General features: G+C 69.4%; 99 protein-coding genes and 1 pseudogene (2 of these 100 running past the window's edge). 42 read left to right on the forward strand and 58 right to left on the reverse strand.

Translation table 11 applies throughout. The features are described from left to right. The 14 genes from MVG78_RS03940 to MVG78_RS04005 all read right to left on the reverse strand — a co-directional run. On the reverse strand, positions 1 to 318 hold the 5' portion of the coding sequence (locus MVG78_RS03940; protein ID WP_247558378.1) for a pyruvate kinase. It extends 1218 nt beyond the left edge of the window; 318 of the gene's 1536 nt are visible here — the first part of the coding sequence; its start codon is at positions 316 to 318; the stop codon falls past the left edge of the window. A gap of 96 nt (positions 319 to 414) precedes the next feature. After that, positions 415 to 2274 (reverse strand): bifunctional sugar phosphate isomerase/epimerase/4-hydroxyphenylpyruvate dioxygenase family protein, encoded by a 1860-nt coding sequence (locus tag MVG78_RS03945; RefSeq protein WP_247558380.1) that lies wholly within the window; start codon positions 2272 to 2274, stop codon positions 415 to 417. A 35-nt stretch (positions 2275 to 2309) separates the two neighbouring features. Beyond that, a complete protein-coding gene (locus MVG78_RS03950; protein ID WP_247558382.1) occupies positions 2310 to 3149 on the reverse strand; it encodes a 3-oxoadipate:acetyl-CoA acetyltransferase in 840 nt (279 codons plus the stop codon). Positions 3150 to 3194: 45 nt separating this feature from the next. Then, positions 3195 to 4397: a 3-oxoadipyl-CoA thiolase gene (gene pcaF / locus MVG78_RS03955; protein ID WP_247558385.1), complete on the reverse strand. Its 1203-nt coding sequence runs from the start codon at positions 4395 to 4397 to the stop codon at positions 3195 to 3197. 12 nt (positions 4398 to 4409) lie between these two features. Then, positions 4410 to 5069, reverse strand: coding sequence for a 3-oxoacid CoA-transferase subunit B (locus MVG78_RS03960; protein WP_282615046.1), 660 nt, complete (start codon positions 5067 to 5069; stop codon positions 4410 to 4412). A gap of 29 nt (positions 5070 to 5098) precedes the next feature. Next, positions 5099 to 5782, reverse strand: a complete 684-nt coding sequence (locus MVG78_RS03965) for a 3-oxoacid CoA-transferase subunit A (RefSeq protein ID WP_247558387.1) — start codon at positions 5780 to 5782, stop codon at positions 5099 to 5101. Beyond that, positions 5779 to 7155 (reverse strand): 3-carboxy-cis,cis-muconate cycloisomerase, encoded by a 1377-nt coding sequence (gene pcaB, locus MVG78_RS03970; RefSeq protein WP_247558389.1) that lies wholly within the window; start codon positions 7153 to 7155, stop codon positions 5779 to 5781. Before pcaB ends, MVG78_RS03965 begins: the two co-directional genes overlap by 4 nt. Then, a complete protein-coding gene (gene pcaDC / locus MVG78_RS03975) occupies positions 7152 to 8321 on the reverse strand; it encodes a bifunctional 3-oxoadipate enol-lactonase/4-carboxymuconolactone decarboxylase PcaDC (protein WP_247558391.1) in 1170 nt (389 codons plus the stop codon). Before pcaDC ends, pcaB begins: the two co-directional genes overlap by 4 nt. Positions 8322 to 8465: 144 nt before the next feature. Further along, the gene (locus MVG78_RS03980) at positions 8466 to 9329 is read right to left on the reverse strand and encodes a shikimate dehydrogenase (protein ID WP_247558392.1); all 864 of its coding nucleotides are present in this window, start codon (positions 9327 to 9329) and stop codon (positions 8466 to 8468) included. Then, on the reverse strand, positions 9329 to 9775 hold the full coding sequence (gene aroQ / locus MVG78_RS03985) for a type II 3-dehydroquinate dehydratase (RefSeq protein WP_247558394.1): 447 nt from the start codon (positions 9773 to 9775) through the stop codon (positions 9329 to 9331). The genes MVG78_RS03980 and aroQ overlap by 1 nt, the downstream gene beginning before the upstream one ends. A 140-nt stretch (positions 9776 to 9915) precedes the next feature. Beyond that, positions 9916 to 10858 (reverse strand): IS630 family transposase gene (locus MVG78_RS03990; protein ID WP_247558396.1). Its coding sequence is split into 2 segments (ribosomal slippage): positions 9916 to 10521 and positions 10523 to 10858, totalling 942 coding nucleotides; the frame shifts between segments, so codons are not numbered across the junction. An 800-nt stretch (positions 10859 to 11658) separates the two neighbouring features. Next, positions 11659 to 12411, reverse strand: coding sequence for an SH3 domain-containing protein (locus MVG78_RS03995; RefSeq protein WP_247558397.1), 753 nt, complete (start codon positions 12409 to 12411; stop codon positions 11659 to 11661). 288 nt (positions 12412 to 12699) lie between these two features. Beyond that, on the reverse strand, positions 12700 to 13113 hold the full coding sequence (locus MVG78_RS04000) for a DUF2501 domain-containing protein (RefSeq protein WP_247558399.1): 414 nt from the start codon (positions 13111 to 13113) through the stop codon (positions 12700 to 12702). A 147-nt stretch (positions 13114 to 13260) separates the two neighbouring features. Continuing rightward, positions 13261 to 14367 (reverse strand): TRAP transporter substrate-binding protein, encoded by a 1107-nt coding sequence (locus tag MVG78_RS04005; protein WP_247558401.1) that lies wholly within the window; start codon positions 14365 to 14367, stop codon positions 13261 to 13263. Positions 14368 to 14553: 186 nt separating this feature from the next. Here MVG78_RS04005 and MVG78_RS04010 point away from each other — a divergent pair, with 186 nt between their 5' ends. Continuing rightward, positions 14554 to 15462 carry an AEC family transporter gene (locus MVG78_RS04010; RefSeq protein ID WP_247560299.1) on the forward strand — a complete coding sequence of 303 codons (909 nt, stop codon included), beginning with the start codon at positions 14554 to 14556 and terminating at the stop codon, positions 15460 to 15462. Between the two features lie 121 nt (positions 15463 to 15583). Here the strand turns inward: MVG78_RS04010 and MVG78_RS04015 are convergent, their stop codons facing one another. From MVG78_RS04015 to MVG78_RS04035, 5 genes are all read right to left on the reverse strand, one after another. After that, positions 15584 to 16135, reverse strand: a complete 552-nt coding sequence (locus tag MVG78_RS04015; protein ID WP_247558403.1) for a polysaccharide biosynthesis/export family protein — start codon at positions 16133 to 16135, stop codon at positions 15584 to 15586. Positions 16136 to 16313: 178 nt separating this feature from the next. Then, complete coding sequence (locus tag MVG78_RS04020; protein ID WP_247558405.1) at positions 16314 to 17555, reverse strand: outer membrane beta-barrel protein; 1242 nt, start codon at positions 17553 to 17555, stop codon at positions 16314 to 16316. A 349-nt stretch (positions 17556 to 17904) separates the two neighbouring features. Next, positions 17905 to 19095 carry a glycosyltransferase family 4 protein gene (locus tag MVG78_RS04025; protein ID WP_247558407.1) on the reverse strand — a complete coding sequence of 397 codons (1191 nt, stop codon included), beginning with the start codon at positions 19093 to 19095 and terminating at the stop codon, positions 17905 to 17907. A gap of 73 nt (positions 19096 to 19168) precedes the next feature. After that, a complete protein-coding gene (locus tag MVG78_RS04030) occupies positions 19169 to 20524 on the reverse strand; it encodes a hypothetical protein (protein ID WP_247558409.1) in 1356 nt (451 codons plus the stop codon). Beyond that, positions 20521 to 21762, reverse strand: a complete 1242-nt coding sequence (locus tag MVG78_RS04035) for a glycosyltransferase (RefSeq protein WP_247558411.1) — start codon at positions 21760 to 21762, stop codon at positions 20521 to 20523. The genes MVG78_RS04030 and MVG78_RS04035 overlap by 4 nt, the downstream gene beginning before the upstream one ends. 472 nt (positions 21763 to 22234) lie before the next feature. Between MVG78_RS04035 and MVG78_RS04040 the strand changes: the two genes are divergently transcribed. From MVG78_RS04040 to glpK, 3 genes are all read left to right on the forward strand, one after another. Beyond that, on the forward strand, positions 22235 to 23572 hold the full coding sequence (locus MVG78_RS04040) for a sugar transferase (protein ID WP_247558414.1): 1338 nt from the start codon (positions 22235 to 22237) through the stop codon (positions 23570 to 23572). Positions 23573 to 24718: 1146 nt separating this feature from the next. After that, positions 24719 to 26248, forward strand: coding sequence for a glycerol-3-phosphate dehydrogenase (gene glpD, locus MVG78_RS04045; RefSeq protein ID WP_247558416.1), 1530 nt, complete (start codon positions 24719 to 24721; stop codon positions 26246 to 26248). A 54-nt stretch (positions 26249 to 26302) separates the two neighbouring features. Continuing rightward, positions 26303 to 27799 carry a glycerol kinase GlpK gene (gene glpK, locus MVG78_RS04050; RefSeq protein ID WP_247558419.1) on the forward strand — a complete coding sequence of 499 codons (1497 nt, stop codon included), beginning with the start codon at positions 26303 to 26305 and terminating at the stop codon, positions 27797 to 27799. 123 nt (positions 27800 to 27922) lie between these two features. On the opposite strand, the gene MVG78_RS04055 is transcribed toward glpK, so the two are convergent. The 3 genes from MVG78_RS04055 to MVG78_RS04065 all read right to left on the reverse strand — a co-directional run bounded on the left by MVG78_RS04055 (position 27923) and on the right by MVG78_RS04065 (position 32379). Then, the gene (locus MVG78_RS04055) at positions 27923 to 28198 is read right to left on the reverse strand and encodes a hypothetical protein (protein ID WP_247558421.1); all 276 of its coding nucleotides are present in this window, start codon (positions 28196 to 28198) and stop codon (positions 27923 to 27925) included. Positions 28199 to 28319: 121 nt separating this feature from the next. Further along, on the reverse strand, positions 28320 to 29912 hold the full coding sequence (locus tag MVG78_RS04060) for an ABC transporter substrate-binding protein (RefSeq protein WP_247558423.1): 1593 nt from the start codon (positions 29910 to 29912) through the stop codon (positions 28320 to 28322). 145 nt (positions 29913 to 30057) lie between these two features. Next, positions 30058 to 32379, reverse strand: coding sequence for an ATP-binding protein (locus MVG78_RS04065; protein ID WP_247558426.1), 2322 nt, complete (start codon positions 32377 to 32379; stop codon positions 30058 to 30060). A 307-nt stretch (positions 32380 to 32686) separates the two neighbouring features. Here MVG78_RS04065 and MVG78_RS04070 point away from each other — a divergent pair, with 307 nt between their 5' ends. Continuing rightward, complete coding sequence (locus MVG78_RS04070; RefSeq protein ID WP_247558428.1) at positions 32687 to 33715, forward strand: zinc-binding alcohol dehydrogenase family protein; 1029 nt, start codon at positions 32687 to 32689, stop codon at positions 33713 to 33715. 259 nt (positions 33716 to 33974) lie between these two features. Beyond that, on the forward strand, positions 33975 to 35243 hold the full coding sequence (locus tag MVG78_RS04075) for a 2-hydroxyacid dehydrogenase (RefSeq protein ID WP_345892857.1): 1269 nt from the start codon (positions 33975 to 33977) through the stop codon (positions 35241 to 35243). Here MVG78_RS04075 and MVG78_RS04080 read toward each other — a convergent pair. Both MVG78_RS04080 and MVG78_RS04085 read right to left on the reverse strand, forming a co-directional pair. Next, on the reverse strand, positions 35156 to 35911 hold the full coding sequence (locus tag MVG78_RS04080; RefSeq protein ID WP_247558429.1) for an SDR family oxidoreductase: 756 nt from the start codon (positions 35909 to 35911) through the stop codon (positions 35156 to 35158). The two genes, MVG78_RS04075 and MVG78_RS04080, sit on opposite strands and share 88 nt — an antisense overlap. A gap of 44 nt (positions 35912 to 35955) precedes the next feature. Continuing rightward, complete coding sequence (locus MVG78_RS04085; RefSeq protein ID WP_345892875.1) at positions 35956 to 36606, reverse strand: GntR family transcriptional regulator; 651 nt, start codon at positions 36604 to 36606, stop codon at positions 35956 to 35958. A gap of 145 nt (positions 36607 to 36751) precedes the next feature. On the opposite strand from MVG78_RS04085, the gene MVG78_RS04090 reads away from it, so the two are divergent. The 6 genes and pseudogenes from MVG78_RS04090 to MVG78_RS04115 all read left to right on the forward strand — a co-directional run bounded on the left by MVG78_RS04090 (position 36752) and on the right by MVG78_RS04115 (position 44418). Beyond that, complete coding sequence (locus MVG78_RS04090; protein ID WP_247558432.1) at positions 36752 to 38005, forward strand: ABC transporter substrate-binding protein; 1254 nt, start codon at positions 36752 to 36754, stop codon at positions 38003 to 38005. Positions 38006 to 38072: 67 nt separating this feature from the next. After that, on the forward strand, positions 38073 to 38957 hold the full coding sequence (locus tag MVG78_RS04095; RefSeq protein WP_247558436.1) for a branched-chain amino acid ABC transporter permease: 885 nt from the start codon (positions 38073 to 38075) through the stop codon (positions 38955 to 38957). 10 nt (positions 38958 to 38967) lie between these two features. After that, on the forward strand, positions 38968 to 41529 hold the full coding sequence (locus MVG78_RS04100) for a branched-chain amino acid ABC transporter ATP-binding protein/permease (RefSeq protein WP_247558438.1): 2562 nt from the start codon (positions 38968 to 38970) through the stop codon (positions 41527 to 41529). A gap of 2 nt (positions 41530 to 41531) precedes the next feature. Further along, complete coding sequence (locus MVG78_RS04105) at positions 41532 to 42452, forward strand: 3-hydroxyacyl-CoA dehydrogenase (protein WP_247560303.1); 921 nt, start codon at positions 41532 to 41534, stop codon at positions 42450 to 42452. Between the two features lie 2 nt (positions 42453 to 42454). After that, positions 42455 to 43384 carry a 3,5-dioxohexanoate:acetyl-CoA acetone transferase gene (kce, locus tag MVG78_RS04110; protein WP_247558441.1) on the forward strand — a complete coding sequence of 310 codons (930 nt, stop codon included), beginning with the start codon at positions 42455 to 42457 and terminating at the stop codon, positions 43382 to 43384. Positions 43385 to 43476: 92 nt separating this feature from the next. Beyond that, positions 43477 to 44418, forward strand: a pseudogene (locus MVG78_RS04115) (IS630 family transposase). A gap of 79 nt (positions 44419 to 44497) precedes the next feature. On the opposite strand, the gene MVG78_RS04120 reads toward MVG78_RS04115, so the two are convergent. Further along, complete coding sequence (locus tag MVG78_RS04120; protein ID WP_247558443.1) at positions 44498 to 45631, reverse strand: glycosyltransferase family 4 protein; 1134 nt, start codon at positions 45629 to 45631, stop codon at positions 44498 to 44500. A gap of 355 nt (positions 45632 to 45986) precedes the next feature. Here MVG78_RS04120 and galE point away from each other — a divergent pair, with 355 nt between their 5' ends. Next, complete coding sequence (gene galE, locus MVG78_RS04125) at positions 45987 to 46997, forward strand: UDP-glucose 4-epimerase GalE (RefSeq protein WP_345892858.1); 1011 nt, start codon at positions 45987 to 45989, stop codon at positions 46995 to 46997. 53 nt (positions 46998 to 47050) lie between these two features. On the opposite strand, the gene MVG78_RS04130 is transcribed toward galE, so the two are convergent. The 9 genes from MVG78_RS04130 to MVG78_RS04170 all read right to left on the reverse strand — a co-directional run bounded on the left by MVG78_RS04130 (position 47051) and on the right by MVG78_RS04170 (position 59897). Then, complete coding sequence (locus MVG78_RS04130) at positions 47051 to 48238, reverse strand: glycosyltransferase family 4 protein (protein WP_247558446.1); 1188 nt, start codon at positions 48236 to 48238, stop codon at positions 47051 to 47053. Positions 48239 to 48378: 140 nt separating this feature from the next. Further along, on the reverse strand, positions 48379 to 49467 hold the full coding sequence (locus tag MVG78_RS04135) for an acyltransferase family protein (protein ID WP_247558448.1): 1089 nt from the start codon (positions 49465 to 49467) through the stop codon (positions 48379 to 48381). A gap of 102 nt (positions 49468 to 49569) precedes the next feature. Further along, positions 49570 to 51012 (reverse strand): hypothetical protein, encoded by a 1443-nt coding sequence (locus MVG78_RS04140; protein WP_247558450.1) that lies wholly within the window; start codon positions 51010 to 51012, stop codon positions 49570 to 49572. 27 nt (positions 51013 to 51039) lie between these two features. Continuing rightward, positions 51040 to 52413 (reverse strand): lipopolysaccharide biosynthesis protein, encoded by a 1374-nt coding sequence (locus MVG78_RS04145; RefSeq protein ID WP_247558452.1) that lies wholly within the window; start codon positions 52411 to 52413, stop codon positions 51040 to 51042. A 71-nt stretch (positions 52414 to 52484) separates the two neighbouring features. Next, on the reverse strand, positions 52485 to 54704 hold the full coding sequence (locus tag MVG78_RS04150) for a GumC family protein (RefSeq protein WP_247558454.1): 2220 nt from the start codon (positions 54702 to 54704) through the stop codon (positions 52485 to 52487). Positions 54705 to 55789: 1085 nt separating this feature from the next. After that, positions 55790 to 56929, reverse strand: a complete 1140-nt coding sequence (locus MVG78_RS04155) for a transporter substrate-binding domain-containing protein (RefSeq protein ID WP_247558456.1) — start codon at positions 56927 to 56929, stop codon at positions 55790 to 55792. After that, the gene (gene mscL / locus MVG78_RS04160) at positions 56929 to 57423 is read right to left on the reverse strand and encodes a large-conductance mechanosensitive channel protein MscL (protein ID WP_247558457.1); all 495 of its coding nucleotides are present in this window, start codon (positions 57421 to 57423) and stop codon (positions 56929 to 56931) included. Before mscL ends, MVG78_RS04155 begins: the two co-directional genes overlap by 1 nt. 89 nt (positions 57424 to 57512) lie before the next feature. Continuing rightward, positions 57513 to 58904 (reverse strand): L-serine ammonia-lyase, encoded by a 1392-nt coding sequence (locus MVG78_RS04165; RefSeq protein ID WP_247558459.1) that lies wholly within the window; start codon positions 58902 to 58904, stop codon positions 57513 to 57515. Positions 58905 to 58985: 81 nt separating this feature from the next. Then, positions 58986 to 59897, reverse strand: coding sequence for a LysR substrate-binding domain-containing protein (locus MVG78_RS04170; protein WP_247558461.1), 912 nt, complete (start codon positions 59895 to 59897; stop codon positions 58986 to 58988). Positions 59898 to 60084: 187 nt separating this feature from the next. Here MVG78_RS04170 and MVG78_RS04175 point away from each other — a divergent pair, with 187 nt between their 5' ends. The 9 genes from MVG78_RS04175 to MVG78_RS04210 all read left to right on the forward strand — a co-directional run bounded on the left by MVG78_RS04175 (position 60085) and on the right by MVG78_RS04210 (position 67519). Next, positions 60085 to 61128 (forward strand): ABC transporter substrate-binding protein, encoded by a 1044-nt coding sequence (locus tag MVG78_RS04175; RefSeq protein ID WP_247558463.1) that lies wholly within the window; start codon positions 60085 to 60087, stop codon positions 61126 to 61128. Between the two features lie 2 nt (positions 61129 to 61130). After that, on the forward strand, positions 61131 to 62192 hold the full coding sequence (locus MVG78_RS04180) for an ABC transporter ATP-binding protein (protein WP_247558465.1): 1062 nt from the start codon (positions 61131 to 61133) through the stop codon (positions 62190 to 62192). Then, on the forward strand, positions 62189 to 63055 hold the full coding sequence (locus MVG78_RS04185) for an ABC transporter permease (RefSeq protein WP_247558467.1): 867 nt from the start codon (positions 62189 to 62191) through the stop codon (positions 63053 to 63055). Before MVG78_RS04180 ends, MVG78_RS04185 begins: the two co-directional genes overlap by 4 nt. Then, positions 63052 to 64005, forward strand: a complete 954-nt coding sequence (locus MVG78_RS04190; RefSeq protein ID WP_247558469.1) for an ABC transporter permease — start codon at positions 63052 to 63054, stop codon at positions 64003 to 64005. Before MVG78_RS04185 ends, MVG78_RS04190 begins: the two co-directional genes overlap by 4 nt. A gap of 234 nt (positions 64006 to 64239) precedes the next feature. Beyond that, the gene (locus MVG78_RS21470; protein WP_282615047.1) at positions 64240 to 64938 is read left to right on the forward strand and encodes an NAD(P)/FAD-dependent oxidoreductase; all 699 of its coding nucleotides are present in this window, start codon (positions 64240 to 64242) and stop codon (positions 64936 to 64938) included. Then, the gene (locus MVG78_RS21475) at positions 64859 to 65362 is read left to right on the forward strand and encodes an NAD(P)/FAD-dependent oxidoreductase (protein WP_282615048.1); all 504 of its coding nucleotides are present in this window, start codon (positions 64859 to 64861) and stop codon (positions 65360 to 65362) included. The genes MVG78_RS21470 and MVG78_RS21475 overlap by 80 nt, the downstream gene beginning before the upstream one ends. A 37-nt stretch (positions 65363 to 65399) precedes the next feature. Beyond that, positions 65400 to 65669 carry a (2Fe-2S)-binding protein gene (locus MVG78_RS04200; RefSeq protein ID WP_428480744.1) on the forward strand — a complete coding sequence of 90 codons (270 nt, stop codon included), beginning with the start codon at positions 65400 to 65402 and terminating at the stop codon, positions 65667 to 65669. Beyond that, positions 65669 to 67060, forward strand: a complete 1392-nt coding sequence (locus MVG78_RS04205; protein WP_247558473.1) for an FAD/NAD(P)-dependent oxidoreductase — start codon at positions 65669 to 65671, stop codon at positions 67058 to 67060. The genes MVG78_RS04200 and MVG78_RS04205 overlap by 1 nt, the downstream gene beginning before the upstream one ends. 111 nt (positions 67061 to 67171) lie before the next feature. Beyond that, a complete protein-coding gene (locus MVG78_RS04210) occupies positions 67172 to 67519 on the forward strand; it encodes a RidA family protein (RefSeq protein ID WP_247558475.1) in 348 nt (115 codons plus the stop codon). Here MVG78_RS04210 and MVG78_RS04215 read toward each other — a convergent pair. The 6 genes from MVG78_RS04215 to MVG78_RS04240 are packed head-to-tail and all read right to left on the reverse strand — an operon-like array spanning position 67500 to position 74543. Beyond that, positions 67500 to 68930 carry an NAD(P)/FAD-dependent oxidoreductase gene (locus MVG78_RS04215; RefSeq protein ID WP_247558477.1) on the reverse strand — a complete coding sequence of 477 codons (1431 nt, stop codon included), beginning with the start codon at positions 68928 to 68930 and terminating at the stop codon, positions 67500 to 67502. The genes MVG78_RS04210 and MVG78_RS04215 overlap by 20 nt on opposite strands. A gap of 43 nt (positions 68931 to 68973) precedes the next feature. Beyond that, positions 68974 to 69972, reverse strand: a complete 999-nt coding sequence (locus MVG78_RS04220; protein ID WP_247558479.1) for an ABC transporter ATP-binding protein — start codon at positions 69970 to 69972, stop codon at positions 68974 to 68976. After that, on the reverse strand, positions 69969 to 71012 hold the full coding sequence (locus tag MVG78_RS04225) for an ABC transporter ATP-binding protein (RefSeq protein ID WP_247560307.1): 1044 nt from the start codon (positions 71010 to 71012) through the stop codon (positions 69969 to 69971). Before MVG78_RS04225 ends, MVG78_RS04220 begins: the two co-directional genes overlap by 4 nt. Positions 71013 to 71071: 59 nt before the next feature. Further along, positions 71072 to 71959, reverse strand: coding sequence for an ABC transporter permease (locus tag MVG78_RS04230; protein WP_247558481.1), 888 nt, complete (start codon positions 71957 to 71959; stop codon positions 71072 to 71074). A gap of 11 nt (positions 71960 to 71970) precedes the next feature. Next, entirely contained in the window at positions 71971 to 72921 is a 951-nt protein-coding gene (locus MVG78_RS04235; RefSeq protein ID WP_247558482.1) for an ABC transporter permease, read from the reverse strand. Between the two features lie 32 nt (positions 72922 to 72953). Next, entirely contained in the window at positions 72954 to 74543 is a 1590-nt protein-coding gene (locus MVG78_RS04240) for a peptide ABC transporter substrate-binding protein (RefSeq protein ID WP_247558484.1), read from the reverse strand. Between the two features lie 417 nt (positions 74544 to 74960). Between MVG78_RS04240 and MVG78_RS04245 the strand changes: the two genes are divergently transcribed. From MVG78_RS04245 to MVG78_RS04255, 3 genes are read left to right on the forward strand one after another with little or no spacing between them, the layout of a single operon-like run. Next, on the forward strand, positions 74961 to 76106 hold the full coding sequence (locus MVG78_RS04245) for an FAD-dependent monooxygenase (RefSeq protein WP_247558486.1): 1146 nt from the start codon (positions 74961 to 74963) through the stop codon (positions 76104 to 76106). Positions 76107 to 76165: 59 nt separating this feature from the next. Then, positions 76166 to 76924, forward strand: a complete 759-nt coding sequence (locus MVG78_RS04250) for an IclR family transcriptional regulator (protein WP_247558488.1) — start codon at positions 76166 to 76168, stop codon at positions 76922 to 76924. Between the two features lie 5 nt (positions 76925 to 76929). After that, positions 76930 to 77895, forward strand: a complete 966-nt coding sequence (locus MVG78_RS04255) for an MBL fold metallo-hydrolase (protein ID WP_247558490.1) — start codon at positions 76930 to 76932, stop codon at positions 77893 to 77895. 81 nt (positions 77896 to 77976) lie between these two features. Here the strand turns inward: MVG78_RS04255 and MVG78_RS04260 are convergent, their stop codons facing one another. The 3 genes from MVG78_RS04260 to alr form a co-directional block, all read right to left on the reverse strand. Next, a complete protein-coding gene (locus MVG78_RS04260) occupies positions 77977 to 79410 on the reverse strand; it encodes an NAD-dependent succinate-semialdehyde dehydrogenase (protein ID WP_247558492.1) in 1434 nt (477 codons plus the stop codon). Positions 79411 to 79573: 163 nt separating this feature from the next. Beyond that, positions 79574 to 80872: a D-amino acid dehydrogenase gene (locus MVG78_RS04265; protein WP_247558494.1), complete on the reverse strand. Its 1299-nt coding sequence runs from the start codon at positions 80870 to 80872 to the stop codon at positions 79574 to 79576. A gap of 120 nt (positions 80873 to 80992) precedes the next feature. Next, the gene (gene alr, locus MVG78_RS04270; RefSeq protein WP_247558496.1) at positions 80993 to 82132 is read right to left on the reverse strand and encodes an alanine racemase; all 1140 of its coding nucleotides are present in this window, start codon (positions 82130 to 82132) and stop codon (positions 80993 to 80995) included. 144 nt (positions 82133 to 82276) lie between these two features. Between alr and MVG78_RS04275 the strand changes: the two genes are divergently transcribed. Further along, a complete protein-coding gene (locus MVG78_RS04275) occupies positions 82277 to 82729 on the forward strand; it encodes an Lrp/AsnC family transcriptional regulator (RefSeq protein WP_145137192.1) in 453 nt (150 codons plus the stop codon). A gap of 130 nt (positions 82730 to 82859) precedes the next feature. Further along, positions 82860 to 83864 (forward strand): asparaginase, encoded by a 1005-nt coding sequence (locus tag MVG78_RS04280; RefSeq protein ID WP_247558497.1) that lies wholly within the window; start codon positions 82860 to 82862, stop codon positions 83862 to 83864. A gap of 380 nt (positions 83865 to 84244) precedes the next feature. Here MVG78_RS04280 and phnN read toward each other — a convergent pair whose 3' ends face one another. The 8 genes from phnN to phnG are packed head-to-tail and all read right to left on the reverse strand — an operon-like array spanning position 84245 to position 90526. Beyond that, a complete protein-coding gene (gene phnN, locus MVG78_RS04285) occupies positions 84245 to 84796 on the reverse strand; it encodes a phosphonate metabolism protein/1,5-bisphosphokinase (PRPP-forming) PhnN (RefSeq protein ID WP_247558499.1) in 552 nt (183 codons plus the stop codon). Position 84797: 1 nt separating this feature from the next. Further along, positions 84798 to 85961, reverse strand: a complete 1164-nt coding sequence (locus MVG78_RS04290; protein WP_247558501.1) for an alpha-D-ribose 1-methylphosphonate 5-triphosphate diphosphatase — start codon at positions 85959 to 85961, stop codon at positions 84798 to 84800. 11 nt (positions 85962 to 85972) lie between these two features. Then, positions 85973 to 86674 carry a phosphonate C-P lyase system protein PhnL gene (gene phnL, locus MVG78_RS04295; protein WP_247560309.1) on the reverse strand — a complete coding sequence of 234 codons (702 nt, stop codon included), beginning with the start codon at positions 86672 to 86674 and terminating at the stop codon, positions 85973 to 85975. Between the two features lie 33 nt (positions 86675 to 86707). Further along, positions 86708 to 87484, reverse strand: a complete 777-nt coding sequence (phnK, locus tag MVG78_RS04300; RefSeq protein ID WP_247558503.1) for a phosphonate C-P lyase system protein PhnK — start codon at positions 87482 to 87484, stop codon at positions 86708 to 86710. After that, complete coding sequence (locus MVG78_RS04305; RefSeq protein WP_247558505.1) at positions 87481 to 88398, reverse strand: alpha-D-ribose 1-methylphosphonate 5-phosphate C-P-lyase PhnJ; 918 nt, start codon at positions 88396 to 88398, stop codon at positions 87481 to 87483. The genes phnK and MVG78_RS04305 overlap by 4 nt, the downstream gene beginning before the upstream one ends. Beyond that, complete coding sequence (locus MVG78_RS04310) at positions 88395 to 89507, reverse strand: carbon-phosphorus lyase complex subunit (protein ID WP_247558508.1); 1113 nt, start codon at positions 89505 to 89507, stop codon at positions 88395 to 88397. Before MVG78_RS04310 ends, MVG78_RS04305 begins: the two co-directional genes overlap by 4 nt. A gap of 3 nt (positions 89508 to 89510) precedes the next feature. Continuing rightward, on the reverse strand, positions 89511 to 90110 hold the full coding sequence (phnH, locus tag MVG78_RS04315) for a phosphonate C-P lyase system protein PhnH (RefSeq protein ID WP_247558511.1): 600 nt from the start codon (positions 90108 to 90110) through the stop codon (positions 89511 to 89513). Beyond that, on the reverse strand, positions 90110 to 90526 hold the full coding sequence (phnG, locus tag MVG78_RS04320) for a phosphonate C-P lyase system protein PhnG (protein ID WP_247558513.1): 417 nt from the start codon (positions 90524 to 90526) through the stop codon (positions 90110 to 90112). The genes phnH and phnG overlap by 1 nt, the downstream gene beginning before the upstream one ends. A gap of 169 nt (positions 90527 to 90695) precedes the next feature. Between phnG and phnF the strand changes: the two genes are divergently transcribed. Next, positions 90696 to 91418, forward strand: coding sequence for a phosphonate metabolism transcriptional regulator PhnF (gene phnF, locus MVG78_RS04325; RefSeq protein WP_247558516.1), 723 nt, complete (start codon positions 90696 to 90698; stop codon positions 91416 to 91418). Between the two features lie 259 nt (positions 91419 to 91677). On the opposite strand, the gene phnE (MVG78_RS04330) is transcribed toward phnF, so the two are convergent. From phnE (MVG78_RS04330) to MVG78_RS04350, 5 genes are all read right to left on the reverse strand, one after another. After that, complete coding sequence (phnE, locus tag MVG78_RS04330) at positions 91678 to 92544, reverse strand: phosphonate ABC transporter, permease protein PhnE (protein ID WP_247558519.1); 867 nt, start codon at positions 92542 to 92544, stop codon at positions 91678 to 91680. Beyond that, positions 92541 to 93434, reverse strand: coding sequence for a phosphonate ABC transporter, permease protein PhnE (gene phnE / locus MVG78_RS04335; RefSeq protein WP_247558521.1), 894 nt, complete (start codon positions 93432 to 93434; stop codon positions 92541 to 92543). Before phnE (MVG78_RS04335) ends, phnE (MVG78_RS04330) begins: the two co-directional genes overlap by 4 nt. Positions 93435 to 93505: 71 nt before the next feature. Next, positions 93506 to 94426 (reverse strand): phosphonate ABC transporter substrate-binding protein, encoded by a 921-nt coding sequence (gene phnD / locus MVG78_RS04340; RefSeq protein WP_247558523.1) that lies wholly within the window; start codon positions 94424 to 94426, stop codon positions 93506 to 93508. A gap of 30 nt (positions 94427 to 94456) precedes the next feature. Next, positions 94457 to 95284: a phosphonate ABC transporter ATP-binding protein gene (gene phnC, locus MVG78_RS04345; protein WP_247558525.1), complete on the reverse strand. Its 828-nt coding sequence runs from the start codon at positions 95282 to 95284 to the stop codon at positions 94457 to 94459. A gap of 127 nt (positions 95285 to 95411) precedes the next feature. Continuing rightward, positions 95412 to 96170 carry a GNAT family N-acetyltransferase gene (locus tag MVG78_RS04350; RefSeq protein WP_247558526.1) on the reverse strand — a complete coding sequence of 253 codons (759 nt, stop codon included), beginning with the start codon at positions 96168 to 96170 and terminating at the stop codon, positions 95412 to 95414. 361 nt (positions 96171 to 96531) lie between these two features. Between MVG78_RS04350 and rho the strand changes: the two genes are divergently transcribed. The 3 genes from rho to MVG78_RS04365 all read left to right on the forward strand — a co-directional run bounded on the left by rho (position 96532) and on the right by MVG78_RS04365 (position 99941). Then, the gene (gene rho, locus MVG78_RS04355; protein ID WP_247558528.1) at positions 96532 to 97815 is read left to right on the forward strand and encodes a transcription termination factor Rho; all 1284 of its coding nucleotides are present in this window, start codon (positions 96532 to 96534) and stop codon (positions 97813 to 97815) included. A 474-nt stretch (positions 97816 to 98289) separates the two neighbouring features. Then, entirely contained in the window at positions 98290 to 98496 is a 207-nt protein-coding gene (locus MVG78_RS04360; RefSeq protein WP_247558529.1) for a hypothetical protein, read from the forward strand. Further along, a complete protein-coding gene (locus tag MVG78_RS04365; RefSeq protein WP_247558531.1) occupies positions 98496 to 99941 on the forward strand; it encodes an amidase in 1446 nt (481 codons plus the stop codon). Before MVG78_RS04360 ends, MVG78_RS04365 begins: the two co-directional genes overlap by 1 nt. Before the next feature lie 251 nt (positions 99942 to 100192). Here MVG78_RS04365 and MVG78_RS04370 read toward each other — a convergent pair whose 3' ends face one another. Continuing rightward, entirely contained in the window at positions 100193 to 101608 is a 1416-nt protein-coding gene (locus tag MVG78_RS04370) for an amidase (protein WP_247558533.1), read from the reverse strand. After that, positions 101605 to 101808 (reverse strand): hypothetical protein, encoded by a 204-nt coding sequence (locus MVG78_RS04375; protein ID WP_247558535.1) that lies wholly within the window; start codon positions 101806 to 101808, stop codon positions 101605 to 101607. The genes MVG78_RS04370 and MVG78_RS04375 overlap by 4 nt, the downstream gene beginning before the upstream one ends. Before the next feature lie 352 nt (positions 101809 to 102160). Here MVG78_RS04375 and MVG78_RS04380 point away from each other — a divergent pair, with 352 nt between their 5' ends. The 11 genes from MVG78_RS04380 to MVG78_RS04430 all read left to right on the forward strand — a co-directional run. After that, entirely contained in the window at positions 102161 to 103756 is a 1596-nt protein-coding gene (locus MVG78_RS04380; protein ID WP_247558537.1) for an ABC transporter substrate-binding protein, read from the forward strand. Positions 103757 to 103768: 12 nt separating this feature from the next. Then, positions 103769 to 104716 carry an ABC transporter permease gene (locus tag MVG78_RS04385; RefSeq protein ID WP_247558538.1) on the forward strand — a complete coding sequence of 316 codons (948 nt, stop codon included), beginning with the start codon at positions 103769 to 103771 and terminating at the stop codon, positions 104714 to 104716. A 13-nt stretch (positions 104717 to 104729) separates the two neighbouring features. After that, positions 104730 to 105635 carry an ABC transporter permease gene (locus MVG78_RS04390; protein ID WP_247558540.1) on the forward strand — a complete coding sequence of 302 codons (906 nt, stop codon included), beginning with the start codon at positions 104730 to 104732 and terminating at the stop codon, positions 105633 to 105635. A gap of 5 nt (positions 105636 to 105640) precedes the next feature. Then, the gene (locus MVG78_RS04395; protein ID WP_247558542.1) at positions 105641 to 106732 is read left to right on the forward strand and encodes an ABC transporter ATP-binding protein; all 1092 of its coding nucleotides are present in this window, start codon (positions 105641 to 105643) and stop codon (positions 106730 to 106732) included. A gap of 14 nt (positions 106733 to 106746) precedes the next feature. After that, positions 106747 to 107745 carry an ABC transporter ATP-binding protein gene (locus tag MVG78_RS04400; protein WP_247558544.1) on the forward strand — a complete coding sequence of 333 codons (999 nt, stop codon included), beginning with the start codon at positions 106747 to 106749 and terminating at the stop codon, positions 107743 to 107745. After that, a complete protein-coding gene (locus MVG78_RS04405; RefSeq protein WP_247558546.1) occupies positions 107745 to 108446 on the forward strand; it encodes an isochorismatase family protein in 702 nt (233 codons plus the stop codon). Before MVG78_RS04400 ends, MVG78_RS04405 begins: the two co-directional genes overlap by 1 nt. Further along, positions 108446 to 109156: an isochorismatase family protein gene (locus MVG78_RS04410; RefSeq protein WP_247558549.1), complete on the forward strand. Its 711-nt coding sequence runs from the start codon at positions 108446 to 108448 to the stop codon at positions 109154 to 109156. The genes MVG78_RS04405 and MVG78_RS04410 overlap by 1 nt, the downstream gene beginning before the upstream one ends. Next, a complete protein-coding gene (locus tag MVG78_RS04415) occupies positions 109153 to 110151 on the forward strand; it encodes an asparaginase (protein ID WP_247558551.1) in 999 nt (332 codons plus the stop codon). Before MVG78_RS04410 ends, MVG78_RS04415 begins: the two co-directional genes overlap by 4 nt. Positions 110152 to 110272: 121 nt before the next feature. Next, positions 110273 to 111091 carry a DNA translocase FtsK 4TM domain-containing protein gene (locus MVG78_RS04420; protein WP_247558553.1) on the forward strand — a complete coding sequence of 273 codons (819 nt, stop codon included), beginning with the start codon at positions 110273 to 110275 and terminating at the stop codon, positions 111089 to 111091. Next, positions 110980 to 112977, forward strand: coding sequence for a DNA translocase FtsK (locus tag MVG78_RS04425; RefSeq protein ID WP_247558555.1), 1998 nt, complete (start codon positions 110980 to 110982; stop codon positions 112975 to 112977). Before MVG78_RS04420 ends, MVG78_RS04425 begins: the two co-directional genes overlap by 112 nt. Before the next feature lie 80 nt (positions 112978 to 113057). Next, positions 113058 to 113240, forward strand: partial view of a hypothetical protein gene (locus MVG78_RS04430; protein WP_247558557.1) — the beginning only. It continues 453 nt past the right edge of the window; 183 of the gene's 636 nt are visible here — the first part of the coding sequence; it begins with the start codon at positions 113058 to 113060; its stop codon lies beyond the right edge, outside the window.

The following is a 113240-nucleotide window of genomic DNA, read 5'->3' on the forward strand; positions in this document are numbered from 1 at the left end:
CACGCTTTCCAGCACGGGCAGCACGCGGCTTTCCAGCCGGCCCAGCGAGGACAGGCCCAGCAGCATCAGCGGCCGCTGCAAGGGGCGCAGATCCCGGTGCCGCAGCGCGAGATAGCAGGCGAGGTTCGCCGCGCCCGGCCGGAAGTCGGGCTGGTGGAGCGAGCCCTCCCATTGCCGCACCAGGCCGTGCCCTTCCTCGCGCACCGCCTTCAGCAGGGCCCGGATCTCGGCATGCAGGGCCGGCACGTCCACCGGCTGGTCCTCTTCGGGGAGCGGCTGTTCGGCGGCTTCGGAAGACCGGACGGGATCATCGGACATGCGGTGTCTCCTGCGGGACAACCACCTTTCTAGCGCGGCCCGCCCGGCTCCCGCATGAAGCTGCCGTGACGCAATGCCGGCGCGGCGCCCCCGGGATCAGCCCCGCTTGGCCTGGGCCGCCATGCGCACCGTGGCATTGGCCGCACCGAAGCCGGTGGCGCCACGGCGCTCGATCATCTCGAAGAAGAAGCGGTGCTCGAAGGCGCGCAGGTAGAAATGCAGCAGCTCGCCACCCGCGTCGCGGTCATAGAGCACGTCATGCTGCTGCAGCTTGCGCAGGAACTCGTCGTCCAGTCCCCATTTCGCCTGCAGGTCGTCGTAGTAGTTCGCCGGCACGGAAAGGGTTTCCGCGCCGCGCCGCCGCACGTCGCGCACGCTGGCGAAGATGTCCTTCGTGTCGAAGGCGATGTGGTGCACGCCGGCCCCGGCGAAGGCCGTGACGAAGCGGCCGGTGGAGGTCTTCTGCCCCTCCGAGATGTTCAGCGGCAGGCGCAGCGCGCCATTGCCGGACACCACCGCGCGGCTGCGCACCAGTCCCTGCGGATCGGCGAGATCCCAGATCGACTGCGGCTCCAGCCCGAAGACGCTGCGCCAGAACAGCACCGCGGAATCCATCGTGCCGTTGGGCAGGGCGAGCGCGATGTGGTCGCAGCCGGTGAGGCCGCTGTCGGCAACCTCCGCACCTTCCTCCAGCATCACGAAATCGTCCTGCCAGCTCCCGCCGCCGGGGCGCGGCGCCTCGACCAGCAGGATCAGCGTGCCGTCGGTGTTGCGGATGCCGGAAATCGGCAGCTCACCCTCGCCGCGATGCTCCTGCCAGTCGGAGCAGAGCAGCTTGCGGGCGCGCGTCAGCGCCTGCTCCACATTGTCCACCCGCACGGCGAAGGCGCAGACCGAAGGGCCGTGCAACTGGAAATGCTCGGAGGCGGCGCTGTCCTGCTCGCTGTTCAGCACCAGGGAGACATCGCCCTGGCGGTAGAGGTCCACATCCTTGCTGCGGTGCCGGCCGACACGGCGGAAGCCGGTGCGCTCCAGATAGGTGGCGAGCTTGCGCCGCGCGCCCTCATCCACCGCGAATTCTAGGAACTCCACCCGCTCCACCACGGGGGGCGGCGGCAGGTCGAGCACGCCGGTGCGGGATTCGGTGAAGATCAGCGAGCGCAGCCCGTCGCGCGCATTGGTGCGGGCCGGAAGGGTGCGGAAATCGTCGTTGAAGATTTCCAGCGACAGCGGGCCGCGATAGCCGGAGGCCACCACCGCGTGGGTGAAATCCTCGACCGGCAGGTCGCCCTGGCCGGGGAAGTTGCGGAAATGCCGGCTCCAGGACAGCACGTCCATGGTCAGCTTCGGCGCGTCGGCGAGTTGCACGAAGAAGATGCGCTCGCCGGGCACCTGGGCGATGCCGGAGGGGTCGTCGCCCAGGGAAAGGGTGTGGAAGCTGTCGAGGATCAGCCCCAAAGCGGGATGGTCCGCCTGCTGCACGATCTTCCAGGCATGGCTCCAGCGCCGGATGTTCTGGCCCCAGGCCAGGGCCTCGAAACCGACGCGCAGGCCCCGCTTCGCCGCCCGCTCCGCCATCTCCCGCAGATCGGCGGCGGCCCGGGCATCGTCGTCCAGGCTGTGCGGCTGGGTGTTGGAGCAGACCAGCACGAGGTCGGTGCCCAGCGCCTGCATCACGTCGAACTTGCGCTCGGCCCGGTCCATATTGCGGGCACGCTGCGGCTCCGGCATCGCCTCGAAGTCGCGGAAGGGCTGGAAGATGGTGATCTCCAGCCCCAGGTCCCGCGCCGCCTTGCGCACATCCGCGGGCGTGCCCTCGAAGGTGAGCAGGTCGTTCTCGAAGATCTCCACGCCGTCGAAGCCGGCCGCGGCCGCCGCCTCCAGCTTGTCGAGCAGGTTTCCGCTCAGCGAGACCGTGGCGATCGAGCGGGCGAAGCGCGACTTCGTGGGCAGCATGGCTGTCTTCCGGATGCTCGGGGCGGATGCTCAGGTCAGGCGGCGGAGACCTGCGGGATCTTCAGCATATCACGGGCCTGCCGCGCCGTCGCGACCGGCCGGCCGTACTGCGCGCACAGCTCCGCCACCCGCTTCACGAGCTGGGCATTGCTGTCCGCCAGGGTGTTCTTGTCCCAGCGGATATTGTCCTCCAGCCCGGTGCGGACATGGCCGCCCATCTCCAGCGCCCAGTGGTTGACCTCCAGCTGGTGGCGGCCGATGCCGGCGGCGGTCCAGGTGGCGTCGGGCAGCATCTCGCGCAGCTTCTGGACCTCGAATTCCAGGATGTCGCGCTTGGCCGGCAGGGCGTGCTTCACGCCCAGCACGAACTGCACATGCGGCGGCGGCTTCAGCAGCCCCTGCTTCACCATGTCCACCGTGTTGTAGAGCATGGCGAGGTCGAAGGCCTCGATCTCCGGCTTGATGCCGTAATCGAGCATCTGCTGCGCCAGGTGGCGCACGAAATCCGGCGGGTTCTCATAGACGATGGTGGGGAAGTTCACCGAGCCGGTGGCGAGCGAGGCCATGTCCGGCTTCAGGTAGAGCATCGCCCCGCGCTGATCCATCGAGCGCCCCCGGCCACCGGTCGAGAACTGGATGATGATGTCCGGGCAGTGCTTGCGGATGCCCTCCTGCAAAGCCGCGAACTTCTCCGGGTCGGAGGAGGAGCTCTCATCCTCGTTGCGGACATGGACATGGACCAGGGCGGCCCCGGCCTCATAGGCGGCCTGGGTGGATTCCACCTGTTCCGGAATGGTGATCGGAACGGCGGGGTTGTCCTTCTTGCGCGGCACCGAGCCGGTGATGGCCACGCTGATGATGCAAGGCTCGCCCATGGTTCCGTTTCCTCCCTGGTCCCGTCCGTTCCCGGACGCCTTCGATCAGACTTTCTCGATGAGGGCCGCGATGCCCTGACCGACGCCGATGCACATGGTGGCGATGGCGCGCCGGCCGCCCAGCGTCTCCAGCGCGTTCACCGAGGTCAAGGCGATACGCGCCCCGGAGGCGCCCAGCGGATGCCCCAGCGCGATGGCGCCGCCATGCGGGTTCACCTGCGGCGCGTCGTCCGGCAGGCCGAGGTCGCGCGTCACCGCCAGCGCCTGGCTGGCGAAGGCCTCGTTCAGCTCGATCACGTCGATCTCGCCGATCGACAGGCCGGTGCGGGCCAGCAGCTTCCTGGTCGCGGGCGCCGGGCCGAAGCCCATGATGCGCGGCTCGACGCCGGCGGTGGCCATGCTCACCACCCGGGCGCGCGGGGTCAGCCCGTATTTCCGGGCCGCCGCCTCGCTGGCGATGATCAGCGCCGCGGCGCCGTCATTCACGCCGGAGGCATTGCCCGCCGTGACCGTGCCGGGGGTGCGGAAGGGGGTCTTGAGCTTGGCCAGCCCTTCCAGCGTCGTGTCGGGGCGCGGATGCTCGTCCAGCTCCACCACCGTGTCGCCCTTGCGGCCGGGGATGGTGACGGGGATGATCTCGCGGGCGAAGAAGCCCGCCTCCTGCGCCGCCTTGGCCTTCTGCTGGGAACGATAGGCGAAGACGTCCTGGTCCTCGCGCGAGATGCCGAACTGCTCCGCCACGTTCTCGCCCGTCTCGGGCATGGAATCCGTGCCGTAGGTCTTCTTCATCATCGGGTTGACGAAGCGCCAGCCGATGGTGGTGTCCTCGATCTTCGCCTCGCGCGAGAAGGCCGTCGCCGCCTTGCCCATCACGAAGGGCGCGCGGGTCATGCTTTCCACGCCGCCGGCGATCACCAGCTCGGCATCGCCGGCGCGGATCATGCGCGCCGCCGTGCCCACGGCATCGAGGCCCGAGCCGCAGAGCCGGTTCAGCGTCGAGCCCGGCACCGCCACGGGCAGGCCGGCAAGCAGCACCGCCATGCGGGCCACGTCGCGGTTGTCCTCGCCCGCCTGGTTGGCGCAGCCGACATAGCAGTCGTCCACCGCTGCCCAGTCCACGCCCTTGTTGCGCTCCACCAGGGCGCGGAAGGTATGGGCCAGCAGGTCGTCCGGCCGCACATCCTTCAGCGCGCCGGCATAGCGGCCGATCGGGGTGCGGACGAAATCGCAGATATAAGCGTCAGCCATGGTTCGCTCCCCTCAATCCGCCTGGTGCAGCTTCGCGCCGGTCCTGGCCTGCAGCGTGTCGAAATCCAGCCCCGGCACCATCTCGCGCACCACGAAGCCCTGCGCCGTGATGTCGATCACCGCGAGGTTGGTATAGACCCGCGTCACCGCGCGTCCGGCCGTCAGCGGATAGGAGCATTCCTCCACCAGCCGCGGCCGCCCGTCCTTGGTCGTGTGTTCCATCACCACCCAGAGACGCTTGGCGCCCACCGAGAGGTCCATGGCCCCGCCCACGGCCGGGGCGCTGTCATTGGCCGAGGTCGCCCAGTTGGCGATGTCGCCGTTCTGCGCCACCTCGAAGGCCCCGAGCACGCAGAGGTCCAGATGCCCGCCGCGGATGATCGAGAAGCTGTCGGCATGGTGGAAGAAGCTGCCGCCCGGCGTCAGCGTCACATGCTGCTTGCCCGCGTTGATCAGCCAGGGATCGACCTTGCCTTCCTCCGGTGCCGGGCCCATGCCCAGCAGCCCGTTCTCGGAATGGATCACCACCTCGTGGCCCGCCGGGATCTGGTCGGCCACCAGGGTCGGCACACCGATGCCCAGGTTCACGTACCAGCCCTCGGGAATGTCCCGCGCCACGCGCGCCGCCATCTGCGGGCGGCTGAGCGGCCTGAAGTTCAGGGTCTCCGACATGTCTCGCTCCTCCGCCTCAGCGGGCCTTCTCAACTCTGGGGATCGCCATAGGGAACATGCACCACGCGGTCGGTGAAGATTCCGGGCGTGACGATGGTCTCCGGGTCCAGCCTCCGCTCATCCTCGCAGAGATGCTGGGTCTGCACGACGGTGCATTTGCCCGCCATGGCCATCACCGGATTGAAGTTCCGGCCGGACTCCCGGTAGACGAGGTTGCCCCAGCGGTCCGCCCGCCAGGCCTCGACCAGGGCGAGGTCGCCCGGCAGCGCCTCTTCCAGGATGCAGGGGCGGCCATTGTACTCGCGCACCTCCTTGCCCTTGGCCAGCAGCGTGTTGGCGCCGGTCGGGGTGAAGAAGGCCGGCACGCCCGCGCCCGCGGCGCGCAGCCGCTCCGCCAGCGTGCCCTGAGGCACGATCTCCAGCTCGATCTTTCCGGCCTTGTAGAGCTCCTCGAACACTACCGAGCCGGCCGAGCGCGGGAAGGAGCAGATGATCTTGCGCACCCGCCCCAGCTCCATCAGCCTCGCCAGGCCGGTATGGCCGGTCCCCGCATTGTTGGCGACGACGGTGAGGTCCTTCGCCCCCTGCTCCGCCAGACCCTCGATCAGGGCATTGGGCTGCCCCACCGAGCCGAAGCCACCAATGAGCACGGTGGACCCGTCCTTGACCCCTTCCAGCGCCTCCGCGATCGAGCGGACGAATTTGTTGATCATGCAGACTTCCCGTTGCGGCGCGGAAGGGGCGCCGCCTGCTGCAGCACCCGGTCGATGAAGAGGCTGGTCGCGCCCAGATAGCCAGCCGGATCGGTGAGGGCCTCGATCTTCTTCTTGTCGAGGCGGGAGGACACCTCCTCCTCCCGCGACAGCGCCTCGGCGAGGGGGATACCCTCCTTCAGCGCCACGTCGCAGGCATGGTGGACGGCGTGATGCGCCTGCTCGCGCCCCAGCACGGGGGCGAGGCCCATCATCACCGCCTCGGCCATGATCAGCCCGCCGGTGCTGTCGAGGTTGCGGCGCATGCGCGCGGCATCCACCGTCATCCCCTCGGCCACCAGCACGGCCTGCTCCAGGGCGCCATGCGTCAGCAACAGGCTCTGGAAGATCGCCAGCGGCTCGGCCTGCCAGGGGCCGGTGCCGCGCTCCTGGTCATGCGGCAGGGCGGCCAGCATCTGCGGCACCAGCGCGCTCACCCCGCGCGCCTGGGCGATCACGTATTCGCAGGCGATCGGGTTGCGCTTCTGCGGCATGGTGGAGGAGCCGCCGCGCCCGGGGGCATGCGGCTCGGCCACCTCGGCCACCTCGGTCTGCATCAGCAGCATGACATCGGTGGCGAACTTGCTGAGCGAACCGGTGAGCAGCCCGCACCAGGAAACCAGCTCGGCGAAGCCGTCATGCGCGACATGCCAGGGGATCTCCGGCTCGGCGAGGTCCAGCTCCTGCGCCAGGCCGGCCAGCACCTCCGCTCCCCGGTCGCCCAGTGAGGCCAGGGTGCCCACCGCGCCGCCGAATTCCACCCGCAGCACGCGCGGCCGCAGCTCCGCCAGGCGCTCCCGCATCCGCAGCAGCGGCGAGAGCCAGACGGCGCATTTGTAGCCGAAGGTCACCGGCAGGGCGTGCTGGAGATGCGTGCGGCCGGCCATCACCGTGCCACGGTGCTCCTCCGCCCGCTGCGCCAGGGCGGCGCAGACCCGGTCCAGGTCCCGCCCGATGATCGCCAGCGCGTCGCGGATCACCAGCACCGTGGCGGTGTCGAGGATGTCCTGGGTGGTGGCACCCCAATGGGTCCAGCGCCCGGCTTCCGCCCCGGCGGCCTGGGAAAGCTGCTTCACCAGCCCCACCACCGGATAGCCCGTGTTGCGGGTGGAGACGGCGAGGGCGGCCATGTCGAGATTCTCGGCGCGCGCCGCCGCGGTGATGGCGGGCGCGGCCTCGGCGGGGATCAGCCCCAGCCGGGCCTCGACCCGGGCCAGCGCCGCCTCCACGTCCAGCATGCGCTGCAGCCAGGCATGGTCGCCCGCCACCTCGCGCAGCGCCTCGCTGCCATAGAGGGCGCCGAAGACGGCGCTGTCGGCCGGGTTGACGGTCACGGCGCTTCCTCCGCCATCTCCTTGAGCGTCTTCTTGGCCAGCTTCAGCGCATGGTTGGCCGCCGGCACGCCGGCATAGGCGCCGACCTGGAGCAGCACCTCCGCGATCTCCTCCGGCGAGACGCCCGTGTTGCGCGTGGCGCGGACATGCAGGACGAACTCGTCCTCCCGCCCCAGTGCCGCCATCATGGCCAGGGTGAGCAGGGAGCGCGTGTGCCGCGGCAGGCCCGGGCGGGTCCAGATCTGCCCCCAGACGTTGCGCGTGATGTAGTCCTGGAAGGGCTGGTCCAGCGGCGTCACCGCGGCGCTGGCGCGGGCGACATGCGCCTCGCCCAGCACGGATTTCCGCACCGCCAGCCCGGCGGCATAGGCATCGCCGCCGGAGGCCGGAGCCTGCGCGCCCAGGAAGCCGCGCATGGCGGCGGTCACCGCTTCGGGGCGCTCCATGGTCGGGATATGGGCGGCGTCGGGGATCACCTCCAGCCGCGCGCCGGGGATGGTGTCGCGCAGCGCCTCGGCGCTGGCCAGCGGCGTCGCCTGGTCGCCATCGCCGACCAGCACCAGGGTCGGCACCGCGATGCGGCGGGAGGTCTCGGTCAGGTCGGCGGCGGCGATCGCCTCGGCGGCGCCGGCATAGCCCTCGGGATCGGTCCGGCGCAGCATGGCACGCAGCGCGTCGGTGCGCGGCTCGCCCAGCGAGGCCGGGGTTACCCAGCGCGCCACCACCGTCTCCACCAGCGGCGCCATGCCCTCGGCGCGCACCGTGGCGGCGCGGTCGGTCCAGGTCTGGGCGGGGGGGATGGCCAGGGCCGTGTCCACCAGCGTCAGGCTGCGCACCCGGCCGGGCGCCTGGGCGGCGAGCGACTGGGCGATCATCCCGCCGATGGAGATGCCGGCGACATGGGCGCTTTCCACCCCCATCAGGTCCAGCAGCCCCAGCATGTCGCGGGCCATGCCCTCGATGCTGTAGGGGCCGGGGGTGACGCCACTCATTCCATGGCCGCGCAGGTCCGGGCGGATGACGCGGTAGCGGTTCGAGAAGGCCTGGGCCGGCTCCTCCCAGATCCCGGCATTCGTGCCCAGCGAGTGGAGCAGGAACAGGACCTCGCCATTGGCGGGGCCGGAGACCTGCGCCTGAAAGGTGGTGCCGTCCAGACGGAGAAACATCGTGAGCCTCCCGAAAGCCTAGCTGGGACAAAGCCGCCCGGTCACGGCTTCGCCCTTTCGCGCCGGCTCCGCAAGCCCCTTTTTCGGAAAGTTTTTCCAGAAAAGGGGCCCCATGGCCTCCCCGACGCCGGAGTTCCCTGGGGATCAGCCCGGCCTGTTGCCCACCATCTCCGCGAAGTGCCGCAGCATCCGCTCCGGATCGGGCTCGCGCCCGGTGAAGAGGCGGAAGGCCTGCACCGCCTGGAAGACAGCCATGCCGCCGCCGCTCAGCGTCCGGCAGCCCAGCGCGCCGGCGGTGCGCAGCAGTTCCGTTTCCAGCGGGAAATAGACGATCTCGGACACCCAGAGCGCAGGGCGCAGCAGTTCCGCCGGCAGCGGCAGGCCGGGATGCGCGGCCATGCCGGTCGGGGTGCAGTGAACCAGCCCGTCCGCCGCCGCCATGGCGGCCGGCAGGTTGGCGCAGGCCACCGCCCGCCCCGCACCGAAACGCTCCGACAGGGAGGCGGCGAGCGCCTGGGCCCGGGCGGGGTCCATGTCCTGGATGGTCAGCTGCCCGACGCCCATGGTCAGCAGCGCATGCGCCACCGCCGCCCCGGCCCCGCCGGCGCCGAGTTGCACCACGCGGTCCAGCGCCACGCCTTCCATGTTGCGGCGGAAGGCCTCGGCATAGCCGGACCAGTCGGTGTTGTGGCCGATCCGCTTCCCGTCCCGCAGCAGCACGGTGTTCACCGCGCCCAGCGCCGCCGCGTCGGGGGACAGTTCGTCCAGCAGCGGGATCACCGCCTGCTTGCAGGGGTGGGTGATGTTGAGCCCGGTGAAGCCCATGCGCTCCGCCGCCTGCAACAGCTCCGGCAGCGCCTCCACGCCCAGGCCCAGGGCATGCAGGTCGATCAGTTTGTACAGGGAGCGCAGGCCCTGCTCGTCGCCCTCGCGCTCATGCATCGACGGGGTCAGCGACGCCTGGATGCCATGGCCGATCAGCCCGCATAGAACCGCCTGGCGCGCCATCACTTGCTCTCCCCGATCAGGCGGGCGACCCGTTGCAGGGCCAGCGTGTAGCCCTGGGTGCCGAAGCCCGCGATCACCCCGCTGGCGGCCAGTGTCACATAGGAATGGTGCCGGAAGCTCTCGCGCTGGTGCACGTTGGAGATATGCACCTCGATGATCGGCCCCTCGAAGGTCTTCAGCGCATCGAGGATGGCCACCGAGGTATGGGTGAAGGCGGCCGGGTTGATGACGATGCCCGCCGCGGTCTCACGGGCCTCGTGGATCCAGTCGATGATCTCGTATTCGCGGTTGCTCTGGTGGAAGCGGATCTCCAGCCCCAGCCCGTCCGCGGTGGCCCGGCAATCCCGTTCCACATCGGCCAGGGTCTCGTGGCCATAGATCTGCGGCTGCCGCTTGCCCAGCAGATTCAGGTTGGGTCCGTTCAGGACATAGACCAAGCGCGTCACTGGACACTCTCCCTATCGGATCTGGAATCCATGGCCACCGGGCGTTCCGATCCGGCATTCCGGCCTGGGACGGCCCCGGGTGTGGACTAACCGGTTAATCCAAGTCAACGGAAAACTCTCTCTTTTAGAGTCTGTCAGGTTCAAATAGAAGCATAGCCGGCATGGCGGAGGTATGCGGCGCATTCGTCGGCGGTGAAGGTCAAGAGCAAGTCGCCGATCTTGCGCCAGGTGGCATCGATGGAGCGTTCATCGGCCTTTCGCAGGAGGGTCTTGAGCTTGGCGAAGACCATCTCGATCGGGTTGAGGTCGGGGCTGTAGGGCGGCAGGAAGAGCAGCCTGGCACCGACGCTCCGGATCGCATCGCGGGCTGGTTTTCCCTTATGACTGCCAAGGTTGTCGGCGATGACGATGTCTCGCGGCCCGAGGGTCGGCAGCAGGAACTGTCGCACCCATGCTGTGAAGGACAAGCCGTTGATCGGTCCGTCGATGACGCAGGGGGCGACGATGCGATCGTGCCGCAATCCGGCCAGGAACGTCAGCGTCTTCCAGTGCCCGTGCGGCACCTTGGCCAGGAGCGGCGCCCCGCGCAGGCTCCAGCCTCGTGTGCGGGTCATGTTGGTCTTCACCCATGTCTCGTCAATGAAGACCAGGCGGGCCGGATCAAACCGATGTTGACGGGTCCGCCAACGGGCCCTCAGACGCGCCAGGCTCGGCCGTTCCGTCTCGCTTGCCAGCAAAGTTTTTTTTGAAGGTGAGGCCTTGGCGGCGCATAAAACGCCAGACCGTGTCATGCGACACGTCGATGCCGCCGGCCTTCAGGTCGGCGGCAAGTGCCCGCACGGTCCAATCCGACTTCGCCGCAAGGCGGCTGGTCAATGCTTCGGTCGCATCCAGCAGTCTCGGCCGACGATTGCCCCCCACCTTGCGGGCCGCCAGACCATGCCCGGATCGGGCAAGTTGACCAATCCGTACCGCACTGGCGACCGAGACGCCAAAGCGTTTCGCCGCTTCTCGAACCGTCGACCCACCAGCCAACGCAGCTGCCACACGGATCCGCAAATCCAGGGAAAGGGCTCGAGCCATCGCCGCTGGCCTCCCATCCAGCAGCCATCTTGAATCACGGCCGCCCCGCGTCGCAGAAGTCAATTCTCGATTCAGAAACAATCTGACAGACTCTAGATGTCTTCATACTCCCGCCCCGGCCCGAGAGCGATGGCCGGGAACGCGCGCCGGCGTCAGGCCGCGGGATCGCGAAGTCTTTTGAAGGTCTGGGGAAAGTCATGCAGGCGCCGCGGGCCAGGGCGGCCGCGCCGCAGGGTCAGGGAGGGCAAGACCACCGCCCGCCCTTCCGGTCAGGGCAGGGGTAAGTCCCCTGCTGCTCCCGCCAGCCCGGAAGCGACGAGGCGTGGGCATCCCGATCCACGCCCTGCGGTCCGCGAAGAAAGCTGCGGACGCGCCCGCCCGCTCCCTGAAGCAGCGGGCCCGCCTGGAATACGGAGATCAGTAACGCCGGGGTGGCGGCGGCGGACGGCGATGGACATGCCGGCGGCGGCGATGACGGGGAGGAGGCGGCGGATGGCGGGGTGGCGCCGAGGGGCGATGCGGCGGGCCACCCGAGGGGCCGCCTGAAGGACCACCCGGGGGGCCACCCGGTGCGGGCTGGGCTGCTGCCTCCGGCGCGGTCAGCGCCACCGGCGCGGCCAGCAGGCCCGTCAGAAGGCCGAATAACAGGCGGCGTCGTTCCACGAAAATCTCCTGCGGTCCTGCGGCCATGATACCGGCCGGGCGCTCGAATCCGCGCCTGCATCGCAGATTACGCCATCCGCCACGCGAACAGGACCCCATCCCGACCCGTCCCACGCGGATTCCGGTGTGGCGATCCGCTAGCGCCGCAGCGTGACGAGGCTGCCATGGACCCAGCCTTCGGGGCTGGAAGCCCCGACCTGATACCAGCCCCCCGGAGCGGTCCCGAAGATCGTCAGGCTGGTCCCGGCCGGCACCACCCGCAGGACCTGCCCGCCGCCATTCGGATGCTCGCGGAGATTGCCCGGCTGCCGCATCGAAAGCGTGCCGGAGGCACTCTGCGCCGCCGCTCCGGGGGCCGCCTGCTGCACCTGGTCCTTCGCTCCCTGCGGCACCACCACCGTGGTCGTCACCTGCGTCACCTGCGGCAGGTTGGTCGGGATCGGGGGCAGGAGCGGCGGGGCGGCCTGCCGCAGGGTCGGCTTCGGGCCGCCTTCCTCCCGGCAGCGGGAGACGGTCTCGACATAGACGCGCGTCGCCTCGACATCCGACAGGGCGATGTGCTGCTCCAGCACCGGCTCCGCGCCCTCGGAATAGGTCACCACCGTCACGAAGGGCACGAAGGCGCCGCTGGCTCCCTTCGCATTGACCTGGCCGCAGACGGCCACCGTGTTCGGCATCGCCTGCGCATAGCCTTGCACCGCGCGGATCTGCGGCTGGCCATAGGAGGCGAGCCCGGCGCGCAAGGCGGCCTCCGTCGCCGCCTGGGCCTGCGCCAGGCGATCGGGCGCGCTCTCGCTCTTGGCGTCCTTCTCATTGCAGGCGGCCAGTGCGGCCAGCAGGAGCAGGCCGGTGCAGGTGCGAAGGATCCCCGACCCGATGGCGGCGTTCACGGCACCCAATCCTCCTGTCTCGTCACGGGCCTCCGCACATGGCGCGGCGAGGCGCTGGCCACGCCGGGACGGCGTCGCCACGCCCCACAGGCCGGCCATCGGGTGCAGAACGCCGTGACCGCAACAATGTTTGGGCGGGCCGGGAGAAATTCACCGGCTGGCGCGACGAGACCCGCCCCGGTTCCGGCATGCCAGCTGGGGGCGGGGAACACGGCACCGCGCCATGCCCCCCTCCTTCAAGCGGTCAGCACGGCCGGGCGCGTTCCGGCGGCCGCGCGGCCGGCTGTTTCAGAGCAGCGACTTGGCGCGCTGCAGCACCTGCTCGCAGAGCTTCTGTCCGAGCTCGCTCTTCAGGCTGGCGAGGTCGAAGCTCTTGCCCTGCGCGTCCAGCACGCCCTTGGAGCCTTCGGCGAAGCCCGGATTGCTGCTCTGCTTCGCGGTGCCGCCGAGCTTGCCCAGGAGCTGGTCCTTCACCGAAGTCGCCTCCGTGCCGCTGACCAGGCGCTGCTGCACGCAGTACTGCATGAGCCCCGCGATGTTGCTGCTGCTGGCGGCGGCCGGGGACGGCACCGCGATGCCGCCGAGGCTGTTGCCCGCGGCATTCTTCAGCGTGTCCATCAGCTGCGCCCGCGCGGGGGTGACGGCGGCGGGCGCGGCGGCCAGCAGGGCCATGGCGGCGAGCCCTGTCACGAGATGGCGCATCGGCGTCTCCTTACCTTCCGGGAGACGGTGACGGAGCACAGGCCGCCCCATGGCACAACCCGGGCCCCCTACAGGATTTCGTGCGCGGCCAGGACCGGGCGGATGGGGCGGGGGCACAGGAAGCCCCCTGCCTGCCCCGCGCCGGAGCTATTTCACCGTCTGCGCCGCGGTGAAGGCGAAGTTGGCATAGCTCTGCTCGGCCACGCGGAACCACAGGAACTCCTCGTCGCGATACTTGCGGTAGCTGTCCCAGATCCGCTTGAAGCGCTCGTTCCGGTTGCCGATCTCCTCGTAGAGCTCGTTCGCCGCCTTCCAGGCCGCGGTCATGACGTCGCGCGGCCAGGGGCGGAGCTGCGTGCCCGCCCCCACCAGCCGCCGCAGCGCCTCCGGATTGCTCTGGTCGTAGCGCGAGAGCATGTCGGTGTTCGCCTCGGCGCAGGCCGCCTCCAGCGCCGCGCGGTAATGCGGCGGCAGCGCGGCCAGGGCACGCTGGTTGACCAGCAGATGCGTCTGCGCGCAGGGCTCGAAGAAGCCGGGATAGTAGTAATAGGGCGCGACGCGGGCGAAGCCGAGCTTCTCGTCGTCATGCGGGCCGACGAACTCCACGGCGTCGATCGTGCCGCGCTCCAGCGCCGGATAGATGTCGCTGGCCGCGAGTTGCGTCGGCACCGCGCCCATCTTGGCGAACATGTCGCCCGCCAGCCCGGCGATGCGGAACTTCAGCCCCTTCACATCGTCGAGGCCCTTGATCTCCTTGCGGAACCAGCCGCCCATCTGCGCGCCGGTATTGCCCAGCATGAAGGGCACGGCGTTGTAGTCCTTCAGCAGCTCCTCCAGCAGTGCCTGGCCGCCGCCCTGCTGGTACCAGCTCGTCTGCTGCCGGTCGTTCATGCCGAAGGGGACGACGGTGAAGAAGGCGAAGGCCGGGTCCTTGCCCGTGTAGTAGTAGGTGGCGGTGTGGCAGGCCTCCACCGTGTTGTTCTGCACGGCATCCAGTGCCTGCAGCCCGCCCACGATCTCCCCCGCCGCGAAGAGCCGGATCTGGAACTTGTTGTCGGTGAGCTGCGACACGCGCTTCGTCATCTTCTCGGCCGTGCCGTAGAGGATGTCGGTGGAGCGGGGGAAGGAGCTGGTCAGGCGCCAGCGGACCTCCGGCATCGCCTCCGTCCCGCCGGTGGGGGCTGGGGCTTGCGCGGCGGCAGGCAGGGCGGGGGCGGCCGCCATGGCGGCAGTCAGCAGGGCACGGCGTTGCATGGAATCCTCCCGGAGCCGGTTCTTTCCGCAACAGCAGCAGAGAACGGGCCGAAGCGCCAGGGGTGGGCGCGCCGGCAGGGCTGGTCTGCCCCCGGCCCCCCTGCCACCGCCACCGATCTGCCATAGCCTGCCCAGGATGACGCAGATCCATGCGGCCCCGCCACCCCGGCCTCCCCGCCCGTGAACATGTGGCTCGACGCCTTTGTACCAGCCTTCGGCCTGATCGCCCTCGGCATGGTCCTGAAGCGGCGCATGCTGCGCGATGACGCGGTCTGGGCCGGGATGGAGCGGCTGATCTTCCACCTGCTGATGCCGGCCCTGCTGGTGTCCTCGATCGCCTCGGTGGACCTGCACAGCCTGCCCCTGGGCGGCATGGCGGCCAGCATCTGGATCACCCTGCTGCTCGGCACCGCCCTGTCGCTGCTGCTGGCGCGGCTGATGGGGCAGGCGCATCCCGCCGCGACCTCGGTGATGCAGGGCGGCATCCGCTTCAACAACCTCGTCGCCTTCGCCGTCACCGGCGGCGTGCTCGGCGCGCCGGGGGTGGCGCTGGGTGGGGTGACGACCGGGCTGATCGTGCCCTGCGTGCAGCTTCTGCTCACCGTCGTCTTCGCCATGGGCGGCGAACGCGGCTGGCCCCGCCCCAGCGCCGTGCTGCGTCAGGTCGCGCGCAACCCGCTGATCCAGGGCTGCCTCATCGGCTTCGCCTTCTCGCTGATGGGCGGCCTGCCGCCTGGGCTCGGGCCGCTGCTGCGGGCCCTGGGCGGCGCCTCCGTGGCGCTCGGCCTGCTGGCGGTCGGCGCGGCGCTGACCCCGGGCGCGATGCGCGACCGGCCCCTGCTGCAGAACATGGTGGCGGCGCAGAAGCTGCTGCTGATGCCGCTGCTCACCCTGTGCCTGGCCCGGCTGCTCGGGCTGGAAGCCCTGCCCGCCGCCGTGGCGGTGCTGTTCATGGCCATGCCCACGGCCACCACGGGCTATGTGATCGCCCGTGCCATGGGGGGCGACGCTCCGCTGATCGCCGCCATGACCACGGGACAGCATGTCCTGGCCATGCTGAGCCTGCCCCTCTGGGTCTGGCTGCTGCTGCCCTGATGGACCGACGCCGGCTTTCCCGGGCGGCGTCGTGCTGTCCCCGGGGGAGAAGGTTCCGCCCTGTCCCCCGGGAAGCGAAACGGGCGCCGATGACGGGGCGGCCGGAAAGCCGCCCATCCCATCAGAAGCGGCGCTCGAAGACGTTGATCACGTCGCCGGGCTGGATCAGGCTCTGACGGGACACGAGACCCTCCTGGCCCTTGCCGTCGGTGATGCGCACCACGGAGGCGCGGTCGGTCACGGCGCGGTAGGTGAAGCCGCCGGCCACCGCCACGGCGGTCAGCATGGTCATGCCGGGGCGGTAGGGGTACTCGCCGGGCTTCGCCACCTCACCCAGCACGAAGACCGGGCGATAGGTCTGCACCTGGGCCACCACGTTCGGGTCGCGCAGCAACTGGCGGCGCTTCATCTCGGCGGCGAGCTGGGTCGAGAGTTCCGAGGAGGTCAGCCCGGCCGCCTTGACGTTGCCGAGCAGCGGGAAGGCGATGTTGCCGGCGTCGTTCACCCTGAAATCACCGCCGAGCTGGTCCTCGCCGAAGGTGGTCACGCGGATCTCGTCACCGACGCCGAGGCGGTAGGCGGAGGGCTGGGCCTCGGCCAGCGGCTGCAGGTCACGGCCCGGGGCGCAGGCGCTGGCCATCAGGCTCAGGCCGAGCACGGCGGCGGTGGCCATGCGGAAGGGCCGGCGGGGCCGCGCTCGCGTGGCGGAAGAAGAGGAAGAGTGCGGCACGGACAGAGGTTCCTCCGAGGGGTTGAGGGCAGGAAGGCTCCCCGGCCCGGGCCGGCCGGAGCCAGCCGGAGGGGAGCATGGGTGAGGGGTGCCGGTGCGCCGGGGGGACGCTGTCCGGGCCTCACAGGCCGAATCCCACCCGCAGCAGCGCGAGGTGGCGATCGTAATTGGAATTGGTGCCGCTGCCGCTGCCATCACGGTTGGTGAAGTCGTAGCTGAGGCGCAGCGAGATGTTGCGGTTCATGAACCAGGTGGCATAGGCGCCGGTGCCGATCACGGTGCTGTCGCCGCCGCCGGTGAACTTGGCATGCAGGTAGTCGGCCCGCGCGCCGATCAGCACGTTGCGCAGCAGCTCGTGGTCCACCGCGATCTGGGCCTGGTTGTAGGTATAGCCTTGCAGCGTGTCGGTGGAGGTGTCCTCGATCCGGCGGGAGGCGAGGCCGCTGATCGTGGTCAGCCGCGTCGGCGACCAGGCGACCGCCGCCTCGAAGACCGGCGAGGAGCGGTCCTTCGCGCCCGTCGCGTCGAAGAAGCGGACCTGGTAGCCGACCAGGGCGCGGTAGCGGAACACGGCGCCGCTGCTGTCGTCGAAGCCGGCCAGGGCGAGCACCGTGTCCGAGCCCAGCTTGCCGTAGGTGGGGTCGTAGTTCACGTAGTCGGAACGGCCGCCGCGCACCACGAAGACCAGGTCGCGCCGGGGGGCCACGGCATAGCGCGTGGTGATGCCGCCATTATAGACGTTCCGGTCGCGCAGCTTCTGATTGAAGGTGCTGCCATCGTCGAAGGCATCCACGAAGCGGAAGGCCTGGAAGATGAAGTCCGGCGTGATGGAGACGTTGCTGAAGGTCGCGCGGTAGGCGGCGCGGAGATCATAGGCGTTGAAGGCGCGCGGCTCGGCCACCGTCTGGGCGTCGAAGGCCGTCGCTTCCTCATGCAGGCGGAAATAGGAGGCGCTGGCCGAGAAGGTGTCGCGGCCGATGTCGTAGGAGCCGCCGACCGTGGTGTTGAAATTGGTGCGGCTGGGATCGGGCGTTCCCGCATTGCGCCCGGTCACGCGGCGGTCATCCACGCCGGCGGTGGCATAGAGGCTGTCGCGCGCCCAGTTCGAGCGCAGGTCCAGCGCGGCATCGGTGCTGAAGGTGCCGATCGTGTCGCCCCGGCTGGTGCCGAGCGGGTTGGTGTCGACACCCATGGCCTCGCCCAGGCTAGGGCGGAGGGTGAAACCCCCGAGCCGGACGCCGAGCGGCTGCACCTCGGGGCGCGGACGCTGGGTGACGTCCATGTCCTCCGGCCGCACGTTCTCGGGAAAGGCTTCCAGGGAGAAGCGGGAGTAGTAGTTGTTGGGCAGGTACTGGTCGAGCAACTGGGCATGGGCGGGGGCCGGGCCGAGGAGCGCGGCGGCACCCAGGATGGTGGCACCCAGGCCGGTCGCCTTCAGGGCGAGGCCGGCGCCATCCCGCCGGGGGTCTCGTCAGACGTGACAACCCAGGCTCTGCCCCGGTTCCCGCCTGTTCGACTGCGCCGTGTCCCGCTTCCGCCCCTCAAAAACATCCCATGATCCACGATTCGTTTCATCCGGAGAGACACAGCTTACAGCATATGCCGTCCCTGGGGGACAGAATCCGGAGGAATAATAGAGTCGTAACGTTCTGCGACGGCGGTTATGGCTTTCCGGCCACAGATGCCGCGTTGACACGCGCAGGTAGCGGGTTTCAGCTCCCCTGCCGCTGGCGGACTTCCCGCACCACGGAGAGCACACCCTCCCGCATGCGGTCCTCGCTGAACAAGGCAAGGGCGCGGCGCTCGCCCGCCTCGATTCGGGCCTGGGTGGCGGCGGGATCCTGCCGGATCTCCCGCAGCGCCGCCGCCAGGGCGGAATCGTCGCCCGGGGGGACCAGCAGCCCGGCCTCGTTGTCGCCGGCGATCTCCGGGATGGCGCCGGCCGAGGCGGCGACGAGCGGCGTGCGGCAGAGCATGGCCTCCACCAGGGTGCGGCCGAAGGGTTCCGGGTCGGTGGAGGGATGCACCACCACATCCATGGCCCGCATCAGCGCCGGCACGTCGTGGCGGTGGCCGAGGAAGCGGACACGGTCGGCGATGCCCAGCTCCTCCGCCAGCCGCCGCAGGCTGGCGGCGTAGTCATCCTCGCCGAACAGGGCGTCGCCGGTGATGATGCCCACCGCCCCGGGCACCTTCGTCACGGCGCGCAGCACCACGGCCTGGCCCTTCCAGGGCGAGAGGCGGCTGAACACGCCGACCAGGAAGCCCTCTCCGGGCAGGCCCAGCGCCGCGCGGCGTTCCGCCATGCCGGCGCCAGCCATCGGGTCGGGCGGCAGGGTCACGCCATTGGGCACCACCCGCACCCGGTCCGCCCGGCCGCAGAGCGTGGTGAAGGCATCGGCGGCGGCCTGGGAGGGCACGATCACCCGCGTGGCGAGCGGCGCCAGGGTGCGCAACAGCCTGAGCTGTCCGCCGCCGAAATGCGCTGGCGTCAGGATGTCGTGCAGGTGCCAGACCAGGGGCCGCCCGGCCAGCTTCGCCGCCAGGGCGGAAAGCACGAAGGCCTTCTGCGAATTGGCATAGACCATGTCGTGCCGCCGCGCGGCGGCGGCGATCTCGCGCACCATGCGCAGCATGCCGCCCAGCATCGGCAGCGCCGCGCGCGCCATGCCCTGGTCGCGCTTGATGTCGGTGAAGCCAGAGGGACGCGAGGGCATCAGCACCCGCGGCGGGTGATCGGCCAGGGCGGTTTTCAACGGCCCGTCCTCGAACAGCCAGACGGAGGAATTCGCCCCGAAGGCGCGCAGGTTGGCGAGCAGGATGAACTCCGCCCCACCGGTGCGGCTGGAATGGTTGACGAAGAGCACGCGCGGGGTGTCCGAGGGGAGGTCGTGGCCGTCCATGCCGTGTCCAGTGCCCTATCCGGTTCTGGCCCGCGCCGGATCGGGCGCGGACGCGGGGTTGCGAGGGGGGTGTTCAGCGCGGGGTGAGGCGCAGCAGCGTGACCTGGGCCGTCACCGGCAGGGTGATGCCGCCGCCGGAAAGGGCGGCCTCCTGGAAGCGGGCATCCTCGTTGGGGCGGTTCACGGCGGCCTGGCGGACCCGGTCGCCGAAAGCGATCCGCACCTCCTGCGGTGGCACCGGCGTCTCGGTGAAGCTGTGCACGTCCCAGAGCGACTTTGCCAGCCAGAGGGCCAGGAGGAAGCTGCCGTCGCGCTTCTGGAACAGGCAGGTTTCCAGCCCCTCCGTCTCGCCGGACAGGTTGACCGGCAGCCGGGCGGGGGCGAAGGCGGGGCCGGGGTCGGAGAAGGCGGCGATCAGGTTGCGCATGGCGTGGAAGGCCGGCTTGCGCGACCCGTCATGCCGCAGCCAGCCGAAATTCTGCTCTGGATCGTCCTTGTCCGTGCCCTGGTCGAAGAACTCGTACTTGAAGCTGCGCGCCACGCCGAAGCGGCGGTAGTACAGGAAGAGGCGCGGTTCATAGGCGGCGGAGACGGGTTCCGGGCAGCCGGAATGTGGGTTGGTGGTCCGCGCCTTCTGCGTGATCGCGTTGTGGTAGCCGACTTCGGTGGCGACGAAGGGCGCCTTGGCGCCCAGCAGCGGCGTGACCAGCAGGTCGCGCGCCCAGCGCAGGCTGCCATAGCCGTTGTCGCCCCAGCCCCCGGTCTCCGGCATGCGGCCGGCCGGATAGGGGTGGATATTGCCATACTCGGCATAGGGGGCCTGCCGGGCGAAGCGCGCCCGGTTGCCCGCCTGGATCAGAGCCGAGGCGATCACCGGGATGTCCCGCGCCCGGCCGATCCCGGACAGGATGCGCTGATGGTCGATCGCCATCTCCGGCGTGTGCCCCGGGCGGCCGCCCCACCAGCCATCGGGCTCGTTCACGCCCTCCAGCATGGCGATGTTCTCGCGGCCGACCTCATCCAGCGCCCGGGACAGTTCCACCGAGGAGGTTGCCTCCGGCCCGCTGAGCAGGGTCAGCCGGATGCCGAGCTGGGCCACCTGCCGCAACCTGGTCAGGACGCCACGATCCAGGCCGACACCATCGCGCGCGTGGCGGATGCGCAGCTCCCGCAGTGCCGGCAGGATCACCTTCTCCCAGCGGTCGCCCTCGATATAGCTGTTGCCGGGCCAGCAATGGATGTTGACGCCGATGCTGTCCACGAGCGAGTCGGCGGCCATGGCCTGCATGCCCTGGCCCTCCGCCCCACCGGCACCGGGCGCGGCGCGGGCCGGGGCGATCCACCCCGCCGCAGCCCCGGCCGAGGCCGCCAGCAGGCCCGCGCCGATCCGCCGCCGCGTCAGGCCGGGGAGGTTGCGCCGCACCGTCACGAGCGGGCGGGCTCCGGGGCCGGTTGCGGGGCCGGCTCCGTCAGCGCCAACCCCGCCCCGGGCACCGGGCCGCGAAGGACCTCGCCTCCATGCAGCCCGGCGGGCGCCTGGGCCCGGGCGCGCTCCAGCGCCTCGTCCACCACGGCCTTGAAGCGGCTGCGGAAACGCTCGGTGGAGAAGCGCCGCGCATTGGCCAGGCAGTTCTCCGGCGTGAAGCGTGCCCGGCTGCCCTCGAAGGCATGGACGGCCGCGATCACCGCCTCTTCCGTCTGCTCCGCGAAGAAGAGGCCGGTCGGGTCGGCATGGTCGGGGCCCAGCACGGTCTCCGCCAGGCCGCCGGCGCCATAGGCGATCACCGGCGTGCCGGCGGCCTGGGCCTCCACCGCGGTGATGCCGAAATCCTCGATGCCGGCGAACAGGAAGGCCTGCGCCCCGGCCAGGAGGCGATGCACCTCCGGCGTCGGCACGCGGCCCAGGACCTCGACATTCGGCACCTTCATCTCCCGCAGGCGCTTCAGCTCCGGCCCGTTGCCGACGATCTTCAGGCGCTTCTCCGGCATACGGGCGAAGGCGCGCGCCAGGAGCTCCACGCGCTTATAGGGCACGAGCCGGCAGACGGAGAGGTAGTAATCCTCCTTCTCCACCGAACCGAGCGGCGGCAGTGTGTCCACATAGACCGGGGGGTGCACCACCCCGGCTTCCCGCCGGTGCGTGCGGCGCAGGCGGTTGGCCACGAAGGCGGAATTGGCCACCATCGTTTCGGGCCGCTGCGCCGCGCAGAAGTCCCAGATCCGGGCGGAATGCAGCATGCGCCGGGCCAGCCAGCTCTTCGGCCCGCGTTCCATCTTCGCCTCACGCAGGTATTCGTGCTGCAGGTCCCAGGCATAGCGCATCGGCGAATGCACGTAGGACACATGCGGCTGGTCGGGCCGCGTGAGCACGCCGTAAGCCACGCTGTGGTGGCTGGTGATCACAAGATCGTAGCCGGTCACGTCAAATTGTTCGACGGCGAGCGGCCAGAGCGGCAGCAATGAGCGATACAGGCGCTCGATCTTCGGGATCTTCTGGAGAAAGGACGTCCGCACCGGCCGCCCGCCCAGGAAGGCCCGCTGATCGGGTGGCACCACATCCACCACGGCGAAGATGTCTGCCTGCGGATAAAGCGCCAGGATCTGCTCGATCACCCGCTCCGCGCCGCCATAGGCGGAAATCGAGTCGCTCACGAGGGCTATTCGCATTGTCGGTTTCCTGTTGAGGACGGTCACCCGGCTTGTTCGCCTTCCATAGGACGTTCCTTGATCGGCCCGAAGATGGGCGATTCAACGGCCGTGCATGTTTCATCCATCGATCACAGGCAATCCAAGATCAACTACGAGTTGAATGAAGTAAAAAATCATCAACCTAAAGTAAGAGTTGTTTTCGAAAAATGATCCGAGTATCTTTATCAAGATTGTTCGAAAAGTTTTGCTCGCTTTTGCCCATATTGCGGTGCAAAAGATAGGGCGACCCCACGAACCACGACAGCACGACAGCACGAGAAGTCGGACATCCGGTTCGTGTTCAACTGACCGGTATTGTGTTGAGGGATACAACATGGGCGACCCAAGACGCATTAAGACCAATCCGGCGATCCGGAAGATGCTGTCTCAGCCGGCGGCCTTTCGTCCGCAGCGACGCCAGCGGCCCCGCCGGGGCACGCTTCGGCTGTTCATGGCGATTGGTGACTATGCACAGGTCATGGCGGTGGGGCTGGCGCTTTGCCTCGTCTTCCAGGCCGCACCGACGCCGGATCTGAACCTGAGCCTGGGCCGTGTGGCCGGCGTCGGGATGCTGGCGGCGACGCTGGCGCTCTTCGTGCGCCGTGGCCTGCGCCGCACCAGCGCCCATCATGTCGGCTCCACCTATGTTTCCTCCGTCCGCAGCGCGGCGGCGGTGGTGATCGCCTTCGGCGGCATCGCCATGGGCCGTCTGCTGCTGGGCGCCGCGACCGGCCTGGGCGGCGACCTGCTGCTGCTGGCGAGCTGGGCCGTCATCTCCACCGCGCTGGCCGCGGCGCTGCGCCTGGTGGGCACGCGGCTGATCGCCGGGCCGGAAAGCCTGACCACCAATATCGTGGTCCTCGGCCCCTCGCCCCAGGCCGGCGCCCTGGCGCGCATCCTGACCGAGCGCAGCCGAGGCCATCGCCAGGTTCTGGCGGTGCTGCAGGACGACCTGCCCGAGAACATGGTCATGCTCGACCAGCTGATCGAGCAGGGCGAGGTGGACATCATCGCCCTGGCCGGCATGGACGCCGAGGGCATCCAGGCCATCTGCGAGGAGTTCGGCGACCGCCCGGTGCATATCTGCGTCGGCTTCGACGCGGTGGCGCTGGAGCGTGCCGCCCGCGGCTCCAGCCACCTGGACGATCCGGTCCTGCTGCGCCTGCTGCCGGGCCAGTTCGACGACTGGCGTGATTCGGTGAAGCGGGGCCTCGACATCGCCCTGGTGCTCGCCTCGCTGCCGCTCATCGCGCCGGTGCTGATCCTGGCGGCCATCGCCATCAAGCTGGACTCGCCCGGCCCGGTCTTCTTCCGCCAGTGGCGCTTCGGCCTCGGCACGCAGCCCGTGCAGATCCTGAAGTTCCGGAGCATGTACACGGACAGGGGCGACACCACCGGCGAGGCCCGGACCACGGCCCGCGATTCACGCGTGACCCGGGTCGGCCGCATCCTCCGCCGCACCAGCATCGACGAGCTGCCGCAGCTCCTGAACGTGCTGCGGGGGGATATGTCCCTGGTCGGGCCGCGGCCGCATGCGACGCATATGAAGGTCGAGGGCAACTACTACTTCGAGGCCGTGGAGCACTATCGCCTCCGTCACCGCGTGAAGCCGGGCCTGACCGGCTGGGCGCAGGTCAACGGTTCCCGTGGCGAGGTGGATACGCTGGACAAGGCCTATCGCCGCGTGGATCTCGATCTCTGGTACATCGACAACTGGTCGATCACCCTGGACCTGAAGATCATCTTCAAGACCGTGTTCGGCGGCTTCGCGACGCTGAAGGCCGACTGAGATCAAGGGAAAGCCGGCGCGGCGACACTTCGCCCCTCCGCGTCTCGGATTTCACCAGACAGGCTCAGGCACGAATGCCTGCGACCATCCGGACCTGCCGGTCCCCCCCCTTCCTGACCAGAAGGGGGGATTTTTTGTCAGAACAGCCGATAAACCACGAAGCCGGTCACAAGCCAGAAGACCGCCCCCAGCGCGGATGCCCAGGCCAGCCCCCGCCATAGCGATCCGCCTTCTTCCTCATGGGCCCTGTCGGGGGTGATGGCGGGATTTTCGCCTTGCCGTGGCTTGGGCCAGGGAAAGGGGTAGGTCGAGTTCCGTGACAAGGGGCGCCGGAGCTGGTCCGGCTGGTTTGGGGCACGGGGTGACAGATCCAATGCGTCCGTCACGATGATGTCTCCGGCACGAGGCTCACTGGATTTAATCCCCAGCACGCGAAAACGCAAAGACTAAATACAACTATAGGAAGTGATATAAAAGTCTCAAGACCCGGCTGGAAACTTCGTCCAGGGAGTGGCCATGCGGTGGCGGCAGATATCCATGGCCAGGATCATCCGCGATGGCGGTTGAGAAAACGTTAAGGGCCGGCTTCAGGCGCCCTGTCCCCTTTCCGGATAAAGACAGGCCGGAAGTGGATGCCGGGTACTGCGTCAGGCGAGAGCCCGCCTTATCCGGACGGTGGGCTTTGGCGCCGCTTTCGTGGCTAGGCTGATGGAGGCTCCACTTCGCCCCGGCCCCGCCTTTGGTTGGCGCGGCATGCGAAGTCGGCCTCTGGCCTGATCCCTGGAAACAGATGGATCAGCGGGGCTTCCGGACAAGAAAAATCACCATCTTTGCGCCGGTGGCGTCCACAGCCGCAGGAGAGCCAGGCTCTCCGGCGCGATCCGGTCGCAGCAGGCGCCAACGAATCGGGTCCAGGGCGCGCGACGTCCTGGCGGAGTGGGGGCTTGGGGGCGAGGCGGAGCCTTGCCCCCAAAGGACAGCGAAACCAGAACAGCCAGGAGCGGGAGAAAGCCGCTGAGCGCCTTGTGTGGCCGCTCAATTTTCGCTTGAGAACATTTTTTCTTCGCTTATCTTCCTTTTGCGGGGCCTGACGTCCTGTGATGCCGCGCGGCCGCCGCAAAGGCGGCAGGGAGAGGAGCGAGGAACTTGGCCAGCCAGACGGATTACGATCTTCTCGTCGTTGGCGGCGGCATCAACGGCGCCGGCATCGCCCGCGACGCGGCCGGGCGGGGGCTGAAGGTCCTGTTGGTCGAGCAGGACGATTTCGCCCGCCATACCTCGTCCGCCAGCACCAAGCTGATCCATGGCGGGCTGCGTTACCTCGAATATTACGAATTCCGGCTGGTGCGGGAGGCGCTGATCGAGCGCGAGCGCCTGCTGGCCGCGGCGCCGCATATCATCTGGCCGCTGCGCTTCGTGCTGCCGCACCGGAACGATGTCCGCCCGGCCTGGATGATCCGGCTGGGCCTGTTCCTGTACGACCATCTGGGTGGACGCAAGCGCCTGCCGGGCTCGGCAGGTGTTCGTTTCCGAAACTCGCCACTCGGTTCCGCGCTCAAGCCGGGGGTGGAGCGCGGCTTCGTCTATTCCGACTGCTGGGTGCAGGACAGCCGGCTGGTGGTGCTGAACGCCCGCGACGCGGCGGAGAAGGGGGCGGAACTGCACACCCGCACCCGCTTCCTCGGCGCGGAGCGCGAGGGTGGCCTTTGGCGCGCGGAGATCGAGGATCTGCGCGGCGGCCAGCGGCGCATGGTCACGGCCCGGATCCTGGTCAACGCCGCCGGCCCCTGGGTGAGCGAACTGCTGACCCGGCGCCTGAAGATCGATGATGCGGACAGGGTCCGGCTGGTCAAGGGCAGCCACATCGTGGTGCCACGCCTCTACGAGGGCGACCATTGCTACATCCTGCAGAATCCCGATCGCCGTATCGTCTTCGCCATCCCCTACGAAAGCGATTTCACACTGATCGGCACCACGGACGTGCCCTGGAACGAGGCGCCCGGCCCGGTTTCGATCAGCGCGGAGGAGACGCGGTATCTCTGCGATACGGTCAACCGCTACTTCCGGCGGGAGGTCGCGCCGGAGGATGTGGTCTGGAGCTATGCGGGCGTGCGGCCGCTCTATGACGACGCCGCGAAGAACGCCTCGGCGGTCACGCGCGATTACGTGCTGAAAGTGGATGCGCCGGAAGGGCGGGCGCCGCTGCTGTCCGTCTTCGGCGGCAAGATCACCACCTACCGCAAGCTGGCGGAACATGCGCTGGAGAAGCTGGCGCCGCATCTGCCTGGGCTGAAGCCCGCCTGGACGGAAACCGCGCCCCTGCCCGGTGGAGACATGCCGGATGCGGATTTCGACCGCTTCCTGGCCGGGCTGCGGCAACGTTTCCCCTTCCTGCCGGAGGGCCTGTCCCATCGCCTTGCCCGGGCCTATGGCACCCGGGCCGACCGGCTGCTGGGCGCGGCCCGGCACCTGGAGGATCTGGGCGAGGATTTCGGCGGCGGGCTGAGGCGGGCCGAGGTGGATTACCTGATCCGCGAGGAATGGGCAGTCACGGCGGAGGATATCCTCTGGCGCCGCTCCAAGCTCGGGCTGCATGTCCCGGCCGGGACGGCGGAGCGGCTGGAGGCCTATCTGGTGCAGGCGCGTCCGGCGCGCGAAACCCTTTCCGCCGCCTGAACCCCCTGGACAGCCTGTCCGGTCCCGAGAAACGTCCTCCGGAAGCCAACGAGCATGAGCGAAGCCCGCCACGTCCTGTCCATCGACCAGGGCACGACCTCGACCCGCAGCATCGTCTTCGATGCCGGGGCGAATCCGGTCGCCATCGCGCGCCGGGAATTCGCCCAGCATTATCCGGACGATGGCTGGGTCGAGCACGAGCCGGAGGATATCTGGCGCGATGTGGTGGACACGGTGCGGGAGGCGCTGGACCATGCCGGGCTCACGGACGGTGCCGGGGTGGCGGCCATCGGCATCACCAACCAGCGCGAGACGGTGGTGCTGTGGGAGCGTGCCACTGGCAGGCCCGTCCACCGCGCGATCGTCTGGCAGGACCGCCGCACCGCCGCCCTTTGCGCGGGGCTGAAGCAGGAGGGAGCGGAGGAGCTGGTGCGCGCCCGCACCGGCCTGTTGCTGGACCCCTATTTCTCCGCCACCAAGCTGGCCTGGCTGCTCGACAACCTGCCGGGGATGCGGGAGCGGGCGGAGCGCGGCGAACTCGCCTTCGGCACGATCGACTGTTTCCTGCTGTGGCGCCTGACCGGCGGCAAGGTGCATGCGACGGATGCCACCAACGCCTCGCGCACCCTGCTCTTCGACATCCACCGCCAGTGCTGGGACGCCGGGCTGCTGAAGCTCTTCCGTATCCCGGAAGCCCTGTTGCCGGAGGTACGGGACAACAGCACCGTTTTCGGCGAGACCGACCCGGCGCTGTTCGGCCGTGCCATTCCCATCGCCGGCATGGCGGGCGACCAGCAGGCGGCGGTAATCGGCCAGGCCTGCTTCGCGCCGGGCATGGCCAAGTCCACCTACGGCACCGGCTGCTTCATGCTGCTGAACACCGGCGAGAAGCCGGTCTCCTCGGACAACCGCATGCTGACCACCGTGGCCTATCGCCTCGGCGGCAGGACGGTCTATGCCGAGGAAGGGGCGATCTTCGTCGCCGGCGCCGCGATCAAATGGCTGCGCGACGGCGTGGGGGTGATCACCCATGCCTCGCAGACGGACGACATGGCCACCCGGGTTCCGGACAGCCACGGCGTCTACATGGTGCCGGCCTTCGTGGGCCTGGGCGCGCCGCACTGGGATCCGGAGGCACGCGCCCTGATCTGCGGCCTGACCTTCAGCGCGACGGCGGCGCATCTGGCGCGGGCGGCGCTGGAATCCGTGGCCTTCCAGACGCTCGACCTCGCCGGGGCGATGCAGCGGGATGGCGCCGGACAACTGAAGACCATCCGGGTCGATGGCGGCATGTCGGCGAATGACTGGTTCTGCCAGTTCCTGGCCGACATGCTGCAGGCCGAGGTGGAGCGCCCCGCCTGCCTGGAGACCACCTCCATGGGGGCCGCCTTCCTGGCCGGCCTCGCGGTCGGTGTCTGGAAGGACTTGGACGAGGTCGCCGCCACCTGGAAGCGGGGGGCTGTCTTCAAGCCGCGCATGGATGGGGAGCAGCGGACCCGCATGATCGCGGGGTGGAAGGATGCCCTGAAGCGCACCCTTCCGGCGAAATAGTCTCCCGCCCCCTCACCCGGGGGAGAAGTTTGTGGATAACGGGGATATTGACTGTGGAGTCCCACGCACAGGCTGCGTGATCCCCGCCACAGGGCTCACAACCCCGTCCCGGGAACGGCCGGCTCAGCCGGAGCTGCCGTTCCCGCCCTTTCCGTCCTGCTGCTTCTGGTCCTGCTTCTCGGCGGCATGGCGGCGATGGACGCCCACGGCACAGCCCGCCGCGGCGCCCGCCACGGCATGGCCTTTGCCGACGAAATGCCCCGCCACCGCGCCCACCGCACCGTCCTTGATGCAGCCGCCTTCCTTGGCCGAGGCTGGGGCGCTCAGTGGCGGTGCGGATAGCAGGCCGAGCCCCAGCAGTGGGGCCGCGAGGGCGGAGAGGGTGATACGACGACGCATGCAGCGGTCCTCCGAAGCTCTTTGCCTGGAAGCAACGCCGCACGGGGCGGGCGGGGTGATTGCCGCCGGATGAAGCCCGCGACATCCGCCGCCGGAAGGACCTCCCCCGGCGGCGGACCGGTCAGGCCCAGCGGATGTCGTAGAACTGCGGCAGCCCGCTGCGCATCCCCGTCAGCTTCGCGCTGAACACGGTCTGCGGGTAATAGGCGCCGAGCGGCAGGTAGGTCGGCTCCCGCATGAAGTCGGCCTGGATCTCCCGGCAGATGCGCTTCTGCTCGGCCTCGTCCGGCGCGTCGAACCATTGCTGGCGCAGCTCCTCCAGCTTCGGCGCTTTCGGCCAACCGAACCAGGCTTTGTCGCCGTTGCCGCGTAGGCCGAGATGGCTCGCCGGGTCGAAGTTGTTGGTGCCGGTCAGGTTGGTGATGAAGGCGTTCCAGCCGCCCTGGGCGGGCGGGTCCTTCTTCGCGCGGCGCTGCACCACCGTGCCCCAGTCCGTCGTCTGGAGGTCCAGCTTCATGCCCGCGCGGCGCATCATGTCGGCGACCACGAGGCCCGCCGCGTTCTGGTCCGGATAGTCGGTCGCCACCAGCAGAGCCACAGCCTCCCCCTTGTAGCCGGCGGCGGCGAGGTCGCGCTTCACCTTGTCCATGTCGCGCGGGCTGGCGAGCGCCTCCATCCCCGCATCGTTGGCGAAGGGCGTGCCGGGGCTGAAGACGCCGACATTGTCCTTCCACATGCTGCGGTCCTCGCCGGCGATGGACATCATCACGTCGCTCTGGCTCACCCCGCCCAGCAGGGCACGGCGGATCGCGGGATTGTCGAAGGGCGGATGCAGCGTGTTGAAGCGCATGATGGCCATGTTGCCGGAGGGGTCCAGCATCGAGCTCTTCAGGCCGCGGTTGCCCTTCAGCAGCGGCATCAGATCCGCCGTCGGCGTCTGCCACCAGTCGGCCTCGCCGTTCAGCATGGCATTCGCGGCGGTGGAGGCATCGGGGATGACCCGCCACTCGATCCGGTCGAAATGGGCGCGCTTCGGCCCGGCGGTGAAGCTGGGCGTGCCGTCGGCGCGCGGCACATAGCCTTCGAACCGCTCATAGACCGCGAGCGAACCGGCGACATGCTCGCTGGCCTTGTAGCGGAAGGGGCCGCTGCCGACCATCTCGTCCACGCGGGTGAAGGGGTCGGTCTTGGCCAGGCGCTCCGGCATGATCGCCGGCATCGAGGTGCCGGTCTTGCCCAGGGCGTTCGGCAGCAGGGGGAAGGGCTTCTTCAGCCGGAAGCGGAAGCGCCGGTCGTCGACGACGGAGAGCTCGTCCGTCGCGGCCATCAGCGCGGCGGCGAAGGCATCGCGCGCGGCGATGCGGCGGATGCTGGTGACGGCGTCGATGGCGCGCACCGGCTCGCCATCATGGAACTTCATTCCTTCGCGCAGCGTCAGGGTCCAGAGCCTGCCGTCATTCTCGACGACATGCCCCTCCACCATCTGCGGCTGCATCGCATAGCTCTCGTCCTGGCCATAGAGCGTGTCGAAGACGAGATAGCCATGGTTGCGGGTGACGGTGGCGGTGGTCCACATCGGGTCCAGCACCGTTGAGTCGCTCTCAGGGATGAAGCGCAGCAGCTTGTTCTCCGCGCCCAGGCCGAGGCGTGGCATGGACAGCGCCCCGAAGGCGCCCATCGCTGCGGTGGCGGAAAGGAACTGGCGTCGCTGCATGGCAAGGGGATTCCCATTTTCCCGGAATGGCCGGTCAAGGGGAATGGCATTCCCCGCCCGGATGTGACGGCGCCATGCTTCCTCTCCTGCCGTGCCGGCCGCAAGGGGGATGGCGTGGATCGCGATCCGTCTGCCGCCGTGCAGGCTACACGCCGGGCGGGCGCTGCTTGGACAGGACGTGGCGGATCTTGCGGGCCAGGGCCTCCCGCGTATAGGGCTTGGACAGGAGCTCGACCCCCGGGTCCAGCCGGCCGCCATGGACGATGCCGTTCTCGGTGTAGCCCGAGGTGAAGAGCACGGCGATGCCGGGCAGCCTTTCCCGCGCCTTGCGGGCCAGTTCCGGACTGCGCAGCGTCCCCGGCATGACGACGTCGGTGAAGAGCAGGTCCACGGCGGCCCCGCTCTCGATCACGGTCAGGGCGCTGGCGGCGTCGCGTGCCGTCAGGATCTGGTAGCCCAGATCGTTCAGCATCTCCACCACCGTGGCCCGGACGCTGTCGTCGTCCTCGACCACCAGCACGGTCTCCCGGCCCCCGGCGATGGGGGTGGTTTCCAGCGAGACGGGCTGATCCTCGCCCTGGTGCGCGCGGGGCAGATAGAGCCGGACGACGGTGCCCTGGCCCGGCTCGCTGTAGATCTTCACATGGCCGCCTGACTGCTTGACGAAGCCGTGCACCATGGAAAGGCCGAGCCCACTCCCCTTGCCGTCGGGCTTGGTGGAGAAGAAGGGCTCGAAGGCCTGCCGCACCACCTCCGGCGGCATGCCGCTGCCCGTGTCGCTCACGGCCAGGAGCACGTACTGCCCGGGCACGACATCGGCGTGCAGCCGCGCATAGTCGGCATCCAGCATGGCGTTGCCGGCCTCGATGGTGATGCGGCCGCAGCCCGCCATCGCGTCCCGCGCGTTGATGGCGAGATTGAGCAGCGCGTTCTCCAGCTGCGTCGGGTCGATCAGGGTGTTCCACAGCCCGCCGGACACGACCGTCTCGATCTCGATCGCATCGCCCAGGCTGCGGCGCAGCATGTCCTCCATGCCGGCGATCAGCCGTCCGACATTGACCACCTTCGGCTCCAGCGGCTGGCGCCGCCCGAAGGCGAGGAGCTGGGCGGCGAGCTTGGCGCCGCGCTGCACACCGGCCATGGCGTTGGCGAGGCGGCGCTCCGCCTTCTCCCGCCCCGTGACATCCGCCGCCAGGAGCTGCAGGTTGCCCGAGACCACCTGGAGGAGGTTGTTGAAGTCGTGCGCCACCCCGCCGGTGAGCTTGCCGATCGCCTCCATCTTCTGGGCCTGCTGCAGGGCGAGCTCGGCCTGCCGGCGCTCGGCGATCTCGGTGGCGACGCGGGCCTCCAGCGTCTCGTTGAGCTGCCGCAGGCGTTCCTCGGCCTCGCGCCGCTGCGCGATCTCGCGCTCCGCGGCCTGCAGGAGACGGGCATTGTCGATCGCCACCGCCGCCTGCCCGGCCAGGCTCACCAAGCTGCTTTCGCTGCCGTCGTCGAAGCGGCCTGGCTCGCGATGACCGAAGAGCAGGGCGCCGATCGGGGCCCCGGTGCGGGAGCGGACCGGCACGGCGAGGTAGCTGCGCACCGGCAGATGGCCCGGCGGCATGCCGGCATGGGGCGCGTTGCGGCCATAGCGCGGGTCGCGGGTCACGTCGTCGGAGCGGACCACCGCGCGGCCCTCGAAGCTGGGCACGAGGAGAGGCGTCTTGCGCGGCATCGGGAAGCCCGCGAAGGCCGCGGGATCAGCCCCCGACAGGGCATAGAGGCGGTAGTCCTGTCCGGTCTCGCCCTCCGCGTTATAGAAGAAGGCGCCGAATTCCGCGCCGGTCAGCGCGACGCCCGCATCGACGGCGAGCTGGGTGAGGCGGCCGACATCGAGCTCGCTCGTGATCGAGATGCCGGCGCGGTTCACCGTCGCCAGTGTCTCGGTCTTCTGCCGCAGCGCCATCAGCGCCGCCTGTTCCCGCTGTCGGCCGATGACCTGGTCGGTGACCTCGATCGTCGCGCAGAGCAGGCCGGCGATGCGGCCGGATTCGTCGCGCAGCGGTGTGTAGGAGAAGGTGAACCAGGTGTCTTCCCACCGGCCGTGGCGCAGCATCGGGATGGGCAGCTCGCGGAAATGGCTGGCCTCGCCCGCCAGGGTGCGCTCCACGATGGGACCGAACTGCGGCCAGATATCGGCCCAGACCTCGGCGAAGGGTTTGCCGAGGGCCTGCGGATGCCGCTCGGGGAAGATCGGCACATAGGCGTCGTTGTAGAGGAAGGCGAGGTCTGGTCCCCAGGCGACGAACTTCGCCTGACGGGCGTTGAACACCATCTCGGCCATGGTGCGCAGGGAGCCCGGCCATTGGGAAACCGGTCCCAGTCCGCTGGCCTCGAAGCCCGGTTGCCGCACCAGTGCACCGATATCGCCGCCGCCGAACGGCCACGGCCCCTGGGCTGCCTCTGTGGTGATCCTGGTCAGCATTGCTACTCGGTTCTGCGGCGGCCAGCCCCGATCCGGCGCCGGGATGAGCGGGGAACAGTGCTCCTCCGGGATGACGGGGAGGTCGGGAGAGCCATGATGCCACCCCGGCAGGGCCTTCGCCAGACGGAGCGCCGGAGGGGGCGAATGGGGTGACGGAGCGGGAGGGATGGTGGGATATTGTGGGCGGGGGGCCGGGACAGGCCATGCAGCTTTCGCCTGTCCTGCCGGTTCCCCTGCCATGATGGAGCGCGGGGGCGCGGGCCGGGCCAGGGCCCGGCCGCTTTCCGCCCGCCAGAGGAGAGCTGTCATGAAGGCTGTCGGCTATCGCAGGAACCTGCCCATCGCCCATGATGAATCCCTGATCGACCTGGAACTGCCCGTGCCGGAGCCCGGGCCGCACGACCTGCGCGTCGCGGTGAAGGCGGTCTCGGTCAACCCGGTGGACACCAAGGTGCGCAACGGCATGGCGCCACCCGAGGGCGAGGCCCGGGTGCTGGGCTATGATGCCGCCGGGGTGGTGGAGGCGGTGGGGCCGGCCGTGACGCTCTTCCGGCCAGGGGACGAGGTGTTCTATGCCGGCAGCATCGATCGTCCGGGCACGGACAGCGAATTCCATCTGGTGGACGAGCGGATCGTCGGCCGCAAGCCGGCCAGCCTTTCCTTCACCGAGGTCGCTGCCCTGCCGCTGACCGCCATCACCGCCTGGGAGCTGCTCTTCGACCGGCTGGGCGTGCCCTATGGCGCCCTGACCGGAGGACCCATGGCGGGGGGCGGGACGCTGCTGGTCATCAACGGCGCCGGCGGCGTGGGCTCCATCCTGACGCAACTCGCCCGGCGCCTGACCGGGCTGACCGTGGTGGCCACCGCCTCCCGCCCCGCCACCATCGAATGGTGCCGGAAGATGGGCGCGCATCACGTGATCGACCATCACCGCCCGCTCGACGAGGCGCTGCGGGAGGTGAGGATCGGGCAGGCGGAATATGTCGCCAGCCTTTCCGCCTCCGACCGGCATCAGGCTGCCGTGGCGAAGCTGATCGCGCCGCAGGGCAAGGTGGCGCTGATCGACGACCCGAAGACCTATGACATCATGCCGTTCAAGCGGAAATGCGTCTCGGTCCACTGGGAGTACATGTTCGTGCGCCCTGTCTTCCGGACGGCGGACATGATCGCCCAGCACCGGCTGCTGAACGCCGTCGCGGCCCTGGTGGACGAAGGCTTCCTGCGCAGCACGCTGCACGAGGAGGCCGGCACGATCAACGCCGACAACCTGCGCCGCGTCCATGCCACGCTGGAAAGTGGGCGGGCCATCGGCAAGACCGTGCTGACGGGGTTCTGAGACGGGCGGCTGTCATGGCGGCGCGATCCGTTGCAGCAGGTCGCGCAGCCCGACACGGCGCCGGGTGGCCAGGGGATGGCCGGCGAGGTCCTCGGGTGGCACGGGCTCCGTGGTTCATGCGGCTGGACGTGCCGGCGGAGATGGGCCTGGCTGAGGGAGCTGGGGCTGGAGGATGCCGGGCCCGCCACCGGCATGGCGCGGGGCGCAACGCCACGCAACGTCGCCCTGGTCAGCCAGGCGCTGGGCTGAGGAGATCCGGATGAGCCTCGTCTACAAGTCGGAGCCGGTGCGGGGCACCGCCTGGGCCGCACGCTTCGCCAGGGCGCTGCCGGACCTGCCTTTCCATGTCTGGCCGGAAACGGGCGACCCGGCCGCCGTGCGCTACCTCGCCGCCTGGCAGCCGCCGGAGGACCTCGCCACGCGCTTCCCGGCGCTGGAGGTGCTGTTCTCGGTGGGGGCAGGAGTGGATCAGTTCGACCTGCGCGCTCTGCCGCCGGCCCTGCGCGTGGTACGCATGATCGAGCCGGGGCTGGAGGCGGGGATGGCGGAGTACGTCACTCTTTCCGTACTCGCCCTGCATCGCGGCCTGCCGCTTTACCTCGAACGCCAGCGGCAGTGCCTGTGGCAGCCGGAGAAGCCGGTGCCGGCGGCGCAGCGGCGCGTCGGCGTGCTCGGCCTGGGCGTGCTGGGGCGGGCGGTGCTGGAGAGGCTGCGCGGTTTCGGCTTCCCCCTGTCGGGCTGGAGCCGTGGCCGTCACGACCTGCCCGGCATCGTCTGCCATGCGGGACTGGAGGAACTGCCTGCCTTCCTGGCGGGTGCCGATATCCTCGTCTGCCTGTTGCCGCTGACGGTGGAAACGCGCGGCCTGCTGGGCCGCCACAGCCTCGCCGCCCTGCCGCGTGGCGCCGGGCTGGTGAATGTGGGGCGCGGCCCGCATCTGGTGGCCGGCGACCTGCTGGCGGCGCTGGATTCGGGGCATATTTCGGCGGCAATCCTGGATGTCTGCGACCCGGAACCACCACCGCCCGATCACCCCTTCTGGGGGCATCCGCGCATCTGGATGACCCCACATATCGCCAGCACCACCAGCCATGAGGCGGGGGCCGATGCCCTGATCGCCAATATCCTGCGCCACCGGAGGGGGAGCCGATGCAGGGCGAGGTGGAACGCAGCCGGGGCTACTGACGGCCTCGGGTTGCGCTTGTGGCCGCCCCCATCCGCCAGGACGCTGCGCGCCCTGACCCGGTTTGATGGCGCTTGTTGTCGCCTGCAGGGAGCCCCGCTGATCCACTTGCTCTCAGGGATCGGGCTACGGACTGACCTTGCCAACCGGCGCCAACTCAAGGCGGGGTCTGGGGACATACCATGTCCCCAGCGGTGGGGGTTCCGGGGGCAGGCGGAGCCTCCCCCGGGGCCGGACGCCGGCGTGACACCTGAATGTCAGGCCAGCATCCGCGTATCGCCATCCACGGAGATGGCCTGCCCCGAGATCGTGGCGCCGCGCTGGCTGCAAAGGAACAGGATCTGATCCGCGAGCTGGCGCGGCGTCACGTAGTCCTTGATCGAGGTGTAGGAGAAGGCGATCCGCTCCATTTCCGTGAAGCCGATGCCGCGCTGCTGCGCCTTCGCCTCCAGCACGCGGCGCTGCCGGTCGCCGGCGACGAGGCCCGGCAGGATGGCGTTCACGCGGATGCCGGCTTCGCCGAGCTCGATGGCGAGCGACTTGGTGAAGCCGATGACGCCCCATTTCGCCGCCGCATAGGGGCTGCGGAAGCCGAAGCCGTACTTTCCCGCCGCCGAGGAGAGGTTGACGATCGAGGCATTGCCGCTCTTGCGCAGATGCGGGATGGCGAGCCGCGCGCAGTTGAACTGGCTGGTCAGGCAGACCTCGATGCAGCGGTCCCAGTCCTCGGGGTGGATCTCCTCCACGGGGCCGGTCGGGCCGGCGATGCCGGCATTGTTCACCAGCACGTCGAGCCCGCCGAGGGTGGCGATGGCCGTCTCGAAGAGCGAGGCCACCTGCGCCCGGTCGGCCACATCCGTGACCTGATGCCCGATACCCTCGGGCAGGGTGGCGAGCCCCGCCGCATCCACGTCACAGGTGAAGACGCGCGCGCCTTCCTCGGCGAAGGCCTCCACGATGCTGCGCCCGATCCCCGCCGCGCCCGCCGTCACCAGCACGCGCAGCCCGCTCATGCCCAGGTCCATTCTTTTCCGTCCTCCCTGTCAGGCGCTGGCCGTCAGCCTTCCGGCAGGCGTCCATGCGCGATGATGAAATCCGCCGCGTCGCGGATATCGGCGGCGATGGCGGCGCTGGCGCCGGCGGCGTCACCCGCCTCGATGGCCGCCAGGGCCTCCGCATGGCGCCGCAGCGCCGAACCCTGGCGCACGCGCTCGGGATGTTCCCGCAGGTCGAGATTCAGCACCGGTCCGGCCTTCAGCCAGAGGCGCGCGATGATCTCCTGCAGCGGCAGCAGCGAGGCGGCGCGGTAGATGGTGAAGTGCACGTCGCGGTTCAGCGCGACGAGGCGCACGCGGTCCGGCTCCTTCTCCTCCGCCATCCGGCGGAAGGCGCTCTCCGCCCTGCGGATCGCGGCCAGGGCCTCGGCGCTGCGATGCGTGGCGGCGCGTGCCGCGGCCAGCCCTTCCACGGCCATCCGTGTCTCGGCCAGGGCCTCGAACTCGCTCTGGCTCATCACCGGCACGCGGACGGCGCGGCCCGGCGTGACCTCCAGCGCCTGTTCCGCCACCAGCCGGCTCACCGCCTCCCGCACCGGCATCACGGAGACACCGAGGGCCGCGGCGCTGTCGCGCAGGGAGAGCCTTTCGCCGGGGCCGAGCCGGCCCGAGGCCAGGAGTTCGGAGAGCGCGGCATAGACGGTCTCGCCCAGGGTGCGTCGGGCGAGGGGGGAAGGTCAGCGAGAGCCGCGGCGGAGGTCATGAAGGAGACTGGACAAGAGCTGATGCTTTCGGCAAGCTAACTGTGATCACAGATCACAACAAGGGCCGAAGAGCCCTGTTGAGGGGATAAAGACGATGTCCAAGAACGTGCTGCTGCCACGTCGCGGCCTCCTCATGGCCGGCGCCGCGACCATTCTTCCTGTCGGCCTGGCCCGCCCGGCCCTTTCGCAGGGGCAGCCGGACGTCATCCGCATCGGGCACCTGACGCCGCGCACGGGCTTCCTCGGCCCGCTCGGCGAGTTCGCGGTGCAGGCGGTGCAGCTCGCCACCGAGGAGATCAATGCCGGTGGCGGCATCAACGGCCGCAAGGTCGAGGTGCTGTACGAGGACAGCGTCAACCCGCAGACCGCCTCGGCCAAGGCCGAGCGCCTGACGCAGCGCGACAAGGTCGCCTGTATCGTGGGCGAGATCAATTCCGCCTCGGCGTTGGCCATCGGGCAGGTGGTGCAGCGGGAGAAGGTGCTGTTCATCAACACCGGCGCCAATTCCGACGCGCTGCGCGGCTCCGACTGCCGCCGCTTCATGTTCCACACCGAGTCGCAGAACTCGATGATGGTGAAGACCGCCGGGCGCGCCATCCTCGAACAGGGGCTGGTGAAGGGGAAGAAGTACTACGCGATGACCGCCGACTACGCCTTCGGCCATGACCTGCTGCGCGTCGCCAAGAAGTTCCTCGGTGAGAACGGCGCCACGGCGGCGGGCGAGGATCTCGTGCCGACCGAGCTCACCGATTTCTCGCCCTTCCTGCTGAAGATCCGTCAGGCGCGGCCGGATGTGGTGATCGGCAACCTGGCCGGCGCGCAGGTCACGAACTTCCTAAAGCAGTACAGCGAGTTCGGGCTGAGCTATCCGGTCGCGGGCTTCGGCTTCGACATCGCGCTGGCCTGGGGTGCCGGGCAGGGCAACTTCCTCGGCACCTGGCCGGTCGTCTGGCACCACATGCTGGAGGCGCCCTCCGCGAAGAAGTTCGCCGATGCCTATCGCGCCAAGTGGAAGAAGCCGCCCGAGAACCAGGGCTGGAGCGACTACACGGCGATGAAGGTCATCGCGCAGTCGATGAACGAGCTGAAATCCATCGAGCCCGCCAAGGTGGTCGAGCATCTGGAGAAGGGCGCGAAGTTCGATATCTCCAAGAGCCGCGAGGGCTATTTCCGCGCCTGGGACCACCAGCTGATGATGGAGATGTACGCCATCACCGCCCTGCCGCCGGATCAGGTGAAGAACCAGTACGACATCTTCAGGCCGGATGGCAGCTTCCCCAAGCCCGATGAGAGCCTGGAAAGCATCGCCACCACCCAGGCGGAGAACGCCTGCACCTTCCCGGCCTGACCGCCGTCACACGCCGCGCCCGCCGCCGGGAGGGCGGGCGCGGCCATCGACGTGACCCTTGGGGGGAATGCGGATCGTGGAATTCGTCTTCGTTCTGGAGCAGGTCCTCAACGGCCTGCTGATCGGCGCCTATTACCTGCTCATCGCCCTGGGCCTGTCGCTGATCTTCAGCCTGGGCGGCATCGTCAACCTCGCGCATGGCGCCTTCTACGCCATCGGCGCCTATCTCGCCGTGGCGCTGACGCCCACGATCGGCTTCGGCGGCGCGCTGGTGGTCTCGCCCGTGGCGGTGGCGCTGCTCGGCCTGCTGGTGGAACGCTTCATGCTCCGCCGCTTCTACCGGGGCGACCCGATCCTGAGCCTGCTGCTGACCTTCGGCCTGGCCATGGTGGCGGAACAGGCGCTGCGCATGATCTTCGGCGCCGCGCCGCTGCCCTTCTCCATCCCACTCTGGCTGCGCGGCCAGGTCTTCATCGGCGACTTCATCTATTCCAAGTACCGGCTCATCATCCTGTGCGTCGCCGTGCTCTGCGTCGCGGGGCTCTGGCTGCTGCTGACGCGCACGCCCTTCGGCCGCGTGGTGCGGGCGGGGGTGCAGAACCCGGACATGGTGGCGGCGCTCGGCATCTCGCTGAAGCCCTACATGACGGCGGTGGTGATGATCGCGGTCGGGCTCGCCGCGCTGGCCGGCACGATGATGGCGCCCGTGACCGGCGTGACGCCGACCATGGGCGCGGAGATCCTGACCTTCGCCTTCGTCGTGGTGGTGATCGGCGGCCTCGGCTCCTTCTGGGGCGTGGTGCTGGCGGCGCTCATCGTCGGCGTGGTGCGCGGCCTCGCCGCCTACTACTTCCCCCCGGCCACCGAGGCCTCCGTCTATCTGCTGATGGTCCTCGTCCTGCTGCTGCGCCCGCGCGGCCTGCTGGGCGAGCGCATCCAGCGCTTCGAGTGAGGTTCCCGTGATGCCTCTCGACACCTCCTCCACCCTGAATCCGCCGGCGCTGCGCCGCCCCGGCGCCGCCGGGCCGCTGGCGCAGCTCCTGGCGGCCGCCGTCATGCTGGTGGCGCTGCCCTTCCTGATGGAGGCGATCGGCCTCACCATGACCACCGCCACGGATGTGGTGGTCTTCGCCATCGCCGTGATGGGGCTGAACATCCTGGTCGGCTGGACCGGACTGGTCTCCTTCGGCCATGGCGCCTGGTTCGGCATCGGCGCCTATGCGGCGGCGCTGCTGCAGCGGCATTTCCTGCCGGCGGACATGCTGCTGCCGGGCCTGGGCGCGCTGGTGATCGTGGCGGCGGCCTCGCTGGTCGCGGGGGCGCTGATCCTGCGGCGGCGCGGCGTGTATTTCTCGCTGCTGACGCTGGCCTTCACCGCGATGCTCTTCGCCATCGCCTTCCGCTGGACCGAGCTGACCGGCGGCGAGAACGGGCTCGGCAACGTGCGGCGCTATGCCGTGCTGGACGACCCCTACGCCTATTACGCCGTCGTGGCCGTGGTGGGCTTCGCCGTGCTGCTCGGGCTGTGGCGCCTGCGCCGCGCGCCGCTCGGCACGGTGCTGGTGGCGATCCGCGAGAACGAGCAGCGCGCCGGCTTCATCGGCTACAGCACCAACCGCTACAAGCTGGTGGCCTTCGCGCTGTCCGCCACGATCACCGGCCTGGCCGGGGTGCTCAGCGTCTACAACCACCGCTTCGCCTCGGCCGATCCCATCGCCATCGCCTTCTCGGGCGAGCTCCTGGCCATGGTGGTCATCGGTGGCATGCGCTCCTTCCTCGGGCCGGCCCTGGGCGCGCTCTTCTACATCCTGTTCCGCGAGTTCCTGAGCATCTACACGGCGAACTGGCTGCTGGTCTTCGGACTCCTCTTCGTCGGCTTCATCCTCTTCTCCCCGGACGGGCTGGTGGGCATCGGCAAGCGCCTGCTGAAGCCCTTCCGGCGCGAGGCCACGGAAGGCGCCGCCATGTCCGCCCGCCGCGCCGGGGCCAGCGGCCGCATCCCCGCGCGTTTCATCCGCGAGGGCGCCGTGGCGGGGCCGGTGCTGTCCGCCGAGGCGATGCGCAAGAGCTTCGGCCCGGTGAAGGCGGTGCAGGGGGTATCGATCGCCGTGGAGGACCGGCGCCTGCACGCGCTGATCGGCCCGAACGGCGCGGGCAAGACCACGGCCTTCAACCTGCTCTCCGGCATGTTCCCGCTGGATGAAGGGCGGGTGATGCTGGACGGGCAGAGGGTGGACGGCATGGAGCCGCATGCCATCACCCAGGCCGGGCTGGGGCGCAGCTTCCAGATCACCAACCTCTTCCCTGGCCTGTCGGTGGAGGAGAATATCCGCCTCGCCGTTCAGGCGCGGCACCCGGCCCGCTTCAACGCCTGGCGCGACGCGGAATCCATCCCCGAGTTGCGCCGGGACACGGAGGAGCTACTGCGCTGGACGGGCCTTTCCGGCGTGGAGCGGGCGGAGGCGGGCAGCCTTTCCTATGGCGGGCAGCGGCTGCTCGACATGGGGCTGGCCCTGGCCACGAAGCCGCGCATCCTGCTGCTGGACGAGCCGCTGGCCGGCCTCGCCGCGGCGGAGCGGGAGCGTGTGGGCGACCTGATCAAGTCGCTCTCCGCCGACATTCCCGTGCTGCTGGTGGAACACGACATCGACCGTGTCTTCCGCATGGCCGACCGGGTGACGGTGATGGCCGACGGCGCCGTGCTGGTGGATGGCACGGTGGAACAGGCGCGCGACGATGCGCGGGTGCAGGCGGTCTATCTCGGTTCCGGCGCGGATGCCGTGGCCGCGAAGCCGCGTGTCAGCGCCGCGACGGAACGCGACCTGCTGGTGATGGAGAAGGTCAACACCTTCTACGGCAAGTCGCATATCCTGAACGACGTGACGCTGACGGTGCGGCAGGGCGAGATCGTGGCCCTGCTCGGCCGCAACGGCGCGGGCAAGTCCACCCTGCTCAAGACGCTGATCGGCACGGCGCGCCCGGCCTCCGGACGGATCGCGCTGGGCGGCGACGAGATCGCGGGCCTGCCGCCGGACCGGATCGCCCGGCGCGGCATGGGCTTCGTGCCCCAGGGGCGCGGTCTCTTCGCCGGCATGACCGTGGGCGAGAATCTCGGCCTCGGGCGGCTCAAGCGCCTGACCGGCGCGGGCGTGCACTGGGAGGAGGAGCGTGTGCTCGAATTCTTCCCACGGCTGCGCGAGCGCTGGAACGTCGCGGCGGACCGTCTCTCGGGCGGCGAGCAGCAGATGGTGGCGGTGGCCCGGGCCCTGTCCGGCGACACGCGGCTGCTGCTGCTGGACGAGCCCTTCGAGGGACTTTCCCCGGCGGTGACGGAGGAGCTGTTCGAGTGCTTCGACCGGCTGCGCCAGGAAGTCTCGATCATCATCGTGGATCATCATCTCGATCTCGCCCTGGCCCTGTCGGACCGGACCGTGGCGCTGGAACGCGGCGCGGTGCAGTGGCTCGGTGAATCCCGGCTGCTGCGCGAGGACGAGGAACTGCGTCGGAAGGTGCTGTGGCTGTGAGCATGCGTGTCTGCATCGCGGGGAGCGGCCTGATCGGCCGCGCCTGGGGAATGATCTTCGCCCGGGCGGGCTGGGAGGTCCGGCTCTGGGACCCGGTGGAGGGCGTGGCGGAGAAGGCGCGCGCCCTCTGCGCCGAGGGGCTGGGAAACCTGGCGGAGCACGGGCTCTGCCAGGACCCGGAAGGGGCGGCTGCCCGTATCCGGGCGGCGAAGGACCTCGCCGCCGCGCTCGACGGCGTGGAGTTCGTGCAGGAGAACGGACCGGAGGTGCTGGAGGTGAAGCGGGCACTGTTCCGCGAACTCGACGCTCTGGCGCCGCGCGGGGCCATCATCGCCTCCTCCTCCTCCGCCATCCGCTGCTCGCTCTTCACCGAGGATCTGCCGGGGCGGGCGCGCTGCCTGATCGGGCATCCGGTGAACCCGCCGCATCTGGTGCCGGTGGTGGAGATTTCCGGCGCCGGATGGACCGATCCCACCGTGGTGGTGCGGGCGCGGGAGATCTACGATTCCATCGGCCAGGTGCCGGTCACGGTGCTGAAGGAGATCGAGGGCTTCGTGCTCAACCGCCTCCAGGGTGCGTTGCTGGCCGAGGCCTTCCGCCTCGTCGAGGAAGGCTATGTCACGCCGCAGGATCTGGACCGCACGGTGGCGGACGGGCTCGGCCTGCGCTGGAGCTTCCTCGGCCCCTTCGCGACCATCGAGCTGAACGCGCCGGGCGGCATCCCCGACTACTGCGCCCGCTACACCGGCTTCTACCGACGCCTCGCCGCCGATCCGGCCGGGCCGGAGGTCTTCGACGAGGCGAAGACCGGCGAGATCATGCGGCAATGGCCGCGACGTGACGACCTGCCCGAGCGGATGCAGTGGCGCGACGCGCGCCTCGCCGCCTTGCGGGCACACAAGCAGGAACAGGAGACACGCTGAGCATGGCCACCAAGCGCAAGGTCATCATCACCTGCGCCGTCACGGGCGCGATCCATACGCCGAGCATGTCGCCGCACCTGCCGGTGACACCGGAGGAAATCGCGGAGGCCGCGATCGGCGCCGCCGAGGCCGGGGCGGCGATCGTCCACCTGCACGCACGCAATCCGGAGACCGGCGAGCCGGACCAGACGCCGGACGCCTTCGCGAAGTTCCTGCCGGTCATCAAGCAGCGCACGAACTGCGTGGTGAACCTGACCACCGGCGGCGCGCCGACCATGAGCATCGAGGAGCGCGTCCGTCCCGCCGCCACCTTCAAGCCGGAAGTGGCCTCGCTGAACCTGGGCTCGATGAATTTCGGCCTGTTCGGGATGCTCGACCGCTTCAAGGACCTGAAGCATGAGTGGGAGCGGAGCTACCTCGCCAACAAGGACATCATCTTCCGCAACACTTTCGGACAGATCGAGTATATCCTGACCACCTGTGCCGGCAACGACACTCGCTTCGAGTTCGAGTGCTATGACACGGCTCATCTCTACAACCTGAAGTACTTCTTCGACCGCGGGCTGGTGAAGGCTCCGCTCTTCATCCAGACGGTCTTCGGCCTGCAGGGCGGCATCGGCGCGCATCCGGAGGATGTGATGCACATGAAGCGCACGGCCGACCGGCTCTTCGGCGACAACTATCGCTGGTCCGTGCTCGGTGCCGGGCGCAACCAGCTCCCCATCGCGGCCATGGCGGCGGCCATGGGCGGCAACGTCCGCGTCGGGCTGGAGGACAGCCTCTGGGCCGGGCCGGGCAAGCTCGCCGCCAGCAATGCGGAGCAGGTGCGGCTGGTGCGGCAGATCATCGAGGGCCTCGGCCTGGATGTCGCCACCCCGGACGAGGCGCGGGAGATCCTGTCGCTCAAGGGTGGAGACCGCGTGGGGTTCTAGAGTCTGTCAGATTGTTTCTGAATCGAGAATTGACTTCTGCGACGCGGGGCGGCCGTGATTCAAGATGGCTGCTGGATGGGAGGCCAGCGGCGATGGCTCGAGCCCTTTCCCTGGATTTGCGGATCCGTGTGGCAGCTGCGTTGGCTGGTGGGTCGACGGTTCGAGAAGCGGCGAAACGCTTTGGCGTCTCGGTCGCCAGTGCGGTACGGATTGGTCAACTTGCCCGATCCGGGCATGGTCTGGCGGCCCGCAAGGTGGGGGCAATCGTCGGCCGAGACTGCTGGATGCGACCGAAGCATTGACCAGCCGCCTTGCGGCGAAGTCGGATTGGACCGTGCGGGCACTTGCCGCCGACCTGAAGGCCGGCGGCATCGACGTGTCGCATGACACGGTCTGGCGTTTTATGCGCCGCCAAGGCCTCACCTTCAAAAAAAACTTTGCTGGCAAGCGAGACGGAACGGCCGAGCCTGGCGCGTCTGAGGGCCCGTTGGCGGACCCGTCAACATCGGTTTGATCCGGCCCGCCTGGTCTTCATTGACGAGACATGGGTGAAGACCAACATGACCCGCACACGAGGCTGGAGCCTGCGCGGGGCGCCGCTCCTGGCCAAGGTGCCGCACGGGCACTGGAAGACGCTGACGTTCCTGGCCGGATTGCGGCACGATCGCATCGTCGCCCCCTGCGTCATCGACGGACCGATCAACGGCTTGTCCTTCACAGCATGGGTGCGACAGTTCCTGCTGCCGACCCTCGGGCCGCGAGACATCGTCATCGCCGACAACCTTGGCAGTCATAAGGGAAAACCAGCCCGCGATGCGATCCGGAGCGTCGGTGCCAGGCTGCTCTTCCTGCCGCCCTACAGCCCCGACCTCAACCCGATCGAGATGGTCTTCGCCAAGCTCAAGACCCTCCTGCGAAAGGCCGATGAACGCTCCATCGATGCCACCTGGCGCAAGATCGGCGACTTGCTCTTGACCTTCACCGCCGACGAATGCGCCGCATACCTCCGCCATGCCGGCTATGCTTCTATTTGAACCTGACAGACTCTAGCTTTCCCACAGCCCAGGGAGGACCGGCGGCAGGCCGGCCTCCTCATGGGGCGGGGCGGCTGCGTCAGATCAGCTCGCGATAGACGGAAGCGATCCTCTCGCTGATCACCGGCCAGGCGAAATGCCTCTCGGCATAGTGGCGGCAGGCCGCTTCGTCCGGCAGGCGCCCCGGTGTGGTCAGCGCCGCGGCCAGTCCCGAGGCGATGCTGTCCGCATCGCTTCCAGGCAGCACCAGATCGGGCGAAAGGCCGGAAACCACCTCCGGCAGGCCGCCGACCGGCGTCACCAGGACCGGCGTGCCCGAGGCCAGGGCCTCGACCGCGATCAGGCCAAAGCCCTCCAGCGCCGCGGTGGGGACGACGACGAGATCCGTGGCCCGGTAGGCGACCGGCAGCAGTTCGTCCGGAACGAAACCGGCGAAGCGGACCGTATCCTCCAGCCCATGCCGGCGCACCAGTTCCTCCAGCGCCAGCCGTTCCGGGCCCTTGCCGACGATGTAGAGCACGGCGTCCACCTGCTTCTGGCGCAGGGCCGCCATGGCCTCGATCAGCCGGTCCAGCCCCATGCGCCGCACCAGGCGCCGCACGGCGAGCAGCACGGGCCGGTCCTGCACCCAGCCCATCCGGGTCCGCGCCTCCGCGCGGCTGCCCTGCGCGGTGAAGGTGGAGAGATCAGCGCCGCCCGGCACCAGCCGCAACGCGGAATCCCGCACGCCGTAATGCTCCTGCGCGATCCGGCCGAAAGCTTCCGACAGCACGATCACCCGCTGAGCCCGGCGATAGACTGCTGTCTCGATCAGCTTCTTGACGCGCACGGAATGGCTGCCGGCCCCTTCCGCCGCGCTTTCCAGCGCCCAGGGACCATGAAAATGCACCACCAGTGGCAGGCCGCGCAGCTTATCGAGGATGGGCAGGGTGTAGAGCGCGAAATGCGAGGTCGCGAGCGCGGGGCGGGGCCGCAGCAACTCGCTGGCCGCCGCGCGGATCGCGCGGGCGCGGTTCAGCATCGACGCATCGGCCGGAAAGCTGCGGAAGCGGCCCTGCGTGTCGATCTCGGCCCGCCCCTTGCCGGGAACGATGCCGCGGGATTCGAAGCCCAGTTTCTCCAGGCCGAGATAGAGGTTGTAGAAGACGTTCTCGGCGCCGCCTTTGTGTTCCGGGAACCAGCCGCTGCCGACCTGGAAGATGCGCTGTGTCACGGATGTGCTACGCCTTTGTCCCGGGGGCTGGGGGATTGCTGCATGCCAGAACGGCGTTGGAGAGACATTCCTGTCATGGAAGAACTCCGGCGATAAGGGGCAGGCCACGGGCTGCCGGGGCTGGGATGTCGAGCAACCCGCATCGCGACAGGTGCCCGCCGGCGCACAGCACGCCGGATCATCGCATGAATTGCCATTTTATGAGAAACATGAGACTCCGTCCAATTATCCTGCCTCTCGCGAAACGGCTTTCCCGCTATCACGGCGATGGCCAGGGTGTCGTGCTCCGGGAGATGACGTTTCCGTCCTTTCCAGCGCAGAAGGACCCGGCGACAGGCGAGGAACGGATATCCCAGTGAAGGATCGGGAAGAGATGGGCAGCGTCCTGGTGACCGGCGGCGCCGGCTATATCGGCAGCCATGCCGTGCTCGCCCTTCGCGATGCGGGCTTCGCGCCTGTGGTGCTGGATGACCTGTCCACCGGTTTCCGTCAGGCGGTGCCGGCGGATATCCCCTTCGTCCAGGGCTCCGTCGGCGACGAGGATCTGATGGCGGAGACGATGCGGCGTCACCGCGTCTCGGCGGTGATGCATTTCGCGGCCTTCCAGATCGTGCCGGAGAGCGTCGAGCAGCCGCTGGAATACTGGCGCAACAATGTGGGCGGGGTTGCCGCCACCCTTGGCGCCTGTCTGCGCAGCGGTGTCCGCCATCTCGTCTTTTCCTCCACCGCGGCGGTCTATGGCATCCCCGAGACGCTGCCGGTGCCCGAGGATGCGCCCTGCGAGCCGATCACCCCTTACGGTTCCAGCAAGCACGCGGCGGAGCGGATGATCCTCGATGTCGCGCGGGCCTTCGGGCTTTCCACGGTGACGCTGCGCTACTTCAACGTCGCGGGCGCCGATCCGGCCGGGCGGGCGGGACAGCGTTCGCACCAGGCGACGCATCTGATCAAGGTGGCCTGCGAGGTGGCGACCGGGAAGCGCGACAAGGTGGAGATCTTCGGCACGGACTATCCGACGCCGGACGGGACCGGCGTGCGCGACTATGTGCATGTCTCGGACCTCGCCGATGCCCATGTCGCGGCGCTGCGCCATATCCTGCGGAACCAGGTCAACCTCACCATGAACTGCGGCTATGGCTGGGGTTATTCGGTGCGGGAGGTGCTGACGGCGGTGGAGCGGGTGAATGGCGCGCCGCTGCCGATCGTCGAATCGCCGCGCCGCGCGGGTGATCCGCCCTCCCTCGTCGCTGCCGTCGATCGCCTGCAGCGGACGCTCGACTGGCGGCCGCGCTACGAGACCCTGGACTTCATCATCCGGAGCGCGCTGGACTGGGAAGAGGCGCTGGCGGCGGAAAGCCGGCCCTGAGGCCGGGTTAGCCTGGACCCTGGCCCGGCCAGCCCCGCCGCCGGGCAGGGCGGTCAGGACGCCAGCGGCACCGGCGCACCGGAACGGCGCTCCGTCGCCAGCCCGGCATAGACCTCTTCCAGCCTGTCCACCACCTTCGTCGAGGCATAGTGCTTCTCGACGAAGGCGCGGTTGGTGGCGCCCATGCGCTGCTGCATCTCCGGCGAGCGCAGCAACTTGAGCAGTGCCTCGGCCATGGCCGCCGGGTCCTCCTGCGGCACGATGAAGCCGCCGGAGCCGTCGGGCGGGAGGAGATAGGGCAGGCCGCCCGTGTTCGTCACCACCAGCGGCTTGCCGCAGGCCATGCCCTCGATCGCGGTCGTGCCGAGAGGCTCGCCATGCGAGGGAAGGACGTAGATCGCGTGCTGGCGGAAGAACTCCACCGAGCTGTCGCGGGGGACATGGCCCTTGGTGTGGATCCGGTCGCGGCAGGGAAGCGTCGCGATCATCGCGTTCACCTCCTCCCAGTGGTCGCCCCGCCCGATGATGCTGAGCGTGGCTTCGGGCACCTCGCGGGCGACGATTTCGAAGGCTCTGATCAGGTCGAAGATGCCCTTCCGGCGGGCGACGCTGGTGTAGAAGAGGATGCTGAGCGGTCCCTTCTCGGGTGCCTCGCCGGAGGGGGAGAAGAGCTCGGCATCGATGCCGTGATGCATGGTGATGATCTTGTTCTTCACCATCCCGGGCACGGCGATGCGGTCCATCGCCGCCGGGGTGGTCAGCATCAGGCTCGTCGCCTGCCATTGCTGCAGGAAGCAGATCGCCCAGCGGACGCCGCTTTCCAGGCGTACCTTCAGGCTGTCGCGGTTCTGGTCCGGCCAGCGCGCCACATAGGTGCCGAGCAGCACCGGCAGACCGCATCCCACCATGCCGAGCGAGAGCCCGACGAAGACGGGATTCATCTGGTGGACGATGTCGATCGTCTCTTCCTTGCGCAGCTTCTCCAGCAACAGCCGCGTCCGGACCATGTATTCCAGGCGCTTCAGCGGGCCGGGCCAGGACTGCTTGATCGGGTGGAAGGTCACGTTGCCCGGCATGGGCTCCTTCAGGTCCACTTCCTGACAGGCGACATGCAGGCGATAGCCCCGGTTCGCGAGTTCGCGCAGGAAGCCGCAGGCGATCAGCCCATCCCCGTAGAGGCGGTGATCCGTCAGCAGGTCGGACGGATGCACGATGAAGATGGTGGGCTTCCGGGTGGTCATGGATCAGCGCCTCACTGACGTCGCGGTTCCGCCGGGAGGGCCGTGGCCATGGGCATGGCCCGCGATGGCCATCGGCCGGAGCGGACCGGTCCTGGCAAGAAGGGGGTGCCCGGTACGGGCGGATTCCGGGCCGGCATCGCTCAGCGCAGCCTGTCGGAGGTGTCGGGCGCCGCGGCGGACCAGGCGGGGGTGAGCTTCGCCTTCGGGGAGCCGAAATAGGCCTGCCCGAAACGGCGCGCCGCCTGCTGCAGCGGCGTATCGACGAGATGGTGGAAGGCATAGCCGATCAGGATCGCGACGGCCGAAGCCGCCAGGATCACCGGGACCTGGAAGCCCGCCGGCATGAGGCCGTACTTCCAGATGAACTTCCCCATCAGCACCAGCGTGCTGAAGTGCACCAGATACACCGAGTAGGAGATGGCGCCGAGCATGACCAGAAAGGCCGGCATGCGCAGCATCCCGCGCCATTCCACCAGGGTGCCACCCAGCAGCGCCGCGCCGGAGAAGCCGCCGGCGAGGATGGCGGTGTGGAAGTCGAAGGTGTTGGTGGGCTCGGGCGCCCGTAGCGCGATCAGCCAGAACAGGCCGCCGCAGCCCAGGGCCAGCAGGAGAATTCCAGGGAGGCCGGTGCTGCGGAGCCGCGGCGACAGGGCCAGCCAGGCGCAGAGCACGCCGATCCCGAATTCCAGGGCCTGTGGCCGCAGGAACTGCGCCCAGGGCGAGGTCAGGTCGGCGCTGATCAGATGAAGCAGCACGATGAGCGCCTGCCAGAGCAGGATCAGCCCCATGCCGAGGCCCAGATTCAGGATGGCCAGCGCGAAGACCGCGTAGAAGAAAACCTCATAGACCAGCGTCCAGGTCACATTGACCAGCGGGATGCCGCTCTGGGGCAGGAGCAGGAAGCTTGCCACCACGCTCCAGGTATCCAGCTTCTGCGATTCGCTGGCATGGGCACCCGTCAGATAGGTGGCCAGGGCCAGGGTGCTCATGATGAAGACCGCGGGATAGATGCGCGAGAAGCGCCGCCACAGATAGCGTGGACAGCGGTCCGGCCGCCCGAGATCCGCCTGATGGACGAGGGTGATGATGAAGCCGCTCAGGACGAAGAAGATATCCACGCCGAGGGCCCCGTTGGACAGGATGCGCTCCATGATCCCGCCGACAGGCTCGTGGCCCACGACGACCTGCGCATGGAACAGCACGACCAGCACGGCCGCGAGTCCTCGCATGGCCTCTATCCACTCGATCCGGTGGGATGTCGCGGGCAATGCGTTCGTCATGACCGAGGAACCCCCACCTGTTTCACGCCCCCATCATGCGGCCATTGGCCGTCACGAAGCCATCCTAATCCGGCTGGCCGTGAAGGTGAGGGCGGTGGCGAGCATGATCCAGTTCAGGACACCGACCTCGGCGATATGGATAGCGCCGAGCGGAAGCTGGATGAAAGCGATGATCACCAGTGCACGATAGAGATAAAGTTTGGAGCCAGGCTGCGGATCGGACTGGAAAGTCGCCAGGATCAGCATGAACAGGCTGATGAAGTAGCAGCTACCGCCGAAGATGCCCAGGGCGCGGAAGCTGTCCAGTAGGCCGCTGTCGACCACAGCGCTCCCCGTGCCGCTGATGCTGGCGTAGTAGTTCAGCCCGAAGCCATCGCCGAGCAGCAGGTTGTCGTTGTCGATGAAGAATCGCGCATATTGCATGAGGCGCTCGGCGCCGCTCGCATCAGAGTTGAGATTGCTGAGTGAATTCAGCCTTTGCTCGAGAGCGAACTGCATCTCCGGGATCAAGGCCAGGAAGCCTGCGCTGAAGACCAGCACGATGGCACCCAGGGAGATCCGCATCTTCTCCTGCGGTGTGCCCCAGAGGAGCAGCAGGACCAGGCCGAGCGAGGTCGCGCCCCAGAGCGTGCGGTACTGCGCCAGGGCGAGGCCGAGGGCGCAGGTGATCATCACCGGCACCGAGATGCTGAACGGGCGGCTCATCGCGATCAGCAGCGCCACCATCAGATAGGCCGCCATGGAGCCCGGCGAGTTCATGGTGGCGAAGACGCGCAGGGAGAAGGCGCCAGGCACGCCGACGGAATCGAAACCCAGCAGCCGGACGTTGTTCACCCATTCCGCATCCCAGGGGGTGGGATAAATGAACTGCATCAGCCCGTAGATGCCCATGACGGGTGCCGCCACCAGCAGGGTGGAGGTGATGACCTGCCGCATGGCGGCGCCACGCTGCCACTGCGACAGGATATGGAGCGCGATCAGCGGCCCGGACGCCCATTTCAGCAGGTCGGTCATGCCGAGCATGAAGCGGTCCTGCAGCACGGCGAGCAGCGCGCCATAGGCGATGCTGCACAGGATGGCCACGAAGGGCCCCGTATAAGGGTTGCGCCCCGGCGCCAGATAGCGCAGCGCCGAGAAGGCGCCGAGCATACAGATCAGGTAGGGCGCGGTCAGGATCAGGCTGGAGACCTGGAAGCCGCCCTGGTAGTCGGCCAGGCGCCGCACCAGTGAGGCGAAGCAGAACAGCAGGATCGTGTAGCCGACATACCAGGGCGAGCGGTGCAGGTAGAGGAAGCCGCCCAGGAACAGCGCCAGGGCCGGATAAAGGATCCGGGCCAGCGGTGCGGCGCCGCCGAGATAAAGGACGATCGGGATCAGCAGCGCCGCCGACACCGACAGGAAGGCGCCGAGGCTCAGCAGCCCCGGATCGGCCAGCCGGTCATCCAGCGTCGGGCGGGAATAGCGGCTTCTTGCGGCAGTGAAGGTGATCGACACGCCAGCGGACCTCGTTTCTGTGCCCGGTCAGGACCGGGCGAACTTCCGCGCATAGCCCAGCAGTTCTGCCGGGAGCACGGAAAGGCGGGGACGGGGCAGATCAAGGACACGCGGCATGCCGGCCAGCATCATGATCATGCGCACCAGCGAGGACATGGTGGCCGCCACCGCGGCCCCCATGGCACCCATCACGGGAACCAGCAGGAACAGCCCCAGGCCCAGGGTGACGAAGGCGGCCACCTGGGCGATGGACACATAGCCGGGGCGGCCCATGGCCAGATAGAGCTGGCTCGTGACCTGCGCGAGAGCGGAGAAGGCTTCCTCCACCACCAGCACCAGGAAGAGGGCATGCGCAGCGCCGAACTCCTTGCCATAGAGCAGGGAGAGCGCCGGACCGCCCAGCACCCAGACGACGATGCCGGCCAGGATCACCGCCACCAACATCAGGCGGAAGGTCCGGTCATGCAGGGCGCTCGCCTCCTCGGGCGACTTGCCGGCCATGGCGGGCAGCATCACGGCGCTGGCCGCGGTCTGCAGCACCATCAGCAGGCGCGACAGGCTGAAGGCCACGAGATAGAGGCCAAACTCCTCCGGCGAGATGACCGCCACGAGGAAGAGCCGGTCCAGGTAGAAGGTCAGGCTGCCCAGCGTGCCGATGCCCACCGCGCGCACGGTGTAGGACATGAGCCCCGGCAGCCAGCGGCCCGGATGGCTGAAGCGCGGCGGCAGGATGCGCCAGAGCTTGAACGCGATCACGCAGAGGCAGACTGCGGTCGAGCTCCACATGGCGAAGGCCGATACAGCCGGCGTCAGCCCGATGGCGAGCGCAGCGGCCACCAGGAAGACCAGGTAGAGCGCCGGGTCCAGCCAGCTCATCGCGTTGAAGGAGCCGAAGCGGTCCAGCGCGGTGAAGGAGTTCTTCAGCAGCACGGCGAAGAGCGACATCACCGTCACCACGGCGGCATAGGGCGCCAGCGCCACCACTTCCGCCGGGTAATGGCCGGACATGGCCATCGGGATGGCCACCACCGCCGCCACCGCGCCGACGAGGCCCAGCACGAAAGCCAGGAGGATGGAGGCGCCGAGCACCTCCGCCTGCTCCTCGGGCTTCGCGTTGCGCATGTAGTAGACCTGCGCCAGCGGCAGCCCGCCGATGATCATGGTGGACAGGAAGGTCGGCCAGAGGGTGATGGCGCCGAAGGCACCCCGCCCTTCCGGCCCGAGGAGACGGGCGGTGATGATGCCCGTCCCCACATTCAGCCCCAGCACCAGGAACTGCGTGAGCAGCGTCTGGGCGAAGGCGAAGCTGGTGCCCCGCCCGCCCAGCACGCCCCGGACCAGCCGGGTGGAACCCTGGCGAAGGCCCAGCAGGCGCCCCCCGGTTTCGCTCCGCCCGCTCATGCCGCATCACGCTCCGGGTGTGACGCGAAGACGGAGTTTGGCAGGGACACTGCGGTCATCGGGATTCCGCTTCAGCCGTTCAGGTAGGAAAGCGAGAGCTGGTTGGACGGATAGCCGGTCGGGCCGGTCCGCTTCGGGTCGGTCGCGTTGAGCACGAAGCCCGCGATCGGCAGCCGCGCCGTGCGGAAGGCCTTCACCGTGGCGGCCACGGCCGCGGAGGGCGTGGAGCCCGCCCGTACCACCAGCAGCGTCTCGTCCACCGAACGGCCGATCAGCAGCGCGTCGGAGACGGCGGAGACCGGCGGCGTGTCCACGATGACATAGTCGTAGGTGGACCGGGCCGCGACGATCAGCGGGCGCAGTCGCGACGGTTCCAGCAGGTCCTGCGGCGTGGCGTTGGTGCCCTCCGAGGCCAGCACATGCAGCGGCGAGGACGGGTCCTCCCGCGTCGCCTGCACCAGCGAGACGCGCTGCTCCAGCACCGCGATGGCACCGACATCGACCGGCTTCTTGAACAGCGTCCGGGCCAGGACGCCGCGGCGGAAATCCGCCTCGATCAGCAGCACCTGGAAGCCGGAGCTGGCCAGGCTGCGCGCCAGCGACAGGGCGACGCTGGTCTTGCCCTCGCCCGGCAGCGAGGAGGTCACGGCGAGGACCGGCGGGATGCCGCCCTCCCGCGTGGCCAGCATGCTGCGCAGGGTGCGCACCGCCTCCGCGCCGATGGAGCGCGGGTGGTCGGCCACCTCGTTGGCCAGCGTCATGTTGCGGCGGGCCGGCTTGGGCAGGGCGGCCAGGACCGGCACGCCGATCTCGGCCTCGGTCTCCTCCACCGTCTCGAAGCCCTTGCGGCGGCGGTCGAGCAGCAGCGCGATCATCGCACCCGTGGCCACAGCCACCAGGATCGCCACACCCAGGAACATCTTCTTGTTCGGGAAGGCAGGCAGCAGGGCCGGCGTGGCACGCGAGGTGAGGATCGCATCGGCCTGCTGGATGCCGACCTGCGTCGCCACCTGCTTCTGGCGGCTCAGCAGGCTCTCATACAGGGCGCGGGTGGCCGATGCCTCACGCTCCAGCCCCATCAGCTCGGCGCTGCTGCGCTCGCTGGTGGCGAGCTGCGACTGCAGGTTCTGCACGGTCTGCGTCAGCTCGGCCACGCGGGTGCGGGCGATGGTCGCCTCGTTGGCCAGGCTGCGCTGGATGCGTGCCGTCTCGGCACCGATCATGCGCTGGATCTCGGCGATCTGCGCGCGCAGCGGCTGGGCGGTCGGGTGGTTCGGTCCGGCCTGGCCAGCCACCTCGGCCAGCCTGGCGCGGGCCTGCACCTCGGCATCGCGCAGGCGGCTCAGGGCGTCGGAATTGACCACCTCGGTCGTGCTGCCGGCCGTGCTCGGGTCACGGGACTGGCGCAGCCGTGCCTCCCGCGAGGCGAGGTCGGCGCGGGCCTGGGCCAGCTGCGCGGCCACGTCGGCGAGCTGCTGCTGCGCCAGGGTGGAGCCGGCGCGGGTGCCGGCTCCGGCGCCGCCACCCAGGCTGAGCAGGCCGTTGCGCTCGCGATAGGCCTGGATCGCCCGCTCGGACTGGCTCAGGCGGTCGGACAGGGTGGCGACCTCACGGTCCAGCCAGCTCGTGGCGCTGGCCAGGGCCTGGTCCTTCACCGCCCGCTGGCGGGCGATATAGATCTCCGCGTGGCGGTTCGCGATGCGGGCGGCCTCGGCCGGGGAGGATGCCTCGAAGGAGACGGAGATCACGTAGGAACGGCCGTCATTGAAGATGGTGAGGCGGTTCCGGTAGGCGTTCACCACCTGCGCCAGGCGCGTGTCCGCATCCACCGGCTTCTCCTCCTCGGCCGCCGGCAGGACCTTCGCCAGGAAGGGGATGCGGCCGGCGATCCGCGTCAGCAGGGAGGGCTGCGGCAGGAATTCCGGATCATTGACGAGATCCAGGTCCTTCACGACCTCCCGCGCCACGGCATCGCTGTTCAGGATCTCCACCTCGGTGCGCACGACGTTGGAATCCATCGGCGCCGAGGGGTTGGCGAGCGTGGCGCTCACCTCGGTGAAGCGGATCTGGCGTGTGTCCAGCGCCACCAGGGCGGTGGAGCGGTAGCTGGCCTGCAGGTTGAAGATGACCAGCGAGGACAGGCCGACCACCAGCACCAGCCAGACCAGCATGAAGAAGCGGTGGCGCCAGACGGACTGCATGACCATGCCGATCGACATCTCGCGCGGTGCGTTCTGCACGATCTCCGCACGGACATTCTGCGGCTGGCTGGAACTCGGCAGCATGTTCATGCGGCGATCTCCGGGCAAATGGCCACTGGACGGGCCGATTCCAACAAATGAGCGACCCGCTCGGGGGTGCGCGGGGTGGCGAGGACGGGGCGCATGACGTTCTTCCACTCGGGCCGGTTGGCGGCGGACCTGGAATCATGACCTCGGCCGAAGGCCGGAACGGTAAGTCGATCGGTCACGGTGCCGCACGGGCCGGCGACCGGATTCTTTGTGTTCCGAGCCGAATTCAACCAGAGACTGGACATGCCAGCCTCATTCTCGCCGCATCTCTTTGGTGGAGAGCAAAGAGGCACGCCGAAGCGCGAGGTCATGACTTTGTGGCCTCCAGGTTGTTCCTAGGGTGGTCTCGGCTCCGGTGGCGGTTGTGCCGGGCCAGGGCGGGTTTCGAAAAAGGGTGTGCATGGTTAAGAGACAAAAATCAACATCAAAAATCGTAACGTCGTATCATTAATGATACCAACTTCGTGAGTTTGAGCCGTGCTGCCCGGTGTTGTTCGGTGCCGATCCTGACATTGTGTATTAGGATCGCCGGTGTGGTGTTTGGTCGCTATGCCGAAAATCAAAATAAGATAAAAACAAAATCAAGAAAAATAAGAAATATCTTATGCCAATCGTGAAAATTTTCTAAAAATGATTTATTTTTTACATTATTTTATTTGATAATGATTGGAACAGCAAAAATATATAGCAAAATTAAAGTTAATTCATAAGTGTTTTTCTTGAGAATATCAGATTTGTTTTTTGTTTACCACATATGCTGCAAAGCAGCAAAGAAAAAATTCATCGCTCCAGCAAGAATTTCATAAATATCTTACGGAGATATAGAGGTGGAGTTTCGTGATGTGGAATACTACTTCCGGTATTCATGACTGCGCCTATGTGCCCATGTATTCATCACTGCAACCATGACGTGCATTGCCCGAAACTCTTCCGGGGGAAGGAGCCGTGCCGCCGGTGAATTCGCTGAAATCTTGCCGGGAAGGCCGCCGTTCCAGGCTGGTGCATCCGATGATCCCGGCAGGGAGCGGATGTCAACCCGCCCCCCGGCGAGCAACAGGATGGAGGGGCTGGGCCAGGAGCGGTTCCTACCGCCCGGCGTTCTCCATCTCGGCCGAGCCGAGATAGCGGAACAGTGTCTGCTGCCACCATTCGCCCCGCAGCGAGTCGAGCAACGCCACGTCCAGGGAGCGGCGCAGCGCATTATCCTCCGGTAGGGCCACGGCGTAGTTCTGCACGTCGAGATTGATGCCGAGAAGCTGGAGGCTGGAGAAATCCTGCCGGATCATCCAGCTGAGCAGGGGGCGGTCATAGACGAAGGCGTCGATCTGGTGCCGCTGCACCGCCTCCAGCCCATCCCGGGGCTTGGCGAAACCGCGCCAGCTCACCCGCTGCCCCGACAGGAACTCCGCGGCGGAGGAGCCCTCCACCACGCCGACCCGCACGCTCCGCAGGTCGTTCACGTTGCGGACCAGCCCCTGCAGGCGCTGGGTCGTCAGGGCGGAACTGACGCCGGCGATGAAAACCGCGATGGTCACCACCGAGGCGATCATCCAGACCGTGGCGAGGATGCGGCCCGGTGTGGTCACCGGTCCGTCCTGTGCCGCGCCCGCCTGCGTCATGGCGACGGCGGACCACCAGACCCCCGCCGTCAGCCCCCGCATCGCGCCGCCGCCATAAGGCTTGTTGTGCCGCCGCTCGAAAAGCCAGATCAGGAAGCCCACCGCCAGCGCGATGCCGAGCAGCGCCAGCACGGTCTGGAGGAAGCTGAAGGACAGGAAGGTCCGCAGCACCGGAAGCCAGGCCGTCACGCCCTCGGAGGGGACGGCCACCCCGAGGCCGGTGGCATAGAAAGGCTGCGTGAAGTCGATGACGCGCTTGCGGGCGGCGGTGACGGTGATCGCCGCCACCCCGGCATCGACCCGCCCGGCCGCCACGGCATCGACCAGGTCCTGTACCGTGGCCAGTTCCACGAAGCGGTAGCGCAGGCCCATCCCCTCGGCGACATGGCGCCAGAGATCGATGCTGATGCCCTGCCATTGCCCCTCCGCGCTTTTCATCGCGAAGGGGGGCGCCTCCTTGGTGCCGATCACCAGCTCCCGCCCGGCAAGGGCTGGCGGCGGAGACGCCGCCGGTGCCCCGGCCGGCTGCGCCAGGGCGGCGCCCGGCGGCAGCCAGGCCAGAGCCAGGGCCAGCAGCAGGAAAGCCAATGGCCTGGAAGGCCGCATCAGAAGTTGCTGGGCGAGGCCGGTGGCACCGGCGGCGGCACCGGCAAAGGGGAATCCCTGCGCAGCTCGTCGCGGATCTCCGTCAGCAGCTTCTCGGTCGGCGTCGGCCCGGCCGGCGCCTTTTCCTCCAGCGCAGTGGTGAAGTGGAAGCGGGCCAGCATCTTCAGCAGGAAGAAGATGGCCAGGGCCACGATGCCGAACTTGATGATGGCGTTGATGAACCGGCCGATGGCGAGCACCGCGGCCCCGCCGTTGCGCGTGGCGTCGAGCGAGGGCTGCCTTTCGCCGGACAGCACGACGAAGACATTGGAGAAGTCGATCCCGCCCACCAGAAGGCCGATGATCGGGTTGATGATGTCCTCGACGAGGCTACCGACGATGGTCGTGAAGGCGGCGCCGATGACCACGCCGACCGCCAGGTCGATCACGTTGCCGCGCTGGATGAAGGTCTTGAACTCGCGCACCCAGGCTGGTTCGCTGACTTTGATCGCCATGGAATCTCGCTTCCTGGAATTGTTGCGGCCGGGAGCCTAGCCATCTTCCCGGAGGAAGAGAAACCCCACGTTGCCGTGCGTGCCGCCCCTCAGCACTCGATGACATTCACCGCGAGGCCGCCGAGCGAGGTCTCCTTGTACTTGTGCGACATGTCGAGCCCGGTCTGCCGCATGGTCCGCACCACCTGGTCCAGGCTCACCAGATGGGAGCCATCCCCATGCAGGGCGAGGCGCGCGGCGTTGATCGCCTTCACCGCCGCCAGGGCGTTCCGCTCGATGCAGGGCACCTGCACCAGCCCGGCGATCGGGTCGCAGGTCAGGCCCAGATTGTGCTCCAGACCGATCTCCGCGGCATTCTCCACCTGGGCGTTGCTGCCGCCCATGGCGGCCGCCAGCCCGGCCGCCGCCATGGCGCAGGCGGAGCCGACCTCCCCCTGGCAGCCCACCTCGGCGCCGGAGATGGAGGCGTTGCGCTTGATGATGGCGCCGATGGCCGCCGCCGCCAGGAAGAAGGCCTCGATCCCCACCGCATCCGCGCCGGGCACGAAGCGGTCATAATAATGCAGCACCGCCGGCACGATCCCGGCCGCGCCGTTGGTGGGCGCCGTCACCACCCGGCCGCCGGCGGCATTCTCCTCGTTCACCGCCAGGGCATAGAGGTTCACCCAGTCCATGCCGATCAGCGGGTCGGCCTCGTTGCGTCCCTCCCGCCCCTGCAGGGCGCGCCGCAGGGCCGGGGCGCGGCGGCGCACCCGCAGACCACCTGGCAACTCGCCTTCCTCGCGCAGCCCGCGCTCGACACAGGCCCGCATCGCTTCCCACAGCCGCGCGATCCCGGCCGAGACCTCGGCGGCCGGGCGCAGGCTTTCCTCGTTGGCCCGCATCAGCGCGGCGATGGACAGGCGCGCCCCCGCCGCCCGGGTCAGCAGCTCCGCCGTATCGGCGAAGGGATAGGGAATCCCGGGGCCCGCATCGGGGAAATCCGCGGGCGTCTCCTCCTCCGCACCGACGACGAAGCCGCCGCCGACCGAGAAGTATTCCCGCGCGAAACCCTCCGAGGCCCCTTCCGCCCAGGCGGTGAAGCGCAGTCCGTTGGGGTGGCGTGGCAGGTTCTCGCGCATGTGGAAGACGAGGTCCTGCGCCGGGTCGAAGGGGATCGCCCGCCCGTCCGGCAGGGGCAGACGATGCGTGGCACGGACCCGCCGGGCCCGTTCCGCTGCCTGGTCCGGGTCGATCGCCTCCGGCCGGGCGCCGGTCAGGCCGATCAGCACCGCCGTATCCGTGGCATGGCCGCGGCCGGTCAGGGCCAGGGAGCCGAACAGCTCGGCCCGCAGCCGGGCGATCCGCAACCCGGCGGCGGCGGCCTCCTCCAGGAAGCGCCGCGCCGCTACCATCGGCCCCACCGTGTGGGAGCTGGACGGGCCGATGCCGATCCGGAACAGGTCGAAGAGACCGATGAAATTCTGCCGCGAAGGGGTCACGCCGGCCGTTGCTCCCTGACAGGGCTGATCACTGACAACATCCATTCGCCTGACAGCCTACATCGCCGGGCCGCCATGTCCCTATCGCCGGCCGGCCCGGGCCGATTGCGCGGCGGCCTCGGCGCGCAGCATCTCCAGGAACCGTGCCGCCAGCACGGCGAGGGGCCGGCCGGGCGGCGCCAGTACGTTCACCGGGAATTCCACCGTCGGCTCCAGCGGGCGCAGCACCACCCGCCCGGCGAACTGCGTGGCCGTGATGGTCTCCACCACGGTGAAGCCCAGCCCCTCCGCCGCCATGGCGCAGGCCGCCGCGGCGTTCTGTGTCTCGGCCACCGGGATGGGCGCCACGCCGTGCCGCTCGAAGAGCTCGTCCACCAGATCGCGCAGACGGTACTGGCGCCCGAGGGAGATGCAGGGTTCCCCCTGAAGCTCCGAGAGCGTCACGCGCCGCCGCCGTGCCAGACGGTGTCCTGGCGGGAGGACGAGGATGCCGGGCAGGCGGATGGGCTCCGCCACGGCGCTGGCCGGGGCGGAGGAGAGCGGCAGGGCGAAGCCGAGATCGGCCAGCCCGCCCGCCACCATCTCATGCACCTCCAGCGAGCTGGCCACCGTCACCGAGACGCGAAGCTGCTGCACCTGCTTCGCGAAACGGGCCAGCAGGCCGGGCACGAAGCTGAAGCCGAAGGAGGGCAGGGCGGCCACGCGCAACTCCCCCATCCCGGCGCTGCGCATATCATTGGCGATCCGGTCCATGCGGCGGGTGGCCGCGAAGAAGCGCTCCACCTCCGCCTCGAAGCGCCGCGCCTCATGCGTCGGCGTCAGGCGGCGGCGGCTGCGGTCGAACAGGGCGAGCCGCGTCTCCTCCTCCAGCGCCCGCAGCAGCTTGGTCACGGCAGGCTGGGACAGGCTCAGCATCTCCGCGGCGCGCGTGACCGAACCGCCCTGCATGACGGCACGGAATGCTTCCAGCTGGTGCAGCCGGCGGGGTGTCATGGCGGGTTCGCTACCTGTAGGAATGAAATCGCGAGGAATATGAATTTGCGCTTCCATTCTCGCCAATGCCAGCCTGAAAGGCATGCGGGGCCGATCCGGTGCCGGGATGCATGGGTTTTGAGCGATACGCCTTTCGCAGATGCAGCAAAGGATCGGGCCTCCGAGGGTGGCAGGAGGGAAGACAACAATGATGCGCAGACTGCTTCTGGCGGCGACGGCCCTGATGGGGGCGGCGATCGGCGCGGCGGGCACGGCCTCGGCGCAGGACCGGCTGGTGGTGGCGGCCTATGGCGGCTCCTACGAGAAGATCATGCGGGACAACGTGATCCCGGAATTCGAGAAGGCGAACAACGTCAAGGTCGATTACCTCGCCGGCAATTCCTCGGACAGCCTGGCGCGGCTGCAGGCCCAGCGCGGGCGGCAGGAGATCGGCGTCGTCCTGCTGGATGACGGGCCGATGGCCCAGGCCGTCTCGCTGGGCTTCTGCCAGAAGATCACCGACCAGAAGGCGCTCGGCAGCATCTATCCCATCGCGGTGATGGGTGACGGCAAGGCGGTGGGCACCGGCTTCGGCTATACCGGCATCGCCTACAACGCCGACCTCTTCAAGAAGCGCAACCTGCCGGTGCCTGCCTCCTGGATGGATCTGGCGAAGCCGGAATACAGGCAGCGCCTCTCCATTCCCGGCATCGACAACACCTATGGCCTGCACACGCTGGTGATGATGGCCCGCGTCAATGGCGGCGGCGAGAACGACATCGCCCCTGGCTTCAAGGCGATGCGGGAGAAGATCAACCCGAACGTGCTCGCCTATGAGAGCAGCCCGGGCAAGATGAGCGAGATGTTCCAGTCCGGCGAGATCTGGCTTTCCGTCTGGGGCTCCTCCCGCGTCGCGGCGATGAAGGAATCCGGCTTCCCGCTGGAGATCGTGCGGCCCAAGGAAGGCGCGGTGGTGCTGATGACCGCGACCTGCGCCGTGGAAGGCGCGCCGAAGCCGGAGCTGGCGCAGAAATTCGTCGCCCACCTGCTCTCGCCCGCCGTGCAGGTGGCCTTCTCCACCTCTTACGGCTCCGGCCCCACCAACAAGGAGGTCAAGCTGCCCGAGGATGTCGCGAAGCGCGTCATCTATGGCGAGGACCAGGTGAAGCAGCTCGTCACCATGGACTGGGACGTGATCAACAAGAACCGCACCGAGTGGACGCGCCGCTGGCAGCGCGAGGTCGAGCGCTGAGCATGGCATCCGCCTTTCTGGAGCTGGACGGGGTCGGCAAGCAGTATGGCCCCGTCACGGCGGTGCATGAGGTGACCATCCGCGTGGCCCAGGGGGAGTTCCTGGGCCTGCTCGGCCCCTCCGGCTGCGGCAAGACCACGACCTTGCAGATGATCGCGGGCTTCGAGGCGCCGAGTTCCGGCCGCATCGTGCTGGAGGGCCGCGACCTTGCCGCCGTGCCCGCGGCGAAGCGTGGCATGGGCATCGTCTTCCAGTCCTACGCGCTCTTCCCTCACATGACGGCGGCGGAGAACGTCGCCTTCGGGCTGGAGATGCGGAAGGTGCCGAAGGCGGAGCGCGCGAAGCGGGTGCGCGAGGCGCTGGACCTCGTCCATCTCGCGCATCTGGCCGACCGCTTCCCGCGCAACATGTCGGGCGGGCAGCAGCAGCGCGTGGCCCTGGCCCGCGCCCTGGTGATCGAGCCGCGCCTGCTGCTGCTGGACGAGCCGCTCTCCAACCTCGACGCCAAGCTGCGCGAGGAGATGCAGGTGGAGCTGCGCGAGCTGCAGCGCCGTGTCGGCGTCACCACCGTCATGGTGACGCATGACCAGCACGAGGCCATGGCGCTCTGCGACCGCGTGGCGGTGATGCAGGCCGGGCGGCTGATGCAGATCGACGAACCCTGGCGCGCCTATGAGGAGCCGGCGGGCGAGTTCGTCGCCGACTTCCTGGGCCGCAGCAACCGCCTGCCGGCCCGCGCCACCGGTCAGGGCGAGGCCGAGGCCGGCGGGCACCGCTTCGCCCTGCCGCCGGAACTTGCCGCCGCCCCCGGCGACATCCTGCTGACCATCCGGCCGGAGCGCCTGCGCCTGCGCCCCGCCACCGAGCCCGGGCTGCGTGGGGAGGTGCATTCGCGCGTTTTCCTCGGCGGCTCCTGGCTCTACCGCATCGATACGGCGCTGGGCGCGGTCATGGTGACGGCGCAGAACACCGGCGCCGCGCCGGTGGAGGAAGGCTCCCCCGTTTCCCTGGACTGGGACGCGCACAGCCTGCGCCGCCTCTCCGCATCAAGGGGGGCGGCATGAGGCGGCGCCTGTCCGCGCCGCTGCTGCTGACGCTGCCCTCGGGCCTCGTCTACGCGCTGGTGCTGCTGTTGCCGCTGATCGGCGTGGCGGTGCTCAGCCTGCAGGGCTTCGACTTCGACAAGGGCATCCTGCCGCGCTGGAACCTGGCCAACTACGCCGACCTCGCCACTGATTCGCTGTTCCGCGAGGTGCTGGAGCGCACCTTCCGCCTCTCCGTCATCACCACCGCCATCTGCCTGCTGATCGGCGTGCCGGAGGCCTGGATCGTCCACCGCATGGCGCCGCGCTGGCGCGGGCTGATGCTGCTCGTCGTGGTCGGGCCGCTGCTGGTCTCCGTCGTGGTGCGGACCTTCGGCTGGATGGTGCTACTCGGCACCAACGGGCTGATCAACGACGCGCTGGTGGCCATCGGCATTCCCGGCGCGCCCTTCCGCCTGATGTTCACCGAGCTCGCCATCGTCATCGGCCTCGTCCATGTCATGGTGCCGCTGGTGGTACTCTCCGTCTGGGCCAGCCTGGGGCGGCTCGATCCGGCCCTGGCCCGCGCGGCGGAAAGCCTGGGCGCCGGGCGCCTCACCACCTTCCGCCGCGTCATCCTGCCCAACATCATGCCGGGCGTGCTGGGTGGCGCGCTGATGGTCTTCTGCCTCTCCGCCTCCGCCTTCGCCACGCCCGCCATGCTGGGCGGCAAGCGGCTGCGCGTGGTGGCCAGCATGGCCTATAACGAGTTCCTCAACACGCTGAACTGGCCGCTGGGCGCCGCGATCGCCGTGCTGCTGCTCTTCGCCATCCTGCTCTGCACGCTGCTCTGGACACGGCTGGTGGAACGCCGCGCCCTGCGCCGGCTGGGGGCCGGGGCATGAGCCGCAACGGTCCGCTCGCGCTCGCCTTCCACGGGCTCTTCATCGCCTTCATCCTGGCGCCGCTGGTGGTCGTGGTCCTGGTCTCCTTCACCGACAAGGGCTTCATGGCGATGCCCTTCGACGGCGCCTCGCTGCGCTGGTACCGGGCCATCGCCGGCAATCCGCAGTTCCTGGACAGTTTCTGGGTCAGCCTGCGGCTCGGCCTCGTCTCGGCCACGCTCTCCGCCCTGATTGCCGTGCCGGCGGCGCTGGCCATTGCGCGCGGGCGCTTCCCCGGCCGCGACGCCATCGCGGCCTTCCTGGTCTCGCCCCTGATGATCCCGCATGTCGTGCTGGGCGTGGCGCTGCTGCGCTTCTTCTCCGGCCTCGGCCTCGCGGGTTCCTTCGCCGGGCTGGTGGCGGCGCATCTGATCGTGGTGACGCCCTATATGGTGCGGCTGGTGACCGCCGGCCTCGCCGGTCTCGACCCGCGCGTCGAGCGCGCCGCCGAGAGCCTGGGCGCCGGGCGTGCCACGGTCTTCCGCCGCATCACCCTGCCGCTGATCCTGCCCGGCGTGGCGGGGGGCTGGATCCTGGCCTTCATCACCAGCTTCGACGAGCTGACGGTGAGCCTCTTCCTCGCCTCGCCCTCCTCCACGCCACTGCCGGTGCGCCTCTTCACCTATATCGACCAGATGACGGACCCGCTCGTGGCCGCCGTTTCCGCCGCGCTGATCGGGCTGACCGCGCTGGTGCTGGTGGTGCTGGACCGGTTCTACCCGATCGACCGGCTGCTGACCGGGAGCGCCGGTGATGCGGGCCGTGATGTCCGGCGCCGCGCCGTCCCGGGGGCAAGGCTCCGCCTTTCCCCCGGACCCCCTATCCGCCAGGAACCTGGTCAAACGTATACGTTTGACCCTGGACCTTCCGTTCGCTGGCTTTCGCTGTGGCCGGATCGCGCCGAAGGGTGAGGCCCTTCGGCGACCGCCACTGCCACGCGCGCGGAAGCCGATTTGTTCTTTCCATAAGCACCGCCTGTCCGCCGAAGCGCCGGACATGCATCCGGACCGGGCGTTCCAGGCGGTGCCAACGCCAGGCGGGGTCCGGGGAGACACTGTCTCCCCGGCGGAGGGGGACCGGGGGAGGCAGCGCCTCACCCGGGGCCTGACCACCGGGCATCTCCGCCGCAGCAAGGACGACAACCGATGAGCACCCACGACGCGATCGTGGTGGGCGGTGGGCTGGTGGGCACCGCCATCGCCTATGGGCTGGTGAAGCAGGGGCTCTCCACGCTGCTGCTGGATGAGGGCGACGTCGCCCACCGCGCCAGCCGTGGCAATTTCGGCCTGGTCTGGGTTCAGTCCAAGGGGCTGGGCGCGCCGCATTACCAGCGCTGGACGCGCGGCTCGGCCGAGGAATGGCCGGCGCTGGCACAGGAGCTGGCGGCGCGCACCGGGCTCGACACGGCGCTGCACCAGCCGGGCGGGCTGCATATCTGCCTCTCCGAGGAGGAGTTCGAGAAGCGCGGCGAATACATGGCGCGGCTGCAGCGGGAGGCCGGGAATCTCGGCCTGGAATACCGGATGCTGCGCCATGCCGAGGTGAAGGAGATGATGCCCGGCATCGGCAGGGCGGTGGTGGGGGCGAGTTGGACGCCCTATGACGGCCATGCCAGCCCGCTCTACCTCCTGCGCGGGCTGCACACCGCCTTCCGCGAGGCCGGGGGCGTGTACCAGCCGAATGCGAAGGTGGAGGAAAGCACCGCCGCGCCGGGCGATTTCTCGGTGACGGCGGGGGGGCGGGACGCACCGCGCGCCGCGCCTCGTGCTCGCCGCCGGGCTGGGCAACCTGGAACTGGCGCCGCGCTTCGGCCTGTCCGCCCCGGTCCGGCCGCAGCGGGGTGAGGTGCTGGTGACGGAGCGCACCCGCATGCTGCTGCCCATGCCCACCACCACGGTGCGTCAGACCGGCGAGGGCTCGGTGATGATGGGCGACAGCAAGGAGGAGGCGGGCTACGACAGCCTGACCCAGACGCCCGGCATCATGCGCGGCATGGCGCGGCGCGCGGTGCTGTCCTTCCCCTGGATCGCCGAGCTGAACATCGTGCGCGCCTGGTCGGCGCTGCGCATCATGTCGCCGGACGGGCTGCCGATCTACGAGCAGTCGGGGCGTTTCCCCGGCGCTTTCACCGCCAACTGCCATTCCGGCGTCACCCTGGCCGGGGCGCATGCCAACCGGCTGGCCCCGATGATCGCCGCCGGCGAGCTTCCGCCGGAGATGGCCCCTTTCAGCGCGAGGCGTTTCAACGATGTTCGCACAGCGGCCTGAGGCCCGCGCACCGGGCGCGGCGCAGGTGGAGGTTTTCGTGGACGGGCGCAGCGTACGGGTGCCGGAGGGCGCCTCCGCCGCCGCCGCCGTGCTGCTGGCGGGCATTCCCGCCATCCGCAGCACGCCGGTGAAGGGCTCGCCGCGCCTGCCCTATTGCATGATGGGCATCTGCTTCGACTGCCTCGCCGAGATCGATGGCGTGGCCAACCGGCAGTCCTGCATGGTGACGGTGACGCCGGGCATGCGGATCGTGCCGCAGCAGGGCGCGCGCCGGGCGCGGCCGGAAATGGCGGGGGAGGACGCGTGATGGCGACCGATCCCAATGTCGATCTGGCCATCGTGGGTGCTGGCCCGGCCGGCATGGCGGCTGCCATCGAGGCGGCGTCGCTGGGCCTTTCCGTCACCGTGCTGGACGAGCAGCCGGCGCCGGGCGGGCAGGTCTTCCGCGCCGTGGAGGCCGCCTTCGGCGACCCGGCGCTCCAGGGCGAGTTCGCCACTCAGGGGGCCGCGCTGGCCCGCCAGTTCCGCGCCGCGCAGGGCATCGGCTATCGCCCTTCCACCACGCTCTGGCATCTCGACAAGGAGGCCGGGCTGCTGTCCGTGCTGCATGGCGGCGCCTCCTCGGAGATCGAGGCGCGGCGTGTGCTGCTGGCGACCGGGGCGCAGGAAAGGCCGGTGCCGATCCCCGGCTGGACGCTGCCGGGCGTGATGGGCATGGGGGCGGCGCAGATCCTGCTCAAGACCGCGGGCGCGGTGCCGCAGGGGCCGGTGGTGCTGGCCGGACAGGGGCCGCTCACCTGGCTGCTGGCGGTGCAGCTCCTGCGCGCCGGGGCCGGGCCGGTGACCCTGTTGGAGACCGCGCGCGGCGGCACGGCCGGGGCCGGGCTGCGGCATCTCGGCGGGCTCTGGGGTGGCCGCAAGCTGCTGTTCAAGGGCCTGGCCCTGGTGCGGGAGGCGAAGCGGCGGGGGCTCAAGCTGGTGCGCAACGCCCGCGACCTGCGCGCCGAGGGCGAGGCGCGGGTCGAGCGTGTGCGCTGGAACGGCGGCAGCCTGCCTTGCGACACGCTGCTGCTGCATGAGGGCGTGATCCCCTCCACCCATATCTCCCGCGCCATCGGGCTGGAGCACCGCTGGGACGCGGCGCAGCTCTGCTGGCGCCCGGTGCTCGATGCCTGGGGCGCCAGCAGCCATGAGCGCATCGCCATCGCGGGCGATGGTGGCGGCATCGGCGGCTGGGAAGCAGCGGTGGCGACCGGGCGTCTGGCGGCGCTGGATGCCGCGCACCGGCTGGGCCGGCTTTCCGCGGCGGAACGCGACCGGCGTGCCGCGCCGCATCACGCTGCCCTCGCCGCCGCGCTTTCCCTGCGTCCCTTCCTCGACGCGCTCTATGCCCCGGCGCCGGAGGTGCTGGCGCCGCGCGACGACGGCACGATCGTCTGCCGCTGCGAGGAGGTCACCGCCGGTCAGGTGCGTCTTGCCGCCCGGCTGGGCGCCACCGGGCCGAACCAGGCCAAGGCCTATCTCCGCGCCGGCATGGGCCCCTGCCAGGGGCGCATGTGCGGCACCACCGTGGCCGCGCTGATCGCGGCGGAACGCGGCATCTCGATCGAGGAGGCGGGGACGCTGCGCCCCCGCGCGCCCTTCAAGCCGATGACGGTGGGCGAGCTTGCCGCCCTGCCGCCGGAGGAGGTGGCCTGAGCCCGCGCCGCCCGTCGCCCCATGGCGGCGGCATGGGCCAGGAGCATCTCCTGCTGACCGGGCGGCCGGATGCGCCGCCCGGAATTCCTGTCACCAACCGAAAGTCATTCCATGATCCGACGCCATGCCCGCACCCCCATCATGCACCGCGTGGTGGAGCATAACGGCGTGCTGTATTTCGGCGGCATCGTCGCCGATGACCGTTCCCTGTCCATGCAGGGCCAGACCGAGCAGATCCTGGCCAGGATCGGCAAGCTGCTGGAGGAGAATGGCAGCGACAAGGGCAAGCTCCTCGCCGCCACGCTCTACATCACCGACATGGCGCTGAAGGACGAGATGAATGCTGCCTGGACCGCTTGGTTTGGCGCGGAGGATCTGCCGACCCGCGCCACCATCGGCGTGGCCGATCTCGGCCCCAACACGCTGATCGAGGTGGTGGTCACCGCCGCGCGCGACTGACCGGCAGCACCCCGCGCCCGGCTGAACCCCGGGGGCGAGGTGCTGCCTCGCCTCCAGAACCCCGGTTCAGCCTGCCGCCGCCATCACATGAGTCCTGGCGGCAGGGGGAGCCGTCGATCAGGCGCTTGTAGCGGAAGGGCGTCGGATCGACGATCGGCGCGTCGCCCGCCACCAGATCCGCCGCCAGCCTGCCGGCCCCCGGCCCGATGCCGAAGCCATGGCCGCTGTAGCCGGTGGAGAGGGTCAGGCCGGGCAGCTTCTCCACCGGAGAGATCACCGGCACCGCATCGGGCATGAAGTCGATCCAGCCGCCCCAGGCATTCTTCATCCGGATCCCCGCCAGGGCCGGATAGGCTTCCACGAGCTGCTTCAGCGCCTCATCCACCGTGCCGATATCGGGTGCGGGGTCGAAGACGCGCATGCGCTCGAAGGGGGTGGGCTTGTCCGTGCTCCAGCGGCCCAGCGCCTCCGGCCCTTCCAGGAAGGAGCGGCCGATGCTGATCTTCACGCCGCCCGCGCGCCGCTTCTGGAAGGCCGGCCAGAACTTGCGGGCGTAGCGTAGCCCCTGCGGCGTCAGCTCCACCAGTCCGCGCCCGCGGATGGAGACGGTGTAGCCTCCATCCAGCCGCCGCCGGATGACGAAGCCCGGGGTGGAGAGGCCGCCCGCCGTCACCTCCGGTGCCTCGGTGGTGGAAAAGGCGGTGGAGCGCGCCCCGGCCTGCGGCAGGTCGATGCCCAGGCTTCGGCAGAACATCGAGGACCAGGCACCGCCGGCGAGCAGCACGGCCTGGGTGCGGATCGTGCCCTTCTCGGTGACCACCGCCGAGACGCGCCCGCCCTGGGTTTCCAGCCCGCGCGCGGCGCAGCCCTGGTGGATGGTGACGCCCCGCCGCCGCGCCGCCTCGGCCAAGGCGGGGGCCGCCTTGGAGGGTTCGGCCCGGCCATCGGTCGGCGAATGCACGCCGCCGATCCACGTCTTCGTGCAGCCCGGCGTCAGCGCATTCGCTTCCTCGGCGGTCAGCATCCGGCTGTGCACCTGGTATTCGCGGGCGAGGTTCGACCACTCCTCCCATTCGTCCAGGTCGGACTGCTTGTCCGTGGTGTAGATCAGCCCGGTGCGGCGGAAGCTGACATCGGCGCCGATCTCCTCGCTCAGCCGTCCCCAGAGCTCCAGGCTGTACTTGATCAGCGGCAATTCCCGCTCGTCGCGATTCTGCTGCCGGCACCAGCCCCAGTTGCGGCTGGACTGCTCGCCCGCGATCACGCCCTTCTCGATCAGCGCGACCGAGTGCCCCTTCCCGGCGAGGTGCCAGGCCGCGGAAACGCCGGCGATGCCGCCGCCGATCACCACCACATCGGCGGCCTCCGGCAGCTTCGGGTCACTCTGGACTTGATCGACGGGCGGCGACATGGGCGGCGTTGTCCTGGATGCGAGGGAGGAGAAGGGAAAGCCTTCAGCCGGCGGCCTGCAGGCTGAGGTCGTCGCGGATGCAGGCCGTGAGGTGGCCGGGCGTGACCTGCCGCAGCGGCGGCCGCTCCACCGCGCAGGCGGGGAGGGCATAGGGGCAGCGCGTGCGGAAGGAACAGCCGGACGGCGGGTTCAGCGGGCTCGGCACGTCACCCGTCAGCACGATGCGCTTGCGGCGGCGCGTCGGGTCGGGATTGGGGGCGGCGGAGAGCAGGGCCTCGGTATAGGGATGGCGCGGCGCGGTGAAGAGCAAGCGCGTTTCCGCGATCTCCACCAGCCGGCCGAGATACATCACCGCCACGCGGTCGGACATGTGCCCCACCACGGCGAGGTCATGCGCGATGACCAGCATGGTCAGGCCCAGCCGGTCGCGCAGCTCCAGCATCAGGTTCACCACCTGCGCCTGGATGGAGACGTCGAGCGCGCTCACCGGCTCGTCCGCCACGATGAAGTCCGGGCGCGTCACCAGGGCGCGCGCCAGGCCGATGCGCTGCCGCTGCCCGCCCGAGAATTCATGCGGGTAGCGCTGTGCGTGCTGCGGCAGCAGGCCGACGAGGCGCAGCGCTTCCTCCACCTTCTCCATCCGCTCCGCCTGCGTCGCGCCGATGCCGTGGATCTCCAGCGGCGAGGCGACGATCCGCTCCACCGTCATGCGCGGGTTCAGCGAGGCATAGGGGTCCTGGAAGACCAGCTGCATCTGCCGCCGCAGCGGGCGCAGCCGGGCACGCGACAGGGTGGTGATGTCCTCGCCCTTGAAGCGGATGCTGCCCTCGGTCGGCTCCAGCAGGCGCAGCGCGGTGCGGCCCACCGTGCTCTTGCCCGAGCCGGATTCGCCCACGAGGCTCAGGATCTCCCCCGGGCGGATGGAGAAGGAGAGCCCGTCGATGGCGCGAAGCTGCTGCCGCCCCCGTCCGAAGAGCCCGCCGCCCACCGGGAAATGCTTGCGGAGGTCCCGCACCTCCAGCAGCGGTGCCGTCGCGCTCATGCGGCATCCTCCGGCGTGCCGTGGCCAGCCCCTTGGCCAGCGAGCGTTCCCGCCAGTGCGCGCCAGCGGAAGCAGCGGCTCAGATGCCCGCCGCCGGTTTCCTCCAGCGGCGGCACCGCGCGGTCGCAGGGATCGGGCAGGTGGTAGGCGCAGCGCGGGGCGAAGGCGCAGCCCGGTGGCGGCTGGCGCGGATCGGGCACCTGCCCGGGAATGGCGAAGAGCGGCTCGCTGCGCTGCCCCGCGAGGTCGAGGCGCGGCACGGAGCGCATCAGCCCGGCGGTATAGGGTATGCGCGGGCTCTGGAAGAGCGGCAGCAGGTCGGCCTGCTCCACCACCCGCCCCCCGTACATCACCATCACCCGATCCGCGATTTCCGCCACCACGCCGAGATTGTGGGTGATGAAGATCATCGCCATGCCCGTCTGCTTCTGCAGCCGGGCAAGGAGTTCCAGGATCTGCGCCTGGATGGTGACGTCCAGCGCCGTGGTCGGCTCGTCGGCGATCAGCAGCTCCGGCCCGCAGGACAGCGCCATGGCGATCATCGCCCGCTGCCGCATGCCGCCGGAAAGCTGGTGCGGATAGGCGGAGAGGCGGCGCCGGGGATCGGGGATGCCCACGAGGTCCAGCAGCTCCGCCGCCCGGTCCTCGGCGGCACGGCGGGAGATCCTCTCGTGAAAGCGGATCGCCTCCGCGATCTGCGCGCCGATCGTGTGCACCGGGTTGAAGGAAGTCATCGGCTCCTGGAAGACCATGGCGACCCTGGCGGTGCGCATCGCCCGCATCTCCTCCTCCGGCAGGCCGAGGAGATCCACCATGCCGCCACCCTTCCGCCGCAGCAGCACCTGCCCTTCCACCCGGCAGGCGGGGGCGGGCGGCGTCAGGCGCAGCAGGGCCAGGCTGGTGACGCTCTTGCCAGAGCCGGACTCCCCGACCAGCGCCAGGGTCTCGCCCCGGCGCACCTCGAAGGACACGTCCTGCACCGCCGGCAGGGCGCCGAAGCGGACGCCGAGCCCGCGCACCTCCAGCACGTTCTCCGGCACGTTCTCCGGCGCCGGGGCCGTGCCGGCATCCGGCGTGCCGGCGAGATCGACCACCGCCGTCACCGCCCCGCCGCCCGCGGGTCCAGCGCATCGCGCAGCCCGTCGCCCAGGAAGTTGAAGCAGGTCACCGTCAGCGCGATCACCGCCCCGGGGATGATGGCGAGCCAGGGCGCGCTGCCGAGATAGGTCTGCGCGTTGTCGAGCATGTTGCCCCAGCTCGGCGTCGGCGGCTGGATGCCATAGCCCAGGAAGCTGATATAGGATTCCGCCAGGATCGCATGCGCGACGTTCAGCGTGGCCGAGACCACGATCGGCGCCAGCGCGTTGGGCAGCAGCTCCCGCAGCATGATCCGTGCATCGCCCGCGCCGCTCGCCTCCGCCGCCACGGCGAAGTCGCGCTCGCGTAGCGCGCGGATCTGTGCCTCCACGATGCGCGCCACCTCCATCCACGCGGTCAGCGCGATCAGGATGATGATGCTCACCACGTCCGGCTGCACGAAGGCCGCCAGGGCCAGGAGCAGGAAGATGCTGGGGAAGCAGAGCATCGCATCGACGAAGCGCATCAGCACCGCGCCCACCACCCCGCCATAGAAGCCGGCGATGAGCCCGACGCTGATGCCGATCAGCATCGACAGCGCCATGGCGGCGAAGCCCACGGCCAGCGAGATCCGCCCCGCCATCAGCAGCCGCGCCAGCGTGTCGCGGCCGAGCTGGTCGGTGCCCAGGACATGCGGGCCGGCGAAGGGCGGTGCGAAGCGGGCGCGCAGGTCGATATAGAGGTCGTCATAGGGCAGCAGATGCGGCCCGAGGACGCAGAGCAGCACCAGCAGCAGGATGGTGACGGCGCCGAACAGCGCCAGCCGGTGCCGCAGGAAGCGGCGCAGCGCCGGGTTGCCGGAGCGGCGGGCTGGGGTGGCGAGGGCGCCGGCCGTGGCTTCGCTGGGCATGGCGCGGCCCCCTATTTCAGCCGCAGGCGCGGATCGGCCACGCCATAGAGCAGGTCCGCCATCAGGCTGCCCAGCAGCACCAGCACCGCGGTGAACATCAGGATGCCCATCACCACCGGATAGTCGCGGTAGCTGATGGAATCGAGGAAGAGCCGCCCCATGCCCGGCCAGGTGAAGACGGTCTCTGTCACCAGCGCGCCCCCCAGCAGGTTCGGCAGTTGCAGCCCGGCCATGGTGATCATCGGCAGCAGCGCGTTGCGCACCGTGTGATGCAGCAGGATGCGCCGCTCCGGGATGCCCTTGGCCCGCGCGGTGCGCACGAAATCCTGGTGCAGCACGTCGATCATGGAGGAACGCATGTAGCGGCTCCAGATCGCGGTGGAGACCAGGGCCAGCACCAGGGAGGGCGCGATCAGGTGGTGCAGCTGGTCGAGGAGGGAGCCGTCGCCCATCGTGTAGCGGTTGCCTGCCGGCAGGATGTCGAGATGCACCGAGAAGAGGAAGATGACCACCAGCCCGAACCAGAAGGTCGGGATGGAGAGTGCCACCATCGAGCCCACCGTCACCAGCATGTCGAAGAAGGAGTAGCGCCGGATCGCGCTGAGCACACCGAGCCAGCAGCCCAGCAGCATGGCGATCAGCGTGGAAGTGACCATCAGCTCCAGCGTCGCGCCGAGATGCGAGCCGATCACGGCGAGCACGGGCTGCTGGTCGCGGTAGGAGCGGCCCCAGTCGCCCGTCAGCATCCGCCCCAGCCATTCCAGGTACTGCACCGGCAGGGGGCGGTCGAGGCCGAGCTGGCGCTCGACCCGGGCGATGTCCTCCGGCGACATCTCGCCGCCCGACATGAACTGCGACATCGGCCCGCCGGGTGCCAAATGCAGGATGGCGAAGCCGATCATCGAAACCAGCAGCAGCAGGACCAGCGACTGCAGCAGGCGCAGGGTGAGGTAGCGCCTCATCGGGTGCCGCCCCCCGTCTCAGCCCCCACTGCTCAGCGGGCCCAGTACCAGGTGGCCATGTTCCAGCAATTGGACTGCACGTTGATGTTCGGCTTGTAGCCGATCAGCCCTTCCTTGAGCCCCTCCACCGGCGCGGGCTGGTAGATCGGCAGGATCGCCAGGTCGTCGCGCACCAGGGCCTGCACCTTCTGGTAGGCGGCGCGGCGCTCCTCGCGGTCGAAGGTGGTGGTGGCTTCCTCCAGGAGCCTGTCCACCTCCGGATTGGAATACTGCATGGTGTTGTAGCCGGCGCCGCCCTTGGCGGGGATGGCCTTGCTGCTGAAGCGGAAGGCGCAGTCCGGGTCGTTGCCCGTCTGGTAGGTGGCCGAGACCAGCACCGACTGGTACTTCGACATGGTGAAGAAATCGCCCCAGATCACCGCCGCCGGCATGTTGGCGATCTTCATCGAGATGCCGATATTCTGCCAGTCCTGCGCCAGGAGCTGCTGCACCTGTTCGCGCAGCGGGTTGCCGGCGGTGGTGGAGGAGTTGAACTCCAGCCGCACGCCGTTCTTCTCGCGGATGCCGCGGGCGCCGCGCTTCCATCCCGCCTCGTCGAGCATCTTGTTGGCGGCGGCCGGGTCGTAGCGATGCGTCGGCAGGTCCGCGTTGAAGGCCCAGGACTGGCGCGGATAGAAGGATTCCGTGGGCTTGGGCAGGCCGTAATAGACGATGTCCGTGATCGCCTGCTTGTTGATCCCGTGATACAGCGCCTGCCGCACCGTCTTGTCGGCGAGCGCGGGGAATTCCAGGTTCGGCGCGATCGCCTCCACCTGTTGGCTGGGATTCACCGAGAGCACGAGGCCCTTCAGCTTCTTCGCTTCCTCGTAGAAATTCGCGAGGATGCCCTGGATGCTGGCATGGTCGATCTGGCCGGTGCGGAACTGGGTGTAGAGCACTGTCAGGTCCGGGATGTACTTGAAGACCACCCGCTCCAGATACGGGCCCGTGCCGTGGTACCTGGTGTTGGCGAGCAGGGTCAGGTGGTCGCCCGGCACGCGCTCCCCCCAGCGGAAGGGGCCGGTGCCGACCGGCGCGTTGACGAAGGGCGCGGTGTTGGGATCGGAGGCCGAGGCGAGCAGGTGCTTCGGCACGATGAAGGTCCAGGCCAGCAGCGACAGATAGGGCGAATACGCCTTCTCCATCCGCCAGGAGATCTCGTGCGGCCCCTTGATCGCGATGTCGCGGACCAGATTGGCGCCCAGCCGTGTCCGCGCCCGGAAGGCCGGATTGTTCAGCAGGTCGATGGTGAACTTCACATCCTCGGCGGTGAAGGGCGTGCCGTCATGCCAGGTGACGCCCTCCTTCAGCTTGATCGTCCAGGACAGGCCGTCCCTGGAGATGCCGCCATTCTCGACGGAGGGGACTTCCTTCGCCAGGGCCGGCGTCAGGTTGCCTTCGGCATCGACGCCCCAGAGCGGGTCGAAGAGGCTCCACCAGACGCCCTGGTCCACCTCGATGGCCGGCATCAGCGGGTTGAAGACGGTGGGTTCCTGCGACAGGCCGACCACCACCTGTCCACGCGGCGCGGAAGGCGGTGGCGGGACGTTCTGCGCCCGCGCGCCGGCAAAAGCGAAAGGCATCGCGGCGCCCGCTCCGAGAAGGATGCGGCGCGGTAGGCCAAGGCTGTTTTCGCGCGAGCGAGACATGACGGATCCCCATCCGTTGCTTCCGCCGGCGACTGGTCAGGCTCCCGAAAGCTTGGCCGCCTCTTTCCGTTGATCCCTTGGATAAGAAATCCCGGCCGGCGTTGTTGGAAGCGAGCTTGGGCGTGATGCCGCAGGACTGTCAATCCGAGCACGCCGTGGAATTCCGCCCTGACGGGGCAAGCGCCGGAAGCTTTCCGCCCACTTTTCAGTCCATGCGCCCACATCGTCGGCATCTGCGCAAAGTGAAAACAGGCTTGACCGGGAAGCGCATCATAGAGAACATATTTGAACTAATCGATCAAATTTGAAAAAGTCGGCCTCGTGGTTGCGACGTCCCGGAAAGGAGCGGACATGCCAGGATTCCCCATCGGAATCATCGGCGGCGGCATTGGCGGCCTCGCCGCCGCCATCGCCTTGCATCAGGCCGGGCACGAGGTCCTGGTCTTCGAGCAGGCGCGCCAGTTCTCCCGCGTCGGCGCCGACATCAACCTGACGCCCAATGCCGTGCGCGCCCTGGACGGGCTCGGCATCGGCGCGGCGCTGCGCGAGCATGGCGCCCGCCCGACGCATCGCGTCAGCCGCAACTGGGACACGGGCGAGGAAACCTCCGTCCTGGCCATGTCCGGCGAAGCGGAGGCGAAATACGGCGCCCCGCAGCTCACCCTGCACCGCGCCGACCTGCTGCGCGCGCTGGAGGCGGCGCTGCCCGCCGAGCGCATCCGCCTCAGCCGGCGCGCGACCGCGATCCGGGAGGACGAGGCGGGCGTGCATCTCGCCTTCGCCGATGGCACGCAAGCCTGCGTCTCGGCGCTGATCGGCGCGGATGGCATCCATTCCGTGGTGCGCGCCGCCCTGTTCGGCGAGGAGCAGCCGCGCTTCACCGGCGTGGTCGCCTATCGCGCCGTGATCCCGCGCGACAGGCTGGACCTGCCCGGGCTCGACCGCTTCACCAAGTGGTGGGGCCCGAATGCCGCGAGCCAGATCGTCACCTTCCCGATCAGCGCGGGGCGCGAGACCTTCATCTTCGCCACGACACCGCAGGAAAGCTGGCGCGAGGAATCCTGGACCACGCCCGGCAGCGTCGAGGAGCTGCGCGCCGAATATGCCGGCTACCACCCCGAGGCGCGGGCGCTGCTGGCAGCCTGCGACAGCGTGCTCAAGACCGCGCTTTACGAGCGCGATCCGCTGCCCGCCTGGTCGCGCGGCCGCATCACCCTGCTCGGCGATGCCTGCCACCCGATGATGCCCTTCATGGCGCAGGGCGCCGGCATGGCGGTGGAGGATGCGGTGGTGCTGGCCCGCTGCCTGGACGCGGGCGCCGGCGACATCCCGGCCGCCCTGCGCCGCTACGAGCAGGCGCGCATGGCCCGCACCGCCGAGATCCAGGTCGCCTCGCGTGGCAATGCCTGGCTGCGGGCCGGCGGCAATGCGGACTGGGTCTATGGCTATGACGCCTGGACCGTGCCGCTCGACCCCGCGCCTGCGGCGGCGGCGTGATGCCGGTCAGGGCTATGGAGGGGGGCACGGAGCAGGCACCGGAACATCTGATCTCTCCGGTGCAGCGGGCCGTCCGGCTGATGGAATACATCGCGGCGGGCGGCCCGACCGCGAATCTCAGCGAGGCGGCGCGGCGCACCGGCATCAATCGCGCCACGCTGGCGCGGCTGCTGGACACGCTGGAATACGAAGGCGTGCTGGAACGCGCCCAGGGGGGCGAGTTCCGCCTGGGCCTGCGCTTCCTGGGCCTCGCCGCCTCCGCCCTGGCCTCGCGCGATCTGGTGTCCCTGGCGCGGCCGGTGCTGGCGCGGCTGGCGGCGGAAACCGGGCTTTCCTCCTATCTCGTCGTGCTCAGCGGCGGGGAGGCGCTCTACCTCGCCCGCGAGATGCCGGACACGCCGCTGGTCAGCCATATCCGGATCGGCAGCCGCGTGCCGGCGCACCTGACCACGCCGGGCCGCGTGCTGCTCGCGCCGCTGACGCCGGCCGAACGGCGCGCGCGCCTCGGCCTCGATCCCCTCCCCACCGCCACGCCGCATTCCCCCGCCACGCATGCGGCCCTGGACGCCGTGCTGGCCGAGGACACGGCGCGCGGCTGCGCCTGGAGCTTCTCCGCCTATGAGCCCGGCGTGGATTCCTGCGCGGCCGTGGTGCGGGGCCAGGGGGATGGGGCCATTGCCGCGCTCAGCCTTGCCGGGCCCGCCGCGCAGTTCGGTCGTGCGGCGTTCCGGGCGGAGGTGGAGCGACAGGTGAAGGGTGCGGCGGCGGAACTGTCGCGGCTGATGGGGGCCGGCGCTGGCGCCGCGCGAGAGGTTTGAGAATCATGCGACGCAGGAATCTGCTTCTCGCCGGCATGGCCGGCACCCTCGCCCCGGCCTGGAGCGGAAGGGCGGCGGAGACGCCGCCGGCGGAGGACCTGTTCCGCGTCACCGTGCTCGGCTCCGGCACGCCCGTTCCTTCCGCCGAACGCTTCGGCAATGCCACGCTGGTGGAATGCGGCGGCCAGCGCCTGCTGTTCGATTTCGGGCGCGGCTGCACGATCCGGCTCTGGCAGTTGCGCATCCCGCTCGGCAGCATCGATGCGCATTTCCTGACCCACCATCATTCCGACCATACGGTGGGCCTGCCGGATCTCTGGCTGACCGGCTGGCTGCGCCCGCCCTATGGCCGCCGCAAGCATCCGTTCCTGCTCTACGGGCCGCCGGGCACCGAGGCGATGGCGCGGGGCCTTCGCGCGGCCTATGCCGCCGATATCGACACGCGGCTGGCGGATGAGCGGAACCCGGAGGAAGGCATCCGCATCGATGCCCATGACGTGGCGCCGGGGCTTGTCCATGAACGGGACGGGCTGCGTGTCCTGGCCTTCGCCAACGATCACGGCGACAAGGTGAAGCCGTCCTACGGCTACCGCATCGAGTATCGTGGCCGCGTCGCGGTCCTGGCCGGCGACACGCGCTACAACGGAGAGGTCGTGCAGCAGGGGCGGGGCGCGGATCTCTTCCTCCATCCCGTCACGCTGATTCCGGAGGCGTTGCTGGCGGCCGATCCGGCCTATCACGCCGTCTACAGCCATCTTGCCTCGCCCACTGATGCGGCGCGCGCCTTCCGGGAGGCGAGGCCCCGGCTGGCCGCGCTCTACCATGTCGGGCTGAATGGGGATGCGACGCTGGCCGATCTCCGCACCGCCATCCGCGCGGGCTATGACGGCCCGTTGGCCATCGCATCCGACCTGACCGGCTTCGTGATCACCCGGGACGCCGTTTCGGTCGTCCAGCGCGATGCGGGCTGACCCAGGCGGCCGCCATGAAAAAGGGGAAGGGCCGAAGCCCTTCCCCCGATCCCGGGTCCTGATCTCCCCGGAGGTCCGGGCTCAGAGCCCGGCCTGGGAGACGAACTTGGTGTTCAAGTAGGATTCCAGCGCCTCGATGCCGCCCTCGGAGCCGTAGCCGCTGTCCTTGATGCCGCCGAAGGGCACTTCCGGCAGGGCGAGGCCCAGGTGGTTGATGGTCATCATGCCGGATTCGACCTTGTCGCCCAGCGCCTGCGCCGTCTTGGCGGAGCGAGTGAAGGCATAGGAGGCCAGGCCGAAGGGCAGGCGGTTGCCTTCCTCGATGGCCTCGTCGAAGTCGCGGAAGGGCACCATCAGCGCCAGCGGGCCGAAGGGCTCCTCGTTCATCGCCCGCATCTCGCGCGTCACGCCGGTCAGCACCGTGGGCTCGAAGAAATAGCCCTTGTTGCCGATGCGGTTGCCGCCGGTGCGGACCTCGGCGCCCTTCTGCTTCGCGTCGTTGATCAGCCCCTCGATGGCGGGGATGCGGCGCTCATTGGCCAGCGGGCCCATGGTGACGCCTTCCTCCAGCCCGTTGCCCACCTTGGCGGCGGCGAGATGGCCGGAGAACTGCTCGACGAACTGGTCGAAGATCTTCTCCTGCACCAGGAAGCGCGTCGGGGAGACGCAGACCTGGCCCGCGTTGCGCAGCTTGGAGGTGGCGAGCGTCCTGGCCGCGAGGCCCACATCCGCGTCGTCGAAGACGAAGGCCGGGGCATGGCCGCCGAGCTCCATCGTCGCGCGCTTCATGTACTGCCCGGCCAGGGCGGCAAGCTGCTTGCCCACCGGGGTGGAGCCGGTGAAGGTGATCTTGCGGATCACCGGGTGCGGGATGAGGTATTCCGAGATCTCCGCCGGCACGCCATAGACGAGGCCGATCACGCCGTCGGGGATGCCCGCATCGGCGAAGGCGCGGATCAGCTCGGCCGGGGAGGCCGGGGTCTCCTCCGGTGCCTTGACGATGATCGAGCAGCCGGTGGCCAGCGCCGAGCAGAGCTTGCGCACGATCTGGTTGATCGGGAAGTTCCAGGGTGTGAAGGCGGCGACGGGGCCGACCGGCTCCTTGATCACGAGCTGGTACACGCCCTCAGCCCGGGCGGGGACGACGCGGCCATAGGTGCGGCGGCCTTCCTCGGCCAGCCAGTCGGCGGTGTCGGCGGCGCCCATCACCTCCATCTTCGCCTCGGCCAGCGGCTTGCCCTGCTCCATGGTCATGATGCGGGCGATCTTGTCGGCCCGCTCGCGCAACAGGTTCGCCGCCTTGCGGATCAGCTTGTAGCGTTCGAAGGCCGAGGTGGCGCGCCAGGTGCGGAAGCCCTTCGCCGCGGCTTCCAGCGCCTCGTCCAGGTCGGCGCGGGCGGCATAGGCCACGGTGCCGATCGTCTCCTCGGTGGCCGGGTTGATCACCGGCTCCTTGCGGCCGCCGGTCGCGGCACGCCAGGTGCCGTTGATGAAGAGCTGGACGTCCGGATACATGTAGTCCTCCGTCGAAGTGGTTAGGGCCCAAATGGGGCCGCATCGCCCCGGATTAACCCCCAGGCTGGCGGCGGGGTGTCATCCCCGGGAAAAGGTCATACCTTCCCGGCGCGGGAGATCCTGCGGACCTCCCACCATCCGGGCCTCCCCGCAAGGGGGAGGCTCAGGCCGCCTGCTTCTCGGCCGCCGCCTTCTCCTCCGGCCGCACGTGGCTGTAGCGGGCAAGGCTGAGATCGGCGCTGTCGATCTCCGGCGTCCGGCCGGACACGAGATCGGCCAGCAATCGCCCGGAGCCGCAGGCCATGGTCCAGCCCAGCGTGCCGTGGCCGGTATTGGTGAAGAGGTTGCCGAAGGGGGTGGCGCCCACGATCGGCGTGCCGTCCGGCGTCATCGGCCGCAGCCCGGTCCAGAAGCTGGCCTTGCTCAGGTCGCCGCCCCTGGGGAAGAGGTCATGCACCGAATGTTCCAGCGTGGCGCGGCGCGGCTGGCGCAGCGTCAGGCTGAACCCGGCCAGCTCCGCCGTGCCGCCGACGCGGATGCGCTCGCCGAGGCGGGTGATGGCGACCTTGTAGGTTTCGTCCATCACGGTGGAGACGGGGGCGCCGTCCGGATCGGTGATCGGCACGGTGATGGAATAGCCCTTCACCGGATAGACCGGCAGGTTCATCCCGAGCGGCCGCAGCAGCGCGGCGGAATAGCTGCCGAGCGCCACGACATAGCGGTCGGCGGTCAGCCTGCCGGCATCGGTCACGACGCCGGTGACGCGGCTGCCCTCGGTGTCCAGCATCCGGACCGTGGTGCCGTAGCGGAAGGCCACGCCCATGCTCTCGCAGATCTTCGCGAGCCGCTGGGTGAACTGGTGGACGTCGCCCGTCTCGTCCTGCGGCAGGTACAGGCCGCCCACCATCTTCTCGCGCACCAGGCCGAGGGCGGGTTCCTTGCTCACGCAGCCGGCGGCGTCCAGCACCTCATAGGGGATGCCGTACTGGTCGAGCACGCCCGTGTCGTCCCCGACATGGTCGAGCTGCTTCTGCGTGCGGAAGACCTGCAGCGTGCCGCGCTGCCGGTCGTCATAGGTGATGCCCGTCTCGGCACGCAGGGCGGTCAGGGATTCGCGGGCATATTCCGCGATGTGCACCATGCGGCTCTTGTTGAGGCGGTAGGCTTCCTCGTTGCAGTTGGCCAGCATCTGCGCCAGCCACCAGCCGAGCCGCGCGTCCGGGCGCGGCCAGATCACGAAGGGGCGGTAGCGCATCATCAGCCATTTCAGCGCCTTCAGCGGGATGCCCGGCCCGGCCCAGGGCGAGGAATAGCCGTAGGAAAGTTGCCCCGCATTGGCGAAGGAGGTCTCCATCCCCGCCGTGGGCTGGCGGTCGATGACCGTGACCTCGTGGCCGGCCCTGGCGAGGTAATAGGCCGAGGCGGTGCCGACCACGCCGCTGCCGAGGATGAGAACCTTCATGACGGACCTGAACTCCCGACGGGCCCGGTGGGCCCCTGTTGATGCCGCCCGCGTGGGGCGGGGCCGTTTCCTGCGGAGGCCGGCCCCCAGGGATGCCTGGAGGGAGGCCGGCGGGTAGCCTCAGCCGCCGGCATAGCGGCGGTGGTAGCGCTGGCCGAGGCCGGTCAGGATTTCGTAGGGGATGGTGCCGGCGGCCTCGGCCACTGCCTCCAGATCGTGATCCGGCCCGATCAGTTCCACCGTGTCGCCGGGGTGCAGCGCATCCTCCGGCAAGGCGCTGGCATCGAGCACGATGCTGTCCATGGAAACACGCCCCAGGACCGGCATCGGCACGCCCTTCCACATCGCCCGCCCGCGGTTGCTGGCGCTGCGCAGGAAGCCGTCGGCATAGCCGACCGCGATGGTGGCCAGCCGACTCGGCGCCCGCGTCGTGAAGCTATGGCCATAGCCCACCGCCGTGCCCGCCGGGACGCTGCGCGTCTGCACCACGCGCGCATCCAGCCGCAGCACCGGGCGCAGCGGGTTCTCCCCGCGCGGCAGCGGCGCCACCCCGTGCAGCGCCACGCCAGGGCGCACGAGGCCGCCATACCAGGGACGGCCGAGGAAGATACCGGAGGAGGCGGCGAGGCTGGTGGGCAGGCCCGGCGGCAGCAGGCGGCGCATCGCTCCGAAGGCTTCGAGCTGTGCCGCATTGGCCGGATGCCCCGGCTCGTCGGCGCAGGCGAGATGGCTCATCACCCGCGCCAGCTCCACCGCGCCCAGGTCGCGGCCATCCTCGACCAGCCGCGCCAGATCCGCGGCGGAGAAGCCGAAGCGCGCCATTCCCGTATCGAGCTGCAGCCAGGCCGGCAGGCGCCGCCCCTCGGCCCGCGACAGCGCGGCCCAGCCGGCCACCTGTTCCGGCCCGTTCAGCACGGGGATCAGCCCATGCGCCAGCGCGTCCCGCTCGGTGCCGGCGAAGAGGCCGTGCATCACATGGATGCGCGCCTCCTCCGCCCCGGGCAGGCCGCGCAGGTCCTGCCGCAGGGCGATCCCTTCCTCCAGATGCGCCACGAAGAAGTCGCGACATCCCTCGGCGAGCAGGGCCGGGCCGACCAGCGCGGCCCCCAGCCCATAGGCATCGGCCTTCAGCACCGCACCGCAGGCATCGGGCGCCACGTGGTCGCGCAGCCAGCGCCAGTTGGCGCGGATCGCTCCCAGGTCGATGGTCAGGATCGCGCCGGCCGCTGGCCAAAGCCTTTCCCGGGCAGGGCTGTGCATGCCACCTGTCTCCGAATCAGCGGAGGTCATGAAAGCAAGATTCTGGCCAGGAGAGGCCGGCATGTTCATGCGAAGAGTCGAAGATCCTGCGATCCGGTGCTAGGAATTCCGCAGAATCTGCACCAGCCTGAAATTTCCTGCCCCATGCTCCTGGACAGCCTCGACGAGCGCATCATCCGCCTGCTCCGCGCGCAGGGGCGCATCAGCAATGCCGATCTGGCGGAGGCGGTCGGTCTCTCCCCCTCCGCCTGCCTGCGCCGGGTGCGGCAGCTCGAGGCGAACGGGGTGATCCGGGGCTATACGGCGATCCTGGACGACCGCCGGACCGGGCGCGGCACGGTGGTGATCGTGCAGATCACGCTGGAACGGCAGACCGACGACTGCCTCGGCCGCTTCGAGCAGGCGGCGCGCAAGCATGCCGAGATCCGCGAGTGCTATCTGATGACCGGCGCCTCGGACTACCTGCTGCGCATCGTGGTGGAGGATGCGGCGGATTATGAGCGTCTGCACAAGGAGGTGCTGTCCCGCCTGCCCGGCGTGGCGCGCATCCAGTCGAACTTCACCATCCGCACGGTGATCCGCCCAATCGACATGTGAGGGGCGACATGTGAGGGGCGACATGTGAGGGGCGCCCCGCGGGGAGGGGGCCGGGAAAAGCGGGGCAGACCCCCGGCAGGAGAGGATGTCTCCCCTGGATTCATGACCCGGCCCATGGGAGGAAACAGGCATGGAAGATCCGGTTCTGGTGGAAGTCACGCGCGGCCCCGAGGTGGAGTCGCGCCATGCGGGGGCCTTCGCGGTGGTGGATGCGGGGGGCGGGCTCGTCCTCTCCGCCGGCGATGTCGAGCGGCCCGTTTTCCCGCGCTCGGCGGTGAAGGTGATCCAGGCCCTGCCGCTGATCGAAAGCGGCGCGGCCGATCGTTTCGGTCTGACCGAGGCGGAGCTGGCGCTCGCCTGCGCCTCCCATTCCGGCGAGCCGCTGCACGCCCAGACCGCCGCCGCCATGCTGCGCAAGGCGGGGCAGGATGCGGGCTGCCTGGAATGCGGCATCCACTGGCCCAGCAATGTCCAGGCGGCGCGGGACCTGGCGCGTTCGGGCGCCGAGGCGACGGCCCTGCACAACAACTGCTCCGGCAAGCATGCGGGCTTCGTCTGCACCGCCTGTGCCCTGGGGGTGGATGTGGCGGGCTATGTCCGCCCCGACCACCGGGTGCAGCAGGAGGTGAAGGCGGCGCTGGAGGATGTGACCGGCACCACGCTGGATGCGGCGCGGCGCGGGACCGACGGCTGTTCCATCCCGACCTATGCCATTCCGCTCCGCGCCCTGGCCCATGGCTTCGCGCGGATCGGCACCGGCCACGGCTTCGGGCCGGCCCGCGCCGCGGCGGCGAAGCGGCTGCGCGCGGCGGTGGCGGCGAACCCCTTCCTGGTCGCGGGCACCAAGCGGGCCGACACCGTCATCATGGAGGCGCTGGGCGAGCGCGCCTTCACCAAGGTCGGGGCCGAGGGCGTCTTCTGCGCCGCTCTGCCGGAACAGGGCCTGGGCATCGCCATCAAGTGCGACGACGGCGCCGGCCGCGCGGCGGAGGTGGTGCTGGCCACGCTGCTGCTCCGCCTCCTCGACCCCGGGGAAGCGGCCCGCAACGTCCTTGCCCCGCTCGCCAACCCGGTCCTGCGCAACTGGAACGGCATCGAGGTCGGCACCCTGCGGCCGGCGGCCGCCCTGGCCTGATCCGGATGGCGGCTTCCGCCGTCCGTCGTCATGTCTGAGGTTGCGCTGTCCCGGGGGACAAGGCTCCGCCGTCGACGCAGTGCGTCGACCCCCCGTGCCCCCTGATCCGCCAGGAACCTGGTCAAACGTATACGTTTGACCCTGGACCTCCCACTCGCTGGCTCCTGCTGAGGCCGGATCACGCCGGAGAGCGATGCTCTCCGGCGACTGTGGCTGCCACCAGCGCGGACAAGGATTCTTTCTTTTCGGGCACCCCACTGATCCACTTGCTCCCAGGGACCGGGCCGGGGAACAACGGAGTGGGGGTCCGGGGGCGAGGCGGAGCCTTGCCCCCGGCGGCCAGCCACAAGCGGAACGCGGGAGCAGCAGAGAGGGGCGGATCAGCCCTCTGTCAGCCGGTCGCGCAGATGGGCCAGGAGGCGTGCCACGGCGGCATCCGGCGTGCCGTCATTGACAATGCGCAACTCGGCCGGCGGCCCGTCCAGCACCGGGGCGCGGCGCAGGCGCAGGGCGACATCCCCGTCCTCCGCCCGGGCGCGGCGGGCGAGGCGCTGTTCCAGGATCTCGGGTGGTGCCGTGATTTCCACCACGCTCACGGCGGGCAGCCGTTCCCGCGCCAGCGGCACCACGGCGCGCGAGACGTTGCACAGCACCAGCTTCCCCGTCCGCGCGGCCAGGGCCGCCTCCGCCGGGATGCCGTAGCAGAGCCCGTGCGCCCGCCAGGACAGGGCGAAGGCGCCCGCCGCCTCGGCGCGCTGGAAGGCCGCCTCGTCCAGGCTGTCATGCGCCTCCCATTCCGAGGCGGGGCGCGTCACCACACGCCGGGGGAAGAGCAGGCGCGGCTCCCCTTCCAGCGCCGCGCGGGCACCGGCGATCACCGTGTCCTTGCCGGCGCCGCTCGGCCCGACCACCAGCACGAAGCCACCCCGCATGTCAGGCGACCCGCCTTCCCTGGCGCCACACCTGCCGCACCACCGGCACGCCACCGGAGAGGGTGACATGCACCAGGTCGGCGCGCTGGCCTGGCGCGATCACGCCCCGGTCGTCCAGGCCGGTGGCCCGCGCCGGGTTGGCCGTCACCGTGGCGATGGCCTGCGGCAGGGTGATGCCCGGCACGCGTTCCGGCAGGTTGAAGGCCGCCAGCAGCAGGCTGCCCGGCACATAGTCGGAGGACAGGATGTCCAGCAGCCCGTGCCGCGCCAGTTCCTCCGCCGCGATATTGCCGGAATGCGAGCCGCCGCGGATCAGGTTCGGCGCACCCATCATCACGCGGATGCCCTGCGCATGGCTTTCCGCCGCTGCTTCACGGGTGGTCGGGAACTCCGCGATGCCGACATGCTCCGTCACCGACTGCGCCACATCGTCCAGGGTGGTGTCGTCATGGCTGGCGAGCGCGATGCCGTGGCGCTGCGCCAGGGCGACCAAGGGCGGCCGGTTGCACGCCGCACGCTCCGCGCCGGTTTCCATCCGCAGGGCGGTCAGCGCCTTCAGCTCCTCGGTGGACTTGCCGGAGCGGCGGGCATAGATGAAGTACTTCTCCAGGTCGCGGAACTGCCGTTGCCCGGGCGTGTGGTCCATCAGCGAAAGCAGGTCCACCGGGTAGCGGGCGCAGAACTTCTCCACCATCTCCACCACGTCCGGCGCCGGGATCTCGCAGCGCAGATGCGTGCGGTGCTCGGCGCGCAGCAGGTCGTCCAGCCGCGCGGCGTCGATCGCCTCCGCCAGGTCGAAGAGCTCCCCACCCAGCCCGCCGCCATCGATGTCGGAGCCGGCTCGCAGGCTGTCGAAGACGGTGGTGATGCCGGAGGCCGCGATCTGCGCGTCATAGGCCAGCACGGCGCCCAGCGGGTGCCAGCGCACCTTGGGGCGCGGGATGTAGTGCGCCTCCAGATGGTCGGTGTGCAGCTCCACCAGGCCGGGGATCAGCAGCGCGCCGCGCAGGTCCACGCGCCGCCCTTCGGCGGGAAGGGCGGCGCGCGGCGCGGCCCCCTCGCCGATGGCCTCGATCCGGCCATCCTCCAGGCGCACCCAGCCGCGCTGCACGCGGTCGGGGAGCACGATCTCGGCATTCTCGATCAGGTCCACGGGTTCGAGCATCGTCGTTCCTGTCAGGCGGCGTCGGCTTGGGGTTCGGGCGCGGCGGAGAAACGCGTGACATCCACCACGCGGCTCGCCACCGCGTCGCGCACGTCCTCGTCATGGAAGATGCCGATCATCGCCACGCCGGCGGCGGATTTGCGGCGGATCATCTCCACCACCACGGCACGGTTGCGCGCATCCAGGGAGGCGGTGGGCTCGTCCAGCAGCAGCACCGGCCGCTCGGCGATCAGGCCGCGGGCGATGTTCACGCGCTGCTGCTCGCCGCCGGAGAAGGTGGCGGGCGGCAGGTCCCAGAGCCGTTCCGGCAGGTTCAGCGCCGCCAGCATCTCCGCCGCGCGGCGGCTGGCGGTCTGCGCGTCGAGCCCGCCCTCGCGACCGGCGGCGGCCACGATCTCGCGCGCGCCGACACGGGGGATGACGCGCAGGAACTGCGAGACATAGCCCATGGTGGTCCGCCGCAGCGCCAGCACCCGGCGCGGCCCGGCGCTGGCGACATCCACCATCTCCTCCCCTTCGCGGATCAGGATGCGGCCCGTGTCGCAGCGGTAGTTGCCGTAGATCATCCGCAGCAGCGAGGACTTGCCCGCGCCCGAGGGGCCGCCGAGCACGACGCATTCCCCCGGATCGACCGAGAAGGAGACGCCGGACACGACGCCGAGCCGGGCACCCCCGCGCAGATGCAGGGTGAAGCTCTTGCCGACGCCGTCCAGCGTGACGAGGGGCCCCTGTTGTCATGGAGGAGGTCATGCCGCGAGCACCGAGGAAACCAGGAGTTGCGTATAGGGCTCGGCCGGGTCGTCCAGGACCTGGTCGGTGAGCCCGCTCTCGATCACCCGTCCATGGCGCATCACCATGATCCGGTGCGACAGCAGCCGTGCCACGGCGAGGTCATGCGTCACGATGATCACCGCCAGCCCCAGCTCCGCGACCAGCCCGCGCACGAGGTCCAGCAGCCGCGCCTGCACGGAGACGTCGAGGCCCGAGGTCGGCTCGTCCATCAGCACGAGGCGCGGATGGGTGACGAGGTTGCGCGCGATCTGCAGCCGCTGCCGCATGCCGCCGGAGAAGCTGCGCGGCGTGTCGTCCATGCGGTCGGCGCCGATCTCGACGCGGCCCAGCCAGTCCTGCGCCGTGGCGCGGATGCGGCCATAGTGCCGCGCGCCCACCGCCATCAGCCGCTCCCCGACATTGCCGCCGGCGGAAACGGACATGCGCAGGCCCTGCGCCGCGTCCTGGCGGATGAAGCCCCATTCCGTGCGCAGCATCAGGCGGCGTTCCGCCTCGCCGAGCGTCAGGATGTCACGCGCCTCGTCCTCTCCGCCGCGATAGAGGATGCGCCCGCTGTCGGGCATCAGCTCCGTGGCGAGGCAGGAGAGCAGCGTGGACTTGCCGGAGCCGGATTCGCCGACCACCGCCAGCACTTCGCCGGCCTCCAGGTCGAAGCTGACATCGGCGCAGCCGATGCGCGGGCCGTAGCGCTTGCTCAGGCCATCGACGGAGAGGAGGGGAATGCCGCTCATCGCGCGCTCTCCTTCTGCACGAAGGACGGTGCTTCGCCCAGCATCGGGCCGCGATGCCCCGCCTCGCGCCGTTCCTCGCAGAAATCCGTGTCCGAGCAGACGAACATCCGCCCGCCCCGGTCGTCCAGCACCACCTCGTCCTGATAGGTGCCGGTGGCGCCGCAAAGAGCACAGGGCTGGCTGAACTTCTGCACCGTGAAGGGATGGTCCTCGAAATCCAGGCTCCGCACCTGGGTATGGGGCGGCACCGCATAGATCCGCCGCTCGCGCCCCGCGCCGAAGAGCTGCAGCGCGGCGCAGTGGTCCATCTTCGGGTTGTCGAATTTCGGCGTGGGGGAAGGGTCCATCACATAGCGCCCCGCCACCTCCACCGGATAGGCATAGGTCTTGGCGATATGGCCGTGCCGCGCGATGTCCTCATAGAGTTTCACGTGCATCAGCCCGTACTCCGCCAGCGCGTGCATGCGCCGCGTTTCCGTCTCCCGCGGTTCCAGGAAGCGCAGCGGCTCCGGGATCGGCACCTGGTAGACGAGGACCTGCCCCTCGGTCAGCGGGTGCTCCGGGATGCGGTGCCGGGTCTGGATCACCGTGGCCTCCGCCGTGCGGGTGGTGGTCGCCACCCCCGCCGTGCGCTCGAAGAACTTGCGGATGGAGACGGCATTGGTGGTGTCGTCGGAACCCTGATCGATCACCTTCAGCCGGTCCTCGGGCCCCAGCACCGCCGCCGTCACCTGCACCCCGCCCGTGCCCCAGCCATAGGGCATCGGCATCTCCCGCGAGGCGAAGGGCACCTGGTAGCCGGGGATGGCGATGGCCTTCAGGATGGCGCGGCGGATCATCCGCTTCGTGCCCTCGTCCAGATAGGCGAAGTTGTAGCCGGCGGTGCCCGCGCCGCTCTGCTGTGCCGGGGTCATGCCGCCGCCTCCTTCCGTGTCTCCTGTGCCGCCTTCGCCTGGGCGGCGGCATGTTCCGCCCGCATCCGCCGCACCAGCTCCAGCTCCGCCTGGAAATCGACGTAGTGCGGCAGTTTCAGATGCTCGACGAAGCCGGTCGCCTGCAGGTTGTCGCAATGGGAAAGGACGAATTCCTGGTCCTGCGCCGGGGCTTTCACCTCCTCGCCCAGCTCCTCCGCCCGCAGCGCCCGGTCCACCAGCGCCATGGCCATCGCCTTGCGCTCGCCCTGGCCGAAGGACAGGCCGTAGCCGCGCGTGAACTGGGGCGACACCTGGGAGGAGCCCTTGAACTGTGTCACCATCTCGCATTCGGTGACCTCGATCTCGCCCAGCGGCACGGCGAAACCCAGCTCCTCCGGCACAAACTCCAGCTCGACCGTACCGAAGCGGATCTCGCCGACGAAGGGGTGGTTGCGGCCATAGCCGCGCTGGGTGGAATAGCCGAGCGCCAGCACGAAGCCCTCGTCGCCCCGTGCCAGGGCCTGGAGGCGGATGTCGCGCTCCGCCGGATAGGCCACCGGCGCCCGGGTCAGGTCGCCGACCTCGGCGCCCTCATCCTCGCCGCTGGACTCGATCAGCCCCTCGCCACCCAGCAGCGCCGTGACATGCGGCACGGGCTCCGCCGGATCGGCCGGGGCCTCGGCCGGGACCGGCGGCTCCAGCCCCGCCGCCAGGGCGAAGTCGATCAGCCGGTGCGTGTAGTCGAAGGTCGGCCCCAGCACCTGTCCGCCCGGCAGGTCCTTGTAGGTGGCGGAAACCCGCCGCCGCACCGCCATCGCGGCGGTGTCGATCGCTTCCGAGGCACCGAAACGGGGCAGGGTGGTCCGCGCCGCCCGCACCAGGAAGACCGCCTCGATCAGGTCGCCCCGCGCCTGCTTCAGCGCCAGCGCGGCGAGGTCGGGGTCGTAGAGCGAGCCCTCGGTCATCACCCGGTCCACCGCGAGGCGCATCTGCTCGCGGATCTGGTCCACCCCGATCTCCGGCACGGCGCGGTCGCCGCGCCGCGCATCGGCCAGCAGGCGGTGCGCATTGTCGATGGCGGCCTCGCCGCCCTTCACGGCCACATACATGCGTCAGCCCTCCGTCACGCGGGTCGAGCGCGGCAGGCCCATCACCGCGCCCGGCAGGGCCAGCAGGTGGTCGAGCCCGAGCGGGAAGCGCTTCCGGTTCCGCTTCAGCCGCGCCGCGAAGCCTTCCGGCAGGGGCGGCGTCACGCTGCGGCAGCCCTCGATCCCCGGCCCTTCCAGCAGCAGCAGCTTTCCGCCCTCCTGGCGCGGCAGGGCCAGGACCAGGGTGGTGGAGGCATCCGGATAGTCCGGCGTGCCCTGGGCGAAGCTCTCATGCGGCGGGCAGCGCACCGGATCGGCGATCAGGGCGAAGGCGGCCTCCGCCGGGTCCCGCACGATCGGCGCCCCGGTGTGGAAGCGCAGGAACTCCGCCACCGCCGGCGCCTCGGCCAGCGGAGCGTCCAGCCAGAGCGGCGCATCCGCATCCGCGAGCGCCAGGGCGATCGCCGCCAGCTCCGGCGTCAGCGGGGCCGGCACCTCCGGCAGATGGGACAGCGGTTGCAGGCTGCCGGGACGGGCCAGCGCCTCCATCACCCCACGGAACACCCGTTGTGCATCGAGGACAGGGTCGGCGAAGCCGGGCAGCAATCCGGTGACGGCGTTCATCAGTCCTCTCCGCGCACCATGGTGAAGAAATCCACGCGGGTCGCGGCCGCCTGCCGGGCCCGCTTCGCCCGCTCGGCCTCCCGCCGCTCGGCGACGGGGCGCAGCGCGGCCTCCACGGCGGCGCGATGCGGCGCGCTCTGCCAGAGCGCATCTAGCACCGCCGCCTGCCGCGCCCGCGCCGCGTCCCGTCCCAGGAGATAGGAGAAGCCGGTCGCCCCACCCTCGACCCGCACCGCGGCGCGGGTCACCGTCGCCTCGCCGAGGTTGAAGCGGCGCCCGTCGCCCCCGGCGCGGCCCCGCACCATCACCAGCCCGGTTTCCGGCCGCCGCAGCTCCTGGACCGGCCCGGTATAGCCCACCGCCGCCAGCGCGCCTTCCAGCTCCGCCCCGGTCGCTGCGGCGCAGAGCGCCATCATCGCCTGCCGGGGGGCCTGCCGGGTGTGTGTGCCGGGGGTGGCTGGCGTTCCAGCCTGCTCTCGTGTTTCGCTCTCTCTCGCCATTGCCCGGGAGCCTCTCTGCGAATATGTCTAGTAGTATAGACATCTCGACAAGATGAGCCAGTGACACTTCGATGATTCCGCACCGATGAACGTCCCCTTCCGCCGGGGCGACGGCGTCGCCGCCTGGAAGCGCATCGCCGACGGGCTGGAGGGCGAGATCGCCGCCGGCCGCTTCCGGCGCGGCGAGCGCCTGCCCACCGAGGCCCAGCTTGCCGCCCAGCATGGCGTGAACCGCCACACCGTCCGCCGCGCCCTTGCCGCCCTGGCCGAGCGTGGCCTGGTCCGCAGCAGCCAGGGCAGCGGCACCTTCGTCGAGGCGCCGCCGCTCCGCTATCCGATCGGGCCGCGCACCCGCTTCTCCGAGATCGCCACCGCCGCCGGGCGGGAGGCGTGGGGCCGCCTCCTTTCCGTCCACGAGGTTGCCGCCGACCCCGTGCTGGCCGAGGCGCTCGAACTGCCGCCGGGCAGCCCGATCCTGGAACTCGACACGCTGCACGAGGCCGATGGCGTGCCCATTTCCACCGGCCTCACCCGCCTGCCCCTGCCGCGTTTCGCCGGCTTCGCCGAACGCTATGCCGAGACCGGCTCCATCACCCGTGCCTATGCCTCCTACGGCGTCACGGACTACCTCCGCCGCTCCACCCGCATCACCGCCCGCCCCGCCACGCCGCAGGAAGCCGAAGCCCTCGGCCTCGCTCCCGGCCGCGTCGTCCTCGTTCTCGACAGCGTCAACACCGATGCCCAGGGCCGCCCCATCCAGGCCACCCACGCCCGCTTCGCCGCCGACCGCGTCGAACTGTCGGCGTGAGGGGTGATTCGGCCTGGGAACCGGGAGGCCCTGCCTCCCGGACCCTTTGCTGAGAAAGGGGCCGCTCAGGGGCACAGTGTGCCCCCGGGACCCCGCCATGAGCGCTCCGCGAGGAGGAGTTATGGCCAGCCGGTCGCCATAGGGCACGACGGCGGGACGGCCCTCCTCGCGGAGCGCTCACAGGGTTCCCAGAGACCAACGTCCCTGGGCTGGGTGTCCAGAGGGACAAAGCCGCTCTGGCCCCGGCCCGAACACCTCTTCAATGCCCCGACGGTGCGCCGGCGATAGCGGTGCGGAGGCGGCTGGAGAGGGCGTCGATGGCGGCGACCATGACGAGGATGAGGACGACGATCATGGAGACGGCCGGCCATTCCAGGGTGCGGATCATCTCCGACAGCATGAGTCCGATGCCGCCCGCGCCGACGATGCCGATGATGGAGGAGGAGCGGGTGTTGGATTCGAACATGTAGAGCACCTGCCCGGCGAGCACGGGCAGGACCTGGGGCAGCACGCCGTAGCGGATGCCGTGGAGCCGGTTGCCGCCGGTGGAGGCGATGCCTTCCGCCGCCTTGCGGTCCACCGCCTCGATCGCCTCGGAATAGAGTTTGCCGAAGGTGCCGATATCGGAGGTGACGATGGCCAGCACCCCGGCGAAGGGGCCGAGGCCGACGACACTGATCCAGATCAGCGCCCAGATCAGCGCGTCCACGCCGCGGATGCCGTCCAGCGCGCGGCGGGACAGGAAGTGCACCACACGGTTGATGGTGGTGTTGCGCGCGGCGAGGAAGCCCAGCGGGATGGCCAGGATGGCAGCGAGGAGCGTGCCAAGGAAGGCGATGGCCAGAGTTTCGGCCAGGAGGCGCAGCATCTGCATGAAGCGCGCCCAGGAGCCTGGGTCGGGCGGCAGCATCAGCGTCAGGAAGTGCAGCATCTGCCCCATCCCGGCGAAGATGCGCAGCGGCGAGAGATCGAGGCGCCAGATGCTGATGGCGAAGAGCGCCAGCGCGGCGGCGGTGATCGCCAGTGCCCGGAGGCGGGAGGGCGGCATGCGCCGGAAGGCCCGCGGGTGGCGCGCGGCGAGGCCGGGAAGGTCCGCCAGCGCGGCGTTGCGGATGACGCCGCTCATGCCTTCTGCTCCAGTCCGATGAGGTGGTGGCGCAGGCGTTCGGTCAGCATGTCGATTGCCATCACGGCCAGGATGATCAGCAGGAGGATGGCGGAGACGTCATTGTAGTAGAACTTGCGGATCGCTTCGAGCAGGTCCTGCCCGATGCCCCCCGCGCCGACGAAGCCCAGCACGGCGGCCTGCCGAACATTGATCTCGAAGCGCAGCAGCGCGTAGCTCGCGAAGTTCGGCAGAACCTGCGGCAGGGCGCCGAAGCGCACCGCGCTCATCCAGCCGCCGCCGGTGGAGCGGATGCCCTCGACCGGCTTCATGTCGATGTTCTCCACCACCTCGGTGCACATCTTGCCCAGCGCGCCGGCGGTGTGGATGGCGATGGCCAACACGCCCGGCAGCGCGCCGAGGCCGAAGGCGATCACGAAGATCAGCGCGAAGACGATGTCGGGGACGGTGCGGCAGAATTCCAGCAGCCGCCGCGCCGCGCCGCGCAGCCAGCGGTTCCGCACGAGATTAGCGCTGGACACGAAGCAGAGCGCGAAGCCCGCGAGTGCCCCGAGCAGAGTGCCGACATAAGCCATCAGCATCGTGTCGAACAGCAGAAGGCCCCATTTGCGCAGGCCCCAGAACCATTCGCCCGGGTTGGTCCAGACGCGGGCGCCGGTGCTGCTGTCCTCCAGCGTGGTGATGCGGTCGAAATAGCCGAAGAAGGCGCCGATATGCCGCCCGAGCTGGCCGGGATCGACCTCCGCCACCCAGGCGGAGAGAAGGGCGAGCGCGGCGATGACGAGGAGCGAGAGCAGGATCTGGCGGCGCGCCGCCCTGCGGCTCTGCGCGTAGTCGCCCATCAGGCTGGCGAGGCGCGGCTCCGGCAGGCGGGGCAGGGCGATGCTCATGGCAGGGAAGACCTGTTCGAACGGCCAGGCCGCCCGGTCCGGGACCGGGCGGCCTGTGCGGAGGGGCCGCCTCAGGCCTTGCGGCGGAGGCTGTCGACGAAGCGGTTCAGCTCGATGATCGGCTGGTAGGCGCTGTTGTCCACCGGCGCCCAGGGACCGGACTTGCCGTCATAGATCTTGTCGAAGGCCGCCTTGTCCTCCGTCGGCATGGCCAGGACGGCGGTGCGGATGGCGGTGCGCAGGTCCTCCGGCAGGGTCGTGAGATAGGCCATCGGCGAGTTCACGATCTGGTCGGACTTGAAGATGATGCGGAAATCCTCCGCCTTCACCATGCCCTTGCGCGACATGCGCAGCAGGTTGCTTTCCTGCTCGTCGTTCCACCAGTTGGCGGCCATGTCCACCGTGCCCTGCTGCAGGGCGATGATGGCGTTCTCGTGGCTGCCGGTATAGACGACCTTGCCGAAGAATTCGTCCGGCTTGATGCCCATCTTGTCGAGCGAGAAGCGCGGCACGTTGTTGCCGGAGGTGGAGTTCGGGTCCACCAGGCCGAGATTCTTGCCCTTCAGGTCCTGCACCTTCTGATAGGGCGAGTCCTTCTTCACGTAGAAGACGGAGTAGTAGCCCTTGGTGCCGTCGAGGTTGGTCTCGATGGCGAAGGCCTCGATCTTCGCGCCGGTCATCAGCGCGCGGGCGAAGGAGGAGGGGCCGTAGGAGGCGATGTGGATGTTGCCGGCGCGCTGGCCCTCGATCACCGCGGCATAGTCGTTGGCGATGCGCAGCGTGACCTTGGTGCCGAGCTTCTTCGACAGGTACTCGGTGAAGGGCGTCCAGCGGTCGATCACGCCGGAGGCGTTCTCGGCCGGGATGATGGCGAAGACCAGCTCCGGATAGGCCTTCGCCCAGGAGCTCGACTGGGCGCGGGCCAGCGAGGGCGCCGCCAGCGGCGAGGCCAGCAGGGCGCCGGCGCCGAGCAGCATGCGACGGTTCAGCATGATCGGATGATCCTTGGGTCGGAGGTGGTGTTACGCATAGGTCCGGGCCACCGCCTGCGGCGGCACCGGTGTTCCGGGGGCGGGGGAAGCGGGCGCGGGCTCCGCCGCATCCATCACCTCGGCGGCTTCCAGCCCGTAGAGGCGGCGTGCCTCGGCCTCGCCCAGTTCCTGCGGGCCGCCATCGAAGACCAGCCTGCCCGCGGAAAGCCCCACCAGCCGGTCGCAGTAGCGGCGCGCCACGTCGAGCGAATGCAGGTTGCAGAGCACGGTGATGCCATAGCCGCGGTTGATGTGCTGGAGCGTGTCCATCACCACCTGCGTGTTGCGCGGGTCGAGCGAGGCGATCGGCTCGTCGGCCAGGATGATCTCCGGCTCCTGCACCAGGGCGCGGGCGATGGCCACGCGCTGCTGCTGCCCGCCCGAGAGCTGCCCGGCGCGCTGCGCGGCGAGGTCGGCGATATCGAACTGCTCCAGCGCCGCCAGCGCCATGGCCCGGTCCTCCTCCGGCCAGAGGCCGAACAGGGCGCGGGGCAGGGAGACATGGTTCAGCCGGCCGGTGAGCACGTTGGTCAGCACGTCGAGCCGGCTGGCGAGGTTGAAGTGCTGGAAGACCATGGCGCAGCGGGCCCGCCAGTCGCGCAGCGCCCGGCCCCGCAGCCCGCTCACCACCTGGCCGTTCCAGAGGACGCGGCCGCCGCTGGGGGTCTCCAGCCCGTTGATCATCCGCAGCAGCGTGGACTTGCCGGCGCCGGAGCGGCCGATCACCCCCACGAAGCTGCCGGGACGGATCTCCAGCGACAAGCCGTCCACGGCCGTCTTCGCGCCGTATCGCCGGGACAATCCATCGATGGTGAGCATGCGCGGTCCCGTCTTCCCCTGTCGGCTGGGGCGGGTAGCGCAGGCGGATGACGCGGCTGTTTCAGGCCGATGATGGATTCATGACAGAGCCCGGGCGGAACGGTCATCCTCCGGGCGGTGCGCGGCCTCAGTCCCGGAGGAAATAGGTGTAGCGGTAGACCTCGGAGAGGCCGAGGCGGGCATAGAGGTCCCGTGCCCCGGTGTTGGAGGGTGAGACCTGCAGCCAGGCGGTGGTCGCCCCCAGCCCCGCCGCCCAGGCCGCCCCGGCGGCGAGGACACGCTGGGCCAGACCCCGGCGGCGGAAGCGCGGGTCGGTCGCCACGTCGAAGATGCCGCAGAGCGACGCGTCCGCGACCATGTGCGCTCCCGCCGCCGGCACCCCGTCCTCCCGCCACAGCAGCCAGCAGCCGGGCCGGGCCAGCATGGTGGCGGCGCCAGCCTTTTCCGCGCGCCGTGCTTCGGTCTGGTATTCCGCCGTGGACAGCACGGCGAGCCAGTCCTCGGCCGGGGTGTCGAGGATCTCGACGCCCGCGCCCGCCGCCTCCGCCAGAGGGTAAAGCGGGCCGGCCATCACGCAGGCCCCGTCATGCTCCACATAGCCGCGCGCCAGCAGCGCCTGCTTCAGGCCCGGCGGGTCGAGCGGCGTGGAGCGGAAGCGGGCGGGCAGGCCCATCCGGGCGAAATCGGCCTCCATCCGGTCCAGCCGTGCCTCCAGCCCGGGATCGGGCGAGGGGTCGAGCGAGCAGGCGGCATTGGCCCGCCCCGTGCCGTTCAGGAAGCCGCGGAGCACGAAGCCTCCGTCCCAGGCCAGGCGTGGCGCCGGAACGGAGGTCAGGGCCGCGCGCTCCAGGGTCAGGACATCGATGGAGGGGGTTTCGGCGGGCAAGGGAGCGTGCTCCGGATGACGGGTGTTCCCGGCCTCTCACGAGAGGGCGGGGCTGGCAAGCGGGCCGCCGGATCGGAATCCCTCGGTTTTCCTGCAAAATCCGCGATTTCCGGTTGACGGATCGCACGACCCGCCTTATCTGTCCCATCGCTTCCCATAGGGGTGGCGGGCCCTACGGCTTCCGCTGCTCTCCCTCCTTGCACATCGGGACATTGTCGGACGTGCCGCTTCTCGTAAGTCGGGCGCGCCGTTCCGGCAACACAGTCGTCCTGCCCTTGGCCAATCGCTTGGCCAACCGCCGGCCGGACGGCTCACCGGGAAGGGTCCCGCCCTCCCTGTCGATGACGGATACGTCCGCCGCATGCATCTTTCCGAACTGAAGGCCAAGAGCCCCGGCGACCTCCTCGCTTTCGCCGAGTCGCTCGAAATCGAGAACGCCTCCTCCCTGCGAAAGCAGGACATCATGTATGCCATCCTCAAGAACCTGGCCGAGAAGGACCAGGCCATCCACGGGGACGGTACGCTGGAGATCCTGCCCGACGGCTTCGGCTTCCTCCGCAGCCCACAGGCCAACTTCCTGCCGGGGCCGGATGACATCTACGTCTCCCCCACGCAGGTGCGCCGCTTCGGCCTGCGCACCGGCGATACGGTGGAGGGCCAGATCCGGGCGCCCAAGGATGGCGAGCGCTACTTCGCCCTGCTGAAGGTCGAGGCGATCAATTTCGAGCCGCCCGAGGCGCTGCGCCACCGCATCAACTTCGACAACCTCACGCCGCTCTACCCGACGCGGCGCCTGCGGATGGAGAACCCGGAGCTGGAGGCCGCCCAGGCCAACAACAAGGGGCCCACCAAGGACAACACCCACCGGGTCATCGACCTGGTCGCGCCGATCGGCATGGGCCAGCGCGCCCTGATCGTGGCGCCGCCGCGCACCGGCAAGACGGTGATGCTGCAGAACATCGCCAAGTCGATCTCGGCCAATCATCCGGAAGTCTTCCTGATGGTGCTGCTGATCGACGAGCGCCCGGAGGAAGTCACCGACATGGCCCGCACCGTGCGCGGCGAGGTCGTGGCTTCCACCTTCGACGAGCCAGCCACCCGCCATGTGCAGGTCACGGAGATGGTGCTGGAGAAGGCCAAGCGCCTGGTCGAGCACAAGCGGGACGTGGTGATCCTGCTGGACTCCATCACCCGCCTGGGCCGCGCCTACAACTCCGTCGTGCCGTCCTCGGGCAAGGTGCTGACCGGCGGCGTGGACGCCAACGCGCTGCAGCGGCCGAAGCGTTTCTTCGGCGCCGCCCGCAACATCGAGGAAGGCGGCTCGCTCACCATCATCGCCACGGCGCTGATCGACACCGGCAGCCGCATGGATGAGGTGATCTTCGAGGAGTTCAAGGGCACCGGCAACTGCGAGATCGTGCTGGACCGCAAGCTCTCCGACAAGCGCGTCTTCCCCGCGATCGACATCACCAAGTCCGGCACCCGCAAGGAGGAGGTCCTGGTGGAGCGTTCCACCCTGTCCAAGATGTGGGTGCTGCGCCGCATCCTGAACCCGATGGGAACGCAGGACGCGATGGAATTCCTTCTGGACAAGCTGAAGTACAGCAAGTCCAACCAGGATTTCTTCGACGCGATGAATACCTGACCGGCCTGTCCGGTCTCCTTTCCAGCCCCGCCCGGTCCGCCTGGCGGGGCTTTTTCTTTGCATGCCGGCCGGGCAGGTATCTGTTTCGCCCGCTCAGGCAATATGCCGAAAAATCAGCCGCAAGAGGTTTTTGTTTCGTTTTAAGCGCATTTCATGTGCAGATTTGTCATGAACTGACTTCAAAACAGACAGATTCGCGTTCAGGTCACGTTTTTCCGCGCGGGAAGGTACGCTTTGCCTCTCTAGCCGCACGCCATTCAGGCGCAGTCTTCCACCCGTCGCAGCAGGAACCGGAACCCCCGCGATGCCTCGCCGCCAGCGGTGCCGGATGCCCGTCCGGAAACATGGCGGGCCGGTTTCGCTCTCCTCTCCGCCTGCCGTTCCTGGGCGCCTCGGCTCCGGTGAACGGCGGGGCCATGCGACGCAGCTTCACGGGGCGGACTGACCCACCCCGCCCAGAAGGGAAGAGCAAGGATGGACGAAGCCCTGGTGACGCGCGTGGCGGAGGATATCCGCCTCTGGACGGGTGTCGGACTGCCCAATGAGACCGGCCGGCAGATGGCGTCGATGGACATCCCGAAGCTGATCGCGGATTTCGAAGCGCTGCGCGGCACGCTGCGCTTAGAGGACGAGCCTTCCTCCTTCGAGGCGGCGTTGCAGAGCTGCAAGGAGGGTGCGTGATGGACGCCGTGCCGATGGCCCCCTCCGCGGGTCTCGCCGGCCTGAGCCTCGCCGAGGCGGCCGACGCCTTCACCCGGGGTGAGGTCACGGCCAGCGCCCTGACCTTGGCTTGTCTCGACCGCATCGCCGCGCATGAGCCGGCGGTGAACGCCACCACCTGGATCGAGCGTGAGGCCGCGCTGGAGGCCGCTGCCGCCGCCGACAAGGCCCGTGCCGCCGGTGCCGCTTCCGGCCCGCTGGCCGGCGTGCCGATGGCGCACAAGGACATGTACTACAAGGCCGGCAAGCTCTCGACCTGCGGCTCCGCCATCCGTGGCGACTTCCGCCCCGGCTACACCGCCACGGTCATCGACCGGCTGGAAGGTGCCGGCGCCATCACCATGGGCGGGCTCAACATGGCGGAGTTCGCGCAGAACCCGACCGGTCACAACAGGCATTTCGGGGACTGCCTGAACCCCTGGAACGGCGACTACATCACCGGCGGTTCCTCCTCCGGCTCCGGCGCCGCCGTTTCCGCCCGCTTCGCCTTCATGGCGCTCGGCTCCGACACCGGCGGTTCGATCCGCCTGCCGGCCTCGGCCTGCGGCGTGGTGGGCCTCAAGCCGACGCAGACCCGCGTCAGCCGGCACGGCGTGATGCCGCTGTCCTTTTCCTGCGACAATGTCGGCCCGCTGGTACGTACCGTGCGCGACTGCGCCCGGGTGATGGGCGTCATCGCCGGGCATGATCCGAAGGACCCGACCAGTGCGAAGGAGCCGGTGCCCGATTACGAGGCCGCGCTGACCGGCGACCTGCGCGGGCAGCGCATCGGCGTGGCGGAGACGTGGTTCCTCGACGGTGCTGACCCGGACATCCTGGCTGCCTTCGAGGCTTCGCTCGACGTGCTGCGTGGCCGCGGCGCCACCGTCACGCGCATCAGGCTGCCGGTGATGGAGCAGGTGCTGACCTATGGCTCCGTCGTCAGCCGCAGCGAAGGCCCGACCATCCACGCCAATTGGATGCGCGAGCGTCCGGGCGACTACGCCAACCATCTGAGCGGCCGCATGTTCCCGGGCTATGCCATCCCGGCCAGCTACTACATCGAGGCGCTGAGCCGACGCGGCCCGGTGCTCAAGGCTTTCTGTGACGAGGTCTTCTCGCAGGTGGATGTGCTCGCCATGCCCACCATCCCGCGCAAGATCCCGACGCGCGAGGAATGCCGCATCGACGCTGGCGATCCGGAGGCCATCCGCCGCTTCGGCCTGATCACGCAGAACACGCGGCCGATCAACTATCTCGGCCTGCCGGGGCTGAGCCTGCATTGTGGCTTCGACGACCGTGGCCTGCCCGTCGGCCTCCAGCTCGTCGGCCGCCCCTTCGCCGAGGCCCGCCTCATGACCGTCGGCGACGCCTACCAGCGCGATACCGACTGGCACACCCGCATGCCCGAACTGCGTGCGGGGTGATCGGGCGTGGCGCTCCGGGAGGCTCTGCCTCCCGGACCCTTTGCTGAGGGAGGGGCCGCTCAGGGGCATAGTATGCCCCCGAGACCCCGCCATGAGCGCTCCGCGAGGAGGGGGCTTCGACCGCCGTCGTGCCAAGTGGCGACCGGCGTGCCATCACCCTCCTCGCGGAGCGCTCATAGGGTTCCCAGGGACTAACGTCCCTGGGCGGGTGGGTTCCAGGGAGGGCAGAGCCCTCCCTGGCCCCGGCTGGATCATTCCGCCGCGAGCAGGGCCGGGGCGGTGGCGCCCCAGGAGGCGGTGGCCTTCTCGACGACGCGGCCGGCGCGCAGCAGCGTGGCCTCCTCGAAGGGGCGGCCGACGAGCTGGGCGGAGAGCGGCAGACCGGAGGCGGAGAGGCCGGCCGGCATGGAAAGGGCCGGATTGCCCGTGACGTTGAAAGGCATGGACTGGATCGGCCAGAACACGGGCCGGTCCGGCGGGCAGTCGGCGAAGGCTGGTGCGGGGCCGAGGGCGCAGGCGGTGAGCAGGATGTCGCACCTCTTCAGCGCCTCGCGATTCACCGCGATGGAGAGCTCGCGGCGCAGGCGCTGCGCCTGGATGTAGTCCGCGCTGCTGATCGCGGCGCCGGTGACGATCCGCATGAGGAAAAGCTCGCCGTAATCCTGCGGCCGCTCGCGCAGGTCCTTCTCATGGATGGCGAAGGCTTCGGCGGTCAGGATCACGCGGCCGCAGGCGTTGAAGAGCGAATAGTCGGGAAGCGTGATCTCCTCGACGATCGCGCCCGCCGCTTCCAGCGCCTGGCCGACGCGCTCGATCGCGTCATAGACCTCGGGCGAAAGCCCCTCGGCATCGCGGTAGAGGTTGCGTGGCATGCCGACGCGCAGGCCGGCGACGCCATCCTCCAACCTGCTGCGCAGATCGGGCTTCGGCTTGTCGGCGCTCGCGGGGTCGAGCGGATCGAAGCCGGCCAGGAGCTCCGTGGTGATCGCGGCGTCCTCGACACTGCGCGTCAGCGGCCCGCAATGGTCAAGCGTGTAGGAGAGCGGGAAGACACCACGCCGGCTGATCAGCCCATAGGTCGGCTTGAGGCCCACCGTGCCGCAATAGGCTGCGGGGCCGCGGATCGAGCCGCCGGTGTCGGAGCCCATCGCCATGCGCACCATCCCGGCGGCGACGGCGGCGCCGGAGCCGGAGGAGGAGCCGCCGGTGATATGGTCGGTGTTCCAGGGGTTGCGCGCGGGTGGGAAGGGGAGGTCGAAGCTCGGCCCGCCCATGGCGAATTCATGCGTCGCCAGCTTGCCCAGAAGCACGCCGCCACCTGAGGCGAGCTTCGCCGCCACGACGCTGTCCCCGGTGGGAACGTTGTCGATCAGCAGCTTGGAATGGCAGGTCGTGCGGATGCCGGCGGTGTCGTAGATATCCTTGAGCGCATAGGGGATGCCGTGCATCGGCCCGCGGTCGGTGCCGGCGGCGAGTTCGGCATCGGCGCGCGCCGCATCGGACATGGCCCGCTCCTCCGTGACCAGCACGAAGGCATGCAGCGCGCCGTCGAGCTTCGCGATCCGGTCCAGCGCATGGCGCGTCAGGGCGGCGGAGGTCAGGCTGCCGTCGCGCAGCTTCGCCCCGGCCTCGGCGATGGAGAGGTCTTCCAGCTTCTGCTCGCTCACGGCGCCTGCTCCCGCGTGATGGTGTCCAGCACATAGATCCCCGCCGGCTCGGCGGCTGCGGTGCGCGGCTGGCGCAGGATCGGCATCATCTTCTGCAGGTCGCGATGGGTGGCGAGCACGCCGGCATAGCGCCCCGGCGGCAGGGTGATGCCCGCGCGTGAGAGCGCCATATCCAGTTCGGGATCGGTTTCGGTCGTCATGGGGAGACTCCGGCAGGGGCCTGTCAGGCCGAGGGAGGAACGGATCGACGTTACGTCCGGGCCATCGATCTGTCGCGCCCAAAGAAACGGCAGGGCTTGGGGCCCCTGCAATACTGGAAAGGCACGAAAGCCATTGTTCTGGCGGACTCGCGTGTCGCGGCATGGCGGGGGGTGCCGTGAGTCTGCCGCGCGCTGTGGCATTCCCGGCGGGAGAAATGCCGTCCCACGCGGCATGGGGCATGCCTCATCACGCTCCGCCGGTGCATGCCGTGTGTCACGCGACATCTGGCACGGCGATTGCTGATAGCGGAATCAGAAAATCCGATCCGTCCTGCCGGGACAAGGAGAGAAGATGACGGTGCCTTCCCTGCGCCTCGGTGTGTCCCTGGGCCTGATGACCGCATTGCTGGGCGCCGTGGCGCCCGCCCCCGCTTCCGCGGAAAGCGTGCTGCGCGTCGCGATGACGGCCGGCGACATCCCCTTCACCGGCGGCCTGCCCGACCAGGGCTTCGAGGGCTGGCGCTTCGTCGGCTACAACCTCTATGATTCGCTGATCCTCTGGGACCTGTCGAAAGGCGACAAGATCGCCGACATCAAGCCGGGCCTGGCCGAGGAATGGCATATTGACCCGAACAACAGCCGGCGCTGGATCATCACCCTGCGCAAGGGCGTGAAGTTCCACGACGGCAGCGACTTCAACACGAAGTCGGTCATCTGGAACATGGAGCGCATGACCAAGGAAGGCGCGCCCCAGTTCAACGCCCAGCAATTCGCCTTCGCGCGCAGCTATCTGACCAATTTCGAGAGCGTCGAGGCGGTGGACGACAACACCGTCGCCTTCACCACCAAGCAGCCGGACAGCATCTTCCCCTACAACCTGTCCTTTCTGATGATGGTCAGCCCTGCCCGGTCGGAGGAGCTGAAGAACGACGCCAACGCCTTCGCCAAGAACCCCTCCGGCACAGGGCCTTACCGCTTCTCCCGCATGGTGCCGGGCGAGCGGCTGGAGCTGGTGCCGAACAAGGACTACTGGGACAAGGGCCGTATCCCGAAGCAGGACCGCCTCGTGCTGCTGCCGATGCCGGAGGCCTCCACCCGCACGGCCTCCCTGCTCTCCGGCCAGGTGGACTGGATCGAGGCCCCGGCACCCGACACCATCCCCCGCCTGAAGTCCTCGGGCATGCGGGTGATCACCAACGCCTATCCGCATAACTGGGCCTACCAGCTCAATTTCGTGGACAAGCCCTTCAACGACATCCGGGTGCGGCAGGCCGCGAACTACGCGATCAACCGCGACGATATGGTGGAGATGCTGGGCGGGGTCGCCCTGCCGGGCTATGCCACCGTGCCGCCTTCCACCGCCTATTACGGCAAGCCGGTGAAGTATGAATACAATCCGGACAAGGCCAAGGTGCTATTGAAGGAGGCGGGCTGCACCCCCTGCAACGTCACCTTCGCCATCTCCACCTCCGGCTCCGGCCAGATGCAGCCGCTGCCGATGAACGAGCTGGTGAAGGCGCAGCTCGAGGAGGTCGGCTTCAAGGTCAACCTCCAGGTCATGGACTGGAACGCGCTGCTGCAAGTGGGCCGCGAAGGTGTGGACAAGCACCACGACATCAACGGCATCAACATCACCCGCGCGACGCAGGACCCGTTCAACGGCATGTTCCGCTTCATCATGAAGTCGCAGTGGTCGCCGGCGGGCAGCAACTGGGGGCATTTCGAGGACCCGCAGCTCGACAAGCTGGTCGCCCAGGCCATGAACACCTTCGATCCGGAGAAGCGCCTGCCGATCCTGACCCAGGTCCACGAACGGATGAACGAGCAGGCCACGATGATCTGGGTGGCGCATGACCTGAACCCGCGCGCCCTCTCGCCCAAGGTGAAGGGCTTCGTGCAGGCGCAGAGCTGGTTCCAGGACCTGACGCCGGTCACCCTGCAGCCCTGAGGGACATCTCCCATGCTGGTCTATGTCCAACGCCGTCTGCTGGCCGTCCTGCCGATCGCGCTGGGCGTGTCCATCATCTGCTTCCTGCTGGTCTATCTGGCGCCCGGCGACCCGCTGCAGACCATGTTGCCTCCGGATGCCGATGCCGAGACGGTGGCGAAGCTGAAGGCGCTTTACGGCCTGGATCGGCCCCTGCCGATCCAGTACCTGTCCTGGCTGGGCAATGTGATGACCGGCGATCTCGGGCGTTCCATCGCGACGGGTCGCCCGGTGCTGGAGGAGATCCTGCGCTCCCTCGGCAACACCGTGCTGCTGTCCCTGCTGGCGGTGCTGATCGCCTTTCCGGTGGCCATCGCGTTCGGTGCCATCGCCGGCTACCGCGCCGGAAGCTGGCTGGACCGCATGGTCACCGGCACCGCCATCCTGGGCGTCTCGGTGCCGAACTACTGGCTCGGCATCGTGCTGGTGATCCTCTTCTCGGTGGAGGCGCAGCTCCTGCCTGCCTCCGGCATGGGGCCGGGCGGATCCGCCTCGATCGGCTGGAGCACCGTACCCTTCATGATCCTGCCGGTGATCACCTTGTCGATGATCCCGGTCGGCATCATCGCCCGCACCGCACGCTCCGCAATCACCGAGGTGATGGCACAGGAATTCGTCACCACGCTGCGGGCCAACGGGTTGCCGGAAAGCAAGGCGATCCGCCATGTGCTGAAGAACGCCCTGCCGCCGATCCTGGCGGTGATGGGGCTGCAGTTCGGCGCGCTGATGGGCGGCTCGATCCTGGTGGAGACGGTCTTCGCCTGGCCTGGCACCGGCTTCCTGCTCAGCAAGGCGATCCTGACGCGCGACATCCCCGTGCTTCAGGGCACCATCCTGGTGCTGGCCATGATCTTCGTGGTGACCAACCTCGCCGTCGATCTGGTGCAGACCGCCATCGACCCCCGAATCAAGCGTGTCTGAGGAGAGCGGCGCCATGAGCAGCACCACCGCCGGCCAGGTCTCCCCTGCGCCCGTCCCGGACAGCATCGGCCTGCCCAAGGTCCGCGGCTATTGGGGCACTGTCGGCTACCGCCTGCGCTACGACTACGTCACCATCTTCTTCGGGCTGCTCCTGCTGGCCATCATCCTGCTGGCCGTCACGGCGCCCTGGCTGGCACCCTTCGACCCCTACAAGGAAAGCATCGTCCGCCGCCTCAAGCCGCCGGGCTATATGGGCCACACGCTGGGCACGGACGAGCTGGGGCGCGACATGCTGTCCCGTCTCCTCTATGGCGGGCGGCTGACGCTGCTGATGGGCTTCGTCCCCGTGGCCATCGCCACGGTGGTCGGCGGCGGGCTGGGCGTGCTGGCCGGCCTCGCCGGCGGCCGCGTCAACACGTTGATCATGCGGGTGATGGATGTCTTCTACGCCTTCCCCTCCATCCTGCTCGCCGTTGCCATCTCCGGCGCCATGGGCGGCGGCATCGGCAACGCCTTCATCGCCCTCTCCCTCGTCTTCATCCCGCCGCTCTGCCGGATCGCGGAAAGCGCCACCACCCAGGTCCGCTCGCTGGACTTCGTGGATGCGGCGCGCGCCACCGGCGCCGGCATCCATCTCGTGCTCTGGCACCATGTGCTGGGCAACGTGCTCGGCCCGGTGCTGGTCTATGCCTCCGGCATGATCAGCGTCGGCATCCTGCTCGGCTCGGGCCTGTCCTTCCTCGGCCTGGGCGTGAAGCCGCCCGAGCCGGACTGGGGCCTGATGCTGAACACGCTGCGACAGTCGATCTACGTGAACCCGCTGGTCGCCGCCATGCCCGGAATCGCGATCTTCGTCACCTCGGTCAGTGTCAACATGGTCAGCGACGGACTGCGTTCCGCCATGGATGTCCGGATCTGATGAGCATGAGCCAGACGACCCTCTCCCCTGCCCATTTCCGCGACCCGCGCGACGTCGGCGGTCCGGCGCAGCCGCTGCTGGACGTGCGCGACCTGCAGAAGCATTTCCCTCTGCGCGGCGGCGCCCTGCAACGTGTCACCGGCCATGTCCGCGCCGTGGACGGCGTCTCCTTCCGCGTCATGAAGGGAGAGACGCTGGGCATCGTGGGCGAATCCGGATGCGGCAAATCCACCCTGGCGCGGCTGCTCACCCGGCTCATCATCCCCGACAGCGGCGAGCAGATCTTCGATGGCGAGGAGGTCGCCGCGCCGCGCGGCATCTCCGTCGCCGCCATGCGCCGGCAGGTGCAGATGGTCTTCCAGGATTCCGCCTCCTCGCTGAATCCGCGCATGCCGATCCAGGGCTCCGTCGCCTTCGGCCCCATCGCCCATGGCGTGCCGAAGAGGGAAGCGCTGTCCCTGGCGCGGGAGCTGTTGCTGAAGGTCGGGCTCAATCCGGCCCTGTTCGGCCCGCGCTATCCGCATGAGCTTTCGGGCGGGCAGAAGCAGCGCGTGAACATCGCCCGTGCCCTGGCGCTGCGCCCGCGCATGGTGATCCTGGACGAGGCCGTCTCCGCCCTGGACAAGAGTGTCGAGGCGCAGGTGCTGAACCTGCTGCGCACGCTGAAGCGGGAACTGAGCCTCACCTACATCTTCATCAGCCATGACCTCAGCGTGGTGCGCTGGATCAGCGACCGCGTTCTGGTGATGTATCTGGGCCAGGTGGTGGAGATTGGCCCGGCGGAGGATCTCTATCGTGCCCCGAAGCACCCCTATACGCGGGCCTTGCTGGCCTCCCACCCCTCCATGGACCCGGATCACCGGATGGAGGAGCCGCCGCTGACCGGCGATCCGCCCAATCCGATCAACCCGCCCTCCGGCTGCCGCTTCCGCACCCGCTGCTCCTTCGCCGAGGAGGTCTGCGCCGCGAAGATGCCGCAACTGGGCAACACCGACGCGCCCGGCGCGCATTGCGCCGCCTGCCATATCCAGGACCCGGATTCGGGGCACAGCCTGGCCGGGCGGGCGGATCTCGTCGCCGCGCCATTGGTGCATTGAGGGGAGGGGGTGGGATGAGCACGGCCGCACCGCTGGTCGAGGTCCAGGACCTCAATGTCCGCTTCGTGACGCGCGAAAGCACGGTGCGCGCGGTCAACGGCGTCAGCTTCTCCATGGCAGCGGGCGAGGTGCTCTGCATGCTGGGCGAGAGCGGCTCCGGCAAGAGCGTCACCATGCGTGCCCTGATGCGCCTGCTGCCGCCGAAGCGCGCGGTGATTGACGGCAAGGTCCGCATCGCCGGCCAGGACGTGCTGGCGATGGGGGAGGGCGACCTGCGCCGCTTCCGCGGTGGCACCGTCTCGATGATCTTCCAGGAGCCGATGACCGCCTTCGACCCGGTGGCGCGGGTGGGCGACCAGATCGCCGAGGTGGTTGCCCTGCACAAGGGCGTCAGCCACCGGCAGGGACGCGCCCGGGCGCTGGAACTCTTCGACCTGGTGAAGATCCCCTCCGCCCAGCGCCGCCTCGATGCCTATCCCTTCGAGCTGTCCGGCGGCCTGCGCCAGCGCGCCATGATCGCCATGGCGCTGAGCTGCGAGCCGAAGCTCCTCCTGGCCGACGAGCCCACCACCGCGCTGGACGCCACGGTGCAGATCCAGGTGCTGATCCTCCTGCGCCGGTTGCAGCAGGAGATGGGCATGTCCGTGATCTTCGTGACCCACGACCTGGGCGTGGCCGCCGAGATCGCCGACCGCGTGGCGGTGATGTATGCCGGCCGCGTGGTGGAAACGGGGCCGGTGCGCGAGGTGCTGCGCGATCCGATGCATCCCTATACCGCCGGGTTGCTCTCCTCCACCGTCCACAACCAGCCGCGCGACCGCGATCTGGAAACCATCCCCGGCGCCCCGCCAGACCTGCGCAACCTGCCGCCCGGCTGCAAGTTCGCCCCGCGCTGCTCCCTGGCCACGTCGGAATGCCTGGGGGGCGAGCCCTCCGCCCGTCATCCGGCACCGGGCCGCATGGCGCGCTGCGTGCGCGTGCCCGACACCGTCCTCACCCCGGAATTCGCCTGATGCACAAGATCGCCATCCCGCAGAGCATCGTGGACCGTGTCATCGCCCGGCGCGGCACGGCGCATCCCTTCGCCGAACTCGACCCGAAGCGCACCGCCCTGGTGGTGGTGGATCTGCAGAACGGCTTCATGCGCGCCGATCTGGGCTTCGCACCGGTGCCGGCGGCGGTGGAGATCGTACCGGCGGTCAACCGCCTCGCCGCCGCCCTGCGGTGCGCGGGGGGCGAGGTCTTCTGGATCCGCAACACCTTCAACGAGCGTTCCGCCCGGGAATGGTCGGTGATGGAGGAATTCACCCTGCCGGAACGCCGCGAGGCCCGTGCCCGGGCGATGAGCGAGGGCACGCCGGGCCATGAGCTCTGGCCGGAGCTGGAGGTGAAGCCGGAGGACACGGTGCTGCGCAAGTACCGCTACAGCGCCTTCATCCAGGGCTCCTCCGACCTGCCGCGCGTGCTGCGGGAGAAGGGGCTCGACACGGTGCTGATCACCGGCACCATGACCAATGTCTGCTGCGAATCCTCGGCGCGGGATGCGATGATGCTGAACTTCCGCACCATCATGGTCTCGGACGCCAATGCGACCCTGACCGACGAGGAGCACAACGCCTCGCTGATCAACTTCTACGCCACCTTCGGCGATGTGCTGAGCGTGGCGGAGATCGAGGAATCGCTGGACCACGCCACCCGCAGGGCGGCCACCTGATGAACCGCACGCGGATTCCGGATTTCGTCCGCCAGCGCGTGCTGGCCAAGTTCGGCACCGAGCACCGCTTCGCCGATCTCGACCCGGCGCGCACCGCGCTGGTGGTGATCGACATGCAGAACGGCTATCTCGACCCCGGTCTGGCCCATGCCTTCGTGCCGGGCGGTACGGATATCGTGCCCAACATCAACCGCCTTGCCGCCACGCTGCGTGCGGCCGGTGGTGCCGTGTACTGGGTGCAGAACGCCTCGGACGAGGAATCCCGCGCCGAATGGACGGTGCTGGAGGAATCCGTCTCCGCGGCGCAGCGGGCCGCCCGCGTCCGCTCCATGGCGCCCGGCAGCCCGGGCCACGCCTTCTGGCCGGGGCTGGACATCCTGCCCGGTGACACGGTCGTGCCGAAATACCGCTACAGCGCCTTCATCCCCGGCGCGGCGAAGGGCGGCCCGGATTTCGCCGCCCTGCTGCGCGAACGCGGCATCGACACGGTGCTGATCACCGGCACGCTGACCAATATCTGCTGCGAGACGTCCGCCCGCGACGCGATGATGCTGAACTTCCGTGTCATCATGGTCTCGGACGGCAATGCCGCCGTGACCGACGAGGAGCACAACGCGTCTCTCATGAACATCTACCTGACCTTCGGTGACGTGATGAGCACCGTGGAACTCGAAGCCGCGATCGCCCGGCGGGCGGAGGCCGCGGCATGAGCCGGCCGCGCGTCGCCTTCATCGGCACCGGGGGGACCATCTCCTCCCTCGGCAAGGGGCCGCTGGACACGGTGGATTACGGCTCCACCGGCAACATGATGGATGCCGAGGGCATTCTCGCCCGCTTTCCCGAGGTGCAGCTCGCCGCCGATGTCTTCCCGGTGCCGTTCAGCGCCGTGCCCAGCCCGAACATCCATTTCCCGGAATGGAAGGCGCTGGTCCTGCTCTGCGACAAGGTCGTGACGGAGGATCCGGGCCTCGCCGGCATCGTCATCGGCCATGGCACCGCCTCGCTGGAGGAAACCGCCTATGCCCTGCACCTGACGGCCAAGGTGCCGGTGCCGGTCGTGGTCACCGGCTCGCAGCGCCCGGCCTCGGCGCTGTCCACCGATGCGGGGCTGAACCTGGTGAACGCGGTCCGCGTCGCCGCCGATCCGGGCGCGCGCGGCATGGGCGTCATGGTCCTGCTGAACGACGAGATCCAGTGCGCGCGGGAGGTCACCAAGACCTCCACCGGCCGGATGCAGACCTTCCGCTCCCCCGATTTCGGGGTGCTGGGGCAGGCGGATGGCGACCGGGTGGTCTGGTACCGCAAGCCGCTGCGACTCGGGGCGCCGGAAACGATCTTCGACATCCGTTCCCTCGACGCCCTGCCGCGGGTGGATATCAGCTACGCCTATGCCGGCGCCGATGGCACGGCGGTCCGCGCCTTCCTCGCCGCCGGGGCGAAGGGCATCGTGTCCGCCGGCTTCGCCCCCGGCTTCTGCGGCCCGGGCGACCTGGAGCCGCTGAAGCAGGCGGTGCAGGACGGGGTCATCGTCGTCCAGTGCAGCCGCGCCGGTTCCGGCCGCGTCTTTCCCGGCACGAAGCTGAAGGAATACGGCTTCCTCACCGGCGACAACCTCAACCCGCAGAAGGCGCGCATTCTCCTCGCCCTGGCGCTGACCGTGACGCAGGACCCCGCCGAGGTGGCGAGAATCTTCGACACCTACTGATCCAGGGTTGTGGCTTCCCGGTCTCTGCGGGTGGCCAATCCCTTGCTGCGGTTGAGAAAAGCGGTACGCGACAGGTATTTGGCATGCTAGGCTGAGGCAAGGTCTCAGCTTGGGTTGCCTGATGTCGCGTGCCGCCAGTGATCGTTACCCCGCTCCGAACGGGCGCCTGTCCGGCGCCGCCCAGCGCTTCGCCTCCCCCGCCGTGCGGGCGGCGATGCGGCGCCGGGGTGGGGAATTCCTGGGTGTGGTCCTGGGTCTCGCCGGCCTGGCGCTGGTCGTGGCGCTGATTTCCTACAACCCCGCCGATCCGTCGCTCAACACCGCCACCGCGCGTCCGGCGACGAACCTCGCCGGGCCGGTCGGCGCCATCGTTTCGGACGTGCTGCTGCAGGATTTCGGCTGGGCCGGCTGGCTGCCGGCCGCCTGCCTGCTCTGCTGGGCGCTCCGCCTCGGGACGCATCGCAGCCTGAAGCCCTTCGCCGGCCGAGTCGCCGCCATGCTCGCCGCGCTGCCGGTCCTGGCCGCGGCCGCCGTCATGGCGGGCCTGCCGGCCTGGGGCTCGGTGCACGCCGGCGGCGTCGTGGGCCCGCTGGTCCGCAACACGCTGGAGGGCACGGCCCGGAACTGGTTCGGCCCCTTCGGCGGGATGGCCGCCACTGCCGGCACCGCCATCCTCGGTCTTGTCTTCGCCTTCGTCGCGCTCGGCATTCCCCTGCTCTCCTGGCGCAAGGCGGGGGTCAGCGCCGCCCGTGGCAGCGTCGCCGCCGCGCGGGGGGCGTCTCGCTCGGCATGGAGATCTCCGAGCGCGCGGCCCGGCGCCGGGCCCGGATGGAACGGAGCGGCTCCCGGAGCTTCGGGGAGTTCCTGTCCCCCTTCCGCAACCTGGGTGGCCTCTTGTCGCGGCAGCGGCAGGCTTCGCCGGACCTGCAGCATCTCCTGAGCGCCGCCGATGCCGCCGCCGGCCGCCGCAATGCCGCCGCGGCCCGGCCTGGCCCGCGCATCCACCTGCCGCCGGAGGATGCCCCCGCCCGCCCGGCCCCGCGCCCCGCCTATTTCGAGCCGGAGGAGGATGAGGAGGGGCCGGAGGAGGCGCCGAGCCGCTCCCGGATCGCCATTCCCGGCCTGCGTCTCAGCGCGCGCCGACCGGCGGAGGAAGCCGTCCCGCCGCCCCGCCGCATCGAGCCGCGCTTCGGCCGTGCCGCGCAGCCGGAGCCGATGGAGGACGAGGACGAGACGGACCTGCCGCCGCCCCCGCCCCGCACCGAACGGGCCGCGCCGCCGCCCCGCCGCCCGGTTCCCCCGCCGCCCCGGAACCTGCCGCCGGAGCAGTTCGCCCTGCCGCCGCTGGACCTGCTGACCGAGGCGCCGCGCCGCCGCGACAACGGCCCGACCGAGGAGATGCTGCAGAACAACGCCCGGATGCTGGAAGGCGTCCTGGAGGATTACGGCGTGCGCGGCCGCATCGTGGAGGTGCGCCCCGGCCCGGTGGTGACGCTCTACGAGCTGGAGCCCGCGCCTGGCACCAAGTCCGCGCGCGTGATCGGCCTGGCCGATGACGTGGCGCGCAGCATGTCCGTCACCGCCGTCCGTATCGCCACGGTGCCGGGCCGCAACGTCATCGGCATCGAGATGCCGAACGCGAAGCGCGAGACGGTCTATCTGCGCGAACTGCTGGCCGACGAGGAATGGGACAGGGCGCAGGGCCGCCTCAGCCTCGCCCTCGGCAAGGATATCGGCGGCGCCCCGGTGATCGCCGACCTCGCCACCATGCCGCATCTGCTGGTCGCCGGCACGACCGGTTCCGGCAAGTCGGTGGCGATCAACACCATGATCCTCAGCCTGCTCTACCGCTATGGGCCGGATGAGTGCCGCTTCATCATGATCGATCCGAAGATGCTGGAACTCTCGGTCTACGACCGCATCCCGCATCTCCTGGCCCCGGTGGTGACGGAAAGTCCCAAGGCGATCGGCGCGCTGAAATGGACGGTGCGGGAGATGGAGCGCCGCTACCGCGCCCTTTCGCAACTCGGCGTGCGCAACATCGCCGGCTACAACAAGAAGGTCACCGCCGCCCGCGAGAAGGGCGAGATGCTGACCCGCCGCGTGCAGACGGGCTTCGACCCCGACACGGGCAAGCCGGTCTTCGAGGACCAGCCCCTGGCGCTGGAGCCGCTGCCGATGATCGTCGTGGTCATCGACGAGATGGCTGACCTGATGGTGGTGGCCGGCAAGGAGATCGAGGCCTCGGTGCAGCGCCTCGCCCAGATGGCGCGCGCCGCCGGCATCCACGTCATCATGGCGACGCAGCGCCCCTCGGTGGATGTCATCACCGGCGTCATCAAGGCGAACTTTCCCGCCCGCATCTCCTTCCAGGTCTCCTCGAAGATCGACAGCCGCACTATCCTGGGCGAGCAGGGCGCCGAGCAGCTTCTCGGCCAGGGCGACATGCTGTTCATGGCCGGTGTCGGCCGCATGAACCGCGTCCACGGCCCCTTTGTCTCGGATGCCGAGGTCGAGGCCATCGTCGAATACCTGCGCGAGCAGGGCGAGCCCTCCTATATCGAGGAAGTCACCGAGGTCGAGGATGACGACGCGCCCACCGCCGGCCCCGGTGGCGGCGAGGGCGGCGAGCGCGGCCTCTTCGAGCAGGCGGTGGACCTCGTGACGCGGGAGGGCAAGGCCAGCACCTCCTTCGTCCAGCGTCATCTCTCCATCGGCTACAACCGTGCCGCCAAGCTCATCGAGCAGATGGAGAAGGAGGGCATCGTCGGCCCCGCCAACCATGTCGGCAAGCGCGAGGTGCTGGTGCGCGGGAACGACGATTAGCGCCGATCACCCAGGGTGATGCATGGCCGGAAACCCGTTTCCGGCCATGCGTCACCGAAAGGAGCGGAGGAACCCCCGCCATGCGCCGACCCACACGCCGCCTTTTCCTCGTGGCCAGCCTGCTGGCCGCCCCCATGACGCCCGCCCTGGCTCAGACGGCCACGCCACGGCTGGAGCCGAGCCGCGACGTTGCCGTCACCTACCGGACCCTTGGTGGCAAGCCGGAACCGGTCGAGGCGGAATGGCTGGCCTCCGAACGCCTG

Source organism: Roseomonas gilardii subsp. gilardii, from assembly GCF_023078375.1.
Taxonomy (GTDB): domain Bacteria; phylum Pseudomonadota; class Alphaproteobacteria; order Acetobacterales; family Acetobacteraceae; genus Roseomonas; species Roseomonas gilardii.

Bases quoted from the DNA above. Each gene is read 5' to 3' on its own strand.
- MVG78_RS04420 (WP_247558553.1), top strand. From the start codon at position 110,273: ATGTCGCGTGCCGCCAGTGATCGTTACCCCGCTCCGAACGGGCGCCTG.
- MVG78_RS04185 (WP_247558467.1), top strand. From the start codon at position 62,189: ATGAGGCGGCGCCTGTCCGCGCCGCTGCTGCTGACGCTGCCCTCGGGC.
- MVG78_RS04305 (WP_247558505.1), bottom strand. From the start codon at position 88,398: ATGACCCCGGCACAGCAGAGCGGCGCGGGCACCGCCGGCTACAACTTC.
- MVG78_RS21470 (WP_282615047.1), top strand. From the start codon at position 64,240: ATGAGCACCCACGACGCGATCGTGGTGGGCGGTGGGCTGGTGGGCACC.
- MVG78_RS04310 (WP_247558508.1), bottom strand. From the start codon at position 89,507: ATGTATGTGGCCGTGAAGGGCGGCGAGGCCGCCATCGACAATGCGCAC.
- MVG78_RS04290 (WP_247558501.1), bottom strand. From the start codon at position 85,961: ATGCTCGAACCCGTGGACCTGATCGAGAATGCCGAGATCGTGCTCCCC.
- MVG78_RS04015 (WP_247558403.1), bottom strand. From the start codon at position 16,135: ATGGCCACCGCCGCCGTGCTCGGCCTGAGCCTGATGGCCAGCGCCTGC.
- rho (WP_247558528.1), top strand. From the start codon at position 96,532: ATGCATCTTTCCGAACTGAAGGCCAAGAGCCCCGGCGACCTCCTCGCT.
- MVG78_RS03945 (WP_247558380.1), bottom strand. From the start codon at position 2,274: ATGCTGCCCACGAAGTCGCGCTTCGCCCGCTCGATCGCCACGGTCTCG.
- MVG78_RS04260 (WP_247558492.1), bottom strand. From the start codon at position 79,410: ATGTATCCGGACGTCCAGCTCTTCATCAACGGCACCTGGCGTGCCGCG.
- MVG78_RS04265 (WP_247558494.1), bottom strand. From the start codon at position 80,872: ATGAAGGTTCTCATCCTCGGCAGCGGCGTGGTCGGCACCGCCTCGGCC.
- MVG78_RS04090 (WP_247558432.1), top strand. From the start codon at position 36,752: ATGTCCAAGAACGTGCTGCTGCCACGTCGCGGCCTCCTCATGGCCGGC.
- MVG78_RS04205 (WP_247558473.1), top strand. From the start codon at position 65,669: ATGGCGACCGATCCCAATGTCGATCTGGCCATCGTGGGTGCTGGCCCG.
- phnC (WP_247558525.1), bottom strand. From the start codon at position 95,284: ATGCTCACCATCGATGGATTGTCCCGGCGATACGGCGCGAAGACGGCC.
- MVG78_RS04280 (WP_247558497.1), top strand. From the start codon at position 82,860: ATGGAAGATCCGGTTCTGGTGGAAGTCACGCGCGGCCCCGAGGTGGAG.
- MVG78_RS04040 (WP_247558414.1), top strand. From the start codon at position 22,235: ATGGCGATTGGTGACTATGCACAGGTCATGGCGGTGGGGCTGGCGCTT.
- alr (WP_247558496.1), bottom strand. From the start codon at position 82,132: ATGCACAGCCCTGCCCGGGAAAGGCTTTGGCCAGCGGCCGGCGCGATC.
- MVG78_RS04055 (WP_247558421.1), bottom strand. From the start codon at position 28,198: ATGCGTCGTCGTATCACCCTCTCCGCCCTCGCGGCCCCACTGCTGGGG.
- MVG78_RS04365 (WP_247558531.1), top strand. From the start codon at position 98,496: ATGGACGCCGTGCCGATGGCCCCCTCCGCGGGTCTCGCCGGCCTGAGC.
- MVG78_RS04135 (WP_247558448.1), bottom strand. From the start codon at position 49,467: ATGCGAGGACTCGCGGCCGTGCTGGTCGTGCTGTTCCATGCGCAGGTC.
- MVG78_RS04385 (WP_247558538.1), top strand. From the start codon at position 103,769: ATGCTGGTCTATGTCCAACGCCGTCTGCTGGCCGTCCTGCCGATCGCG.
- phnK (WP_247558503.1), bottom strand. From the start codon at position 87,484: ATGAGCGGCATTCCCCTCCTCTCCGTCGATGGCCTGAGCAAGCGCTAC.
- MVG78_RS04235 (WP_247558482.1), bottom strand. From the start codon at position 72,921: ATGAGGCGCTACCTCACCCTGCGCCTGCTGCAGTCGCTGGTCCTGCTG.
- MVG78_RS04155 (WP_247558456.1), bottom strand. From the start codon at position 56,929: ATGCGGCCTTCCAGGCCATTGGCTTTCCTGCTGCTGGCCCTGGCTCTG.
- MVG78_RS04240 (WP_247558484.1), bottom strand. From the start codon at position 74,543: ATGCCTTTCGCTTTTGCCGGCGCGCGGGCGCAGAACGTCCCGCCACCG.
- MVG78_RS04410 (WP_247558549.1), top strand. From the start codon at position 108,446: ATGAACCGCACGCGGATTCCGGATTTCGTCCGCCAGCGCGTGCTGGCC.
- MVG78_RS04180 (WP_247558465.1), top strand. From the start codon at position 61,131: ATGGCATCCGCCTTTCTGGAGCTGGACGGGGTCGGCAAGCAGTATGGC.
- MVG78_RS04395 (WP_247558542.1), top strand. From the start codon at position 105,641: ATGAGCCAGACGACCCTCTCCCCTGCCCATTTCCGCGACCCGCGCGAC.
- MVG78_RS04210 (WP_247558475.1), top strand. From the start codon at position 67,172: ATGATCCGACGCCATGCCCGCACCCCCATCATGCACCGCGTGGTGGAG.
- phnD (WP_247558523.1), bottom strand. From the start codon at position 94,426: ATGCTGAACCGTCGCATGCTGCTCGGCGCCGGCGCCCTGCTGGCCTCG.
- MVG78_RS04380 (WP_247558537.1), top strand. From the start codon at position 102,161: ATGACGGTGCCTTCCCTGCGCCTCGGTGTGTCCCTGGGCCTGATGACC.
- MVG78_RS04130 (WP_247558446.1), bottom strand. From the start codon at position 48,238: ATGACCACCCGGAAGCCCACCATCTTCATCGTGCATCCGTCCGACCTG.
- MVG78_RS04060 (WP_247558423.1), bottom strand. From the start codon at position 29,912: ATGCAGCGACGCCAGTTCCTTTCCGCCACCGCAGCGATGGGCGCCTTC.
- MVG78_RS04035 (WP_247558411.1), bottom strand. From the start codon at position 21,762: ATGCGAATAGCCCTCGTGAGCGACTCGATTTCCGCCTATGGCGGCGCG.
- MVG78_RS04415 (WP_247558551.1), top strand. From the start codon at position 109,153: ATGAGCCGGCCGCGCGTCGCCTTCATCGGCACCGGGGGGACCATCTCC.
- MVG78_RS04220 (WP_247558479.1), bottom strand. From the start codon at position 69,972: ATGAGCGCGACGGCACCGCTGCTGGAGGTGCGGGACCTCCGCAAGCAT.
- MVG78_RS04425 (WP_247558555.1), top strand. From the start codon at position 110,980: ATGGAACGGAGCGGCTCCCGGAGCTTCGGGGAGTTCCTGTCCCCCTTC.
- MVG78_RS04025 (WP_247558407.1), bottom strand. From the start codon at position 19,095: ATGGACGGCCACGACCTCCCCTCGGACACCCCGCGCGTGCTCTTCGTC.
- MVG78_RS03950 (WP_247558382.1), bottom strand. From the start codon at position 3,149: ATGGGCGAGCCTTGCATCATCAGCGTGGCCATCACCGGCTCGGTGCCG.
- pcaF (WP_247558385.1), bottom strand. From the start codon at position 4,397: ATGGCTGACGCTTATATCTGCGATTTCGTCCGCACCCCGATCGGCCGC.
- phnH (WP_247558511.1), bottom strand. From the start codon at position 90,110: ATGAACGCCGTCACCGGATTGCTGCCCGGCTTCGCCGACCCTGTCCTC.
- phnE (WP_247558519.1), bottom strand. From the start codon at position 92,544: ATGAGCGGCGTCATCCGCAACGCCGCGCTGGCGGACCTTCCCGGCCTC.
- MVG78_RS03960 (WP_282615046.1), bottom strand. From the start codon at position 5,069: ATGTCGGAGACCCTGAACTTCAGGCCGCTCAGCCGCCCGCAGATGGCG.
- MVG78_RS04275 (WP_145137192.1), top strand. From the start codon at position 82,277: ATGCTCCTGGACAGCCTCGACGAGCGCATCATCCGCCTGCTCCGCGCG.
- MVG78_RS04095 (WP_247558436.1), top strand. From the start codon at position 38,073: ATGCGGATCGTGGAATTCGTCTTCGTTCTGGAGCAGGTCCTCAACGGC.
- MVG78_RS04245 (WP_247558486.1), top strand. From the start codon at position 74,961: ATGCCAGGATTCCCCATCGGAATCATCGGCGGCGGCATTGGCGGCCTC.
- MVG78_RS04215 (WP_247558477.1), bottom strand. From the start codon at position 68,930: ATGTCGCCGCCCGTCGATCAAGTCCAGAGTGACCCGAAGCTGCCGGAG.
- MVG78_RS03965 (WP_247558387.1), bottom strand. From the start codon at position 5,782: ATGATCAACAAATTCGTCCGCTCGATCGCGGAGGCGCTGGAAGGGGTC.
- pcaDC (WP_247558391.1), bottom strand. From the start codon at position 8,321: ATGTTTCTCCGTCTGGACGGCACCACCTTTCAGGCGCAGGTCTCCGGC.
- MVG78_RS04360 (WP_247558529.1), top strand. From the start codon at position 98,290: ATGGACGAAGCCCTGGTGACGCGCGTGGCGGAGGATATCCGCCTCTGG.
- MVG78_RS04065 (WP_247558426.1), bottom strand. From the start codon at position 32,379: ATGCTGACCAGGATCACCACAGAGGCAGCCCAGGGGCCGTGGCCGTTC.
- MVG78_RS04145 (WP_247558452.1), bottom strand. From the start codon at position 52,413: ATGAGCGGGCGGAGCGAAACCGGGGGGCGCCTGCTGGGCCTTCGCCAG.
- MVG78_RS04405 (WP_247558546.1), top strand. From the start codon at position 107,745: ATGCACAAGATCGCCATCCCGCAGAGCATCGTGGACCGTGTCATCGCC.
- MVG78_RS04175 (WP_247558463.1), top strand. From the start codon at position 60,085: ATGATGCGCAGACTGCTTCTGGCGGCGACGGCCCTGATGGGGGCGGCG.
- MVG78_RS04390 (WP_247558540.1), top strand. From the start codon at position 104,730: ATGAGCAGCACCACCGCCGGCCAGGTCTCCCCTGCGCCCGTCCCGGAC.
- MVG78_RS04150 (WP_247558454.1), bottom strand. From the start codon at position 54,704: ATGAACATGCTGCCGAGTTCCAGCCAGCCGCAGAATGTCCGTGCGGAG.
- MVG78_RS04080 (WP_247558429.1), bottom strand. From the start codon at position 35,911: ATGAGCGGGCTGCGCGTGCTGGTGACGGCGGGCGCGGCGGGGATCGGG.
- MVG78_RS04010 (WP_247560299.1), top strand. From the start codon at position 14,554: ATGTGGCTCGACGCCTTTGTACCAGCCTTCGGCCTGATCGCCCTCGGC.
- phnE (WP_247558521.1), bottom strand. From the start codon at position 93,434: ATGAGCATCGCCCTGCCCCGCCTGCCGGAGCCGCGCCTCGCCAGCCTG.
- phnF (WP_247558516.1), top strand. From the start codon at position 90,696: ATGAACGTCCCCTTCCGCCGGGGCGACGGCGTCGCCGCCTGGAAGCGC.
- MVG78_RS04230 (WP_247558481.1), bottom strand. From the start codon at position 71,959: ATGCCCAGCGAAGCCACGGCCGGCGCCCTCGCCACCCCAGCCCGCCGC.
- MVG78_RS04100 (WP_247558438.1), top strand. From the start codon at position 38,968: ATGCCTCTCGACACCTCCTCCACCCTGAATCCGCCGGCGCTGCGCCGC.
- kce (WP_247558441.1), top strand. From the start codon at position 42,455: ATGGCCACCAAGCGCAAGGTCATCATCACCTGCGCCGTCACGGGCGCG.
- phnN (WP_247558499.1), bottom strand. From the start codon at position 84,796: ATGCGGGGTGGCTTCGTGCTGGTGGTCGGGCCGAGCGGCGCCGGCAAG.
- MVG78_RS03980 (WP_247558392.1), bottom strand. From the start codon at position 9,329: ATGGCGCGCCAGGCGGTTCTATGCGGGCTGATCGGCCATGGCATCCAG.
- MVG78_RS04070 (WP_247558428.1), top strand. From the start codon at position 32,687: ATGAAGGCTGTCGGCTATCGCAGGAACCTGCCCATCGCCCATGATGAA.
- MVG78_RS04400 (WP_247558544.1), top strand. From the start codon at position 106,747: ATGAGCACGGCCGCACCGCTGGTCGAGGTCCAGGACCTCAATGTCCGC.
- MVG78_RS04190 (WP_247558469.1), top strand. From the start codon at position 63,052: ATGAGCCGCAACGGTCCGCTCGCGCTCGCCTTCCACGGGCTCTTCATC.
- phnG (WP_247558513.1), bottom strand. From the start codon at position 90,526: ATGATGGCGCTCTGCGCCGCAGCGACCGGGGCGGAGCTGGAAGGCGCG.
- MVG78_RS04075 (WP_345892857.1), top strand. From the start codon at position 33,975: ATGAGCCTCGTCTACAAGTCGGAGCCGGTGCGGGGCACCGCCTGGGCC.
- MVG78_RS04375 (WP_247558535.1), bottom strand. From the start codon at position 101,808: ATGACGACCGAAACCGATCCCGAACTGGATATGGCGCTCTCACGCGCG.
- MVG78_RS04105 (WP_247560303.1), top strand. From the start codon at position 41,532: ATGCGTGTCTGCATCGCGGGGAGCGGCCTGATCGGCCGCGCCTGGGGA.
- MVG78_RS04255 (WP_247558490.1), top strand. From the start codon at position 76,930: ATGCGACGCAGGAATCTGCTTCTCGCCGGCATGGCCGGCACCCTCGCC.
- MVG78_RS04000 (WP_247558399.1), bottom strand. From the start codon at position 13,113: ATGCGCCATCTCGTGACAGGGCTCGCCGCCATGGCCCTGCTGGCCGCC.
- MVG78_RS04170 (WP_247558461.1), bottom strand. From the start codon at position 59,897: ATGACACCCCGCCGGCTGCACCAGCTGGAAGCATTCCGTGCCGTCATG.
- glpK (WP_247558419.1), top strand. From the start codon at position 26,303: ATGAGCGAAGCCCGCCACGTCCTGTCCATCGACCAGGGCACGACCTCG.
- MVG78_RS04005 (WP_247558401.1), bottom strand. From the start codon at position 14,367: ATGCAACGCCGTGCCCTGCTGACTGCCGCCATGGCGGCCGCCCCCGCC.
- mscL (WP_247558457.1), bottom strand. From the start codon at position 57,423: ATGGCGATCAAAGTCAGCGAACCAGCCTGGGTGCGCGAGTTCAAGACC.